General features: G+C 60.1%; 105 protein-coding genes (1 of these 105 running past the window's edge). 30 read left to right on the forward strand and 75 right to left on the reverse strand.

The window, feature by feature from the left end; all coding sequences use genetic code 11:
• Nucleotides 1-619: 619 nt before the first annotated feature.
• From prpD to IE093_RS12210, 6 genes are all read right to left on the reverse strand, one after another.
• The gene (gene prpD, locus IE093_RS12185) at nt 620-2,104 is read right to left on the reverse strand and encodes a 2-methylcitrate dehydratase (RefSeq protein WP_189469565.1); all 1,485 of its coding nucleotides are present in this window, start codon (nt 2,102-2,104) and stop codon (nt 620-622) included.
• A 106-nt stretch (nt 2,105-2,210) separates the two neighbouring features.
• Nucleotides 2,211-3,407: a 2-methylaconitate cis-trans isomerase PrpF gene (gene prpF / locus IE093_RS12190; protein ID WP_189469567.1), complete on the reverse strand. Its 1,197-nt coding sequence runs from the start codon at nt 3,405-3,407 to the stop codon at nt 2,211-2,213.
• Between the two features lie 2 nt (nt 3,408-3,409).
• Complete coding sequence (gene acnD, locus IE093_RS12195; RefSeq protein ID WP_189469569.1) at nt 3,410-6,019, reverse strand: Fe/S-dependent 2-methylisocitrate dehydratase AcnD; 2,610 nt, start codon at nt 6,017-6,019, stop codon at nt 3,410-3,412.
• Between the two features lie 90 nt (nt 6,020-6,109).
• Entirely contained in the window at nt 6,110-7,237 is a 1,128-nt protein-coding gene (gene prpC, locus IE093_RS12200; RefSeq protein WP_189469571.1) for a bifunctional 2-methylcitrate synthase/citrate synthase, read from the reverse strand.
• 56 nt (nt 7,238-7,293) lie between these two features.
• Nucleotides 7,294-8,196 (reverse strand): methylisocitrate lyase, encoded by a 903-nt coding sequence (gene prpB, locus IE093_RS12205; RefSeq protein WP_189469573.1) that lies wholly within the window; start codon nt 8,194-8,196, stop codon nt 7,294-7,296.
• 14 nt (nt 8,197-8,210) lie between these two features.
• The gene (locus tag IE093_RS12210; protein WP_189469574.1) at nt 8,211-8,942 is read right to left on the reverse strand and encodes a GntR family transcriptional regulator; all 732 of its coding nucleotides are present in this window, start codon (nt 8,940-8,942) and stop codon (nt 8,211-8,213) included.
• A gap of 253 nt (nt 8,943-9,195) precedes the next feature.
• On the opposite strand from IE093_RS12210, the gene pabB reads away from it, so the two are divergent.
• Both pabB and IE093_RS12220 read left to right on the forward strand, forming a co-directional pair.
• Nucleotides 9,196-10,569 (forward strand): aminodeoxychorismate synthase component I, encoded by a 1,374-nt coding sequence (gene pabB / locus IE093_RS12215; protein WP_189469576.1) that lies wholly within the window; start codon nt 9,196-9,198, stop codon nt 10,567-10,569.
• 158 nt (nt 10,570-10,727) lie between these two features.
• Nucleotides 10,728-11,348, forward strand: coding sequence for a phosphoadenosine phosphosulfate reductase domain-containing protein (locus tag IE093_RS12220; protein WP_189469578.1), 621 nt, complete (start codon nt 10,728-10,730; stop codon nt 11,346-11,348).
• 61 nt (nt 11,349-11,409) lie between these two features.
• On the opposite strand, the gene cysB is transcribed toward IE093_RS12220, so the two are convergent.
• The gene (gene cysB, locus IE093_RS12225) at nt 11,410-12,381 is read right to left on the reverse strand and encodes an HTH-type transcriptional regulator CysB (RefSeq protein ID WP_189469580.1); all 972 of its coding nucleotides are present in this window, start codon (nt 12,379-12,381) and stop codon (nt 11,410-11,412) included.
• A gap of 328 nt (nt 12,382-12,709) precedes the next feature.
• Between cysB and trxA the strand changes: the two genes are divergently transcribed.
• Complete coding sequence (trxA, locus tag IE093_RS12230) at nt 12,710-13,033, forward strand: thioredoxin (protein ID WP_189469582.1); 324 nt, start codon at nt 12,710-12,712, stop codon at nt 13,031-13,033.
• Nucleotides 13,034-13,060: 27 nt separating this feature from the next.
• Here the strand turns inward: trxA and IE093_RS12235 are convergent, their stop codons facing one another.
• Nucleotides 13,061-14,194: an AI-2E family transporter gene (locus IE093_RS12235; protein ID WP_189469584.1), complete on the reverse strand. Its 1,134-nt coding sequence runs from the start codon at nt 14,192-14,194 to the stop codon at nt 13,061-13,063.
• 209 nt (nt 14,195-14,403) lie between these two features.
• Between IE093_RS12235 and IE093_RS12240 the strand changes: the two genes are divergently transcribed.
• Nucleotides 14,404-15,180: an SIMPL domain-containing protein gene (locus IE093_RS12240; RefSeq protein WP_229803526.1), complete on the forward strand. Its 777-nt coding sequence runs from the start codon at nt 14,404-14,406 to the stop codon at nt 15,178-15,180.
• Nucleotides 15,181-15,331: 151 nt separating this feature from the next.
• Here IE093_RS12240 and serS read toward each other — a convergent pair whose 3' ends face one another.
• The gene (serS, locus tag IE093_RS12245) at nt 15,332-16,609 is read right to left on the reverse strand and encodes a serine--tRNA ligase (RefSeq protein ID WP_189469586.1); all 1,278 of its coding nucleotides are present in this window, start codon (nt 16,607-16,609) and stop codon (nt 15,332-15,334) included.
• A gap of 202 nt (nt 16,610-16,811) precedes the next feature.
• On the opposite strand from serS, the gene IE093_RS12250 reads away from it, so the two are divergent.
• Both IE093_RS12250 and IE093_RS12255 read left to right on the forward strand, forming a co-directional pair.
• Entirely contained in the window at nt 16,812-20,147 is a 3,336-nt protein-coding gene (locus IE093_RS12250; RefSeq protein ID WP_189469588.1) for an FAD-binding and (Fe-S)-binding domain-containing protein, read from the forward strand.
• A 62-nt stretch (nt 20,148-20,209) separates the two neighbouring features.
• Nucleotides 20,210-20,410 (forward strand): DUF2905 domain-containing protein, encoded by a 201-nt coding sequence (locus IE093_RS12255; protein WP_189469590.1) that lies wholly within the window; start codon nt 20,210-20,212, stop codon nt 20,408-20,410.
• A gap of 56 nt (nt 20,411-20,466) precedes the next feature.
• On the opposite strand, the gene trpC is transcribed toward IE093_RS12255, so the two are convergent.
• The 5 genes from trpC to IE093_RS12280 form a co-directional block, all read right to left on the reverse strand.
• Complete coding sequence (gene trpC / locus IE093_RS12260; RefSeq protein WP_189469592.1) at nt 20,467-21,276, reverse strand: indole-3-glycerol phosphate synthase TrpC; 810 nt, start codon at nt 21,274-21,276, stop codon at nt 20,467-20,469.
• Between the two features lie 64 nt (nt 21,277-21,340).
• Nucleotides 21,341-22,363 carry an anthranilate phosphoribosyltransferase gene (gene trpD / locus IE093_RS12265; protein ID WP_189469594.1) on the reverse strand — a complete coding sequence of 341 codons (1,023 nt, stop codon included), beginning with the start codon at nt 22,361-22,363 and terminating at the stop codon, nt 21,341-21,343.
• Nucleotides 22,364-22,390: 27 nt separating this feature from the next.
• Entirely contained in the window at nt 22,391-22,975 is a 585-nt protein-coding gene (locus tag IE093_RS12270) for an anthranilate synthase component II (RefSeq protein WP_189469596.1), read from the reverse strand.
• Between the two features lie 66 nt (nt 22,976-23,041).
• Nucleotides 23,042-24,538: an anthranilate synthase component I gene (trpE, locus tag IE093_RS12275; protein ID WP_189469804.1), complete on the reverse strand. Its 1,497-nt coding sequence runs from the start codon at nt 24,536-24,538 to the stop codon at nt 23,042-23,044.
• 251 nt (nt 24,539-24,789) lie between these two features.
• On the reverse strand, nt 24,790-25,455 hold the full coding sequence (locus IE093_RS12280) for a phosphoglycolate phosphatase (RefSeq protein ID WP_189469598.1): 666 nt from the start codon (nt 25,453-25,455) through the stop codon (nt 24,790-24,792).
• 252 nt (nt 25,456-25,707) lie between these two features.
• Here IE093_RS12280 and IE093_RS12285 point away from each other — a divergent pair, with 252 nt between their 5' ends.
• A complete protein-coding gene (locus tag IE093_RS12285) occupies nt 25,708-27,006 on the forward strand; it encodes an NAD(P)/FAD-dependent oxidoreductase (protein WP_189469600.1) in 1,299 nt (432 codons plus the stop codon).
• Nucleotides 27,007-27,054: 48 nt separating this feature from the next.
• Here the strand turns inward: IE093_RS12285 and IE093_RS12290 are convergent, their stop codons facing one another.
• The 3 genes from IE093_RS12290 to rpe all read right to left on the reverse strand — a co-directional run bounded on the left by IE093_RS12290 (nt 27,055) and on the right by rpe (nt 29,542).
• Nucleotides 27,055-28,326, reverse strand: coding sequence for a PQQ-dependent sugar dehydrogenase (locus IE093_RS12290; RefSeq protein ID WP_189469602.1), 1,272 nt, complete (start codon nt 28,324-28,326; stop codon nt 27,055-27,057).
• Nucleotides 28,327-28,536: 210 nt separating this feature from the next.
• A complete protein-coding gene (locus tag IE093_RS12295) occupies nt 28,537-28,839 on the reverse strand; it encodes a GIY-YIG nuclease family protein (RefSeq protein ID WP_189469603.1) in 303 nt (100 codons plus the stop codon).
• A 4-nt stretch (nt 28,840-28,843) separates the two neighbouring features.
• Nucleotides 28,844-29,542: a ribulose-phosphate 3-epimerase gene (gene rpe / locus IE093_RS12300; protein ID WP_189469605.1), complete on the reverse strand. Its 699-nt coding sequence runs from the start codon at nt 29,540-29,542 to the stop codon at nt 28,844-28,846.
• A 144-nt stretch (nt 29,543-29,686) separates the two neighbouring features.
• Here rpe and ggt point away from each other — a divergent pair, with 144 nt between their 5' ends.
• The 3 genes from ggt (at nt 29,687) to IE093_RS12315 (ending at nt 34,283) form a co-directional block, all read left to right on the forward strand.
• Complete coding sequence (ggt, locus tag IE093_RS12305; RefSeq protein WP_189469608.1) at nt 29,687-31,423, forward strand: gamma-glutamyltransferase; 1,737 nt, start codon at nt 29,687-29,689, stop codon at nt 31,421-31,423.
• Nucleotides 31,424-31,487: 64 nt separating this feature from the next.
• On the forward strand, nt 31,488-32,687 hold the full coding sequence (locus IE093_RS12310; protein WP_189469611.1) for an MFS transporter: 1,200 nt from the start codon (nt 31,488-31,490) through the stop codon (nt 32,685-32,687).
• A 138-nt stretch (nt 32,688-32,825) separates the two neighbouring features.
• The gene (locus IE093_RS12315; protein WP_229803527.1) at nt 32,826-34,283 is read left to right on the forward strand and encodes an aspartate ammonia-lyase; all 1,458 of its coding nucleotides are present in this window, start codon (nt 32,826-32,828) and stop codon (nt 34,281-34,283) included.
• A gap of 102 nt (nt 34,284-34,385) precedes the next feature.
• Here IE093_RS12315 and IE093_RS12320 read toward each other — a convergent pair whose 3' ends face one another.
• The 9 genes from IE093_RS12320 to IE093_RS12360 form a co-directional block, all read right to left on the reverse strand.
• Nucleotides 34,386-35,831, reverse strand: a complete 1,446-nt coding sequence (locus tag IE093_RS12320) for a sodium:solute symporter family protein (RefSeq protein ID WP_189469614.1) — start codon at nt 35,829-35,831, stop codon at nt 34,386-34,388.
• Between the two features lie 281 nt (nt 35,832-36,112).
• On the reverse strand, nt 36,113-37,528 hold the full coding sequence (locus IE093_RS12325; RefSeq protein ID WP_189469615.1) for an aminotransferase: 1,416 nt from the start codon (nt 37,526-37,528) through the stop codon (nt 36,113-36,115).
• Nucleotides 37,529-37,603: 75 nt separating this feature from the next.
• The gene (locus IE093_RS12330) at nt 37,604-39,043 is read right to left on the reverse strand and encodes an APC family permease (protein WP_189469617.1); all 1,440 of its coding nucleotides are present in this window, start codon (nt 39,041-39,043) and stop codon (nt 37,604-37,606) included.
• Nucleotides 39,044-39,088: 45 nt separating this feature from the next.
• Nucleotides 39,089-40,576, reverse strand: a complete 1,488-nt coding sequence (locus IE093_RS12335) for an aldehyde dehydrogenase (protein ID WP_189469619.1) — start codon at nt 40,574-40,576, stop codon at nt 39,089-39,091.
• Between the two features lie 225 nt (nt 40,577-40,801).
• The gene (locus IE093_RS12340; RefSeq protein WP_189469621.1) at nt 40,802-41,767 is read right to left on the reverse strand and encodes a LysR family transcriptional regulator; all 966 of its coding nucleotides are present in this window, start codon (nt 41,765-41,767) and stop codon (nt 40,802-40,804) included.
• A 185-nt stretch (nt 41,768-41,952) separates the two neighbouring features.
• Nucleotides 41,953-43,182 carry an acetylornithine deacetylase gene (argE, locus tag IE093_RS12345; RefSeq protein WP_189469623.1) on the reverse strand — a complete coding sequence of 410 codons (1,230 nt, stop codon included), beginning with the start codon at nt 43,180-43,182 and terminating at the stop codon, nt 41,953-41,955.
• A 77-nt stretch (nt 43,183-43,259) separates the two neighbouring features.
• The gene (locus IE093_RS12350) at nt 43,260-43,934 is read right to left on the reverse strand and encodes a DUF1028 domain-containing protein (RefSeq protein WP_189469625.1); all 675 of its coding nucleotides are present in this window, start codon (nt 43,932-43,934) and stop codon (nt 43,260-43,262) included.
• Complete coding sequence (locus IE093_RS12355) at nt 43,931-44,332, reverse strand: RidA family protein (RefSeq protein ID WP_229803529.1); 402 nt, start codon at nt 44,330-44,332, stop codon at nt 43,931-43,933. The genes IE093_RS12350 and IE093_RS12355 overlap by 4 nt, the downstream gene beginning before the upstream one ends.
• A gap of 23 nt (nt 44,333-44,355) precedes the next feature.
• The gene (locus IE093_RS12360; RefSeq protein WP_189469629.1) at nt 44,356-45,708 is read right to left on the reverse strand and encodes a flavin-containing monooxygenase; all 1,353 of its coding nucleotides are present in this window, start codon (nt 45,706-45,708) and stop codon (nt 44,356-44,358) included.
• A gap of 347 nt (nt 45,709-46,055) precedes the next feature.
• Here IE093_RS12360 and IE093_RS12365 point away from each other — a divergent pair, with 347 nt between their 5' ends.
• Nucleotides 46,056-46,643 carry a YajG family lipoprotein gene (locus IE093_RS12365; RefSeq protein WP_189469631.1) on the forward strand — a complete coding sequence of 196 codons (588 nt, stop codon included), beginning with the start codon at nt 46,056-46,058 and terminating at the stop codon, nt 46,641-46,643.
• 44 nt (nt 46,644-46,687) lie between these two features.
• Here the strand turns inward: IE093_RS12365 and IE093_RS12370 are convergent, their stop codons facing one another.
• From IE093_RS12370 to IE093_RS12380, 3 genes are all read right to left on the reverse strand, one after another.
• Nucleotides 46,688-47,323, reverse strand: a complete 636-nt coding sequence (locus IE093_RS12370; RefSeq protein ID WP_189469808.1) for a class I SAM-dependent methyltransferase — start codon at nt 47,321-47,323, stop codon at nt 46,688-46,690.
• Nucleotides 47,324-47,349: 26 nt separating this feature from the next.
• Complete coding sequence (locus IE093_RS12375; protein WP_189469633.1) at nt 47,350-47,985, reverse strand: TIGR04211 family SH3 domain-containing protein; 636 nt, start codon at nt 47,983-47,985, stop codon at nt 47,350-47,352.
• 207 nt (nt 47,986-48,192) lie between these two features.
• A complete protein-coding gene (locus IE093_RS12380; protein ID WP_189469635.1) occupies nt 48,193-48,522 on the reverse strand; it encodes a DUF1820 family protein in 330 nt (109 codons plus the stop codon).
• A gap of 289 nt (nt 48,523-48,811) precedes the next feature.
• On the opposite strand from IE093_RS12380, the gene miaB reads away from it, so the two are divergent.
• The 5 genes from miaB (at nt 48,812) to lnt (ending at nt 54,337) form a co-directional block, all read left to right on the forward strand.
• Entirely contained in the window at nt 48,812-50,155 is a 1,344-nt protein-coding gene (gene miaB / locus IE093_RS12385) for a tRNA (N6-isopentenyl adenosine(37)-C2)-methylthiotransferase MiaB (protein WP_189469637.1), read from the forward strand.
• 113 nt (nt 50,156-50,268) lie between these two features.
• Nucleotides 50,269-51,411, forward strand: coding sequence for a PhoH family protein (locus tag IE093_RS12390; RefSeq protein ID WP_189469639.1), 1,143 nt, complete (start codon nt 50,269-50,271; stop codon nt 51,409-51,411).
• The gene (ybeY, locus tag IE093_RS12395; protein WP_189469641.1) at nt 51,408-51,929 is read left to right on the forward strand and encodes an rRNA maturation RNase YbeY; all 522 of its coding nucleotides are present in this window, start codon (nt 51,408-51,410) and stop codon (nt 51,927-51,929) included. Before IE093_RS12390 ends, ybeY begins: the two co-directional genes overlap by 4 nt.
• A complete protein-coding gene (locus IE093_RS12400) occupies nt 51,926-52,807 on the forward strand; it encodes an HlyC/CorC family transporter (RefSeq protein ID WP_189469643.1) in 882 nt (293 codons plus the stop codon). Before ybeY ends, IE093_RS12400 begins: the two co-directional genes overlap by 4 nt.
• Nucleotides 52,808-52,846: 39 nt before the next feature.
• The gene (lnt, locus tag IE093_RS12405) at nt 52,847-54,337 is read left to right on the forward strand and encodes an apolipoprotein N-acyltransferase (RefSeq protein ID WP_189469645.1); all 1,491 of its coding nucleotides are present in this window, start codon (nt 52,847-52,849) and stop codon (nt 54,335-54,337) included.
• A 92-nt stretch (nt 54,338-54,429) separates the two neighbouring features.
• Here the strand turns inward: lnt and phaC are convergent, their stop codons facing one another.
• The 5 genes from phaC to prmB form a co-directional block, all read right to left on the reverse strand.
• On the reverse strand, nt 54,430-56,319 hold the full coding sequence (phaC, locus tag IE093_RS12410) for a class I poly(R)-hydroxyalkanoic acid synthase (protein WP_189469647.1): 1,890 nt from the start codon (nt 56,317-56,319) through the stop codon (nt 54,430-54,432).
• A 108-nt stretch (nt 56,320-56,427) separates the two neighbouring features.
• Nucleotides 56,428-56,967 carry a phasin family protein gene (locus IE093_RS12415; RefSeq protein ID WP_189469649.1) on the reverse strand — a complete coding sequence of 180 codons (540 nt, stop codon included), beginning with the start codon at nt 56,965-56,967 and terminating at the stop codon, nt 56,428-56,430.
• Nucleotides 56,968-57,133: 166 nt separating this feature from the next.
• Nucleotides 57,134-57,538 carry a hypothetical protein gene (locus tag IE093_RS12420; RefSeq protein ID WP_189469651.1) on the reverse strand — a complete coding sequence of 135 codons (405 nt, stop codon included), beginning with the start codon at nt 57,536-57,538 and terminating at the stop codon, nt 57,134-57,136.
• Between the two features lie 69 nt (nt 57,539-57,607).
• Nucleotides 57,608-58,693 carry a chorismate synthase gene (aroC, locus tag IE093_RS12425; RefSeq protein ID WP_189469653.1) on the reverse strand — a complete coding sequence of 362 codons (1,086 nt, stop codon included), beginning with the start codon at nt 58,691-58,693 and terminating at the stop codon, nt 57,608-57,610.
• A gap of 32 nt (nt 58,694-58,725) precedes the next feature.
• Nucleotides 58,726-59,679 (reverse strand): 50S ribosomal protein L3 N(5)-glutamine methyltransferase, encoded by a 954-nt coding sequence (gene prmB, locus IE093_RS12430; protein WP_189469655.1) that lies wholly within the window; start codon nt 59,677-59,679, stop codon nt 58,726-58,728.
• Between the two features lie 152 nt (nt 59,680-59,831).
• Here prmB and IE093_RS12435 point away from each other — a divergent pair, with 152 nt between their 5' ends.
• Nucleotides 59,832-60,422, forward strand: a complete 591-nt coding sequence (locus tag IE093_RS12435) for a Smr/MutS family protein (RefSeq protein ID WP_189469657.1) — start codon at nt 59,832-59,834, stop codon at nt 60,420-60,422.
• A gap of 22 nt (nt 60,423-60,444) precedes the next feature.
• Here IE093_RS12435 and IE093_RS12440 read toward each other — a convergent pair whose 3' ends face one another.
• The 19 genes from IE093_RS12440 to kdgD (IE093_RS12530) form a co-directional block, all read right to left on the reverse strand.
• Nucleotides 60,445-61,524 (reverse strand): patatin-like phospholipase family protein, encoded by a 1,080-nt coding sequence (locus tag IE093_RS12440; RefSeq protein WP_189469659.1) that lies wholly within the window; start codon nt 61,522-61,524, stop codon nt 60,445-60,447.
• Between the two features lie 4 nt (nt 61,525-61,528).
• A complete protein-coding gene (locus tag IE093_RS12445) occupies nt 61,529-62,398 on the reverse strand; it encodes an alpha/beta fold hydrolase (protein WP_189469661.1) in 870 nt (289 codons plus the stop codon).
• Nucleotides 62,395-63,204 carry an alpha/beta fold hydrolase gene (locus IE093_RS12450; RefSeq protein ID WP_189469663.1) on the reverse strand — a complete coding sequence of 270 codons (810 nt, stop codon included), beginning with the start codon at nt 63,202-63,204 and terminating at the stop codon, nt 62,395-62,397. The genes IE093_RS12445 and IE093_RS12450 overlap by 4 nt, the downstream gene beginning before the upstream one ends.
• A gap of 297 nt (nt 63,205-63,501) precedes the next feature.
• Nucleotides 63,502-64,257: a FadR/GntR family transcriptional regulator gene (locus IE093_RS12455; protein ID WP_229803531.1), complete on the reverse strand. Its 756-nt coding sequence runs from the start codon at nt 64,255-64,257 to the stop codon at nt 63,502-63,504.
• Between the two features lie 71 nt (nt 64,258-64,328).
• The gene (locus IE093_RS12460; RefSeq protein WP_189469664.1) at nt 64,329-65,129 is read right to left on the reverse strand and encodes an NAD-dependent epimerase/dehydratase family protein; all 801 of its coding nucleotides are present in this window, start codon (nt 65,127-65,129) and stop codon (nt 64,329-64,331) included.
• 60 nt (nt 65,130-65,189) lie between these two features.
• Complete coding sequence (locus IE093_RS12465) at nt 65,190-66,056, reverse strand: amidohydrolase family protein (RefSeq protein ID WP_189469666.1); 867 nt, start codon at nt 66,054-66,056, stop codon at nt 65,190-65,192.
• A gap of 3 nt (nt 66,057-66,059) precedes the next feature.
• Complete coding sequence (locus IE093_RS12470) at nt 66,060-67,196, reverse strand: mandelate racemase/muconate lactonizing enzyme family protein (RefSeq protein ID WP_189469668.1); 1,137 nt, start codon at nt 67,194-67,196, stop codon at nt 66,060-66,062.
• 49 nt (nt 67,197-67,245) lie between these two features.
• Nucleotides 67,246-68,526 carry a TRAP transporter large permease gene (locus IE093_RS12475; protein ID WP_189469670.1) on the reverse strand — a complete coding sequence of 427 codons (1,281 nt, stop codon included), beginning with the start codon at nt 68,524-68,526 and terminating at the stop codon, nt 67,246-67,248.
• 2 nt (nt 68,527-68,528) lie between these two features.
• The gene (locus IE093_RS12480; RefSeq protein ID WP_189469672.1) at nt 68,529-69,071 is read right to left on the reverse strand and encodes a TRAP transporter small permease; all 543 of its coding nucleotides are present in this window, start codon (nt 69,069-69,071) and stop codon (nt 68,529-68,531) included.
• A 60-nt stretch (nt 69,072-69,131) separates the two neighbouring features.
• Nucleotides 69,132-70,127, reverse strand: coding sequence for a TRAP transporter substrate-binding protein (locus IE093_RS12485; RefSeq protein ID WP_189469673.1), 996 nt, complete (start codon nt 70,125-70,127; stop codon nt 69,132-69,134).
• Between the two features lie 35 nt (nt 70,128-70,162).
• Nucleotides 70,163-71,080, reverse strand: a complete 918-nt coding sequence (kdgD, locus tag IE093_RS12490) for a 5-dehydro-4-deoxyglucarate dehydratase (protein ID WP_189469675.1) — start codon at nt 71,078-71,080, stop codon at nt 70,163-70,165.
• 343 nt (nt 71,081-71,423) lie between these two features.
• On the reverse strand, nt 71,424-73,001 hold the full coding sequence (locus tag IE093_RS12495; protein ID WP_189469677.1) for an aldehyde dehydrogenase (NADP(+)): 1,578 nt from the start codon (nt 72,999-73,001) through the stop codon (nt 71,424-71,426).
• Between the two features lie 24 nt (nt 73,002-73,025).
• On the reverse strand, nt 73,026-73,763 hold the full coding sequence (locus tag IE093_RS12500) for a FadR/GntR family transcriptional regulator (RefSeq protein WP_229803533.1): 738 nt from the start codon (nt 73,761-73,763) through the stop codon (nt 73,026-73,028).
• A gap of 77 nt (nt 73,764-73,840) precedes the next feature.
• The gene (locus tag IE093_RS12505) at nt 73,841-75,166 is read right to left on the reverse strand and encodes an enolase C-terminal domain-like protein (protein ID WP_189469681.1); all 1,326 of its coding nucleotides are present in this window, start codon (nt 75,164-75,166) and stop codon (nt 73,841-73,843) included.
• Between the two features lie 64 nt (nt 75,167-75,230).
• On the reverse strand, nt 75,231-76,793 hold the full coding sequence (gene garD / locus IE093_RS12510; protein ID WP_189469683.1) for a galactarate dehydratase: 1,563 nt from the start codon (nt 76,791-76,793) through the stop codon (nt 75,231-75,233).
• A complete protein-coding gene (locus tag IE093_RS12515; protein WP_189469685.1) occupies nt 76,790-78,337 on the reverse strand; it encodes a tripartite tricarboxylate transporter permease in 1,548 nt (515 codons plus the stop codon). Before IE093_RS12515 ends, garD begins: the two co-directional genes overlap by 4 nt.
• 17 nt (nt 78,338-78,354) lie before the next feature.
• Nucleotides 78,355-78,798: a tripartite tricarboxylate transporter TctB family protein gene (locus IE093_RS12520; protein WP_189469687.1), complete on the reverse strand. Its 444-nt coding sequence runs from the start codon at nt 78,796-78,798 to the stop codon at nt 78,355-78,357.
• 107 nt (nt 78,799-78,905) lie between these two features.
• Nucleotides 78,906-79,958, reverse strand: coding sequence for a type 2 periplasmic-binding domain-containing protein (locus tag IE093_RS12525; RefSeq protein WP_189469688.1), 1,053 nt, complete (start codon nt 79,956-79,958; stop codon nt 78,906-78,908).
• 28 nt (nt 79,959-79,986) lie between these two features.
• Nucleotides 79,987-80,904, reverse strand: a complete 918-nt coding sequence (gene kdgD, locus IE093_RS12530; RefSeq protein ID WP_189469690.1) for a 5-dehydro-4-deoxyglucarate dehydratase — start codon at nt 80,902-80,904, stop codon at nt 79,987-79,989.
• 331 nt (nt 80,905-81,235) lie between these two features.
• Between kdgD (IE093_RS12530) and IE093_RS12535 the strand changes: the two genes are divergently transcribed.
• The gene (locus tag IE093_RS12535) at nt 81,236-82,183 is read left to right on the forward strand and encodes an AEC family transporter (RefSeq protein ID WP_189469812.1); all 948 of its coding nucleotides are present in this window, start codon (nt 81,236-81,238) and stop codon (nt 82,181-82,183) included.
• An 8-nt stretch (nt 82,184-82,191) separates the two neighbouring features.
• On the opposite strand, the gene IE093_RS12540 is transcribed toward IE093_RS12535, so the two are convergent.
• The 10 genes from IE093_RS12540 to IE093_RS12585 form a co-directional block, all read right to left on the reverse strand.
• On the reverse strand, nt 82,192-82,500 hold the full coding sequence (locus IE093_RS12540) for an antibiotic biosynthesis monooxygenase family protein (protein WP_189469692.1): 309 nt from the start codon (nt 82,498-82,500) through the stop codon (nt 82,192-82,194).
• A gap of 12 nt (nt 82,501-82,512) precedes the next feature.
• Nucleotides 82,513-83,001: a phosphohistidine phosphatase SixA gene (sixA, locus tag IE093_RS12545; protein ID WP_189469694.1), complete on the reverse strand. Its 489-nt coding sequence runs from the start codon at nt 82,999-83,001 to the stop codon at nt 82,513-82,515.
• Nucleotides 82,994-84,061, reverse strand: a complete 1,068-nt coding sequence (locus tag IE093_RS12550; protein WP_189469696.1) for an NAD(P)H-dependent glycerol-3-phosphate dehydrogenase — start codon at nt 84,059-84,061, stop codon at nt 82,994-82,996. The genes sixA and IE093_RS12550 overlap by 8 nt, the downstream gene beginning before the upstream one ends.
• Nucleotides 84,062-84,174: 113 nt before the next feature.
• The gene (locus IE093_RS12555) at nt 84,175-85,617 is read right to left on the reverse strand and encodes an NAD(P)(+) transhydrogenase (Re/Si-specific) subunit beta (protein WP_189469698.1); all 1,443 of its coding nucleotides are present in this window, start codon (nt 85,615-85,617) and stop codon (nt 84,175-84,177) included.
• A 16-nt stretch (nt 85,618-85,633) separates the two neighbouring features.
• Nucleotides 85,634-87,205 (reverse strand): Re/Si-specific NAD(P)(+) transhydrogenase subunit alpha, encoded by a 1,572-nt coding sequence (locus tag IE093_RS12560; RefSeq protein ID WP_189469699.1) that lies wholly within the window; start codon nt 87,203-87,205, stop codon nt 85,634-85,636.
• Between the two features lie 486 nt (nt 87,206-87,691).
• A complete protein-coding gene (locus IE093_RS12565; RefSeq protein ID WP_189469701.1) occupies nt 87,692-88,291 on the reverse strand; it encodes a cysteine hydrolase family protein in 600 nt (199 codons plus the stop codon).
• 57 nt (nt 88,292-88,348) lie between these two features.
• On the reverse strand, nt 88,349-89,830 hold the full coding sequence (locus IE093_RS12570) for a protein adenylyltransferase SelO (RefSeq protein WP_189469703.1): 1,482 nt from the start codon (nt 89,828-89,830) through the stop codon (nt 88,349-88,351).
• Between the two features lie 82 nt (nt 89,831-89,912).
• Nucleotides 89,913-90,752, reverse strand: a complete 840-nt coding sequence (locus tag IE093_RS12575) for a glucosaminidase domain-containing protein (RefSeq protein WP_189469705.1) — start codon at nt 90,750-90,752, stop codon at nt 89,913-89,915.
• 153 nt (nt 90,753-90,905) lie between these two features.
• Nucleotides 90,906-92,810, reverse strand: a complete 1,905-nt coding sequence (gene htpG, locus IE093_RS12580; protein WP_189469707.1) for a molecular chaperone HtpG — start codon at nt 92,808-92,810, stop codon at nt 90,906-90,908.
• 172 nt (nt 92,811-92,982) lie between these two features.
• Nucleotides 92,983-93,300, reverse strand: coding sequence for a YkvA family protein (locus tag IE093_RS12585; protein WP_189469709.1), 318 nt, complete (start codon nt 93,298-93,300; stop codon nt 92,983-92,985).
• Nucleotides 93,301-93,449: 149 nt separating this feature from the next.
• Here IE093_RS12585 and IE093_RS12590 point away from each other — a divergent pair, with 149 nt between their 5' ends.
• Entirely contained in the window at nt 93,450-95,402 is a 1,953-nt protein-coding gene (locus IE093_RS12590) for a transglycosylase SLT domain-containing protein (protein ID WP_189469814.1), read from the forward strand.
• Between the two features lie 49 nt (nt 95,403-95,451).
• On the opposite strand, the gene IE093_RS12595 is transcribed toward IE093_RS12590, so the two are convergent.
• Nucleotides 95,452-96,096 carry a LysE family translocator gene (locus IE093_RS12595; protein WP_189469711.1) on the reverse strand — a complete coding sequence of 215 codons (645 nt, stop codon included), beginning with the start codon at nt 96,094-96,096 and terminating at the stop codon, nt 95,452-95,454.
• Nucleotides 96,097-96,117: 21 nt separating this feature from the next.
• Nucleotides 96,118-96,540 (reverse strand): TM2 domain-containing protein, encoded by a 423-nt coding sequence (locus IE093_RS12600; protein ID WP_189469713.1) that lies wholly within the window; start codon nt 96,538-96,540, stop codon nt 96,118-96,120.
• A 351-nt stretch (nt 96,541-96,891) separates the two neighbouring features.
• Between IE093_RS12600 and IE093_RS12605 the strand changes: the two genes are divergently transcribed.
• The gene (locus tag IE093_RS12605) at nt 96,892-97,098 is read left to right on the forward strand and encodes a cold-shock protein (RefSeq protein ID WP_189469714.1); all 207 of its coding nucleotides are present in this window, start codon (nt 96,892-96,894) and stop codon (nt 97,096-97,098) included.
• Nucleotides 97,099-97,213: 115 nt separating this feature from the next.
• On the opposite strand, the gene IE093_RS12610 is transcribed toward IE093_RS12605, so the two are convergent.
• The 7 genes from IE093_RS12610 to IE093_RS12640 all read right to left on the reverse strand — a co-directional run bounded on the left by IE093_RS12610 (nt 97,214) and on the right by IE093_RS12640 (nt 103,569).
• Nucleotides 97,214-97,735, reverse strand: a complete 522-nt coding sequence (locus IE093_RS12610) for a translocon-associated protein subunit alpha (protein ID WP_189469716.1) — start codon at nt 97,733-97,735, stop codon at nt 97,214-97,216.
• A gap of 86 nt (nt 97,736-97,821) precedes the next feature.
• A complete protein-coding gene (locus IE093_RS12615) occupies nt 97,822-98,259 on the reverse strand; it encodes a nucleoside deaminase (RefSeq protein ID WP_189469719.1) in 438 nt (145 codons plus the stop codon).
• A 23-nt stretch (nt 98,260-98,282) separates the two neighbouring features.
• Nucleotides 98,283-98,711, reverse strand: coding sequence for a VOC family protein (locus IE093_RS12620; protein ID WP_189469720.1), 429 nt, complete (start codon nt 98,709-98,711; stop codon nt 98,283-98,285).
• 123 nt (nt 98,712-98,834) lie between these two features.
• A complete protein-coding gene (locus tag IE093_RS12625) occupies nt 98,835-99,527 on the reverse strand; it encodes an MgtC/SapB family protein (RefSeq protein ID WP_189469722.1) in 693 nt (230 codons plus the stop codon).
• A 177-nt stretch (nt 99,528-99,704) separates the two neighbouring features.
• Entirely contained in the window at nt 99,705-99,971 is a 267-nt protein-coding gene (locus tag IE093_RS12630) for a DUF1127 domain-containing protein (protein ID WP_189469724.1), read from the reverse strand.
• Nucleotides 99,972-100,400: 429 nt separating this feature from the next.
• Nucleotides 100,401-103,040, reverse strand: coding sequence for an aminopeptidase N (gene pepN / locus IE093_RS12635; protein ID WP_189469726.1), 2,640 nt, complete (start codon nt 103,038-103,040; stop codon nt 100,401-100,403).
• Nucleotides 103,041-103,125: 85 nt separating this feature from the next.
• On the reverse strand, nt 103,126-103,569 hold the full coding sequence (locus IE093_RS12640; RefSeq protein ID WP_422730979.1) for a YbaN family protein: 444 nt from the start codon (nt 103,567-103,569) through the stop codon (nt 103,126-103,128).
• A 231-nt stretch (nt 103,570-103,800) separates the two neighbouring features.
• Here IE093_RS12640 and IE093_RS12645 point away from each other — a divergent pair, with 231 nt between their 5' ends.
• The 9 genes from IE093_RS12645 to IE093_RS12685 all read left to right on the forward strand — a co-directional run bounded on the left by IE093_RS12645 (nt 103,801) and on the right by IE093_RS12685 (nt 113,071).
• The gene (locus IE093_RS12645; RefSeq protein ID WP_189469728.1) at nt 103,801-104,775 is read left to right on the forward strand and encodes a metal ABC transporter solute-binding protein, Zn/Mn family; all 975 of its coding nucleotides are present in this window, start codon (nt 103,801-103,803) and stop codon (nt 104,773-104,775) included.
• Nucleotides 104,772-105,572 (forward strand): metal ABC transporter ATP-binding protein, encoded by an 801-nt coding sequence (locus IE093_RS12650; RefSeq protein WP_229803535.1) that lies wholly within the window; start codon nt 104,772-104,774, stop codon nt 105,570-105,572. The genes IE093_RS12645 and IE093_RS12650 overlap by 4 nt, the downstream gene beginning before the upstream one ends.
• A 3-nt stretch (nt 105,573-105,575) precedes the next feature.
• Nucleotides 105,576-106,787: a metal ABC transporter permease gene (locus tag IE093_RS12655; protein WP_189469730.1), complete on the forward strand. Its 1,212-nt coding sequence runs from the start codon at nt 105,576-105,578 to the stop codon at nt 106,785-106,787.
• Complete coding sequence (locus IE093_RS12660; RefSeq protein ID WP_229803537.1) at nt 106,787-107,716, forward strand: metal ABC transporter permease; 930 nt, start codon at nt 106,787-106,789, stop codon at nt 107,714-107,716. The genes IE093_RS12655 and IE093_RS12660 overlap by 1 nt, the downstream gene beginning before the upstream one ends.
• 136 nt (nt 107,717-107,852) lie before the next feature.
• The gene (locus tag IE093_RS12665) at nt 107,853-108,650 is read left to right on the forward strand and encodes a DODA-type extradiol aromatic ring-opening family dioxygenase (protein ID WP_189469734.1); all 798 of its coding nucleotides are present in this window, start codon (nt 107,853-107,855) and stop codon (nt 108,648-108,650) included.
• A 172-nt stretch (nt 108,651-108,822) separates the two neighbouring features.
• Nucleotides 108,823-110,187 (forward strand): ABC transporter substrate-binding protein, encoded by a 1,365-nt coding sequence (locus IE093_RS12670; protein ID WP_229803550.1) that lies wholly within the window; start codon nt 108,823-108,825, stop codon nt 110,185-110,187.
• A gap of 22 nt (nt 110,188-110,209) precedes the next feature.
• Complete coding sequence (locus tag IE093_RS12675; RefSeq protein ID WP_189469738.1) at nt 110,210-111,262, forward strand: ABC transporter ATP-binding protein; 1,053 nt, start codon at nt 110,210-110,212, stop codon at nt 111,260-111,262.
• A complete protein-coding gene (locus IE093_RS12680) occupies nt 111,259-112,221 on the forward strand; it encodes a carbohydrate ABC transporter permease (RefSeq protein ID WP_229803539.1) in 963 nt (320 codons plus the stop codon). Before IE093_RS12675 ends, IE093_RS12680 begins: the two co-directional genes overlap by 4 nt.
• A gap of 10 nt (nt 112,222-112,231) precedes the next feature.
• Nucleotides 112,232-113,071: a carbohydrate ABC transporter permease gene (locus IE093_RS12685; RefSeq protein WP_189469740.1), complete on the forward strand. Its 840-nt coding sequence runs from the start codon at nt 112,232-112,234 to the stop codon at nt 113,069-113,071.
• Nucleotides 113,072-113,152: 81 nt separating this feature from the next.
• Here IE093_RS12685 and IE093_RS12690 read toward each other — a convergent pair whose 3' ends face one another.
• From IE093_RS12690 to IE093_RS12700, 3 genes are all read right to left on the reverse strand, one after another.
• Nucleotides 113,153-113,725: an Hsp20/alpha crystallin family protein gene (locus IE093_RS12690; protein WP_189469742.1), complete on the reverse strand. Its 573-nt coding sequence runs from the start codon at nt 113,723-113,725 to the stop codon at nt 113,153-113,155.
• Nucleotides 113,726-114,053: 328 nt separating this feature from the next.
• Nucleotides 114,054-114,506: a hypothetical protein gene (locus tag IE093_RS12695; RefSeq protein WP_189469744.1), complete on the reverse strand. Its 453-nt coding sequence runs from the start codon at nt 114,504-114,506 to the stop codon at nt 114,054-114,056.
• A complete protein-coding gene (locus IE093_RS12700) occupies nt 114,503-115,219 on the reverse strand; it encodes a helix-turn-helix domain-containing protein (RefSeq protein ID WP_189469746.1) in 717 nt (238 codons plus the stop codon). Before IE093_RS12700 ends, IE093_RS12695 begins: the two co-directional genes overlap by 4 nt.
• A gap of 71 nt (nt 115,220-115,290) precedes the next feature.
• Between IE093_RS12700 and IE093_RS12705 the strand changes: the two genes are divergently transcribed.
• Nucleotides 115,291-115,343 carry the beginning of a helix-turn-helix domain-containing protein gene (locus IE093_RS12705; protein ID WP_189469748.1) on the forward strand. 181 nt of this gene lie beyond the right edge of the window, so 53 of the gene's 234 nt are visible here — the first part of the coding sequence; it begins with the start codon at nt 115,291-115,293; its stop codon lies beyond the right edge, outside the window.

Below are 115,343 nucleotides of genomic sequence, written 5' to 3' on the forward strand. Positions count from 1 at the left end.
GCGTTCAATCTGAGCCATGATCAAACTCTTCAGTTTCAATCATTGTGTTCCTGCCCTTCCGCAGAAGGAGGCGGAACTAACCTGGCTCAAGGTCCAAACGTCTCTTGACGAGTCGCTTGCCTCGAAGTGTGGTGACTGCTCACCCCTTCATCGACAAGCGCCCACATGAATTACCTGATCGATTGTTAAAGAGCGTCTCGCGCTTGCTGTCGTGACCGCTGATCGTGAGAAAGGCGGTCTCGCCAGCGCCCGGCGAGGAAGGCGTATTCTACCGATTCGGCGTCCGTGGTCAAGGCCTTTTCGTCAGGCTTGGCGTCCAAGCCGACGGCCCATCCCGGAGCCCATCGAGTGGCGACACAGTCTATCGAACCCGCCGCTTCCGTGCAACCCCGAATCGCCCAAGCGATCCCAAAAAGCCCAACGAAAACAGCCATTTCGGCCATTCACCACCGCCCGCAACGTTTGCCCGTCGCCAGCAGCGGATGCGTACTTTACGGATTTCCCCGGCCATGTTCAAGGCCCGGGATGAAAAATATAGTCCATGGTTTCCGAATACGCCATGTTTTATGTCGACAATAGTGTACCGCGCCCCGAGCCTGGGTCTCGGGAGGCCGGAATTTCACACCACGAACAGGTCGACGAAGCGGTGGACCAGCGTCGCCTCAAGCTTCTGCTGGTCCTTGCACAGATTGAATATCTCATCACAACGACGTGACGGAAAGCGCGTGGCCAAGTTGGCCTTGAACTTCTCTTCCAGCAGCGGAATCCCCTCCTTGCGACGGCGACGGTGGCCAATGGGGTATTCCACCGCGACCTGCTCGGTCTTGCTGCCGTCCTTGAAGAAGACCTGGATGGCATTGGCGATCGAGCGCTTGTCAGGCTCGAGGTATTCGCGGGTGTAACGCTCGTCTTCGACGACCTCCATCTTCCCGCGCAATTCATCGATGATAGGATTGGCCATGTGGAAGTCGTCTTCGTAGTGTTCGGCGACCAGATTGCCAAAGGCTAGTGGCACCGCGGTCATATATTGCAGGCAATGATCTCGATCGGCCGGGTTGGCCAGTTCTCCCACCTTGGAAATGATCCTGATCGCCGACTCGTGCGTGGTGATGACGATCCTGTCGATCTCATCAAGCCGGTCCTTGACCTGTGGGTGCAGGATCACTGCCGCCTCACAGGCAGTCTGGGAATGGAACTCGGCCGGGAAGGAAATCTTGAACAGCACGTTCTCCATCACGTAGGTGCCATAATCCTGGCCGAACGAAAACTTGCGCTGATCTTCCGGTTTGACCTGCTGGTCCTTGTTGGTCTTGGAGAACAGTACGTCATAGAACCCCCACTGCGGCGCCGATAGCACCCCGGGGATACCCATCTCGCCACGCATGGCGATATCGGCCAGCCGCATGCCGCGCGAAGTGGCATCGCCCGCCGCCCAGGACTTGCGTGAGCCGGCATTGGGGGCATGTCGGTAGGTCCTCAGACTCTGACCATCGACCCAGGCATGCGACAACGCTGCCAGCAGTTGTTCGCGATCGGCTCCCATCAGCTTGGCGACCACCGCAGTGGAAGCCACCTTGACCAGTACCACATGGTCGAGCCCGACGCGATTGAAGGAGTTTTCCAACGCGATTACACCTTGGATCTCGTGGGCCATAATCATCGCTTCGAGCACTTCGCGCATGGCCAGGGGCGTCTCCCCTTGCGCGACTCGCTTCTGCGAGAGGTGGTCGGCCACAGCAAGAATACCGCCCAGATTGTCGGAGGGATGCCCCCACTCGGCTGCCAGCCAGGTATCGTTATAGTCCAGCCAACGGATGATGCAGCCGATATCCCAGGCGGCCTTGACCGGATCGAGTCGGAAGGAGGTGCCAGGAACTCGAGCGCCATGGGGCACTACCGTTCCCTCGACCAACGGCCCCAGATGCTTGGTGCATTCGGGAAAGCGCAAGGCCAGCAGGCCACACCCCAGGGTATCCATCAGGCAATTACGCGCGGTATCCAGCGCTTCCTGACTCTCGATTCGATAGCCGAGCACATAGTCAGCGATCTTCTGCAACTCGGGATCATAGTCCGGGCGCACATTGGCTTCCACGGTAGCACTCATGCTTCCCTCCTGCCTCGAGTCCGGATAGGTTTCCCTCACTATAGAAAATGCGAAACGCCCCTGCGCCCGTCGAACGAACCGGGACGCTGGGGGAACGCCTCGGCAATCAGAAGCTATCCGCCGGCACGCGCACCCACCCTTCCATCAGCACCCGGGCACTGCGACTCATACTAGCCTTGACGACCTTCCAGTCACTACCTTCCAAGCGGGCCTCTGCGCCCACCCGCAAGGTGCCGGAGGGATGGCCGAAGTGCACCGAGGTGCGATCGCCACCACCGGCCGCGAGGTTGACCAAGGTACCCGGAATCGCAGCCGCGGTGCCGATGGCCACGGCCGCGGTACCCATCATGGCGTGATGCAGCTTGCCCATGGAAAGTGCCCGCACCAATAGATCCACTGCAGCGGCTTTCACCCGCTTGCCGCTGGAGGCGACATAGTCGGCCGGCTTCGCGACGAAGGCGATCTTGGGCGTGTGCTGCCGCAGAGCTGCATCTTCGAGTCTCTGGATGAGGCCCATGCGCAGCGCTCCGTGGGCACGGAGAGTCTCGAACATGGCCAATGCCCGGGTGTCGCCATTGATGGCATCCTGCAGCTCGGTTCCGGTATAGCCGATATCCTGAGCGTTGACGAAGATGGTAGGGATGCCGGCGTTGATCAAAGTAGCCTCGAGGATACCGCCTTTCGCGACTTCCTCCGGCACCTCGAGATCGTCGACCACATTGCCGGTGGGGAACATCGCTCCCTCCCCATCGGCCAGGTCCATGAAGTCGAGTTGCACTTCCGCGGCGGGAAAGGTCACGCCGTCGAGCTCGAAATCGCCAGTTTCCTGCACGGCACCGTCGACAATGGGCACATGCGCAACGATGGTCTTGCGGATATTTGCCTGCCAGATACGCACCGTCGCAATGCCGTTACGCGGAATACGGCTGGCTTCCACCAAGCCGTTGCTGATGGCGAAGGGCCCCACGGCGGCCGAAAGGTTGCCGCAATTGCCACTCCAGTCGACGAAGGGCTTGTCGATGGAAACCTGACCGAACAGGTAGTCGACATCGTGGCCGGGCTGAGTGCTCTTCGACAGGATCACCGCCTTGCTGGTACTCGAGGTCGCTCCGCCCATACCATCGATCTGCTTCTGGTAGGGGTCGGGGCTGCCGATCACCCGCAGCAGCAGCTTGTCCCGGCTTTCACCTGGCACCTGGGCGCGCTCAGGCAAGTCCTCGAGGCGGAAGAACACACCTTTACTGGTCCCGCCACGCATGTAGGTGGTGGGAATCCTGATCTGGGGTATGTGGGTCGTGGGCATGCTTACGCCACCTCCGCCGATTCGAGGAAGTCTTGGGCGAAGCGCTGTAGCACGCCGCCGGCCTCATAGATCGAGACCTCTTCCGCGGTATCGAGACGGCAGGTCACTGGCACCTCGACCCGCTCACCGTCCCTGCGATGGATCATCAGCGTCAACGTTGCCCGCGGCGTGAACTCACCCACCACGTCGAAAGTTTCGGTGCCGTCGATTTCCAGCGTCTTGCGCGTGGTGCCCGACTGGAACTCCAGCGGCAATACGCCCATGCCGATGAGATTGGTGCGGTGGATGCGCTCGAACCCTTCGGCGACAATGGCTTCGACACCGGCCAAGCGCACTCCCTTGGCGGCCCAATCACGCGAAGAGCCCTGACCGTAGTCGGCTCCGGCGATCACGATCAGCGGCTGCTTGCGCTCCATGTAGGTCTCGATCGCTTCCCACATGCGCATGACCTTACCTTCCGGCTCGAGTCGCGCCAACGATCCCTGCTTGATCTCGCCATTCTCCTGAACCATCTCGTTGAGCAGCTTCGGGTTCGCAAAGGTAGCGCGCTGAGCGGTGAGGTGGTCGCCCCGGTGAGTGGCGTAGGAATTGAAGTCCTCTTCCGGCAGGCCCATCTTGGCCAGGTACTCTCCGGCGGCACTATCGGGCAGGATGGCGTTGGACGGGGACAGGTGGTCGGTGGTGATGTTGTCGCCCAATACTGCCAACGGACGCATGCCGCGCAACGAAGGCTCAGCCGCCAGCGCACCCTCCCAGTAAGGCGGACGACGGATGTAGGTGCTCTGCGGGCGCCAGTCGTAGAGCGGGCTGACCTGATCGGAGGGACCATCCGAGACCTGGAACATCGGTATGTAGACCTTCCGAAAATGATCCGGCTTGACGTAATCCCGGACAACGACGTCAATCTCTTCGTCACTGGGCCAGAGGTCTTTCAAGGTCACCGGATTGCCGTCACGGTCGTGCCCCAGCACATCCTTCTCGATATCGAAGCGCACGCTGCCGGCAATGGCGTAGGCTACCACCAACGGCGGCGAGGCGAGGAAGGCCTGCTTGGCGTAGGGATGGATGCGTCCGTCGAAGTTACGGTTACCTGAAAGCACGGCAGTGGCATAGAGGTCACGCTCGATCACTTCCTGCTGGATCTTCGGATCCAGGGCACCGCTCATGCCGTTGCAGGTGGTGCAGGCGAAGCCAACGATGCCAAACCCCAGATTCTCCAATTCGGGCAGCAGGTTCGCCTCTTCCAGATACAGTTTTACCGCCTTGGAGCCCGGTGCCAGCGAGGTCTTGACCCAGGGCTTGCGCGTCAGGCCCAGTTCGTTGGCCTTTTTGGCCAGAAGCCCGGCTGCGATGACATTGCGGGGATTGCTGGTGTTGGTGCAACTGGTGATCGCGGCAATGATCACGGCACCGTCAGGCATCAGCCCCTCTTCATTCTCCACCTTGCCGCTGATACCGGCCGCGGCCAGGTCGGTGGTCGCCACCCGCTTGTGCGGATTGGATGGCCCCGCGATGTTGCGCACCACAGATGAGAGATCGAAGGTGAGCACGCGCTCGTATTCAGCGCTCTTGAGATCGTCGCCCCATAGGCCCACCTGCTTGGCATAGGTTTCCACCAGTTTGACCTGCTCTGGGTCGCGACCTGTCAGCGTGAGGTAATCCAATGTTTGCTGGTCGATGTAGAACATCGCTGCCGTGGCACCGAATTCCGGCGTCATATTGGAGATGGTGGCGCGATCGCCCACTGTCAGCGCCTCGGCCCCCTCGCCGAAGAACTCCAGGTAGGCCGATACCACCCGCTCCTTGCGCAGGAATTCTGTCAGCGCCAGCACGATATCGGTGCAGGTGATGCCGGGACGCGGCTTGCCGGTGAGCTCCACGCCGACGATGTCGGGCAGGCGCATATAGGAGGCACGCCCCAGCATCACGCTTTCGGCCTCCAGACCGCCGACGCCGATAGCGATTACGCCTAGCGCGTCCACGTGAGGGGTGTGACTATCGGTCCCCACCAGGGTATCGGGGAAGGCGACTCGCTTTCCATTCTCATCGAGGCGCGCCTGGATCACCGGCGACATCCGCTCCAGGTTGATCTGGTGCATGATGCCGTTACCCGGCGGGATGACATCGACGTTCTTGAACGCCTTCTTGGTCCAGTTGATGAAGTGGAAGCGATCCTCGTTGCGACGCTCTTCGATGGCACGGTTCTTGTCGAAGGCGTCCGGATCAAAGCCGGCATGCTCCACGGCCAGGGAGTGGTCGACGATCAGTTGGGTCGGCACCACCGGATTGACCTTGGCCGGGTCGCCCCCTTTCTCGGCGATGGCATCGCGCAGGCCGGCGAGATCGACCAGGGCGGTCTGGCCGAGAATGTCGTGGCACACCACCCGGGCCGGATACCAGGGAAAGTCCAGGTCGCGCTTGCGTCCGATGATCTGCTTGAGTGAATCGGGAAGCCATGCGGGGTCGCAGCGACGCACGAGGTTTTCCGCCAGCACGCGCGAGGTATAGGGCAGCTTGTCGTAGGAGCCGGGTTCGACCGCCTCGACCGCGGCACGGACATCGAAGTAATCCAGCGAAGTACCGGGGAGAGGTTTGCGGTTTTCGGTATTCATGGGCTCGAAATATGGCGAATGGGTTCGGCTAACCTGGCGGCGACCGTGGTGCGGTCGCCGCATGGCATCGGGTCTGAGATGACGATCCGATCAGGAGCGACGTTCGATCGGTAGCCACTCCTGAGGTTCTGGCCCGACGTAATCGGCGTTCGGGCGGATGATGCGATTACCCGCTCGTTGCTCGAAGACATGCGCGCACCAGCCGGTGACTCGTGAACAGACGAAAATCGGAGTAAACAGCTTGGTGGGGATGCCCATGAAGTGATAGGCGCTGGCATGGAAGAAGTCAGCATTGCAGAACAGCTTCTTCTCGCGCCACATCACCTCTTCACAGCGCTCCGAGACCGGGTAGAGGCGCGTATCTCCCGCGTCCTCGGCAAGTCGTTTCGACCACCGCTTGATGATGGCATTGCGGGGGTCGGACTCGCGATAGATCGCATGCCCGAAGCCCATGATCCTCTCCTTGCGCGCCAGCATGCCGAGAATCTCACGCTCGGCCTCCTCGGGGCTCTGCCAGTTTTCGATCATTGCCATCGCCGCCTCGTTGGCACCGCCATGCAATGGTCCCCGCAACGTGCCGATGGCACCGGTCACACAAGAATGGATATCCGACAAGGTCGACGCGCAGACCCGCGCACTGAAGGTCGAGGCATTGAACTCATGCTCGGCATACAGGATCAGCGAGACATTCATCACGCGCTCATGCCGCTCGGAAGCCGGCTTGCCGTGCAGCAGGTGCAGGAAGTGGCCGCCGACCGAGTCGTCATCGCTCTGGGTCTCTATGCGCACGCCGTCGTGGGTGTAGCGGTACCAGTAGCAAATGATCGATGGCAGTACCGCCACCAGCCGGTCGGCAATGTCCTGCTGCTCCTCGAAGCTTTCCTCGGTTTCCAGGTTACCGAGCATCGAGGCCCCGGTGCGCATCACGTCCATGGGGTGGGCATCGGCAGGTATCTGCTCGAGAACCGTCTTGACTGGTTGCGGTAGATCTCGCAGCCCTTTCAGCTTGGAGACATAAGCATCCAACTCGGCTTGGGTCGGCAACTTGCCCTTGAGCAGGAGATAGGCCACCTCCTCGAAGCGAGCATGCTCGGCCAGGTCGTGGATGTCATACCCACGATAAGTCAGCCCCGAACCGCTTTTGCCGACGGTACACAAGGCCGTGCTACCGGCGCTCTGGCCACGTAGTCCGGTGCTTACTGGCGTGTTCTCAGCCATGGCGTGCCTCCTGGTGAACGGAAGAATACATGAAGGTTGTAATTATCGTGGGGCGCTCAGGGTTCACCCTGATCAGCGCCAGCCTGTTCCGCGAATAGGGCATCGAGCTTGCGCTCGAAATCGTGATAGTTGAGAAAGTCGTAGAGTTCCTCGCGGGTCTGCATCAGTTCGACCACATCGCGCTGGTGGCCCTGTTCATGGATGCTGCGATATACCTTGAGTGCCGCGGCATTCATGGCACGGAATGCCGAGAGGGGATAGAGCACCATGCGGCACCCCACCTCACCCAACTCCTGCTGGGTGAACAGAGGCGTGGCACCGAACTCGGTGATATTGGCCAGGATCGGTGCCTTGACCCCGTCGCAGAAGGCTCGGTAATCGTCGAGGGTATGCACGGCCTCGGCAAAGATGGCATCGGCACCTGCATCGATACAGGCATTGGCACGGTCGATGGCCGCTTCCAGCCCCTCCTTCTGAAACGCATCGGTACGAGCGATCAGGAAGAAGTCCGGATCGACTTTCGCATCAGCCGCTGCCTTGATGCGGTCGACCATTTCCTGCTTGGAGACGATCGCCTTGTTGGGGCGATGACCGCAGCGTTTCTGTGCCACCTGGTCCTCGAGGTGTACGGCGGCCACTCCGGCGCGCTGCATCTCCTTGATGGTACGCGCGATATTGAAGGCGCCCCCCCACCCGGTATCGATATCCACCAGCAATGGCAATTCGCAGGCACCCGTGATGCGACGAGCGTCCTCGACCACGTCATTCATGGTGGTCATGCCCAAGTCGGGAAGGCCGAACGAGGCATTGGCCACGCCACCACCGGAAAGGTAGATCGCCCGATGGCCGACCCGCTCGGCCATCATTGCGGTATAAGCATTGATGGTCCCAACGATGGGCAGCGGTTGACTGGCGTTCAGAGCGGCACGAAAGCGCGCTCCGGGAGTTGGATGATTCATGGCGAGCTCCTGTGTTATCCGGTCGATGAAGGCGTGGTTTCCTGCTCGGCTTCCTGTTCCAATACCGCGGCATAGCGTTCGGCTACGTTGGCCCGCGAGGCACTCACGTGACGACGCATCAGCAGTTCGGCCAGCTCGGCATCACCCGCCTCAATGGCATCGACGATTCGGTGGTGCTCGACAAAGGCCCGCTGTGGCCGGCTGCCACTGGCGCTGAACTGGGTGCGATACAGGCGCACCAAGTAGTAGAGGTCATCGCAAAGGATCGTCATCAGCATGCGGTTATGACTGCCCTGCACGATCCGATAATGGAAGTCGAGGTCGCCTTCGCGCTGATAATAGGCTTCGCCGCGTGAGAGATCGGCCTGCCGCTCGTGAACCGCCAGAACCTCACGCAGACCGGCGATCTCTTCCGCCGACATGTGCTCGGCCGCGAGTCGTGCCGCCATGCTCTCGAGAGCCTCGCGAACATCGAACAGTTCGAGCAGCTCCTTCATCGACAGCTTGACCACCCGCGCACCCACATGTGGCACTCGCTCTATCAAGCGATGGGCCTCGAGCCGCCGCATGGCCTCACGCAATGGACCGCGCGAAATCCCATATGTCTTCGACAATCCGGGTTCGGTGATCTTGCTGCCTGGTGCCAGTTCACCTCTGACAATGGCATCCTGCAGTTGGTTGAAGACACGCTCGGCCAGGGTGCGAACTTCCGGAGAGCTGAGTTCAGGAGATGATACTGAGTTCATATTCATTGTCGACAATCTGAAGTTGAGAGAACTTTAGCCATCCAGCCAGCGGGCGTCAACTGCCCATATACCCGATTCAATTACATCCTTCGATGTAGATGAAAGCTTGGCGCCAAGATCACTTGTCGACAATCAAACGATAGTCTCAGATTCGAGGGGGAAGATTGGCCGTCGCTCGCGGTAACATGACAGGATGCGACAAATGTCGACATGATGCCTAGAATGGTCCGCTTGTTGAGGAAAAGCGCGCCAGATGACACAACGACTCGAAATCACATCCCTGCCTTATCGGGCCGATCCCTTGGACTACTTCGCGGCACTGCGCAAGCAGCGCGGAGCCGTGCTGCTCGATAGCGGCCGTCCATATGGCCCCGGCGGGCGCTATGACATTCTCAGTTGCGACCCTCGCGGCCTTCTAGAGATCGATGCCGAAGGACGGCCATATTGCGATGCCGACATTTCCTTGCCGACGATGCCCTTCGCAGCTCAGCAAGCCCTGCTCGACAGCCTCGACGTCAAACCGCCGGAAAACTGCAACCTACCTTTCCTGGGAGGACTGATCGGGTATTGGAGCTACGACCTCGGTCGCCGCCTCGAGCGCCTGGAGGGACGAGCCAAACCTGCCGTGCACCTTCCCTGGAGCCGCGTTGGTCTCTATGACTGGGCACTGATCCAGGATCATGAGCAACAGCAGACCTCACTGGTGGCAACTGCCGAGCGCCGAGATCAAGTGCTGGGCTGGCTTGCGGAGCCTCCCTCCCCTTCCCAAGCGTTTCGCATCACCGGCTCCTTCGAAGCCGAATTGGATCGTACCGGTTACGGGGAACGTTTTCGCGCCGTCCAGCGTTACATTCACGCTGGCGACTGTTACCAGATCAATTTGGCCCAACGCTTCAGCGCCAGCTATGAAGGCGACCTGTGGCATGCCTACCTGCGCCTGCGCCAAGCCACTCCCACACCTTTCGCCGGCTTTCTGGCCTGGGAGGACAAGGGCGTATTATCGCTATCGCCGGAACGCTTCCTGCAAGCATACCAAGGCCAGGTGGAAACCCGTCCCATCAAAGGAACACGCCCACGCGGCAACACTGCCACCGAGGATCGTCAACTGGCCGAAGCGCTACAGTGTAGCGCCAAGGATCGGGCCGAGAACGTGATGATCGTCGACCTGTTACGCAATGACTTGGGACGCGTCTGCCGGCCCGGTAGTGTCAAGGTTCCACAACTGTGCGGCCTGGAAAGTTATGCCAACGTGCATCACCTGGTCAGCATCGTCAGTGGTGAACTGGACGTGGGACGCACGCCTCTCGACCTGCTGGCCGCTGCCTTTCCCGGAGGTTCCATCACTGGCGCCCCCAAGGTACGGGCCATGCAGATCATCGACGAACTCGAACCCAGTCGACGCAGCGCCTATTGCGGGAGCCTCGGCTACATCGACCAACGTGGGCACATGGATACCTCCATCGCCATTCGTACCGCTGTCGCCGAGGCAGGCAGGTTGCATCTCTGGGGGGGCGGTGGCCTGGTCGCCGATTCTGAAGAGGAAGCCGAATATCACGAGACCCTGGCCAAGATCCGCCACTTGCTGAATGCTCTGGTTGCCGATTCATCCACTGCCGCCCCGCTCTGATCTTCCATGAGGGCTTTCATCATCCACACTAGTGCTCATGGTTCTAAACAGTCGCCCACTTCTATCGAATAGCTATATAAGAACCGAACCAATAGGTATTGGGGCGACAATGGGTGGCTTTGCTAGGGTATCCACATCATGTGGGGAAGGAGCATTTCATGGACCTGGACATCAATACCATCAACCAGCAGTACGGTCGTGACCCGGAAGCCTTGACCCGTTGGGCACTAGGGCTTGGCAAGCGTGCCATCTGCACCACCAACTTCCGCCCTTTCGAAGCGGTGATCCTGCATATGGTCACCCGGGTGCAGCCGGACATCCCTATCGTTTGGATGGACTCCGGCTACAACACCGAGGCCACTTACCGCTTTGTCGATGAGGTCGTCAAACGTCTCAACCTGAACCTGATCACCTACCATCCACAGCGCTCTCGCGCTCATCGCGAGGCACTGGAAGGTCCGCCCCCGAGCATCGATGATCCTCGCCATGCGGCCTTTACCGAGGAGGTCAAGCTTGAGCCCTTCCAGCGCGCCTTGCGGGAGATGGCTCCCGAGGTGTGGCTCACGGCGCTGCGCGCCGAAGACACCGCCGAGCGTGCCCAGATGCAGCCGGTATCCGTTAATGCCAACGGGCTGATCAAGGTCGCACCAGTGCTGCATTGGACTGCAAAGGACATGTACCAATACCTGCAGCAGCACGACCTGCCCAACAATTTCGATTACTTCGACCCCACCAAAGTGGAAGAGAAACGCGAATGCGGGCTGCACCTGCAGCATTGACTCCCTTCAGCCAGTGATGAAAAGGCCCGCCGGTAAAATGCCGACGGGCTTTTTTTCGGGCCTAGCGTATCGGTAGTTCGATGCCCTCGAACAACTCATGCTCATGCCGCGGCCCCGCCGCAAGCGCAGCCTCGACGATGTCGCGGTTCAAATGAGAAGCAAACCCTTGGACGAAGTCATACATGTAACTGCGCATGAAGGTACCACGCCGAATACCAATCTTGGTCGTGGAACTCTCGAACAAGTGCCCGGCATCCAGTGCCACCAGCCCCGTGTCGGTCTCTGGATCGATCGCCATGTGCGCCACGATCCCCACGCCCAGCCCCAGCCGTACGTAAGTCTTGATCACATCGGCATCGGCGGCGGTCAACACCACGTTGGGAGTCAGATCCTTGGCTCGAAAGGCATCATCGAGTTGGGAGCGGCCGGTGAACCCGAACACGTAGGTCACCAAGGGGTATTCTGCCAGGGCTTCCAATGTCAGCTCCTCGGCCTGGGCCAGAGGATGATTCTCGGGCACCAGCACACACCGGTTCCATCGATAGCACGGCAGCAGGACCAAGTCGTTGAACAGCTCCAGGGACTCGGTGCAGATCGCGAAATCGGCCTGCCCTTCGCTGACCATCTGTGCGATCTGCTTGGGAGTGCCCTGTTGCATGTGCAGGGCCACATCGGGATATTTGCGCGTGAACTCGCGAATCACCGGTGGCAGGGCATAGCGTGCCTGGGTGTGAGTGGTTGCAATGGCAAGGCTACCGCGGCGTTCGTCGCTGTGCTCCTGAGCCACCTGCTTGATGTTTTCCGTGGTTCGCAGCACCTGTCCCGCCAAGTCGATGATTGCCTGCCCCGCAGGAGTGACCCGGGTCAGATGCTTGCCACTACGGGCGAAAATTTCCACCCCTAGTTCATCTTCCAGCAAGCGAATCTGTTTGGAAATACCGGGCTGAGAGGTATACAGGCTCTGGGCCGTGGCTGATACGTTGAGATTATGGCGCGTGACCTCCCAGATATAGCGGAGCTGCTGAAGCTTCATACCCGATCCGACTCCCCTGTAGGCTCTGCTGTGGTTCCTCTGCTGCTGAGTATGCCGGTCGACTTGAATGCCACCATCGGAGGCAATGCCAAGAGACTAATACCAGCAAGCAATAAATGATCATTACATGATTACTTTATAGCATATGGAGTATCCGCTGTAAGTGCCTGCGGGCTTCCATTGTTCCCGCCCCAATGAGCCCCCATGATAGGATATGGCTATTAGCCTATTGTCCCTCGGACATTTGCCAGCGCGGCAGCCTGCCGCTAACATCGCGAGCTACACTAGTTATCGCGACGCTTACAAGCGCATAGAACTGGAGACCCCCATGGCCAACAACGTCGATGTCACCACCGCCAACTTCGAGCAAGAAGTGCTCAAGGCCGACAAACCGGTTCTGCTAAAGTTCTGGGCTCCTTGGTGCGGCCCCTGCAAGATAATGGCGCCAGTCGTGGATGAAGTCGCCGAGGAGCGCTCGGACAGCCTCAAGATCGTCAGTGTCAATGTCGACGATGCCCCTGAGATCGCCGCCGAGCATGGTGTACGAGGCGTCCCAACCGTCATGCTGTTCAAATCTGGCGCCAAGGTCGCCTCACTGGTGGGTGCACAATCCAAGTCGCAGCTCTCCCAGTTCATCGAACAGAACGCCTGATGACCGAAGACCCGGCCAAGCCGGGTCTCATTTCACCTCTTCGTCGCCCCGGCCCTGGTCGGGGCGATGTCGTTCCAGCCCCAGGTCGGCTTTCGAACCCACCTCCCGATCGTTGCGCGGGTCACCAGGCCCCAGCAGATGTGCAATCCAGCGCGTATCGGGATGGCTCTCGAGGGCAATCTTGAGAGTCATCGTCAACAGCACCGACAGCAGCATTCCCACCGTACCCAGGATCCAGCCCCAAACAACCAGTGACAGGAAGGCGACAAAAGTCGAGAGGCCCAAGGCCCGTCCCATCACCCGAGGCTCGACCAGGTTGCCCATGACGAAATTGATGGCCAGGTAGGCTGACGCCAGCGAGATAACCTTCAGCAAACCGGCATCGGGTGAGATGAGTAGTAGCAATACCGGTGGGATGGCGGCGAGCACCGAGCCAATGTTGGGAATGAAGTTGAGCCCGAAGGCCAGCGTCGCCCAGAGCAGCGGAAACTCCACTCCCACCAGAGCGCAAGCCACCCAGACCAGGGCGCCGGTAATCAAGCTGATCAGGGTCTTGACCGCGAGATAGCGCTTGAGGGTCAGGCTGAACTCGCCGAAGCGCCTCAGGCTGGGAGCGGGATCCCGCAGCGCCTGCGAAACCTTGGCAGGAAAGTTCAGCGTCTCGAAGAGCATGAAGATCACCAGCAGGGCTACGATCACGCTCTGAAGCAGTAAGTTGCCGAGTTCGCCGAGAAACCGCGGCACGAACTGGGTGGCGTGGGTCGGATCCAACCATTCGACGAACTGCTCGGGGCGGATCGACATGCCTGTGGTGGCAAGCCAACCGAGCAGGTTCAGATAGTACTCGCGGAACTGCCTTTCCAGCCCCGGCAGCGCATCGACAAAGGTGCTGAAGCTGTTGACCAGCAGCAAGACCAGCAGCATCAGGAAAGCACCGATCACCGACAGGGTGATCCAGACCGCGAGACGTGGCCCGACCCCCAGGCGTTGCAGGAAATGTATCGGCGCGGTACAAACCACCGCGATGAACAGCGACAGCAACAACGGCACCACCAAGCTGGCCCCCGCCTTCAAACCGGCGATGATGATCACCAGCGCCGCTAGACTCAGCGTAAGGTTGAGAGGCAGGTTGCGTCGTGAATTATCTTTATCGTCGTGCATGTCGCCATCCTGGCCGATTGTATACCTCTCTATGATGGCCGCCACAGGGCCGCCGGACAAATGCTCGTGTGAGTTGCCGTCCATGCGGAGAATGGGGAAAAACGGTGCAGCGCAGGATACCATGGGAACCGCGCCACAACGCTGGACTCGAAGTCGACGCTAGCGCGTTGATGCGCCCTTACCTATATTCGATTCGGCAAGGAGCCACCATGACCCCTTCACGTCATCTATCCCTGATACTTGGCACTCTGCTACTCGGTACCCTTATGGCGACAGGCGCACAAGCGCACGAAGACAAGCCGCAAGATTCGCGGTTGCATATCCAGGCACAGACCACACTCGAGGTAGTGCCAGACCGGGCCACCCTCAATGCGCGCCTTTGGGAACGAACCCCGGCCATTGCGGTACGCGATGACACCCAGACCGACCCCAAGGCTCTGCGCGAGGCCCGCGAGCGTCTGGAAACTCGTACCGGCGAACTGATCCGCACTCTGGAAGAAGCCGGGCTGGAAAGCGAATCAATCCGTGCCGGCTCCTTGAGTGTTCGTCCTGAGCATATTCCGGGACAACGTCGCGACAACGGCGAGCAGGACAACCTGGTACGCACCCATCTCGAACGCCCGGTCACGCTCGCCATCGAGGATATCGAGCAACTCCCCACCATTCTCGATGCCCTGACGCAAGCCGGCGTCAATGCCCTCGACGGCGTGGAATACGACCTCTCCGACCGCGATGCGGCCATCGACCGCGCACTCGCACAAGCTCTCGAGAAAGCGCGCCACAAGGCCGAGCTGATGGCCGACACTCTGGACGTCTCGCTGGGCAAGGTTGTCCATGTACGGGAAAGTCAGGCCCCCATCTTCACGCCGCGCATGATGGCCATGCACGCCGACGCCATGGAGAGTCAGGGCGCCGCTCCCGAATATCGCCCCGGCAAGATCAGCATCGACGCCGGCGTCGAAGTCAGCTGGGAAATCGAAAACTGAGTATCGAGCACCGGGCCACGAGCTGCGAGCTGCGAGCTGCGAGCCAATGGCAAACGCTGCTCGTAGCTCGTAGCTCGTAGCTCGTAGCTCGTAGCTCGTAGCTCGTAGCTCGTAGCTCGTAGCTCGTAGCTCGTAGCTCGTAGCTCGTATTTCAGATATTGATTTTGTCGATGCCGCCCATGTAAGGACGCAGCACCTCGGGCACGGTGATCGAGCCGTCGGCGTTCTGGTAGTTCTCGAGCACCGCCAGCAGACAACGGCCCACCGCCAGACCGGAACCATTGAGGGTATGCACCAATTGCGGCTTCTTGTGCTCGGGATGACGGAAGCGTGCCTGCATGCGCCGGGCCTGGAAGTCTTCGCAGTTGGAAATCGACGAAATTTCGCGATAGGTGTTCTGGCTCGGCAACCAGACCTCCAGGTCGTAGGTCTTGGCGGCACCGAAGCCCATGTCACCCGTGCACAAGGTCACCACCCGATAAGGCAGGTCCAGTGCCTGTAGGATCGCTTCGGCATGGCCGCGCATCTCTTCCAGAGCCTCGTAGCTCGTTTCGGGTGCGACCAGTTGGACCATCTCCACCTTGTCGAACTGATGCTGGCGAATCATGCCGCGGGTATCCCGCCCATGAGAACCGGCCTCACTGCGGAAACAGGGTGTGTGTGCAGTGAGACGAACCGGCAGCACCTTGTACTCGAGGATGGTGTCACGCGCGAAGTTGGTCAGCGGCACCTCGGCGGTGGGAATCAGGTAATAGCCCTGATCGCCCTCGATCCGGAACAGGTCCTCACCGAACTTGGGAAGCTGGCCGGTACCGGTCAGCGACTCGGCGTTGACCATATAGGGTACGTAGCACTCTTCGTAGCCGTGCTCGAGGGTCTGCTTGTCGAGCATGAACTGGGTCAGGGCCCGGTGCAGGCGTGCGATGGGGCCCCGCATCACCGCGAAACGCGAACCGGTCAGCTTGGCGGCCATCTCGAGATCGAGATACCCCAACTTGGCCCCGAGGTCGACATGATCCTTGACCTCGAAGTCGAATTCACGCGGCGTTCCCCAACGCAGCAGCTCGACATTGTCTTCCTCGTCGTCTCCCTCCGGAACGCTTTCGTGGGGCAGGTTGGGCAGGTTCGCCGCCAGCGCCTCCCACTCGCGCTGGACTTCGGCAAGGCTTGCCTTGGCGGCATCCAGGCGCTCGCCCAGATCGCTGACCTCGGCCAGCAACGGAGCGATGTCTTCACCGTTGGCCTTGGCCTTGCCAATCGCCTTGGAGCGCGTGTTACGTTCATTTTGCAGGCGCTCGGTTTCGGTTTGCAGCTCACGACGCCGGGATTCCAGCGCCTCGAATTGCGCGGTATCGAGCGTATAGCCCCGCTTGGCTAGTCGTTGGGCAACCTGGTCGAGGTCGCCACGCAGCAGTTTCGGATCGAGCATGGAATCCTGTCCGTCGAAGTCGTAAAGAATAGGCGATCAAGAATCAGCCGCTTATTGTAGGGAAAAGCCATCTTTTTCACCACGCCACCACGACAATAGGTTGTGGGATGCGCGACCTGCTCGGCTCGGGTAAAGTAGTCGACACGTTTCTGTCCCGTCGCAGGCCCCCAGCGGCGGCGCCCAATGGCTTGATATCGACCTCATGATCGAACGACTGGATACCTACGAGCGCCTGGCCGCTCCTTATCTACACTTTCTCGACGCCCTGCGCGCCGACGGCTTCCGTGGCGAGATCGCCCCTGACTATGCCAACCGTGTGGTGCAAGCCACTGACAACTCCATCTATCAGCGCCTACCCCAGGCGGTGCTCTACCCCCGCAACGCCGAGGACCTCGTGCGCCTCGCCCGGCTGGCGGCACGCCAGGAACACCGTCAGGTGGTCCTCGCCCCGCGTGGCGGTGGCACCGGCACCAACGGTCAGTCGCTCACCGACGGGCTGGTGGTGGATGTCTCCAAGCACATGAATCGCATTCTCGACATCGACGTCGAGAATCGCCGCGTGCGGGTCCAGGCGGGCGTGGTCAAGGATCAATTGAATGCCGCCCTGAAACCGCATGGGCTGTTCTTCGCTCCGGAACTCTCTACGTCCAATCGCGCCACCATCGGTGGCATGATCAGTACCGACGCCAGCGGCCAGGGCAGTTGCGAATACGGCAAGACCCGCGACCACGTGCTCGAGCTCGACAGCGTGCTGCTGGGTGGCGAGCGCCTTGTCAGCCGCCCGCTGGATGACAGCGAACTCGCTGCGTTATGTGACCGCAGCGACCTCACCGGTACAGCCCATCGCACCGCACGCGACATCGCCGACACCCAGTGCGAGCTGATCGAAGCGAAATTTCCCAAGCTCAACCGCTGCCTGACCGGCTACGACCTGGCGCACCTGCGCACTGCGGACGGCCGCTTCGATCTCAACAGCCTGCTATGCGGCTCGGAAGGCTCGCTAGGCTTCCTCAACGAGGCGGTACTCAATGTGCTGCCGATCCCCAAGCACTCGACCCTGGTCAACGTGCGCTACGCGGGCTTCATGGATGCCCTGCGCGATGCCAAGGCGTTGATGGCCAGCGCCTCTTCACAAGACCAGCCGCAGGCGCTTCGCCCCACCTCGATCGAGACGGTGGACGACAAGGTGCTCAACCTGGCGATGGAAGACTTCGTGTGGGACAGCGTCGCCGAGTTCTTCCCCGACGAAACCGGCACCACCTCGGAAGACAGTGGCGACACCACCACTGCGACACGGGCGACACCCAGGATTCGCGGCATCAACCTGGTCGAGTTCAATGACGACGACCCCGAGCGCCTGGCCGAGCGGGTCGCTGCCTTCTGCCGCCACCTGGAAGCCGACACCAGTGTCGAGCGCCTGGGCTACACCCTGGCCGAAGGCCGGGAACGGATCGCTCGCGTCTATGCCATGCGCAAGCGCGCCGTCGGCCTGTTGGGCAACGTCCAGGGCGAACGACGCCCGATCCCCTTCGTCGAGGATACCGCCGTCCCGCCGGAGCATCTGGCCGACTACATCGCCGAGTTTCGTGCCGCGCTCGATGCGCGCGGTTTGGAATATGGCATGTTCGGCCATGTCGACGCCGGGGTGCTGCACGTACGCCCGGCCATCGATATGAAGGACCCCGCGCAGGAAGCCCTGGTCCGCGAGATCTCGGACGAGGTCGCCGAACTGACCCACAAGTACCATGGCCTGCTGTGGGGCGAGCACGGCAAGGGGGTGCGCTCGGAGTACGCGCCCCAGTTCTTCGGCGAGCTCTATCCCAGCCTGCAACGCGTCAAGGCCGCCTTCGACCCGTACAATCAGCTCAACCCGGGCAAGATTGCGACACCCTACAGCTGCACGCCTGACCAGCCCCTCTCCGACGACGGGGCATCGGGGGCAGGTCGCAGCGAAGGTCATTTGCCAGGGATGGCAAATGTAGCGCCCAGGGAGGGGTTCACAGCGCCTTCGCGAAGTCCTGCCCCCGATACCACCAAGGCCGGAACCGTTGTCACGTCGGAGGTCACCGAGGCACAACCGGTCAAACTCGTCGACCCGGGCCTGCTGACCATCGATGGCGTGCCGACCCGCGGCCAGCGCGACCGCCAGATCGACGAACGCGTCTGGCAGGCCCACGCCAGTGCGGTGTACTGCAACGGCAACGGGGCCTGTTACAACTACGACACCGATGACGCCATGTGTCCGTCGTGGAAGGCTACCCGCCAACGCGTTTACTCGCCCAAGGGCCGCGCCAGCCTGATGCGCGAATGGCTGCGCCTGCAGGGTCAGGCCGGCATCGACGTAGTCGAGGAGTCACGCAAGAAGAAGATCGAAGGGGCCTGGGGCTTCATGCGCGACTTGCCGTGGCGGCTGCGCAACACCCTGGCCAAGCGACGCGGCGAGGAGGACTTCTCCCACGAGGTCTACGACGCCATGGCCGGTTGCCTGGCGTGCAAGTCCTGCGCTGGCCAGTGCCCGGTCAAGGTCAATGTGCCCGAGTTCCGCTCGCAGTTCCTAGAGGTCTACCACGGTCGCTACCTGCGTCCGCTGCGTGACTACCTGATCGGCGGGCTGGAATTCTTCGTCCCCTACCTGTCCCCGGTGGCGCCGCTCTACAACGCTGCGCTCGAGAATCGTCTGATGGATCGCCTGCTGGCCGGCCCCATCGGCATGGTCGAGAGTCCACGGCTGTCGCGTGCCAGTCTCAAGAAACAACTGCGTGCCTGGGGTGTGGCCGAGGCCACGCCGACCGCGCTGGGGCTGCTGACCGAACGTCAGAAGGCGCGCAGCGTGGTGCTCGTCCAGGATGCCTTCACCAGCTATTTCGAATCGAGGCTGGTGATGGACATCGTCGAACTGCTGTCCCGGCTGGACATTCGGGTGTTCGTGGCGCCCTTCGCGCCCAACGGCAAGCCGCTCAATGTGCAAGGTTTCCTGGGAGCCTTCGAACGCACCGCCGCGAAGCAGGCCAAGCGCCTCAGCGCCCTGGCCGAGTTCGGCGTCCCGCTGGTGGGGATCGACCCGGCGATGACCCTCACCTACCGTCAGGAGTATGTAAAAGCACTGGGGCCGGACGCGGTGCCCGAGGTGTTGATGCTCCAGGAATGGCTGGTGTCGCTGGGCCAGCGGATCGTACCGGGCGAGCTGCGCTTCGACGACCCGGGCTACAAGCTGCTCGCGCACTGCACCGAGAAGACCACCGCTCCGGGTAGCCCAAAGGCCTGGCAGCAGGTGTTCGCCGCTTTCGGCCTGGAGCTCGAGCTGGTGGCCACCGGCTGCTGTGGCATGTCCGGCACCTATGGCCACGAAGCACGCAACCGGGAAACCTCGCGGACGATCTACGGTCAGTCGTGGCAGGAAAAGGTCGAGGATCCAGCCAACGACGGACGGTTGCTGGCCACCGGCTACTCGTGCCGCAGCCAAGTCAAGCGTTTCTCCGACCAGCGTCTTGCGCACCCGCTGCAAGGACTCCTGGATGTGCTGAGGCTCGCGCACTGACGCCATTCCCCGATGCCGGCATCTGAGCGGATGCCGGCCGTTGTCACTCACGGGAGGCAACGATGTCACGCACCTTGATCCTGATCGGCCTGGCGATCATCGTCATCGGCCTTCTCTGGCCCTGGATCAGCAAGCTCCCCTTCGGCCAATTGCCTGGTGACATCGCCATCCGTCGCGAGAACTTTTCCTTCTACTTCCCCATCACCACCATGATCCTGATCAGTGTGGTGGTGTCGGTGGTACTGTGGCTGATCAACCGTTAGGGAAACACGACGGGCAGCCATCTGGCTGCCCGTCTCGCGCATGAGCCTAAAGCACCTCAGAAGAACAGCCGCTTGAGCGCCTCACCCGGGTCGGGCTCACGCATGAAGGCCTCGCCCACCAGGAACCCATGGACATCGTGCTCGCGCATACGCTGCACATCATCGCGAGTATGGATACCCGATTCGGTGATCACCGTCACCCTCTGGGGGATGCGTTCAAGCAGCTCGAAAGTGGTCTCGAGCCGGGTATCGAAGGTATGCAGATCGCGGTTGTTGATGCCCACCAGCGACAGTTCAAGGGCCAGTGCCCGCTCGAGTTCCCGAGCATCGTGGACTTCCACCAGCACATCCATGCCGAGCTCTCCGGCCTGCTGGTGCAGATCGCGCATCCGGGCATCGTCGAGGGCGGCAACGATCAGCAGGATGCAATCGGCACCGATCGCGCGCGCCTCACTGACCTGATAACCATGAGTGATGAAGTCCTTGCGGATCACCGGCAACTCGCAAGCGTCGCGAGCGGCGATCAAATAGTCTTCATGGCCCTGGAAGAAGTCGGCATCGGTAAGTACCGACAGGCAGGCGGCACCACCGGCCTGGTAACTCGCGGCAATCTCGGCGGGGTGGAAATTCTCGCGCATCACCCCCTTGGAAGGTGACGCCTTCTTTATCTCGGCAATCACCGCCGGTTCCCCAGCGCGGATACGGGTATCCAACGCCGCGATGAAACCACGCGGCGCCCCTTGGGCTGCGGCCCGCTCGAGCAGCTCACGCTCCGAAATCGCTCGACGACGCTCCTCCACTTCTTCATCCTTGCGAGCCAGAATCCTGGCCAGGATGGTCGGCAGTTCAGCCGATGTGCTGCTCATATCATGTTTCCCGGTTCGGTGTACCATGCAACGTCAAGGGTCGCCGGCAGTTCGCGGCAGAAGACTACTCGTCGGCGAAGACGCGAGTAAAGTCCACGAGCTCCTTCATCTTTTCCAGCGGCAGATGCGATGCTTGGGCATCCTGGGCCATCGCCACGCCTTCGGCCAGATTGTCGGCTACGCCCGAGACGTACAGCGCGGCACCTGCATTCAGCGCCACGATGTCTCCGGGAGCCCCATCGCCACCCAAGGCCTCCTTGACCAACCGCAGACTATCTTCCGCGGTCACCACCTTGAGCGGATCCAGGGCCTGGCGCTCGATGCCGAAGTCCTCGGGCGCAATTCGGTATCCACGGATTTCGCCATCCTTGAGCTCGGCGACTTGGGTCGGGGCCGCCAGTGAGATTTCGTCGAGCCCATCCTCAGCATGTACCACCAACACATGGCGGCTACCCAGGCGCTTGAGCACTTCGGCCATCACCGGCACCAAGGCCGCCTCGTAGACACCCAACACCTGGTTCGGCGCACCAGCCGGGTTGGTCAACGGCCCCAGGATATTGAACAGGGTACGCACCCCCATCTCACGACGCGGACCAATGGCATGACGCATTGCCTGGTGATGCATGGGAGCGAACATGAAGCCCACACCGACCTGGTCGATGCAACGCGCCACCTGCTCCGCGTTCAGGTCGATCTTGATCCCCGCCACGGCGAACAGATCGGCACTGCCGGACGACGACGACACGCTGCGGTTGCCATGCTTGGCGACATGCGCTCCACCCGCCGCGGCGACGAAACTCGATGCCGTGGAGACGTTGAAAAGGTTGGCGCCGTCGCCACCGGTACCTACGATATCGACAACATTCTCGCAGTGAGTCTGCACCGGTGTCATCAACTCGCGCATGACTTGGGCGGCAGCACTGATCTCCTCGACGCTTTCCCCTTTCATCGACAACCCGATCAGGAAACCACCGATCTGAGCATCGGTGGCTTCGCCGGTCATGATGGTGCGCATCACCTCATGGGTCTGGTCGAAACTCAAGCTCTGGCCGCGCATCACGGCCGCAATGGCCTCTCGCATCTGCATAATAATGGGTCTCCTTTCCGGTGACGGCTAGGTGCGCTCGAGGAAATTGGCCAACAGCTCATGGCCCTGGCGGGTCAGGATCGACTCGGGATGGAACTGCACGCCCTCGATATCCAGGGTCTTGTGACGTAGTCCCATGATCACGCCAGGCGTGACATCATCATCGTCCACCCAGGCGGTGACTTCCAGACACTCTGGCAGACTATCGGCCGCCACGATCAACGAATGATAACGCGTCACTTCCAAGGGATTCTCGAGCCCCCTGAATACGCCGTCACCACGGTGGCGGACACGGGAGGTCTTGCCATGCATGACCTGCGGGGCTCGCACCACTTCGCCACCATACACCTGACCGATGGCCTGGTGGCCCAGACACACGCCCAGAATCGGCAACCTGCCGGCAAAGTGACGAATCACCTGCATGGAGATACCAGCCTCGTTGGGCGTGCAAGGGCCGGGAGAAATGACGATATGACTCGGCGCCATGGCCTCGATGGCATCCAGGGTGATGGCATCGTTGCGATGAGTTTCCACCTTCGCCCCCAGCTCGGCGAGGTATTGCACCAGGTTGTAAGTGAAACTGTCGTAGTTATCCAGCATCAGCACGGACATGGATCGGTCTCCGGCTCTCGCCCGGCCATCTGCCGGGCGATGAAATTCAGGCAGTCGTGGGCAGCGTTACTCGAGATTGTCCAGGCCACGTTCAGCCATGGCCACGGCGCGGAACAGTGCCCGTCCCTTGTTGAGCGTTTCCTGCCACTCCATCTCGGGAACCGAGTCGGCAACGATGCCGGCCCCGGCCTGCACATGCAGCTCGCCGTCCTTGATCACCGCGGTGCGGATGGCAATAGCGGTATCCATGTTACCGTGCCAGGAAAGATAGCCCACGGCACCGGAGTAGATGCCACGCTTGACCGGCTCCAGTTCGTCGATGATTTCCATGGCGCGGATCTTCGGTGCGCCAGACAGGGTGCCCGCAGGGAAGGTGGCACGCAGTACGTCCATCGCCGAAAGGCCTGGTTTCAGGCGGCCGGTGACGTTCGAGACGATATGCATGACATGCGAGTAACGCTCCACCACCATCTGGTCGGTCACCTTGACCGAGCCGGTTTCGCTGATCCGGCCGACATCGTTGCGCCCCAGGTCGATCAGCATCAGGTGCTCGGCGATTTCCTTGGGGTCGCTGAGCAAGTCGACCTCCAGGGCACGATCCTCGTCCTCGGTACGGCCCCGCACCCGAGTACCGGCGATCGGCCGCACCGTGACCTCGCCTTCTTCCAGGCGGGTAAGAATCTCTGGTGACGAGCCCACCACCTGATGGTCGCCGAGATTGAAGAAGAACATGTAGGGCGAAGGGTTGAGGCTGCGCAATGCCCGGTAAAGGTCCAGCGGTGGCGCCTGATAGGGTATCGACATACGCTGCGACGGCACGCACTGCATGACATCGCCAGCCAGCACGTATTCCTTGATCTTCTCCACTGCCGCCTTGAAGCCTTCCTCGGTGAAGCCCGAAGTAAAGTGTCCCTCCTCGACGGCACTCCGACCAGTACCCGAACTGGCGGTATTGAGCGTTGCGCTGCGCAACTGGCCCTCCAGACGTTCGAGTCGCACCTTGGCACGCTCGAAGGCCTCGCTCTCCGATGGATCGACGTGGGTCCACAGGGTCAAGCGACCGGAGAGGTTGTCGAAGACCACCAGGTCGTTGCAGACCAGCAGCAGAATATCCGGCACCCCCAGTGGATCGGGCTTGGTCTCCACATGCGGCCCGCGCAAGCGCGGCTCGATATAACGAATGGTGTCATAGCCGAAATACCCCACCAGCCCGCCATCGAAACGCGGCTGGTCATCGAGACGTGGCACTTGGAAACGATGCTGGAAGGTTTCGACCCAGGCGAGCGGATCGTCGACCGTGATGGTTTCCTGACATTCGCCATCGATGACATGACGCACCTCGAAGCCTCTCACTTCGATGCGTTCATTGCACGGTAGGCCGATGATCGAGTAGCGACCCCACTTCTCACCGCCTTGCACGGATTCGAGCAGGAAGGTCCAGGGGGCATTGGCCAGTTTGAGATAGGTCGACAAGGGAGTGTCGAGATCGGCGAGCACTTCTCGCGTGACCGGAATACGGTTGTAACCGGCCTGCGCCAGCTCGGCGAAGCGTTCGGGAGTCATCATGGCCCGGCATTTCCTCACAAGACGTTTCTGGGTGGTGACAAAAACACGCAACGGCCCAAAGGGCTATGAAGGAGAAGAGGTCACCATCGCCAGCGCTTGACATCGCGCATCAGCGCACCAGCGCCGTAAACGACCAATGGATATTGCAAGGAAAAGCGGGATTCCAGCGTCATGGAACGGTCCGTAAAGCGAGAGTTATAGCGGAATCTTATTGATCCAACGCTTCTTATAGCAGTGATTGTCCAACCCTAAACGAGTTCCGCCAACGATTCAACCATCGCATCGGGGCGACTCGCCGCTACCGGCTCGCCATGATTATAGCCGTAGGGTACCGCGAGCGTGCGGAAGCCCGCCCGTCGTCCCGCGTCGATGTCATGCCGCGAGTCGCCAACCATCAAGCACTCTTGAACATCCATCCCGAAATGCCTGGCCACATGTCGCAGCGGTGCGGGATCGGGCTTCTTCTGAGGCAACGAGTCGCCGCCCAGGCACAAGCCAAAGTGAGCGGAAAGACCGAACTCCTCCAGGATCGGAGCAATGAAGGCATGTGGCTTGTTTGTCACCAGCGCCAGTGCGAACCCTCGCCCATGCAAAACATCCAATGCCTCGCGAACGCCGGAATAGAGCCGCGTTTTCACGTTAGGTGCCTGACCATAGTAATGCAGGAATGCCTCATGAGCGGACTCGTGAACCTCAGGTGCCGGGAGTTCTCCCGTCGCATCGCGCAAAGCGCGCTCCAGAAGCTTGTGCGAGCCGTTGCCAACCCAGTCACGCACTCGGCCCTCGCCACGGCCCGTCACCCCATGGTCGTCCAGCGCCCGGTCGACCGCCACCGCCAGGTCGGGGACCGAGTCGATCAAGGTTCCGTCCAGATCGAACGTGACCAGGCGAATCCCCTCCAACACTGGATGCATTAGAACACCTCTTTAAAATCAATAAGATGAAAGAAAGACGGCGCCACGCATCCCGTTCACGCATGTAATATTACGAAAAGACATGGCCAAAAAACGTTTCAGGGCATAGGCAGCGACGCGCAAGAGGCATATGCTTAAAGGCGGTCGTCGCCGCTACCAGGTCGAGAGCCCTCGCCACGTCGAGACGCCCTTCCTGACCCAGGCGATTTATTTTACGCACTTTTCCTTCACACTTTCAGTCAGGAGTCTCGCATGACCCTACCACGTATCGTGGTGGTCGGCGGAGGCGCGGGCGGACTCGAGCTGGTCACTCGGCTCGGACGCAAGCTCGGCAAGCGCAAGCGCGCCGAGATCGTGCTCGTCGACCGCAACCCCACTCACATCTGGAAACCCTTGCTTCACGAAGTTGCCACCGGCGTCCTCGACTCGGGGCTCGACGAAGTTTCCTATCAGGGCCATTCCAAGGCACATGGTTACCACTTCCAGCGCGGCACGCTAAGCGATCTTGACCGGGAGGCACGCCGTCTGACCCTGGCACCGATCATCGGCGACAACGGCGCCATGGTCCTGCCCTCTCGCACCCTGGAATACGATTATCTGGTGTTGTCGCTGGGCAGTGTCTCCAACGACTTCGGCACCCCCGGCGTAGCCAACCACTGCCACTTCCTCGATAGCCCACAGCAGGCCGAAGCCTTCCGTCACGACATGCTCAACACCTTTCTGCAATACAGCGATCCCGAAAGGCGGCTACACACCAATCTGGTCGTGGGTATCGTGGGTGCTGGCGCCACCGGCGTGGAACTCGCCGCCGAGCTCTACGATGCCTCCAAGATGCTGCACAGCTACGGTTTCACATCGCTCAATAGTGGCCAGCTAGACGTGCATCTGATCGAAGCGGCCCCACAGATTCTGCCGGCATTGCCAGAGCGCATCAGCAAAGCCGTGCATCGCGAGTTGGAAAAGCTTGGCGTGCATATTCATGTCGATACTCGGGTCACCCAAGCCGACGAGCATGGTTTCATGACCGCCGACGGCACCCGCATCGACACCGATCTGAACGTCTGGGCCGCGGGGATTCGGGCGCCAGCCTTTCTTTCGGATCTGGGCCTGTCCACAGAACGCAATCACCAGATCAAGGTCAAGCGCTCGCTGCAGAGCCTCGACGATGAACGCATCTTCGCCTTTGGCGACTGTGCAGCCTGCCCTCAGCCTGACGGCAAGCTGGTACCGCCTCGCGCCCAGGCTGCGCATCAGCAAGCCTCGCGCCTATATCGCAACCTCGTCGCAACCCTCGAGGGCAAACCGCTCAAGGACTTCACCTTCCGCGACCGCGGCTCGTTGATCTCACTGGCGCATTTCGATGCCGTCGGCAGCCTGATGCGCGGCGCCTCGGCACGCAGCCTGTTCATCGAAGGCCGCATCGCCAAGGTGTTCTACGCCTCACTGTATCGCATGCATCAGTACGCTATTCATGGTGCAGTGAAAACCGGCATGACGGTGGTCGTCGATGGCATCAACCGCTACCTGCGGCCGAAGATGAAGCTGCACTGACAATCCCCGCGCCTGGCCGACCGGCCAGGCGCGTCTCCATTACGGCTCTCATTCATTCAGCGACGGGTTCGCATAGGAAATGCGATAGATGGCCCCCGTGAGGTCGTCAGACACCAGGAGCGACCCGTCGCGAAGCTGGGCCACATCGACCGGCCGACCAAAATATTCGCCGTTTTCATCCAGCCAGCCTTCGGCGAACGGCACGGTGGGACCGGTCACGTTGCCTTCCGCGTCGACGGGCGTGAACATCACCCGAGCGCCGATGGGCTCGGTACGATTCCAGGAGCCATGCTGAGCGGAAAAGATACCGCCTCGGTATTGTTCGGGGAACATCCTGCCCGTATAGAACATCATGCCGAGATCAGCGGCATGCGCGGCGGTCTCGACCACAGGAAAGATGACGTCCTCGGGCACCTCCTCATTCTTGTACTCGTTGGTGCGGACGTCACCGCCACCATACCAGGGGAAACCGAAATTCTGTCCCGGCTGGGTTTGGCGGTTAATTTCCCCGGGAGGGATATCGTCTCCCATGCCGTCGACCTGATTGTCGGTGAACCACAACTCTCCCGTCGTCGGATGGAAATCCTGTCCCACCGAATTGCGCACGCCATAGGTGTAGACTTCCCTATTGCTGCCATCCTGGTTGACCCGGATGATTCCACCGATGCCATGCTCGGCAAAGACATCGAGATGCTCCTTTGGCGGCACGTTGTATGGCTGACCCAGCGATATGTAAAGCTTGCCATCGGGCCCGATGTCACATACCCGCGCGGTATGATTGTAACTGACGAACTCCTCAGGGATGAGTTCACCGCCCGGGATGACGGGCACGGCGACCACATCCGGACTTTCATAGAAGAATTCCGCAGCCGGATAGGCAAGGACGCGATTCTGCTCGGCGATATAGAGAACGCCCTCCGGAGAGAAGCAGGGACCATTGGGGATCGCCTTGTCTAGCGGTGGGACGAAGTTCTTGACCTCGTCGGCCACCCGGTCCTTATCACGATCGGTAACGGCCCATACCTCAGTCTTGCGAGTACCGACAAAGGTGACGACTCCCTGAGGGCCTACCGCCATGTGACGAGCATCCGGTACCAGTGCATAGAGATCGATCTTGAAGCCATCCGGCAGCTGAATTCGCTCCAGTGTCTTGCGGACGGCATCCGCACTGGGACTGTTCTGGTCGATAGTGGTGAACTCCGCCTCTCCTGTGATCTGGAAGCCGCCTAGCTTCTCCAAGGTATCGTCGGTCTGTGCATAAGCCGACGTGAAGGCCACCGAGCCGGCAGCAAGCCCTGCGGCGAATAGTTTGTTTTTCATTGTTCTCTCCTGATGTGCCAGTGTGTTACTCAACCGACATCCTCATCCACGGAGTAAAGATAGCCGCTAACGACAAAGGCCGCCGAGTCTTCTCGGCGGCCTTTGTGCATGTTTATCGCACTAAAACATTTCAGCGCCCGGCAACTTCCTCGACACCGCTGGTCTGTAGCGGTTGCCCCTCGTCGCCATGACACTTGGTCAGAAGCGGCCCTAGTCCCCGCCCTGTGCAACCCAAAGACGCTTGCGAGCCGCCGATAGACGCTTGACCCTGGCCTCGAGGCGTAATGCCTCGCCATGCCTTCCCACCGTTTGTCGATAGACTAGCCGCAAGGGACCTTTGCCACGTAGCGCCTTGGCGCCGAGCCCTCGGCTATGCTCGCGCAGGCGTCGCTCGACGTCGGTGGTTATCCCGGTATATAGCGTACCGGCAGCGGTCTCGATGATATAGAGATACCAGACCGGCTCACCGCCGGCTCTTGCCACGACATCGTCTTCGCTGCCGTTGCCCTCCATTGCCTCAGGCCTTGGCCAGCTCGTCGCGAAACGCTTGGATCACGCTGTCGTAGCGATGCGGGTCGGTTTCGCTGGCGGCTTTGAACACCGCGGACCCAGCGACGAAGGTATCGGCACCGGCACGCGCGATCTCACGAATGTTATCGATCTTGACCCCTCCATCGATCTCCAGCCGGATGTCACGACCGCTGGCCTCGATGCGCCTTCTGGCCTCGCGAAGCTTGTCGAGCGTGCCCGGCAGGAACGACTGGCCACCGAACCCTGGGTTGACGCTCATCAACAGGATCATGTCGACCTTGTCCATCACATGGTCGAGAAACGACAAGGGAGTCGCCGGATTGAATACCAGTCCCGAGCGGCAGCCACCGTCGCGAATGAGCTGCAAAGAGCGATCGATATGTTCGGACGCTTCCGGATGGAAAGTAATGTAGGTGGCCCCAGCCTCGATGAAATCGCCGATGATGCGATCCACCGGCTTGACCATCAAGTGCACGTCGATAGGGGCGGTGATGCCATACTTGCGCAACGCCTCGCAAACCATCGGGCCGATGGTCAGGTTGGGTACATAATGGTTGTCCATGACATCGAAGTGCACGATATCGGCACCAGAGGCCAGCACATTGTCGACCTCTTCTCCGAGGCGGGCGAAATCGGCGGACAGGATCGAAGGGGCTATCTTGAAATCGGGACGCTGGTCGGACATGAGCGAGTCCATTATCGAATGACGAATTGAGAAAGATGGCTATTCTAACAGGAACCGGTCGCCGACTCGCGCCTGGCTCGTCATCGCGACTCGCCGGCATGATAGGCGTTCGCTAACCTCTTCTCCAATACCAAGGATCCGGTCATGACAACGACTATCCACGGGCTCGTCAAACCTCTCCTCTTCGCATCGTCCCTGTTGCTGAGCACGATAGCCGGTGGCGTTGCGGCCCAGCCGGCGATTCTCGAAGGTGAGCGTTTCCATCCCCAGGAAAGCTCCGAGGGTATGGTTGCCACCAGCCACTTCCTGGCTTCGCAAGTGGCCCATGACGTGCTGGCCGCCGGTGGCAATGCCGTGGACGCCGCCGTGACCGCCGGCTTCGCCCTGGCAGTGACCCAACCACGCTCGGGAAATATCGGCGGTGGCGGCTTCATGCTGATCTCCGACGAGAACAGCGGTGAGGTGATCGCCATCGACTATCGTGAAACCGCCCCCGCTGCGGCCTTCGAAACCATGTTTCAGGATGAGGACGGCGAGGCCGTCTCCGAGCTCTCGCGCTATACCCATAACGCGTCCGGCGTTCCCGGAACGGTAGCTGGCCTGGCCCTGGCGCTGGAAGAATACGGCACCCTGACGTTGGCCGAAGCCCTGGAACCTGCCATTCGCCTGGCCGAGAATGGCTTCGCGGTTCCGCCACGCTTCGTCGCGGGCATTCGTGATACCCGCGAGCGCCTGGAGAAGTGGGAGTCGACCCGCAAGGTGTTCTTCAAGGAAGACGGTAGCCTCTACGAAGTGGGCGAGATCTTCCGCCAACCGGACTTGGCCGCGACGCTCAAGCGCATTGCCGAGCATGGCGCGCGGGAATTCTATGAGGGGGAAACCGCCGAATTGATTGCCGCCGAGATGGAGCGCCACGACGGCCTGATGACCCTTGAAGACCTTGCCGGTTATCAACCGGTGATTCGCGAACCGAGCCATGGCACCTATCGCGGCTACGATATCTACGCCATGAGTCCGCCTTCCTCGGGAGGAGCACATATCGTGCAGATGCTCAACATCCTCGAGGAGTACGATATCGGCGCCATGGGCTTCAATTCGGCCCAGACCCTGCATCTCATGGCCGAGGCCATGAAACGCGCCTATGCCGACCGCTCCGAGTATCTCGGCGACACCGACTTCGTCGACGTGCCGCTTTCCGGCATCACCTCCAAGGAATATGCTGCCGAGCTACGTGCCGGTATCGACCCGGAGATGGCCACGCCCAGCGATACCATCGCGCCGGGCAACCCGCTGCCTTATGAATCCAGCGAAACGACCCACTTCTCGATCGCCGACGACAATGGCCTGGCGGTCTCCAATACCTACACCATCAACTTCAGTTATGGCTCGGGTATCGTCGTCGATGGCGCCGGTTTCCTGCTCAACAACGAGATGGACGACTTCTCCGCCAAGCCCGGCGTGCCCAACGCCTACGGTCTGATTGGTGGCGAGGCCAACAAGGTCGAACCCGGCAAGCGCATGCTGTCGTCGATGACCCCAACCATCGTCAAGCGCGACGGCAAGAACTTCCTGATCACCGGGAGTCCTGGCGGCTCACGTATCATCACCACCACGCTGCAGGTGCTGATGAACGTCATCGACCACGGCATGAACATCCAATCGGCGGTCAGCGTGCCCCGGGTTCACCATCAGTGGCTGCCAGACGAACTGCGTATCGAGGAAGGCATCAGTCCAGACACCATCGCCTTGCTCGAGGCCATGGGTCATACCGTCAGCCAACAGGAAGCCATGGGTGCCGCCCAATCGATCATGATTGGTGACGGTATGTACTATGGCGGCGCCGACCCACGTCGCTCGACATCGTCCGCGATGGGACTCTGATCCCCTCGACACACTCCCCGGCCCGGCGCAGCCGGGCCTTTTTCATGAGCACAGCGAGGCATTCATGCCGCCTCTGATCATCGCTATCGCCGAACTGTTCGGTACCGCCCTGTGGTTTACTCCCAATGCCGTGCTCCACGACCTGCAAGTCCTGTGGTCGCTACGAACCGCGGACCTCGGTTGGCTGACCGGTGCCGTCCAGGGCGGCTTCCTGCTCGGTACCCTGACCATCGGGCTCCAAGGGCTCGCCGACCGGCTCGACGCCAGCCGACTGTTCGCCGCTTGCTGTCTGCTGGGAGCACTATCCAACGCTCTGCTGCCTTGGGCCGGAGGGTTATGGGGTGCCGTCACGTTGCGTGTGATCACCGGCATGTGCCTGGCCGGCATCTATCCAGTGGGCATGAAACTGATGGTCGGCTGGACACCGGGTCGAACCGGCCTGGGACTCGCGCTGCTGGTTGGCATGCTGGTTCTGGGCACGGCACTGCCGCATGGCTTGCGCGCGTTCAGCGAGTTGCCGGGGGCAGGAATGTCCTGGCGTATCGGCATCCTGGGAGCCTCGGGACTCGCATTGCTGGCAGGAATCCTGGTGTGGCGGCTCGGCGAAGCGCCGGACGTGCAGGCAGCGAAATCACACGCCTCAGCGACGGCAACCTCGCGATTGATCGGCATCCAGGCCTTTCACATCAAGGACTTTCGACGTGCCGCCAGTGCCTACTTCGGCCATATGTGGGAACTCTACACACTTTGGGCACTGCTGCCGCTGATGCTGCTGACCGCTCTACCCGACTTATCGACCATGCCCCTCGCACTTGGGGCCTTTGGCTTGATAGCGATCGGCGGCCCCGCCTGTTGGCTGGGTGGCTGGCTGAGTCAATCCCTGAGTAGCCGCCGTGTCGCCCAGTTGGGACTGGCCGGTTCGGCAACCTGCTGTGCGCTCTATCCCCTGTTGACCTGGCTCCCCACCCCACTGTTGATTGCTTTCCTCGCACTCTGGAGCGCCCTGGCCGTGGTCGACTCACCACAATTCTCGGCACTCTCCGCTGCGGCCTGCCCAACCACCATCGTCGGCAGCGCCTTGACGCTACAGAACGCCATCGGTTTCGCCGTCTCGATGCTCTCTCTGCTGGTGCTGATCCCGTTATGGCAATGGCTCGGTTCCTGGCTGGCCTGGCTGTTGCTACCAGGGCCACTGTTCGGCCTGTGGTGCCTCTCGGTGCGGCGACGCCTGTCAACGGCTTCTCCTGCCGATACCAGCCAATGAGATATCTGAACCAGCGTCGCAGCAGTCGTTATGCCATGGCGGCATGGCACACAAGGCAATGGCATTGGTCAAGGCACCAGGGCCAAGAGTAAGTTGACGCCCCGTAATCAGGCCACTCATAGAGCGTTCAGACTTGCCATGCCTAACACCACGACTGTTGCCACTTCCGTTACCGAACTCGACCTCCCCATGCGAGAGGAAAAGGACCTGCTGGGCACCCTGCCGGTACCTGCGGAAGCTTACTACGGCATTCAGACCTTACGGGCGGTGCACAACTTCCACCTCAGCGGCGTGCCGCTATCGCACTACCCCAAGCTGGTCATCGCCCTGGCCATGGTCAAGCAGGCCGCCGCGGGGGCCAACCACCGCCTGGGCCACCTGGACGAGACCCGCTTCAAGGCCATCAACCAAGCCTGCCAGTTGGTGATCGACGGCCAGTATCACGACCAGTTCGTGGTCGACATGATCCAGGGCGGTGCCGGTACCTCCACCAACATGAACGCCAATGAAGTGATCGCCAACCTCGGCCTGGAACTGATGGGGCATGCCAAGGGCGACTATCGACACCTGCACCCCAACAACGACGTCAACATGGCGCAATCCACCAACGACGCTTACCCCACGGCAATCCGCTTGGGCCTGCTGCTCGGCCATGACGCGCTGTTGACCAGCTTGCAAAGCCTATGCCACGCCTTCAGCGCCAAGGGCAACGAGTTTGCCACGGTGTTGAAAATGGGCCGAACTCAACTGCAGGATGCCGTGCCCATGACCCTGGGCCAGGAGTTCCACGCTTTTGCCAACACCCTCAGCGAGGACCTGGGCCATCTCGGCAAGCAGGTGCCCGCGCTGCTGTGCGAAGTCAACCTGGGCGGTACCGCCATCGGCACTGGCATCAACGCCGACCCACGCTACCAGCGCTTGGCCGTCGAGCGACTGGCGAGCATCAGTGGCCACCCTCTGGTTCCTGCACAGGACTTGATCGAGGCCACCTCGGACATGGGCGCCTTCGTGCTGTTCTCGGGAATGCTCAAGCGCCTGGCGGTCAAGCTGTCGAAGATCTGTAACGACCTGCGCCTACTGTCCAGCGGTCCGCGCACCGGCTTCAACGAGATCAACCTGCCAGCGCGCCAGCCCGGCAGCTCGATCATGCCCGGCAAGGTCAACCCGGTGATTCCCGAGGCCGTCAATCAGGTCGCCTTCGAGGTCATCGGTAACGACCTGGCACTGACCATGGCCGCTGAAGGAGGACAGCTACAGCTCAACGTCATGGAGCCGCTGATCGCCTACAAGATCTTCGACTCGATCCGCCTGCTGACCCGCGCCATGGACATGCTGCGCGAGCACTGCATCACGGGGATCTCCGCCAACGAGGCCCACTGCCAAGAAATGGTCGAGCGCTCCATCGGCCTGGTAACGGCGCTCAACCCCTATATCGGTTACGAGAATTCCACCCGTATCGCCAAGGAAGCGTTGCATAGCGGACGCGGTGTGTTGGAGCTGGTACGCGTGGAAGGTCTGCTGGATGACGACACCTTGGCCGAGATCCTGCGACCCGAGAACATGATCGCCCCTCGGCTGGTACCATTGAACGGCTGATCTTCTTCTCTCCATAAAAAACCAAGGCAGCGATGGCGTTACCGTCATCGCTGCCTTGGTCATATGGGCTCCCGTTTCTTGTTCCCGGATAGGCAAATTAGTTTAGTTCGCCAATGCCTCTCGACTTCCTCCTATCGGGAACTTGCGAGTCAGAGAGCTAACAGCGAAATACGCGATCGCCGATGCCAGACAACCCAGCAACGGTCCCTGGACCCAGCCCATTTCAGTGGCCATCAAGGCATAGGCACTGGTACAGAATCCTGCAGCGATGGAGGTAAGCGCTCCGACACTGTTGCCCTGCCAGAAGGTCGAGCATAACGACACCCCGAACAATGAGGCCATCAGGGTGCCGTTACCCAGCACTCCCAGCCACAACACCATCACCGGGGGCAGATAGGCCATGGTAACGAACGCCATGATCCCCACGAGCACTACCATCAAACGATTGAAGCTCATGCGACTGAAGAAGCCTGTTTTCACCCCCAGAGCGTGGCGTATGTCGTAGGAGATGGCCGTCGATATGGTATGCATCAGGGAATTGGCCGTGGACTTCATCGCAAAGAGGATGAACAGCGTGATCATGCTGGCCATGACCGGCCCGAAGGCATCCCCGATGAAGGTCGGCATGGCCATATCCGGCGTATCGAGATTCGGGAAGTAGGCCCGCGCATAGAGACCGGCCAGCGGTGTAAAATTGAGCAGCAAACCCATGATAGCCACCCATATCCCGACCTTGGCCATACTGACGTCCTTCTTGATGGCCAGGAATCTGACCGACATGTAGGGCAACGCTGCGGCCCACAGGAAGGCGTAGGGCAACACCAGGAAGGATGCCAGTGTACTGCCGCCATAAGGTGCCCCCGTCGAAGGATTGGCAAGCTCTGGATCGATCAGGTCGAGACGAGAAATCAGCTCAGCGGCTCCGACCTCCACGAAAATCACATAGCCGATCGCACAGGATGCGATCACCATGCCAATGATCATCACCGTATCGGTCCAGGCCACGGCCCGCAGCCCACCGAAAATGGTGTAACCGATGACCAGCAACGTGATGAACAGTGCGGCGGTGGACGACGAGACACCCAGCCAGCCTGACATCAACAGGCCGATTGCCCGAATCTGGGACACCAGGAAGACACTCAGCAGAAGCACGATGATGATGGCGGAGATGGCACGCAGCCAACGCCCGGCCGCCCCATCGGAATGGCTGTTGGCAATATACTCCGAGATGGTTCGACTCCCCATTCGTTGTGCCTTGCGTCTCAGGAAACCGGCGAAGAAGACGGTGGCGATCAAGAATGCCGGGGTATAGAAAGTGTTGGAGTAAAGCTCGAAGGAGCCATATTGATAGGCGACACCAGGCGCGCCCATGAAGACGAAGCCGCTGTAGCCCGTGGCGATGATAGTGGCAGCAGCGACGAAGGGCCCGAGCGAGTTGTTGGCAACCAGAAAACCTGACTCGTCTTTATCTCCCGCTGCCCGCATCGACAGCCACGAGAGCAGAAACATGGCCGCAGCCGACACCAGCAGTAGCGTCCAATTAAGCATTCGAGTCCCTCCTTTCCTTTGTCTTGTCCACAAGTAGTGCGATCACCGCCATCGATAGCGTCACGCCAGAGGCCACGAAGAACCCCACAAACGTCCACGATTCCATAAATCCTCCGATTCGTTGTTATCGAACCGCCTCGTCCAGCAATTCAGGGACAACAGTGCCCCTGAGCCCAGTGCGCCAGGCACCGACTCTTCTTTGGTTCATCTCAGGACTCGGCGAGGAACGTTATGCCCCGGAAACCACTTGGTCCATGCGGGGCTGGAAAACGATCTCAGCGTTACAGGAAACCTTCCGCGCGCAGCGTCTCGGTGACTTCGAGAATGCTTTCTCGAAGCGTCTCGGCGATGAAATCGACATGCTCGCGGGTCAGGATCAGGGGCGGCGAAAGAATGTTCATGTGTGCCAGAGGGCGCACGATCAGGCCGCGCTTCTGGCAAGCGTCGGCGATGCGGTTACCCACCTTGGCCTTGGGATCCAGCAGTGCCTTGGTCCGCTTGTCGGCGACGTTCTCGAGACACATCATGAACTTGCGGCCACGCACATCACCCACCAGCTCAAGCTCGCCGAGCTCACGGATACGCTGCTCGAAATAAGCACCGACGTCCTTGACGTGGTCGCAAACCCCTTCGCGCTCCAGGATCTCGATATTCTTGAGACCGGCGGCACAGCTCACCGGGTGGCCAGAGTAAGTGAAACCGTGGGTGAAGATGGCGCCGTCTGCCTGGGGTTTGCTGATCACTTCATAGATACGATCGGAGAAGATCGTGGCCCCCAGGGGCAGGTAGCCGGATGTCAGGCCTTTAGCGCAGGTGATGATATCCGGCACGATGCCGAACTCGTCTTGCGAGGCAAACATATGGCCGAGGCGACCGAAGGCCGTGACCACCTCGTCGGAGACATAGAGCACATCGTACTTGCGACACACCTCCAACGTGGCCTGGTGGTAGCCCTTGGGCGGTACGATCACCCCACCGGCACCCATGATCGGCTCGGCGAAGAAGGCGGCAACGTTATCTGGGCCGATCTCGAGGATCTTCTGCTCCAGCTCGTCCACCTTCTGTCGACAGAACTCCTCCTCACTCAAATCAGGATTGCGACGGTAAGGGTTGGGACAGGAGATATGGTGCACCAGCTTCTCGTCGATATCGAAACCGATATGGTCGAACTGGACCCCTGTTATCGACATCGCCATATAGGTACTGCCGTGATAACCGTCTATACGCGAGATGATCTGTTTCTTGGTGGGCTTGCCCAGTTGGTTGAAGTAGAAATGGATCAGGCGTACCGCGGTATCGTTGGCCACCGAACCACCACAACCGTAGAACACGTGGTTGAGATCGCCGGGCGCCAAATCCGCTAGCTTGGCGGCGAGCTTGGCCGCAGGCGGCGTGGTGTGGTGACCGAAGGTGGAGAAGTAGGGAATGGCGCAGATCTGATCGGCCACCGCCTCGGCAATCTCCTTGCGGCCATAGCCGATATTGACGCACCACAGGCCACCGATGCCGTCCAGGTAACGCTTGCCGTCGGCATCCTCGATGGAGACCCCATCCGCTGCGGTAAAGACCATGGAACCGGTCTCCTTGAAGGTGGAGAAGTCGGTCCAGGGGTGCATGAAGTGATCGCGATCGGCTTCCCAGACTTTCTGCTTCTCGGCGGCGTCGGCGGCGGTCACATTGGGGTTGAGGCTATTCATGAGTCACTCCTGTTCGTTCGGGCTCTTGCTGTTGTTCATAGCGCCGGGCCAGTGACCCGACGCCGAATCTCGGGGTCAGTCGTTGGTCTTGCTGGGAGCATCGGGCACCAGCTCATCCAGCGGCTCGGGGCGGAACAGCGGCTTTTTCATCACCAGCTTGATCCAGACGATGGCCACCAGGCTGACGATGCCCAGCACCACCCCCGCGCTAGTGAAGATCCAGGCGGTGAGTTCCGGTGCCGGCGAGGCGTAGACGATGGCGTAAACCATGCCGGCGATGCCGAAGATCTGGGGAAGCGGATAGAAGGGAGTGCGGTAAGCACGCGAAGCGTCGGGATAACGGCGACGTAACGCGATCACATTGACATGGGCAATGATGTAGGCGAGCAGCCAGGCGATTGCGGCGGCCACCAGCAGCAGACCGACGGTGCCCGGGTCGTTGCCCCAGATCAGCAGCGGCAGTCCGGTGACACCGGCGATGAATAGCACCGCCACCCAAGGCACCCGGTTCTTCGAAGTCAGACGGCCGAGAATCGGGAACACCTGTCCCTGCTCCGCCATACCCTGCAGCATGCGTGGTACCGAGGCGAGCGAGGTGTTGAGGGTACTGCAGGTAGCGGTAACCGCCGCCACCGCCACCAGGAAGGTGCCGGCGCCACCGAAAGCGGCAGTGGCATACTCGAGATGCGGTAGCTCGGCATTCATCAGCGTCTCGCGGGGGATATAGAAGAGAGCCCCCAGGCAATAGAGCAGGAAGACCGCGAAGATCACCGTCAGGCCAATGAACATGGAGCGGGGAATATTGCGTGCGGGGTTGCGACTCTCCGTCACCAGAGGACAGACGAATTCCACTCCCACATAACCCCAGATGGCCAGGGCAATCAGGGTGAAGGCGCCGTCCCCAAGATTGAAGTCGGCTACCAGTTGGCCGGCACTCACCGCATGGGGAGCGAAGCTGCCAGTCATAGCGCTGACACCAAGCAAGGTCAGAGCCACCACCATCACAAAAGCCAGCACATTCTGCAGCTTGGCGAAGACATCGATACCCAATAGATTGAGACCGGTGAAGACACCGAGAATGATGAAGGCCAGGTAATGGGTACCGCCCAAGCTCGGATAGAGCAACCCCAGCAGGTAGTTGACCAGCAGCAGCTCTGCGGATAGCGCGAACATGGCCACCACCACATAGCCGGAAAACACCGAGAGAATGGCTGGGAAGTGTCCCAGGGCCACCTCGGTGTAGGCACTGAGGCTACCGGCCCGGGGGATCATCAGCGCCAGTTCGGAGAAGGAAGCCGCGTAGCAGAGCGCCAGTACCCAGGCGATGGTCAGCGGCACGATGAAGGCGGCACCGGCGATGCCTACCCCCTGGAGCATGATTACCATCACCCCTTGGGAAACCACCAGGCCCACCGCTACGGCCATCAGTGACTTGAGGCCCAAGGCACCTTGAGATTTACCGTTTCTGATCGCCGCAGCGGGTGCGGTGGCGACCGTCGTCTGTGTCTCTTGCATTGTCCTAACCCTCATTGTTGTTGTGATGTGGTTGTTTGAGCTTCCTCAAAGGCGGATCCACGTGGTCTTCAACTGCGTGAACTTGTCCAAGGCATGCAGCGACAGGTCACGACCGAAGCCAGACTGCTTGTAGCCGCCGAAGGGGGTGCTGAAATCGATTGCGTCGACGGTGTTCACCGAGACAGTGCCCGCTCGCAGGCGTCGTGAGATTCGGTGGGCCCGCGACAGGTCGCGAGTCCATACCGAAGCGGCCAGGCCATAGATGGAGTCGTTGGCGATGGCCACCGCCTCTTCCTCATCGGCAAACTCGATCAGTGCCGCCACCGGCCCGAAGATCTCCTCGCGGGCGATGGTCATGGTGGTAGTCACCCCCTCGAAAAGCACCGGGGCGACAAAGGCGTCATCGGCATTCGCCGCCGGTGCCTCCCCCATCGCCAGGCGGGCCCCTTCCTCCAACCCCAGGGAGATGAAGCCACGCACCCGTTTCGCGTGGTCGCTGTCGATCAGGGCACCGACGCGGGTCTCGGGATCCAGGGGGTCGCCCACCTTGAGCCGCGAGGCTTGCTCGACGAAACGTGCCACGAAGGCTTCCTTGACCTCACGCTGCACCAGGATCCGCGAGTTGGCGGAACACACCTCGCCCTGGTTGAAATAGATGCCTTGCACCGCTGCCGCGGCCGCGGCATCCAGGTCGCAATCGGAAAAGATCAAGTTGGGGCTCTTGCCACCGCACTCCAGCCACACCTGTTTCATGTTGGAACTGGAGGCATACTCCAGGAAGCGCTTGCCGGTAGCGGTAGAGCCGGTGAAGGTGAGGCAATCCACATCGACGTGCAGCCCTAGCGCACGGCCAGTGATATGGCCATGCCCAGGCAGCACATTGAGAACGCCATCAGGCAGCCCCGCTTGCTTGGCCAGCTCGGCCAGACGCAGGGCGGTCAGCGGCGATTGCTCAGCCGGTTTGAGGATCACGCTGTTACCGGCAGCCAGCGCTGGCGCCAGTTTCCAGGCGGTGATATCAAGCGGGAAGTTCCAGGGAATCACTGCGGCGACCACCCCGACCGGCTCGCGAGTAATGGTGGCCAGGTTGTCAACGTCAGTGGGTGCTACTTCGCCATAGAGCTTGTCGGTAGCCTCGGCATACCAGGAGAAACAACCTGCCGCCCCGGGGATATCGATGCCATAGGCATCCGAAATGGGCTTGCCGGTATCCAGGCTCTCCAGAAGCGCCAGCTCCTCCTGGTTTTCCAGCATCAATGCCGCCAGGCGCTGCAATACCGCCTTACGTTCGGCTGGCGCAGCCTGGGACCAGACACCCGCCTCGAAGCTGGCGCGGGCTGCCGCCACCGCGTTGTCCACATCGTCAGCGGTACAGGCCGCCACCGTGCCCAGGACCTCACCGGTAGCCGGGTTCCAAGTGGTGAGGGTTCCACCGTCGGACGAGGCGACGCTGCGGCCATCGATGAAGGCACCATCCGGCAAAGACAGCCGATTACGCAGGTCACGCCAGTAGGAAAGATCGTGTGCAGCCATCGGGAGTCACTCCGTTTGTCAGGGTGTTGTTATGTCGAGACCGTCAGAGGCGTGAATCTCGAGTGATGAACTCACGATAGTCGCGGGGCTTGCTTAGCTAAAATATTATTATGCGAACTCCATCCTCAGTTTTTTCTATCCAGGAAGACAAGCGAAAACACCGAAACCGCGCCCCACAAGGCGCGGATTCAGCGTCGATTCTTTCTTGCTTTGGGCAGGCTGAATTCAGGATTCGTCGAGCAGCCGCGGTGGCGGTTCGGCTAGGAAAGGCGCCAATTCCGCCAACGTCGGCGCGAGGGTTTCCGCGTCACAGGCCAGTCGATGCATGACCTCGGCGGCGGGACTCAGTCGCAGCCCACGCAAGCAGGCGATACCCATGGAGAGCGCCGGCGCTTCATCTTCCAAGTGCAGCGCCTTGAGCCGTCCGCCATCGAAGGCATCCAACGCCGAGAGTGGCGTGTTGAACAGTGAAAAACCGAAGCCATTGGCCACCAGGCCTCGGATCATGTCCATCGACTTGGCACGGTGAGCCACGGCGGGAGTCAATCCCTGGTGGGAAAAGATCGACAGGAAGTACTCGCGACTCAGGGGCCAATCGAGCATCACCATCGGGAACTCCACCAGTTCCGCGAGACGGATGCTGTCGCGCTTCCCCAAGGGATGAGAGGACGCGACCACCGCATAGGGCGGGAAGCGATAGAGAGGCGTGAAATCGACACTCTCCGGAATCTGCAGGTCATAGGTGAAGGCCAGCTCGTAGTCTCCCTTGCCCAGCCCGTGGACGATATCTGCCTGGTTCATCTCGTCGCAGTGCAGGCTCACCGCCGGGTAGTGGTCGGTGTAGCGGCGCAACAGCTGCGGAAGGAACACTGGGGCGAAGGTGGGAAAGGCCACCAGGCGAAGCTCGCCGCCGATCTCCTCGCCGAGGGAGACCGCGAAGCGCTCCAGTCCCTCGGCATCGCGCAGCAGCTGCTTGGCACGCACCAGTAACTGCTTGCCGGCAGGGGTCAGCGACAGCCCCTGGGCATGGTGGCGCACGAACAGCTGTAACCCGGTCGTCTCCTCGATCTGCTGAATGGCAGCAGAGATCGAAGGCTGGGAAACATGCAGCTGCTTGGCAGCCTGGGTAACGCTGGAAAGGTCGCCTGCCACCACGAAGTAACGTAGTTGCTTAAGGGTGAAGTGTCGCATCGTAAGGGCTACCGCGGCTCGACAATAATATGGGCGGAATGCCGCCCAAGCGGCACCCTTTCGAGAATACCAAGGCTGACACACGAAGCGTTAGCCGTGGCAAATGGAGTGCAGCTCAGCAGCGTGGGGACGGTAGGCCGCCCTGCAGCACCAGTAGCTGGACCAGATCCACGAGCTTTCCTCCCCTAAGCAGGTTGGAAGTTGTCAATACTTTCCGCACAGGCCAGTTCCAAGCGCCGGACTGCGTCGGGGTCCGCAAGAGCTGCGATCAAGCGTCTCAGGAACGTCTCGCAGCGCAGCAACTGGTCACGGGTCACATATTCATCGGGCTGATGGCCCTGGGCCATGCTACCCGGTCCACATACCAGGGTGGGAATGCCAAGCCGCTGCTGAAAGAGACCCGCTTCGGTACCAAAGCCGATGCGTTCGCGGCGCGGGTCATCCAATAGTGCCAGGACAAACTCCACCAGTTCGCTCTCCTCCGCCATGGATAGCCCGGGATAGTCACCCAGGTATTCCAAGGTCGCACCGGCGTCGGGAGAATACTGTTTCAAGCACCGGTCGAGACGATCCACCTCAACTCTCAGCATCGCCAACAGAGCCTCGGGGTCGTCTTCCGGCACATTGCGTATCTCGAAGTCGAATCGGCACGCATCGGGCACGATATTGAGCGCTGTCCCTCCCTCGATCGTGCCGATCTGCAGGGTGGTGAAGGGGATCGCAAAGCGCTTGTCGTATGGGCCCCGAGAGGCCTTTTGCGCAGCGGTCTCCTCGAACCAGTACAGAAGTGGCGCCGCGGCCTGGATGGCATTGACCCCTTCAGGGGCCATACCGGAATGACAGGCCTTGCCACGCACTTGTATACGTCCTGCGATCTTGCCTTTGTGGGCGGTCGCCAAGCGCATCGAAGTGGGCTCTCCCACCACACAGGCCGCCGGACGCACGCGATACTGCCTCATCGTATCGATCAGGCTACGCACCCCCAGACAGCCCACTTCCTCATCATGGGAAAAGGCCAGGTGGATGGGCACACAGAGATCAGCCTGGACCATGGCTGGCACCATGGCCAGCACGACAGCGAGGAAGCCCTTCATGTCGGCAGTACCACGGCCATACAAGCGCTCCCCCTTGGCTGTCAGATGATAGGGATCGCTGTTCCACATCTGGCCGGTCACCGGCACGGTATCAGTATGGCCGGAAAGCATCACACCGGCTTGATCGGCCGGGCCGATGGTGGCATAGAGGTTGGCCTTCTCGCCGCTGACATCATGAACCAGGGTGGCCTCGACGCCGTATTCGGCCAGGTAGTCCCGCACGAAGTGGATCAGCGGCAGATTGGATCGGTGACTGGTGGTATCGAAAGCCACCAGCCGGGCCAGCAATTCGACACACGCTGGAGATGCGGTTTGGGACATATCCCCTCCCGATCAGGATGGTCAAAGGAACGGACAACCAGGGTAGCCTTGCCGTGGCCACCCGTGATGCCAGCTGCTCAGCGGCTATCGCCGGGCACCTCGTAGGAGGGCGACTCGCTGGGCTGGAGGGCTCGACACACATAAGCCTCACGCTGGGGACGATAGGCTTCCCACAGCATGCGCAGTTCATGGATTGGGGCAATATGCCAGTCAATTCTCAGATCAACCACCGGCCAACTGACCTTGTCTGTCACCTTGAGCCCCGCCGAATGGACCGGTCCCATCTCGCCTCCCTTGACCAAGGCCGCCTCCAACGCCGCCAGCAGTCGCTCGACCAACTCACCGGAATGAGCTTCGAAGGCATCGATCATGGCATGTATCACTGTGCCATCAGCCAGCATATTGCCGGCAGCGACACAGTCACGCCCTTGCACAGCGGCATGGATACCTAGGGTTTTGTCGCCACTGTGTAAAGCGCTGTGCCCCCTGGCATCCAGCACCTGCAACTGGCGCCATTCAGGGAAGGACTCTTCCTCGATGAGCCTCGACAGCACCGACTCGGCGTCAAGTCCCTGGCAAAGCAGCTCGACACCACGTTGTCCAAGAGCGGGGTTCGTAACGTTCTGGGTCAGTACAACGCCATGCCCGGGAGCGATAAAAGGGCAGCGACTGGCCACACAGATGCTGGAAGAGCTGATGGCGGTGCCAAACTGGCCAGTCTCGCGACACATACCTGCAATGGAAAAGGTCATGCCCTTCCCTCCTCATCCGGCACTACGGCGATCACGTCGATCTCCATCAGCCACTCGGGCTGGGCCAGACCTGCCACCACCAGGCCGGTAGAGATGGGAAAGACTTCTTTGAGCCACTTGCCCACCTCTTGGTAGACAGGCTCGCGGAAGCGCGGATCGGTGATGTAGGTGGTGGTCTTGACGATATGGCTGAGCTCGGAACCAGCCTCTTCAAGCAGTTGCTTGACGTTCTTCATTGCCTGCTCGGCCTGGGCACGCGGGTCGCCCAGGCCGACGAGGTTGCCTTCGAAGTCGGTACCAACCTGACCGCGCACATAGATGGTGTTGCCGGCCCGCACCGCCTGGCAGAGATCGTTATCCAGGGTCTGGTTGGGATACGTCACCTTGGTATTGAACATGCGGATTCGAGTATGAGTAGGCATCAACTTATTCTCACTGTGTTGACGTTTTGAACGTGCGAATAAGGGCGTACGCCGTCAGGCCTATCGTTTCGATCAGCCTCCTCTGCCCGGCGTCGCGAAGCATCGTGATAGGCAAGATACTTGCGCTGCGTGGCGATGTGGTCCGCAATATGCTTGGCATCGTGCCAGACACCCCAGATGAAGCTGGAGCCACGACGCGACAGCCACGGCAGACCCACGAAATAGATACCAGGTTCGCTCGAAACACCGCGCTGATGCCGCGGCTTGCCATTTTCATCGAAGGCGTTGACATTCAGCCAGCTGTAATCGACCGCAAAGCCGGTTGCCCAGACGATCGAGGTAACGCCGGCCTCGGCCAGATCGAGCTCAAGTATGGGATGGGTCACACATTCCGGATCCGGGAGGATATGGCGGGCTTCAGGCTCTTCCGGAAGGTCGAGGCCATTGCGGGCAATATAGGCATCAGCTGCATCCAGCAGCGACAGATAGTTCTCATCGCCGCGGGCAAGGTTGTCTGCAAGATCCGATTCGAAGGTCACCAAACCATCATCGAACGCTTTCGTCCGACCAACGAGCGTGATCCCCTGATTGGCAAGACCCCGGAAATCAACCGTTTGGCCGCCATGAGCCCCGCTCACTGCAATGGTGACATGTTCAGTGCCCGGCTTCATGGCCTCGGCATCCCACTTTCCGAGAACACCCAGCCACCAGCAGAAGTCACGGTTGCGATAGGCGCGCGGAGGACGATCGTGCGGTCCAACCGAGAGGTAAACCTTCTTGCCGGCACGCTGTAGCTCATCCGCGATCTGTACCCCCGACGACCCGGCGCCAACCACCATGACAGCACCCTCGGGCAGTTGCTCAGGATTGCGATATTCGGAAGAGTGGAGCTGCGTGATCTTCTCATCTTCAGGAGCGATCGGTGGGATAACAGGGCGCTGGAAAGGCCCAGTTGCAGCAACCACACGGTTGGCCTCGATCACGCCCTCAGAGGTTTCAATAGTGAAGCCTGGCCGGCCAACATTACGTTCCACCTTCTTCACGTCCACGCCGGTGCGGATGGGAGCATCGAACTTCTTGGCATAGGCTTCGAAATAATCCGCAATCCGCTCTTTCGGGGCAAAGGCGTCGGGGTCGATATCCTCGAACTCCAGACCGGGGAAACGATCGTGCCAGGCCGGACCATTGGCAACCAGAGAATCCCACCGTTCCGAACGCCACCGTTCGGCGATTCGATGGCGCTCCAAAACAAGGTGGGGGACCCCATGGTTGCTCAGATGTTCGCTCATGGCCACGCCGGCCTGACCAGCGCCAACGACAAGCGTATCTATTTCTATTTTTTCAACTGTCATGCATGGATCCTTCTAGTGGGCACATCTTGGCCGTTGAACAACGACCACTTCTCGCCGACAGCCTCGTCGCGCGTTGTTATGACCCAACCTTAGGAGGTGCATGAGATTAGATAAAATATAGTTATCTGTATTTTTGGATCAGAAAAACGGATTCAAAATATGCCAAACGTATTCCGGATCCTGAGAGGAGGTCGGAAATGGCAAGCATCAGATGAGAGGCACGGTCTGGGGAATTAGCGAAGCTGGCGCACAAGGTCTCCAACCCCTGACTTACCGAGGCCATCGCCTGAAGGCCACGCTCGGCTTATACTCGGCACCAAAACCTCGTCATCAATAGGGAGTTCAGGATGCAAAGACATTGGTTGTCAGGACTGTGGCTACTCATGGCCCTGCTGTTGCTCACAGCTTGTACCAGCCCCCATTACTTGCAGCCCAATCCGAAAGTCACCGCTGACATTCCGCAAGCGGGCGGTGGCCAACAAGTTACCGTCAACGTGGTGGATGGACGTGAATCCGAGGTACTTGGTACCCGCAGCGGTGCTGCCATGTCGACCGCGACCATTACCGTCTATGCCCATGACCTGATCCCCAAGTTGCAGGCACAGGCCGAGCAGGCCGTACGCCAGATGGGCTTCACTCCCACTACCGAGAGCGTCGAAGGACGCCCCAGCCTGACGTTGACTCTGACTCGCCTGGGCTATGAGCGTGGTGACAGCCAGCCCGTGTTGGGTAATGCACGACTGGAAGTCGTTTTCCGCTCTGTCGCCAAGAACGACGGTTACACCTACACCGGTACTTACACCTCCCGCCGCGAGCAAAGCTACGCGATACGCCCCAACCGCGAAGATAATACGAACATGGTCAACGAGTTGCTGAGTGACGGTTTGAACCGCGCCTTCCGCGACCCGGAACTCGGTCGCCTGTTAGCTCGCTGAAGGACTGGCGACGAGCGCCCGTGACACAGGTGCTCGTCGCTGTATTACACGCCGGGGCCCCGTCTTACCATGGCCCAGACGCTCTCCTGCCAGCCGTTGTCCTCGGGCTGACTATCTTCGAGATGGGTCAGTTCGAAGTTGGGCGTGAACAGTTGTCGAACCTCATCGGCACAAACAGTGTAGGGAGGCCCCCGATCATCCCCCGGTGCACGCACCAAGCTGATCAGCAAGCCAAGAGCCCCGGGGGGCAGCAACTGGGCCAGATGAAAGGCATAGCGCTGTCGCGTCGCCTCGGGCAAGGCGATCAGGGCGGCGCGGTCATAAAAAGCGCCGATTTCCGCTGCCTGGTCAATGTGGAAATGGAAGAAGTCTCCACGCCAGAGCTCAATGCTCCCCTGACGGCAAACATCGAAGCTCCCCAAGTGAAAGCGCGAGACCTCGCCCTGACCTTCGGCGATGAACTGATCGATCGCTTCCAGCGATAATTCGATCCCCAGCACAGGATGCCCTCGCTCTGCGAGCCAGCGCATATCCAGGCTCTTGCCGCAAAGCGGCACCAGGACCTTGGTTCCGTAAGGCACACCGAGTCGTGCCCAATGACGTTGCAACGCCGGATGGGGCGCATCGCGATGAAAGCCGATGCGTCCCTCGCGCCAACGTGACAGCCACTCGTTCACCACCTCTGTCTTCTCGCTCATGTGCTCTCTTAGAACCAGCGGTCTCGCTTTTTGCGACGACGCGGCAGGTGGGGCACGATCAGCCCCAGGATCAGGCCGGCACCCGCGACCCCTCCACCATACATGAAGTAGCGCAGCAGCAGATCCTCTTCCTGCGTATCAAGACGTGCCTGGAGACCGCGCATCGACTGCTGGGTCTCGGTGACCTGACTATCGAGTTGCTGATTACGTGCTTCGAGTTCAGCGATACGCTGCTCGCGGGCCTCCAGGGTCTCGGTCATGACCGCGACACGCCGTTCCCACTCTTCATTGATGCCCTCCAGCTCTGCCGTCAATGCTTCGACTTGAGCTTCCAGCTCAGGAAGGCGCTGCCTCGCGCTCGGTTCCTCCTGCAGTTCTCTGGACAGGACCCAAACACTATCTCCGTCGTCATCCCTCACCTGGGTGTAGTCACCGCTGCTATCGAGCACCGTGACTGGCTCGCCAGCGGTAAGGGTACCGACGATGCGATACCCATCGGTGGGCCCACTGCGCACAAAAGTGGTCAACTCGTCGGATACCCAGCGTCTGTCGTTATCCGCGTCTTGCGTCGTGTCCTGTGCCATCAGAGGCACAGCCCATGCCGTCAGCACCACACCTGCGATCAGAGTATTGAATTTACGCATAATTTTGCCGTCTTGATGACTGTCGAAAGGGCTCTGAAAACGCTGCCCCACGCCCGACTTGCGACCCCCGCACTTCCTGTACGAGGTAACGCGATGAGACTCGTCCTCATCCACACTTTCTGTGGATAAGTCTTGGGAAAACCGACCGGCAAGACCAGGGCGAACGGCGAGACGCCTGACACAGCCACAGATCGGTTATTTTTTGACCTACCCGTTGTCACGGGGCGGCCACGTCGTGGGACGCGGGAACTCGGCCACTTTCCCCTCGGCCTTGGTAGCCTTGGGGGTGCCTTCGCGATCCACCTCATCGATGCGCATAATGGCATTCATGGGCAGGTAGCTGCGACTGACCCCATCGAAGGTCCGCCGCAACTTTTCGGTGGACGGATCGACCACCAGCTTCGAAGCGTCTTCGAAGACGAAGGCTTCCACTTCAATGAATCCCCACAGATCGCTCTGGAACACCTCGCGCGCGTAGAGTTCCCAGATCTCGCCCTGGTTGTAAAACACCACTCGATAAATGGGCTTGGACGCCATATTGACCCTGTGCTAAACGTCATTTAAGTAAGACATGAGGAGCAAGGCCGGATGCGGCCCGTTGTGGTCGTGTCCGCCAATTTCGACGCAACGTGAGTACAATCGCGTGCACGACCTAGGCCTGCAAGAATACCATAGACCCACTCGCGGGGAGGCATGATGCTGGCCCCAATGGCAGTGGATACGTATAATCGGAAAGCAGATCCGATCCCGGCCGCCTGGCCACGCATTCAACGTTCCTGGAAACTGGTGACAAGTCGGGCGCACCATGCGTCACGACGGTATTTTTATGGCGAAGAAACTCTTCATCAAGACCCACGGCTGCCAGATGAACGAGTATGACTCCGCCCGCATGGCGGACCTGCTCGGCGAATCCCATCAGCTCGAGCTGACCGACGACGAGCGAGAGGCCGACGTCATTCTGCTCAACACTTGCTCGATCCGCGAGAAAGCCCAAGAGAAGGTCTTCCACCAACTCGGCCGCTGGAAGAAGCTCAAGGAAGCCAACCCCGAGTTGGTGATCGGGGTCGGCGGCTGTGTGGCCAGCCAGGAAGGCGAGGCACTGCGTAAGCGTGCTCCCTACGTCGATATGGTGTTCGGCCCACAGACCCTGCACCGGGTGCCGGCCATGCTCGATAGTCGCAAGCAGAACCAGATCTCGGTGGTCGACGTCACCTTCCCCGAGATCGAGAAATTCGACCACCTGCCCAAGCCATCGTCGGACGGGGCCACGTCCTTCGTCTCGATCATGGAAGGCTGCTCCAAGTACTGTACCTTCTGCGTGGTGCCCTACACTCGCGGTGAAGAGGTGTCGCGCCCCTTCGAGGCAGTGATGGACGAGGTCATCCATCTTGCCGACCAAGGCGTGCGCGAAATCAACCTGCTGGGCCAGAATGTCAACGCCTACCGGGGGCTGAACCAACTCGGCGACGAGATCGACCTGGCTGAGCTGATCAGTTGCGTGGCGGCTGTCGAGGGCATCGACCGTATCCGCTTCACCACATCGCACCCGGTGGAGTTCTCCGACAGCCTGATCGAGGCGTACGGCGAGATTCCCGAACTGGTCAGCCACCTTCACCTGCCGGTGCAGTCCGGCTCCGACCGCATCCTGGCGGCCATGAAGCGCGGCCATACGGTGGAAGAGTACGTCGAGAAGATGGAGCGTATTCGTGCCTTGCGCCCCGATATCAGCTTCTCCTCGGACTTCATCGTTGGCTTCCCTGGCGAAACGGAAGAGGACTTCGAGGCCACCATGGATTTGATTCACCGGATCGGCTTCGATGTCTCCTTCAGTTTCGTCTACTCGGCACGTCCCGGTACGCCGGCGGCCAGTCTCGAGGATGAAACCCCGGAAGCGACCAAGAAGCATCGCCTGGCCATCCTGCAAGAGCGTATCAATCAGCAGGCCATGCAGATCAGCCGGCGCATGGTGGGGAATACCGAGCGCATTCTGGTCACTGGGTTTTCACCCAAGGATCCAGGCCAGCTCTCCGGGCGCACGGAGAACAATCGCGTCGTCAACTTCCGCGCAGCCAACCCATCGGAGCTGATCGGCTACTTCGTCGATGTGGAAATTACCGAAGCACTGCCCAACTCCCTGCGGGGCGAACTGGCCTCTCCGGAGCGCTACTGATTTCGAATGCTGTCAACGGACTACGGACGGTCTTGCAGATTTCGGCATTGCCCCGAGCCGGTTCGGGGCAGTAAGCTCCCTTCATCTCACTGCAACGCATGGATCCTCTGCTCTTGAGCCAGAACAGTTCTCAGGCCAATCGCATCATCACCCTGACACTCGAACCCAATGACCCCATGCGCCTGGCTAGTCTCTGCGGCCAGCGCGACGAACACCTCAAGCTAGTCGAGTCACGGCTCGGCGTGACGCTGCGTAACCGCGGCAACACCTTTCAGGTCGCTGGCCCCAGCACACGGGTGAAGGCTGCTGCCAATGTCATCGAACACCTCTATCGAGAGGCCGAAGCCAGCGAACTTTCTCCCGATACCGTGCATCTTTTCCTGCAGGAATCAGGCCTCGAGGCATTAGAGGAAGAAGAAGGCTCGGATGACGAAGGCGAGGTGCTGCTGCGCACCCCCAAGGCACTGATCAAGCCTCGCGGCTTCAACCAACAGAGTTATGTCCAAAGCATTCGTGCCCATGACATCAACTTCGGTATCGGCCCGGCCGGCACCGGCAAGACCTATCTGGCCGTTGCTGCCGCCGTCGAGGCGCTCAATCAGCAGGAAGTACGGCGTATCCTGCTGGTCCGCCCGGCAGTCGAGGCAGGAGAGAAGCTAGGTTTCCTGCCTGGGGACTTGGCCCAGAAGATCGATCCCTATCTGCGCCCACTGTATGACGCGCTCTACGAAATGATCGGTTTCGAACAGGTCGGCAAACTGATCGAGCGCCAGATCATCGAGATCGCACCGCTCGCCTACATGCGTGGTCGCACCCTAAACAACTCCTTCATCATCCTCGACGAGAGTCAGAACACCACCCGCGAGCAGATGAAGATGTTCCTGACGCGTATCGGTTTCGGCTCAACCGCGATAATCACCGGCGATATCACCCAGGTCGACTTGCCGCGCGGTCAGAACTCCGGCTTGATCCAGGTGCTGGAAGTGCTCAAGGACACGCCGGGAATCGGGGTGACCCACTTTGCCGCGAAAGACGTCGTGCGCCATCCTCTGGTACAACGCATCATCGAAGCCTACGATCATTTCGAGGCTCAGGAAGAAGCCGTCGAGCGCGCGCGCAAGCAGGAGCGCGAGCAACTCCGTCGCGAGCAACTGGCCCGCCAGCAGGCCAACGGCACTGACCAGGGTCAGGAACACAATCAAGGCAAGGACAAAGATCAGGACACATCCACAAGTGGCCAGGAGTCCTCATCATGAATGAACCTCCCCCGGTTATCATCGATCGGCAAGTGGCAATATCCACCCCCGTCGACAGCGACTCGCTCCCCAGCCAGGCCGAGTTGGAAAGCTGGGTCGGTGCAGTTCTCTCCTGTCACTCTGGCGAAGAGCGCAACGAGTTGACCGTGCGCTTTGTCGATGCCGTGGAAAGCCGTGCATTGAATCGCGACTATCGCGGCAAGGATCGTCCCACCAATGTGCTGTCATTCCCTTTCGACGCTCCCGCGGGGATCGAATTGCCACTGTTGGGCGACCTGGTGATCTGTCATGAAGTGGTCGTACGGGAAGCCCGCGAGCAGGACAAGTCGCTCATCGCTCACTACGCTCATATGGTGGTACACGGCACCTTGCATTTGTTGGGCTACGACCATATGGAAGAGACTGAGGCTGAGCGCATGGAACGACTCGAAGGCGAGATTCTCGCCCGCTTCGATATTGCCGACCCCTATCTGACCCACGATCCGCTTGATTCCGAGGACAAGAGACACAACGCATGAGCGAAGACCGATCGAGTAGCCAGGGCAATAAGTCCTGGCTCGAGAAGTTGTTCAGCGCTTTCACCAATGATACCGACGAACCCAGCTCGCGTGACGAGTTGCTCGAATTCCTGCGCGAAGCTGGCTCGCGCCTGCGCCTCGATCAGGACGCCCTGACTATCATCGAGGGAGCCCTGCAGATCAGCGACCAACAGGTTCGCGAAGTGCTGATTCCCCGCTCTCAAGTGACCGCCATTACCGTCGACCAGCCACCGGAAGAATACCTGCCGGTGATTCTTGAGACCGGCCACTCCCGTTACCCGGTGGTCGGCGAGAATCTCGACGAGGTGCTGGGTATCCTTCTGGTCAAGGATTTGCTGCCGCTACTGTGTCGGGATCAAGCCAATCGCTCCTCCTTCGAATTGAGAAGCGTCCTGCGCCCGGCGATGTTCGTCCCCGAGTCCAAGCGCCTCAACAGCCTGCTCAAGGAATTCCGCGATACCCACAACCACATGGCGATAGTGGTGGACGAATACGGTGGTACCGCGGGCATCGTCACCATCGAGGACATTCTCGAGCAGATCGTTGGTGACATCGAGGACGAACACGATATCGACGAGGAAGAAGATATCCGCGAACTAGGCAACGGCAGTTATGCCATTCGCGCCCTGACCCCCATCGAGGATTTCAACGAGCGCTTCGACACCGAGTTTTCGGATGACGAGTTCGACACCGTCGGTGGCCTGGTGATGCAGCGCTTCGGGCACTTGCCGCAACGCGGCGAGTATGCCGATCTCGGGACCTGGCGTTTTACGGTGCTCAACGCCGATAACCGCCGCATCCGTCTGCTGCAAGCCGAGCAGCACCAAGAATTCGCCACCCAACAGGACAATGGCTGAACCTGCACGAACGTGGCATTCGGCCCATTTCAAGGAACGATGATGAGCGAACTGCGACTTACCCCCTCGCTCGGCTACCTGGTCGCCCTGATTGCCGGCTGCCTGACCACCCTGACCGCCTCGCCCTTCGAGCTTTGGTGGCTGGGCCCGGTGGCCATCGGCCTGATGTACTTGGGCATTCACGCCCTGACACCCTCTCAGGCTGCCTTCAAAGGCTGGTGGTACGGTGTCGGCATGTTCGGTTCGGGCACCTCCTGGGTCTACGTGTCGATTCACGACTACGGCTATACCGGTGTGTCGCTGGCGGTGTTTCTCACCGCACTGTTCGTGGCCACCCTGGCACTGTTCTTCGCCGTGACCCTATGGCTCTACCGCCGTCTGACCGGCCCGTATCTGGCCGCGCTGACCTTCGCCGGCGCCTGGGTGTTGGGCGAGGTATTGCGGACCTATGCTTTTACCGGCTTCCCCTGGCTGCTGTTGGGTAACGCCCACGTGGATTCGCCACTGGCGCCTTGGGCCCCGGTCGGCGGTGTCTATACACTGAGTCTGATCACGGCACTCACCGGCACGTTAGGTGTGGAATTCCTGCGTCGCCGCTGGTCCGCCGGTGCGATGATCGCGGCATTGTGGCTGGTACCGTTCGCCCTGCCCGAACAGTGGACCTCGCCTCGCGACACCACGACCCGGGTGGCGCTGTTGCAAGGCAATCTGCCGCAGCTCATAAAGTGGACCTCGGATGGGCAGCGCAACGCCGCCAATACCTACACCCGGTTGACCCACGCTCAAGGTGACGACGTCGACCTGATCGTATGGCCGGAAACCGCCCTGCCGATGCTCGAGATGGATGCCCTGCCGGTACTCGAGCGCATACAGGCAACCCTGCCGTCGGATACCGCCCTGTTGACAGGCATCGTGCAGCGCGACGAGCATGGCCGCTTCTTCAATAGCGTGATCGGCGTCGGAGATGTCGACGGCGTGTATCGCAAGGAGCACCTGGTGCCCTTCGGCGAGTATCTACCGCTGGAAAGCTTGCTACGTGGACTGATCGCCTTCTTCGATCTGCCCATGTCGAGTTTCTCCTCCGGCGAAGCCGACCCCGCCCCGATCCAGGCCGCCGGACTCGCCATCGGAAGTGCCATCTGCTACGAGATCGTTTATCCCGACCTGGTGGTCGAACGTGCCCGCGATGCCGATATCCTGTTGACGGTGTCCAACGACACCTGGTTCGGCGAATCCATCGGCCCCCTGCAGCACCTGCAGATGGCCCGCTTGCGAGCAGTGGAGAATGGCCGTTACGTGATGCGCGCCACCAGCAATGGCGTCACTGCGATCATCGACCCACAGGGACGCATCACAGCGCGCGCCCCTCAATTCGAAACCACCAGCATCCAGGCCGAGGTCACCGCCATGGAAGGGCTGACACCCTTCACCCGCACCGGCAGCTGGCCGGTTTGGCTGCTCTCCGCCCTGTTGGTACTGCCGGGGATAATAGGGAAGAAGGAAGTAATAAGAGATGAGAAGAAAGAATAACGGCGTTGGATGTCGAGTCGCAATGCAAAGAGCCCGCCATGGCGGGCTCTTCCGGATCTTCTTCCCTCTTTCTACTTCTCTCTTGCTTCTACCTACTTACCACTTGCTGTTTTCCGCTCGCCTTCTTCGTCGGGTTGAACAGGCTCTTCCGGCTGAGGAGGCACTTCACCGAGCACCTCGGGAATGGTCTGACGGACATAGCGGCCTGGCGCCGGCTCCAGCAGCGGCAGTTCACCATCACCGGGCTCTCGCGCCGGTACCAGCTTTTCGGAGTCGACATAACCATTCTTGGTCATCCAGACTTGCCAGTGAGGCCACCATGAGCCCTCGTTGAAGGTGGCACCTTCGAACCATTCATAAGGATCGGCCGGCAACTCGTCATTGGTCCAGAAGCCGTACTTGTTCTTGTGCGGAGGATTGACGATCCCCGCGATATGCCCGGAACCGCCCAACACGAAGGTGACGGGCCCCTTGGGTAGTTGGGTGCCGCCATAAGTGCTGTTCCACTTGGCAATATGATCGTCGCGGGTAGAGATGAAATAGCTCGGCGTGGAAACCTTGCGCAGATCGATCTTGACGCCATCGAGCTCGATGCCGCCTGGCTCGATCAGACGATTCTCAAGGTACATGTGACGCAGATACCAGCCGTGGGTACCGGCCGGCAGGTTGGTGCCGTCGGTGTTCCAGTAAAGCAGGTCGAAAGGAGCCGGGGCTTCGCCCTTCAGGTAGTTGCTGATATAGAACGACCAGAACAGGTCATTTTCGCGCAGCAGGTTGAAGGTGAAGGCCATGACCCTGCCATCGAGATAGCCATCGGCCTCGAGTTGACGATCCAGCCCGTCGAGCACCCTCTCGGAGAGGAAGACCCCCAGTTCACCGGGGTCGCTGAAGTCCTGCAGTGTGGCCATATAGGTCACCGAGCGCACCTTGCGCCCGCGCCGGGTACTGGTCAGGTAGGCCACAGTGCTCGCCGCCAGGGTACCGCCGATGCAGTAGCTGAGCAGGTTCACCGACTTCTCGCCGCAAGCCTGCTCAATGGCTCCCATGGCCTCGATGGGGCCAAGCTGCATGTAGTCGGCCCAGGTCAGGTCGCGCTGCTCGGGGCCCGGATTGCGCCACGAAATCAAGAACACCGTGTGCCCCTGATCGACCAGCCACTTGACCAGGGAGTTATCCTCACGCAGGTCGAGGATGTAGTACTTGTTGATCCAGGGCGGCACGATCAGCAGTGGCGTCTTGAAGACCTTCTCGGTAGTCGACCGATACTGGATCAACTGAACCAGTTCGTTCTCGTAGACCACGCTGCCCGGGGTGACGGCGATGTTCTCGCCAATCTCGAAGACACTGCGGTCGGTCATGGCCACATTGAGACCTTCCGCCGAGTTGGCCAGATCCTCGCGCAGACGTGTCAGCCCGTCGATCAGGTTCTGCCCCTTGGTCTCCAGGGTCAGGCGCATCACTTCAGGGTTGGTGGTGACGAAATTGGAAGGTGCCATGGCACTGACGCACTGACGAGCATAGAACTCCAGATTGCGTTTCTGGTCATCCGTGAGCCCCCCCAGGTTCTCGATCAGGTCCTCCACCTGGCGCGCAAACAACAGATATTGCTGCAGGATGGAGTAGTAGAAGGGATCCTTGTACCAGGCCTCGTCCTTGAAACGTCGGTCATGGCGCGGAGGTTCGATCAAAGGCGGCACATCTTCGCCCGCCAAAGCACGCATGCCATGTTGCCACAACAATGTCTGATCCTGGGCAAGGCGCATTTGTGCTTCATAGAACGCCTGGGGATCGCTCAGCAGCGCTTCAAATCCGGCCTGGAAAGTATCGCGCATGTCGCTGAAGATCGTTTTGCCCGCCTCGCTGGGCAACATGCGAGCCAGCATCTCCTGCATCAAGACCTGATATTCCTTGCCGATGGCGTCGAGCTGCTGTGTCCACTCTTCCATGTCGGCCTGTGATGGCTGCTGAAAACCTGGCTGCATTGGCCCCTCCTCTGTGGTACCCACGATAACACCCGCCGCTCATTGGCTATGGCGGCGAAGCGTGACATCGTTTTAAACGAGGGCCGGAGTTACCGGCCCTCGCAGTGTTCATGAACTCTTGCTGTTGCTGCGCGAAGACTGACTGGATGTCTTGGCGGCTTCCGGCTTGGCGGACTCGGCCTTGGCGGGTTCAGCCTTGGTGGACGCGGCCTTGGCAGGTTCAGCCTTGGTAGGTTCCTGCTTGGTAGACTCGGCCTTGGCGGGTTCCGGCTTGGCCTGGGCCGATTTGGCACCAGAGACTGCCTGTTCCGCAGCCTGCTGACCTGTCTCCGCGAAGAGCTTGTCCATATCGCCCTTGAACTGCATGCTCAGCTCGGTCATGGCTCGCGCGTCCTCGAGCATCTGCTTGGACAACTCGTTCAGGACCTCGGCCTGGCGAGTGCCAAAGTCGCGCAGGTCCTCGGCATCCTTGATCTCACTGGCATCACGTATGCGCTTGGTACCCAACTGGCTGTAACGTTTCATGGATTCCAGTTGAAACTGGGTCATCTTCTCCATGTTGTCCAGCATTAGACCATTGAACTTGCGCATCGGCTCGAAGAAGCTACGGGTTTGTTCGTTGAAGGCGTCAAACATCTTGTCTTGCATGGCAGGTCCCTCCTGACGGATAGGTGTCACGGCAGCATGGGTACAACTTTGCTGCACTGCACAAAGGGTAGTCTGCCCTGGCTTCAGTTGCAATATGGTGACAGCGCTAAAATTCCTGGCGATCACCATGTTGCCAGTTACATCGAGGCCTGGAAACGAAGCCCCTTCAAGGCTTGCGCTTGGTGCGCGAACTGGCGGTGGCCGGTCCGCTGCCACGCTTCGACGCCCCGGTATCACTCTTCTCTTGTTCTTGCTGCGCATCCTGTTTGTCGGATGACGAAGAGGCATTGGCATTGGCGGCCTGACGCAGCATGTCCAGCATCATCTGCTGATAGTTGCCGAAACTGGTCAGCCCCTTGGCCACGCCTTCCTTGAAGAACGGCTGCTGCATGAACGGCTGCTGTTGCAGGAAAGGCTGTAGCAGGCTCATGGGGTCATAGCCCTCGGCCCCGGCCTCCATCTGCTGCTGGACACGCGACAGCAACTCCTTCTGAAAGGCTTCGACATTGGGCAAACCCAAGGCCTGGCGAAATTCAGCGGGTGTGAGATCGAATTCGACATTTATCTTCATGGAATGACTCGACTCAGGAGAACTTGACCCTAGTGTAGCAGCCACATGCCCATTCGAGAGCCCGACCAATCAACGCAGCCGAGGGGTCGACACCTGGACGTCAGCATTCTGGGCACGGTGCCTCAACAGGTGATCCATCAAGGTCAATGCCATCATCGCTTCGGCAATGGGGGTGGCTCGGATACCGACACAGGGATCATGGCGTCCTTTGGTGACTACTTCGACCGGGTTGCCATGAATATCGATGGAGCGTCCCGGGATGGTTATGCTCGACGTGGGCTTGAGCGCCAAATGGGCGATCAACGGCTGGCCAGAGGAGATTCCCCCCAGCACGCCACCGGCATGATTGGAAACGAAACCTTCCGGGGTCAGTTCATCGCGATGTTCGCTGCCGCGCTGGGACACCGCAGCGAAACCGTCGCCGATCTCCACGCCCTTGACCGCATTGATGCTCATCAGGCCATGCGCCAACTCGGCATCCAGACGATCGAAGACCGGCTCGCCCAGCCCGACCGGCACGCCTTCCGCCACCACGGTAATACGTGCACCGACCGAATCCTGGTCGCGGCGCAACTGATCCATGAATGCCTCCAACGCCGGTACCTTTTCCGGATCGGGACAGAAGAAGGCGTTGTCGTCGACCGCTTCCCAGCTCTTGAAGTCAATGGCAATCGGCCCGAGCTGACTCATATATCCACGCACCCGGATTCCCTGGCTGGCCAGGTATTTCTTGGCGATGGCCCCCGCCGCCACACGCATGGCGGTCTCGCGGGCGCTGGAGCGTCCTCCCCCGCGATAGTCGCGCACACCGTACTTGTGATGATAGGTGTAGTCGGCATGAGCCGGGCGAAAGCGGTCCTTGATCTGCGAATAGTCCTTGGAGCGCTGATCGGTATTCTCGATCAGCAGACCGATGGGCGTACCTGTAGTCACCCCCTCGAACACGCCGGAGAGGATTTGCACCCGGTCCTCCTCACGCCGCTGGGTGGTATGTCGCGAGGTGCCGGGACGACGGCGGTCGAGATCCTGCTGCAAATCTGCCTCGGTGATTTCAAGGCCCGGTGGGCAGCCATCGACGATCGCCCCCAGGGCCGGACCGTGACTTTCGCCGAAGGTCGTAACGGTGAAAAGCTTGCCGAAGGTATTACCGGACATGGGGCGTTCCTCAAAACTCTCGAGACAGGGGCTCAGGCAAAAGACGCCGCATGGGCGTCGAGTTCTTGTGCGTTCAACGCGAAGACCCCGTGGCCGCCGCGCTCGAATTCCAGCCACAGGAAAGGCACCTCTGGGAAGGCTGCTTCCAGGTGGCGGTCCGAATTGCCGACCTCGACGATCAGCACGCCGTCGTCACGCAGGTGCTCACGGGCCTCGCGCAGGATGCGGCGTACGATATCCAGGCCATCGCGCCCAGCCCCCAGAGCCATCGACGGCTCATGCCGGAACTCGGCTGGCATGGTGGCTAGATCGCGAGTGTCTACATATGGCGGATTGGAAACGATCAGGTCGTAGCGCTGCCCGGCCACGCCAGTGAAGACATCGGAGGCAACGGCTCGCACCCTGGCCCCCACGTCATGGCGCGTGATGTTGGCCTTGGCCACTTCCAGCGCCTCTGTACTGATGTCCGCCAGATCGACCTCAGCGGTGGGCAGGTGGAGAGCGGTGGCTATCCCGATGCACCCCGACCCACAGCACAGGTCGAGCACCCTGGCCGGCGGTTCCTCGGGGAACCAGGCGGCAAAACCGTGCTCGATCAGTTCGGCGATGGGCGAACGCGGGATCAGGACGCGTTCGTCGACATCAAAGGGATAACCGGCGAAGAAAGCTTCGCCAAGGAGATAGGGCAAGGGACGACGCGTCTCGATGCGTGCGCGCACCAGCGACACGATTCGCGCCCGCTCCATAGGCAGCAACCGCGCCTCGAGCACGGAAGGGTCGACATCCCAAGGCAGGTGAAGAGCCCCCAGTACCAACGCTACCGCTTCGTCCCACGGAGAGTCGGTACCATGTCCATAGTGCAACCCATGGACATGGAACTCACTAGTCGCCCAACGCAGGCAATCGCGCAGGGTAATCAGGCCTTCGCTGATCTCGGTATCGGCAAGTGTCAGAGTCGAAACGGCATCGGGTCGGGAAGCGGCCACACGGGTTCCTGTGTAAGCGATAATGGCAAAACCAATATTGTAACCCTGTGCGCCATGGCTTCACAGTCACCATCACATCAATGGTTTTCCCAGGCTAGTGAGGCGCTATACTGGTCACCTTTCGGAACTTGCGATCAACAAAAGAGACTTTCATGAGCCGACGCCGAGGCCAACACGACGAAGACGACATTGGCGCCTTTCGCCAGGCCCTACGAGAGGCCGGTGTCAGGCGCCTGACGGCCAATCGTGCCGATCCCGGCAAACCCCGCGACAAACGACACGCGGCCCTGGCCGAGCGTCGCGCCGCCGCCATGGCGGCATCCCCTGCTCAGGTCAGCAGCCGCACTTCGGACGGTCGCGTCGAGGCCGTGCGCCCGGCTGAATTCCTCGACTTCGCCGTGGCCGACCTGCCTTATCGCACCCACCTACAACTCAAGCGCGGCCAGATTCCATGGGAAGCGGGGCTCGATCTGCACGGCTACACCCTTGACGAGGCTCGCACCGAACTGGAGAGTTTCCTGCGTGATGCCACCACCGAGCGCGCGCGCTGTGTATTAGTCGTTCATGGCAAGTCTCGCCGCAGCGAAGCGAGTGGTTTGACCGACTATCCGGTGATCAAGAGCCACGTCAACGCTTGGCTCCGCGAATGGCCCAGTGTGCTGGCCTTCTGCTCGGCCCGCGAGCCGGATGGAGGGACCGGGGCGGTCTACGTACTGCTGCGTCGGCGCGGCGAGGCGCTGTAACAGCCCTACCCTGCGAACCAATTCACGTTTTTTCTGGCCCCATGCTATCGGACGGCGGCCCTTCTTCCGAGACAGGTGTGCCTGGCTTGACGGTCACCGCATCGGCCGCTGGCTTCACGGCCCCCGGCCGCCCCTCGTAGCGGTCCAGGGCCTCGATAGCCAAGTACCGTCCCAGCTTGATCAGTGCCTCGGCGCGATGAAACTCGTAAGCGCCACACACCGTCTTGGGAATCTCGATCAGCACATCCGGCGGATATCCCGCCACCTTGTATTTGGCAAGAGTCGCCTGAGTAATATCGAACGAAGCCAACATCATGTCGAGTCGACCCCAGGCACGCCGCTTGACAGCCTGCTCATTGGTATCGTCCACCGGGTCATCGTCAGCGTGATTCGAGAACATGCGTTGCGCCTGCTCCCGCACCCCGCTGATCCAGCCTCCAAACCCTTTGCCTTGGGCCTCCAGCACCTTCTCGCGGGCCTGTTCCTCGGCTGCGTCCTCGGGAGGCAACAAGTCTTCCAGTCGCACCGGGTACGAGCTCTGTGCAGTGGAATTGACCGCCAGTATCAGGTCAGCATGAGCCGAAACTGTGGGGATGATCGGCAGCGGGTTCAGCAAGCCACCGTCCACCAGTATCTGCTCTCCAGTATGCACGGGGGTGATGATACCCGGAACCGCGATGGACGCTCGAATGGCCTGCAGCAGCGGCCCGCTCTGGAACCATACCTCACGCTGGCGCACCAGGTCGGTGGCCACGGTGGTCACCGGGATCGGCAAGTCTTCCAGGTACATGTCACCGATCAGACTCTCGAGCTTGCTCATGACCTTGCTGGCACGCATCGCGCCCATCGGGCTCCAGGTCACATCGACGAGCTTGAGCACATCGAAATAGTCGAGCTTGCACACCCAGTTACGGTAACCCTCCAACTCTCCTGCCGCGTAGACACCAGCCACTAGAGCCCCCATGGAGCAGCCTGAAATCGCGACGACCTCATAGCCTCTCGCCTCGAGTTCATCGATCACGCCGATATGCGCATAACCACGGGCTCCACCACTGCCCAACACCAGTGCCACTCGCTTGTTGTCACCACGCTTGGCTGTCATATGATCACCTTCCTTCATGCCACCAACGCACTATCGTCGTTGCTACGGCATTGACCGCCCCTGCCTCCAAGTGCAAATGATGCCCCCCCGGCAACACTTCGCGTCGTAAGCTGCGCAGCGCCGCACGTGCCGCTGCCGCCATGGGCCGCTCACCGAGGATGCCTTGCTCCCCTTCGATCAACAGCGTGGGTGTCTCGATGGCTTGCAGGATTCCCAATACCTGCTCGGGACAGAAACGTACCACCGAAGGCCGCAACAGACGGCCATCAGTGCGCAACCGGATATGCCCATCCGCCGCGACCTCAGCGTTTCGCTGCACCAATGGCGTGGCAGTATCGGCATCCACAGGCGTTACCCCGCCCGCCACTCGTGCGGCGATTGCAGCCTCTATATCAGGATAGCGCGGCGCGGGCGAAGCAAGGCGACGATGTCCCAGCACCCCCTTGCGCAACTGGTCGGCGGTATCCTCTGCCGGGGTAGCCAAGGTACCCAGCCCATCGATCAGCACCAGTCGGTCGATTCGCTCGGGAAGTGCCGCCGCCGACAAGCAAGCCACCCCAGCCCCCATGGAATGAGCCAACAGCGTCGCCCGCTCCAGTTTCAGGCTCTCCAAGGCATCGAGCACATCGTGGATATAGTCCCAGATCGCATAATCGACCCCAGGCGGATGACGGCGTGACAAGCCATGACCCGCGAAGTCGATCGCCACAATCCGGATCCCCAGGCGCTCGACCAGCAGAGGGGCAAGACGTATGAAGCTGGCTGCGTTGTCCAGCCAGCCATGCAAGGCCAACCAAGTGGGGGCCGACTCATCGCCCCAAGCCAATGCCGCCAACCGGCCTTGGGACAGAACCAGGGATCGGGGATCGCTCATGATGTCTCTTCCAACAGGGCATCCAAGGTGGCAAGTAGCGCCCGGCGAGTGCTGTCAGGATACTCCATGGGGAACATGTGGCCACCCGGCACTACATCGACACGCACCCCATGACGCATGAGGCGACGGCGGCGACGGGGAGTGATCAAGTCGGATTCGGCACCGGCCAGCAGCGCCAGCGGTACCTTCAAGCGCTTCGGCAGCCCATGCAAATGATCGGGCAGGTGGCGAAAGATTTCGGTTTCCACAGCAGGATCGAAGACCAATGCGGCACGTCCATCGTCCAGTATTCGGGTTCCCCCCTCGATATAGTCGCGCAAGGCTTCGTCGGTGAACTTTCGGAACAGGCTTCGTCGTCTCAGGTAATGTCCCATGGCGTCGCGGTCGGGCCATATCGCCCGGCGTCCCTTGCTCTTGCCCGCGGGTGTGACCCGGTCAACAAGCCCCAACCCCTTGGCCGCCTTCATCGCCCAGGCGTCCAACCCCAGCATCAGCGGTGGATCCAGTACCACCACGCAGCGAAAGTGATGCGGCTCGACATCGGCGGCCATGGCCATCAACACACCACCCATGGAATGCCCTACTCCGATCACCGGTGCCTGGCATCGATCGATCTGCGTCAGAAGTTCATCACGTAAACGTATCCAGTTGGGTCCTACCGGATAATCGGGATGATGGCCCAGGCGATCCAGCGGCATCACATCGAAACGACTTTCCAAAGGCGTCAGGAAGCTGCGGTAGCTAGCGCCAGTGAAGCCGTTGGCATGAGCAAAGACCAATCGGTCACGCGTCTTGCTGGTGGACATGAGGGCTTCTCTCTTGTTTGGTCGCACCCGCCGCCATCTCCTTGAAGGGATAGCCATAGCAGGCTAACGAGTTTACCCTCCAAGATTACTCGCTTTTTCGAACAATTGAAACGCTTGTTTGATATTCCGTCATTCATCATAGGAGCACACGCTTGACCAAGTCACGCCCCCCCTCGCGATACCCGACTACGCAATCGCCTGTTCTTCGCTACCGTGATCGCCGCGGTGATCGTCGGCCTATGGGTGGCAAGATGAAAATGAGCGGCCACGCGGGCCGCTCCATGAAGTGAGAAGGCGCTAGCGCTCCCGATACTGGGCGTACATGTTCCTGGCCCGGTTGAGGTGCTGGAACATGGTCTCGCGAGCTGCCTCGGCATCCCGGGACAGAATGGCCTCGAGGATATAGGCGTGTTCTTCCTGGACACGTTCGAGATAGCGCTCCGATGCCGCCGGATTGATATCGATGCTGAGCAGCTTCGCGCGGGGGATCACACTCTGGTTCAGCTGCTCGTAGAAGCTCCTGAAGAAGGGGTTCTTGGTCGCCTTGGCGATGGCATAATGGAACTCGTAATCCTCGACACGTGCCTGCGACTTCTCTCTGTGAGCCTTGATGAAAGCCTCGTGTCTGGCCTCCAACTCCTGGCGGTCCTCGGCATCGTGACGCAGGGCCGCCAGTTCCGCAGCGGCAGGCTCAAGGGTAAGGCGCAGCTCGAGCACATGCAGGATATCCTCCACCGTGGTCGGATTGATGCGCTCTGCCGGTCTAGCCTCGATCGTCGTCGAGCGCAGCACCGTGGTACCAACACCGCGCCGGGTCTCGACCAACCCCAACGACTTGAGGTGGGTAATGGCTTCACGGATCACGGTGCGGCTGACGCCGAAGGAGTCGCACAGGCTGTTCTCGGTCGGCAACTTGTGGCCAACGGGAATCTTTCCCTGCGTGATCAGGGCCTCGAGCTGATCCGCCACATGCAGGGAAAGACTCCCCTGCCGTGGTACCTTTTGCACATCGATCTGTGCAATTTCCACTGACATCCCCGTATCCTTAGCCATGAACCAATACTCCAAGACATGACTTTAGTTTAGCGCTCGACCTGCCCCCCAACCAACCAATTGCCACCGAACTATTCGTCATCGGGATGCCCAAGCGCAACGAACTTTCCTCCTTGATAAATGACGGCAGCAGCGTCCGCACGAATATTTCTGTCTTTCTCTTCAGTCTCGTGACGCCATTTTTCCGAGCTATCCTGAGGGACCCAGCCAAGAAAACCTGCCTCGCTATTATCCCACCATTGCTCAGAGTTTTTCGAAGCACCATAAATTACGGTATGGGCCAAGCGTGGGGTAACAAAAGCGCGCTCCAACAGTGAGACGAAGTCATTCAGGCTTAGCCAAGTCGCCATCATTCGTGTATCGGCAGGTTTATCGAAGCAGGAGCCAATGCGCACGCTGAGAGATTCTACGCCAAACTTGTCGTGGTACAGGCTCGCCAAGTCCTCACCGAAGCACTTGGAAACACCATAAAGAGAATCGGGGCGATGCGTTACATTAGTATCCAGCTTGGTATCGCGGGTGTAAAAACCGATCGTATGATTGGAACTCGCGAACACGATGCGGGGCTTTCCATGCTTCCTTGCCGCTTCATATATATTATAGGTACCGATGATATTGGCGCTCAGGATGTCATTCCAAGGTTTCTCCACGGAGACACCACCCAAGTGAATGATTCCATCACATCCCTCGACCAATGCATCGACGGCCTTCATGTCCGATAGATCAGCCTTGACGAGCTCTTCGTTATCAATGGCTGCACCCAGGTCCACAATATCCGAAAGGCGAACGTGATGAGCAAGACGAGTCAGGTGAGGCCTGAGACTACGCCCCAACCCACCAGCAGCGCCAGTCACAAGAATACGATTAAGCACGCTTCATCTCCTTCCACATAATATTAAGCAAATGAATGAGATTGAAATTTCTCAACTTCATTACCTGAACCCATACAAGACTGCCGGGTTATCGACCAGTATCCTCTGACGAACAGTAGGACCCGCCCACTTCAGCAAGACATCCAGTTGTTCGGCATCATCAGGATAATACTCGCGAGAAACACCGACATGAGGCCAGTTCGACCCCCATATTATTCTATCGGGAGCATGTGAGATGATGCGTCTGGCAATGGGAGCGACATCCTCGTAGCAAGGGCCTCCCAGAAGACTGGTCTCATAGGCGCCACATATCTTGACCCAGGCATTCCCACGATCCATGAGCCGAAGAATCTCATCCACTCGCGAGTCGTCAGGCGCCACCGGGCCCATGAACTTGCCAATGTGATCGATTATGTAATCTGTCTGTATACGATGCAGAGTATCGACATGATCATGAATTTCTCGACCATTGAATTGCACCATCAAGTGCCATCCCACTTGGCGAACGAGTCTTTCAACTTCGAGGAGTTGGTCGATCTTTACCGCTCCGCCAGGCAGGTTCATGATTCTCGCCCCACGGACTCCTCGTTGATGAAGCACTTCCAACTCACTCACCTGCATATGGGGAGTGACGGCAATGACAGCCCTGGCATTGTCGATCCCCAGTTCCTCGACAGCTTCAAGGACAACACGATTATCAGTCTGATAGGCATTCGACTGCGTAACGACGACTCGCTCCAATGACAAGCGCTTCTGCACCTCGCGGTAATCATCGACGGTGGCCAATTCAGGAATTCTTGGCCCACTTGGCTGCGACCCATACCCTGGTAGATAGATATGGATGTGGCAGTCGGTGGCGCCAGGTGGCGCCTTGAGTTGCGGTGCGGGTCCCCCCAGGGGTCTTGTATTGGCTGGTATCGTTTCCAAGGCTCACGACTCCTTGAGAGCATATTTGGCAAGTGCATCCCGATTGACGTCGATGCCCAATCCAGGAGCATCAGGAATGGCTACAGCGCCTCCAGCATGTTCAATAGGCGTAGTGACGACAGCCTGCCGGAATGGATTCTCGGTACGATCGAACTCGAGAATTGGCTCGATTGGATCACGACGTGGCGGGCTGGGAAGCAATGCCGCCATGAACTGCAGGCTTGCCGCCAGGCAAACGGCGGTGCCCCAGACGTGTGGAACCAGGCGTACGCCGTACATGGCCGCCATATCCGCGACCCGCTTGATTTCGGTAAATCCACCCACGCCGCAAATATCGGGTTGAATGATATCGACGGCGCGTGTCGCCAGGGGTTCGAGCATGGCATAGCGACCATGCCAGGTTTCGCCACCGGCTACGGGTATGGGCTGTCCGGCTCGCACGGCTCGATAGGTGGAAATCTGTTCGGGTATGACCGGCTCCTCGAACCAGTCGACTCCATACTCAGCCGCTCGCTTGCCTACTTCGATCGCCTCGAGATAGTCATATCCATGGTTGGCGTCGATCATCATGCGTAAATCAGGCCCTATCGCCTCGCGAACCGCGGCAATGACACGCAGATCTTCCTCGACATCGAAGCCAATCTTGATCTTGACCGCGTGAAACCCTTCGTGACGATATCCAGCCACCTCCTTGGCAATATCCTTCACACGATCGACACCCTCTCGACGGAAGGAGCCGGTTGCGTAAGCCCGAACGCTGTCGCGGAACCTGCCTCCCATAAGAATCGAGACAGGCACATCGAATCGCTTGCCTTTGATATCCCATAGAGCAATATCGATGCCGCTCAAGGCAGTCACGGTAAGGCCACGTTGCCCCTGGTCGCGCAACAGGTTGTAAAGTTCGAGCCAGATCCTTTCCGTCTGCAGTGGATCCTGTCCTATCAAGGCAGACGCATAGGTATCGACAACGGCGGCATTCAGTTTGGCTGGGCCAAGACACTCCCCCCAGCCAACGGTGCCATCGTCGCAAACAATCTCGACGAGACAATGTTGGCGTCTTGTAAAGTGCATAGAGGCACTTTCGAATGTCGTATCCAGGACATGGTCGAGAATATGGGTATGTACGGCTTCTATCTTCATTGCAAACTGATCCTGTTAAGTAGTAACGCCTCGTTCCGAAGCATGACTCTCATTTGAAAAAACCAGGCAACGTCATCGACACGGCAGGTACATAGGTCACCAGCATCAACGCAACGAAAAGCGCCAGGTAGAAAGGCCAGATGGTACGCACGGCCTGCTCGATCTTGATCTCTCCGATGACGCAACCGACGAACAGACAGGCGCCCACAGGAGGAGTGCACAACCCCAGCCCCAGGTTCATCATCATGATGATGCCGAACTGAATGGGATCCATACCGAACTGCATGGCGACCGGCAGAAAGATTGGCGTGCAGATCAGGATGAGGGCAGCCATGTCCATGATCATGCCAAGTCCCAACAGCAGTATATTAAGGAGAAGGAAAATGACGATGGGGTTATCCGATAACGCCAAGAGCGAGTCGGTCAGCATTTGCGGCACGTTATACAGCGCCAGAAGATAGGAGAACGCCGAGGCACAACCTACCAGGATCATGACCAGCGCCGTTGTCCTTACCGATTGCAAGACCGCAGCCTTGAACGATTCCCACCGTAGTTCACGATAAACCAGGGCCGTGATGACGATGGCGTAGATGGCACCGAATGCGCCCGACTCAGTTACGGTGAGTATGCCGGACAGCACCCCGCCGACGATGATGACAGCCGTCATCAAGCCCGGCAGCGCACCGGCCAGGCTGATGATGAGGACATCCCACCCTGGAAAGGTTTCGCCTTTATAGCCACGCCGCACAGCAACCAGATAGGCCGCTATGGCCAGCGTCAGGCACATGAGGATGCCTGGAACGATACCGGCGATGAACAATTGGGTTACCGAGATCCCGCCACCCGCAGCAACTGCATAGAGAATCATATTATGGCTGGGCGGGATGACGACGCCGGCTACGGATGACGTCACCGTGACATTGACCGCATAGTCGGCATCATAGCCCTTCTCTTTCATGACGGGCACCAGGATGGAACCAAGCGCCGAGGTATCCGCCACGGCAGACCCTGAAATGCCACCGAACAGCATGGATGAGCTAACGTTGACGATGCCGAGGCCCCCCCTCAACTTGCCAACGGCGGCAGACGCCAGGCGAACCAGGCGAGTGGAGATACCGCCATGAAGCATCAACTCGCCGGCAAAGATGAAAAACGGTATGGCAAGCAGGGAAAACACGGAGATGCCTGACAAGATCCGTTGAAAGGCAACGAAGAGTGGCAGACCTTCGTAAAGGAAGGCACCCACCGCGGCCAGTCCTACCGCAAATGCCACCGGGGCACCTGCCAGCAGGCCCAGGAAGAATAGTCCGAAAAGAATTGCCAGGCCCATGCTCAGACGTCCTCTTGACGATTCGCACCAAGGATACGCGCCACGATATTGGCGACAGCGAATACCACGATCAAACCTCCACAAATGACAAGAGGTGCTGCTCGCCAACTCTCCGAAAGCCCAATCATGGGTATGGCCCTTTCCAGGTTAGTGGTGACCAAGCCCCACCCTTGATACGTCATGAAACCACCGAATGCGACGACGAAGATATCGGCGATGTAGCGAAAAATCGTTTTGAAAGGGTTCGGCATTCCCTCACGAACGAAATCGATACTGAGATGAGTATTGCCCCTCACCCCCGCTGCAGCACCCAAACATGTGATATATACCACTATCAGAAGGGACGCCTGCTCTACCCAAGTCGGCGTGTTATTCAATGCATAACGTCCAAATACCAACCAGCCAAAAATCGCAATAAGAAAGACAAGCAGTACTCCAGCCGACGCCAGGCAAAGACTGGCAATGCCATCCAGAATGCGACCAATCTTTTTTTGCAAAGGGGGAAGGTTCACAATTGCCTCTGATGAGTCACAGTAAGCTCTCACGGCACACTCCTTCTCCCCTCTCGGCAGCTCACACCACCGAGAGGGGCTTCACGTCAGAGGTCAGTTTGAAGCTTTGATGTCGTCAATGAGTGATTCCAGCTCAGGATTCTCCGCAATGAACTCGGCATAGACTGGCTGCATCTTGTCCTGGAACGTCGACTTGTCTGCTATCTCATTGATCTCAACACCGGCATCCAAGACGATCTGCCGACTTTCTCTGGAACCATCAACCCACAACTGACGCTGCATCTCCGATGCCTTGATGGCCTCCTCGCGCACGATCTCCTGATCTTCCGGTGAGAGTGCTTCCCAACTCGACTTGGCTACACAGAGACATTCAGGAATGATGAGGTGCTCTGTCAATGAATAGTATTGGGATACTTCATAGTGATTGCTTGACTGAAAAGATGGATAGTTGTTTTCAGCACCATCGATGACGCCTGTCTTCAATGACTGATAGACCTCGCCATAAGCCATGGGGGTGGCATTCCCGCCAAGTGCCTCGATCATATTGACGTACAGGTCATTGTTCATGACACGAACCTTTAATCCCTCAACGTCTTCCGGAGAGTTGATGGGGTGACTCGTGTTATAAAGGCTGCGAGCACCGGAATCGAACCAGGACAATGCAATCAAGTTTTTCTCAGCCAGGGCATCGGCAAAGCGCTGTCCGACTTCACCATCCATGACCTCATGCATATGCTCAACGTTATTGAAGATGAAAGGCAAGGACAATACATTGGTTTCTTTCACGATGGGCCCCATGGGCCCCATATTGAAGTTGGCGAAATCAAGCGCACCATTGCGGGTCTGTTCGATAGCATCCGGCTGCGAACCGAGCACGCCGTTGTTGTAGACTTGGGGATGCACACGCCCTTCCGTTCTTTCGGAAACGCTCTCGGCAAACGATTCGAGGGCGATAGTATTCGGGTATCCAGGTGGATGGATATTCCAGCCCCGCCAGTTATCGGCTTGAACCGGAAGCGACATGACAACCATGGCACCAGATACAGCAGTTACACAAACCGTTTGATTCACAAGCTTTTTTATTTGCATGATGTGTTTCCTCATTGGTTTGGTTTGATTTTGACTTATAATTGTTCAGCAATACCTACCAGTCTCTCCAATTGGCTTCTCTCCTCGGAAGTCGGCATCGATAACGGCGCCCGAACACTACCCGCCGGTCTGCCGATGATCTCCGCCCCTGCCTTGATCAGGCTAACGGCATAGCCCCGCTTCCGATCCCTGAGGTCCACGAAGGGAATGAAAAAGTCTTGAGTGATTTTCTTCACGACCTCCTTGTTACCCTTACGCAGTTCCTTGTAGAACTTCACTGCCATCTCCGGCACGAAGTTGAACACTGCCGATGAGTAAGTATTGACCCCGATGGAAAGATACGCCTCGGCAAAAATCTCCGCCGTCGGCACACCGCCGATATACACCAGGCGATCACCCACGGTCTTGACGATCCTGTTCAGGGCCTGGATATCGCCCTTGCCGTCCTTGAGCCCGATCAGGTTCGGGCAACTCTCGGCAAGCTGCTGGACCGACTCGGCAGTCAAGAGCCCATTGGCGCGGTTGTAATAGATGACATTGAGCGAGGTGGCGTCGCAGATTTGGCGCGCATACTCGACCAGACCATCCTGCGGGCATTCGGTTAGGTATGGTGGCATCAACAGGATGCCGTCGGCACCTGCCTCTTCGGCGACCATGGCGAAGGCCTTGCCGCTCTCGACGCTCATGCCGGCGCTGGCGATCACCGGCAATCTGCCAGCAACGGCCTCCACCGCCACGTTGACGATCTCACGGTATTCGTCGAGAGACAGGTTGAAGAACTCGCCAGTACCGCCGGCAACGAATACCGCGGAAATGTCGTGACTGACAAACCACTCCAGCCGGCGACGATAGCTGTCTCGATCGAACCGTCCGGACTCGTCGAAATCCGTGATGGGGAAGGAAAGCAGCCCATCGCCCAGGGCCTGCTTGACGTCTTCTCTGGAAAACTTCACCCGATCGTCCTCTTGTTTATGTTGTTTAGTTGATCGTCTGAAGGACTGCATTCAACCTACCAAATGGCAGGGTCATGACGCTTCAGCCCAGAACAGCAGATATCGTCATACATCATACAAGCTAGTAACCTCCCAAACGAAGGGCAAGGGAGACAATAGTCTAAATAGACCAAAGTTTATATACGTGACGTTAATGTGAATAGAAGTGAAATATCCGACTCGCACGGACAATTATGCGACACTCCGTTACTTCACTGATTGAAATAATGGGTCGGGTCAGAATAAAAAAGGAAGCCCTGCGAACAGGACTTCCCCAACAAGAAATGCTGCGATCAATATCAGATCAATTCTTGCGCTGACCGTCCACCAGGCGACTCACGCCCAGCGGGTTGCCATCCTGCAACGCCTCGGGCAGCAGCCCCGCCGGCAGGTTCTGGTAGCACACCGGGCGCAGGAAGCGCTGGATGGCGGCACTGCCCACCGAGGTGGTGCGGCTGTCTGCCGTGGCCGGGTAGGGGCCACCGTGGACCATGGCGTGACACACCTCGACACCGGTGGGCCAGCCGTTGGTCAGCACCCGGCCGGCCTTGAGTTCGAGCGTCGGCAGCAGCGCCCTGGCGGTGTCCAGGTCACCGTCGTCCATCTGTAGGGTGGCAGTCAGTTGCCCCTCGAGGGACTCGGCGACGCGTTGCATCTCCGCCCCATCGGCACACTCGATGACCAGCGCGCTGGCGCCGAACACCTCTGCCTGCAAGGCGTCGTCCGTCAGGAAATCGGCAGCGCTGGCCGCGAACAGCCCGGCCTGGCACTGGTGGGGCCCCTCACCAACCTGGCCGCGGGCCACCTCGCGCACCTTGGCATGACCGGCCAGCGCGCCGACGCCGTCCTCGTAGGCGCCGTGGATGCCTGGGGTGAGCATGGTCTGGGCGGCACTGGCCGCGACGGCCTCGCCGGCGGCGGCGAGGAAGGCGTCCAGCGCCTCGCCCTTGACGCCGAGCACCAGCCCGGGGTTGGTGCAGAACTGCCCGGCGCCCATATTGAGCGAGGCGACGAAGCCCTCGGCGATCTCCTTGCCGCGCGCCTGGAGCGCTGCCGGCAGCAGGAATACCGGGTTGATCGAGCTCATCTCGGCGTAGACCGGTATCGGCTGGGGTCGCGCCTGGGCGGTGGCCATCAGCGCCTGGCCACCTCGCCGCGAACCGGTGAAGCCCACCGCCTGGATGCGCGGGTCGGCGACCAGCGCCTGGCCGATCTCGTTGCCCGAGCCGAACAGCAGCGAGAAGACGCCCTCGGGCAGGCCGCACTTGGCCACCGCGGCCTGCACCGCACGACCCACCAGCTCGGAGGTGCCGGGGTGGGCGGAGTGGGCCTTGACCACCACCGGGCAGCCGGCGGCCAGCGCCGAGGCGGTGTCACCGCCGGCCACGGAAAACGCCAGCGGGAAGTTGCTGGCGCCGAACACCGCCACCGGGCCGAGGGCGATGTGGCGCTGGCGCAGGTCGACGCGCGGCATCGGCGCCCGCTCGGGCAGCGCCGGGTCGATCCGCACGTCGAGCCATTCGCCGGCGCGTACCACGGACGCGAACAGGCGCAACTGGCCGCAGGTGCGACCGCGCTCGCCCTCGAGTCGCGCACGGGGCAGGCCGGTTTCGGCCATGGCGCGCTCGATCAGGTCGTCGCCGATGGCCTCGATCTCGGCGGCGATGTCCTCGAGGAAGGCCGCGCGGTCATCGAGTGAGCTCTCGCGATAGGTAGCGTAGGCCACCTCGGCGAGCTGGCAGGCCCGGGCGACCGCGTCGCGGTCCAGGCCCGGGTACTCCGGGGCCAGGACCTCGCCGCTAGCCGGGTCGATGGCGCGGATGACGGCCTGGTCGCCGATGACGGCCTGCTGGCCGATCAGGGAAGTACCTTGTGGGGTCATGCTGTCTCCCTTGGTTTGCCTGGTTCAGTTTTCCTGATACTGCGCGTACATGTTCCGGGCCCGGTTGAGGTGCTGGAACATGGTCTCTCTGGCCGCCTCCCCATCTCGCGACAGGATCGCCTCGAGGATATAGGCATGCTCCTCCTGGACCCGCGCGAGGTAACGCTCCGAGGCGGCCGGGTTGATATCGATGCTGAGCAGCTTGGCGCGGGGGATCACGTTCTGGTTCAACTGCTCGTAGAAACTCTTGAAGAACGGGTTCTTGGTCGCCTTGGCGATGGCGAAATGGAACTCGTAGTCTTCGACACGGGCTTGCGACTTCTCGACATGCGCCTGGATGAAGGCAGCATGCCTGGCCTCCATCTCTTCGCGGTCGCCTTCATCATGACGCAATGCAGCCAACTCGGCGGCGGCAGGCTCGAGGGTCAAGCGCAGCTCGAGGACATGCAGGATATCTTCCACTGTGGTCGGGTTGATCCGCTCCGCCGGCCTAGCCTCGATCGTCGTCGAGCGCAACACCGTGGTACCGACACCACGCCGGGTTTCGACCAACCCCAATGACTTGAGGTGGGTGATGGCTTCACGGATCACGGTGCGGCTGACACCGAAGGAGTCGCACAGGCTGCTTTCCGTCGGCACCTTAGAGCCAACGGGAATTTTCCCTTGAGTGATCAAGGCTTCCAACTGGTCAGCCACATGCAGGGAAAGGCTTCCCTGTCGCGGCACCTTGTGCACATCGAGCTGTGCGATGTCCGATGTCATATTCGTGTCCTTAGCCATAAAATCGAGTCCTGACCAAAAGTATGACTTTTAGTCTAGCCAAGCGCATCACCACCAAGCTAGCGCGCCAACGTCGGCCGCTTGGGATCGAACTCCCAGCCGGGAATCAGGTACTGCATGGCCATGGCATCGTTGCGCTGAGTCACATCAAGGCTCTGATAGAGACTGTGCGCCTCCACCAGCTTCTTTTCATCGAGCTCGACCCCCAGACCGGGTGCCGTCGGCACCTTCAACTTGCCATCGCGAATCTGGAATGGCTCCTTGGTGATGCGTTGGCCATCCTGCCAGATCCAGTGCGTATCGATCGCTGTGATCTCGCCGGGACATGCGGCCGCCACATGCGTCATCATGGCCAGCGAGATGTCAAAGTGGTTGTTGCTGTGCGAGCCCCAGGTCATGTCCCACTCGTTGCACAGCTCGCCGACCATCACAGCGCCCTGCATGGTCCAGAAGTGGCAGTCCGCCAGCGGGATGTCCACGGCGTTGAGCTGTACCGCATACTGCAGCTGCTTGAAGTCGGTGGCGATCATGTTGGTCGCAGTCGGTAGCCCAGTGCGCTTCTTGAACTCGGCCATGGTCTCGCGGCCCGAATAGCTCTCCTCCTGACCGCAGGGGTCCTCGGCATAGCTCAGCAGGTCACGGATCGGCGTCAGCACACGCACCGCCTCGTCGAGCTTCCAGGCACCATTGGGATCCAGGGTCAGACGGGCTTCGGGAAAGGCTTCGTGCAAGGCGCGAACGCAGTCGGCTTCCTCCTCGCCGCGCAGCACCCCGCCCTTGAGCTTGAAGTCCTTGAAGCCATAACGCTCGTAGGCCGCCTTGGCGAGGTTGGCCACTGCCTCGGGAGTCAAAGCCTCACGACAGCGCACCTCATCCCAAGCATCTTTTGGATCGTCGGCCTTGGGATACGGCAGGTCCGTCTTGCCCGGGTCGCCGAGCAGGAACAGGTAGCCCAGGGCTTCCACCTCATCCCGCTGGCGGCCGTACTGGCCCAGCAGGTCGGCTACCGGCATCTGCAGCGCCTTGCCAAAGAGATCGAACAGGGCCGACTCGAGGCCGGTGATCACATGCACCGCCACGCGCAGGTCGAAGGTCTGGCGACCGCGTTCTTCCCGGCCGTTGCGGGCAAGCACTTGGCGGGCACGGTTCAAGGTCTGCTTGATGTCGTTGACCTGAGACCCTTCAACCAGGGAGCGGCACTGCTCCAATCCTTTCAGAATGCCATCGCTCGATGGAATTTCGCCAACGCCCTTGTTGCCGGCATCATCCTCGAGGATCACCACGCAACGGATGAACCAGGGTGCGTGACCGCCACTGAGGTTGAGGAGAAAACTGTCATAACCGGCTACCGGTACTACCTTCATTGATTTGACTTTGGGAAACATGCGATACCTTTTCGATCGATTTACGAATCGTTTCTATTCCAGTGACGAATCTGTTACCGAGAACTCAGGTAATCGGTGCCGGATTGAATAGCACCAGGTCATTGTGTATCCCGAGCTTGTCGGCAGCGACCTGCTTTCGACCGCTCGCCACATCCAGAATCATGTGGAAGAGTTCCCATCCGATATCTTCGATGGTCGCCTCGCCAGAGGCGATGCGGCCGGCATCCAGATCGATGATGTCGTGCCAGCGCTGCCCGAGAGTCGAATTGGTGGACACCTTGATGACGGGAATCATCGGCAAGCCGTAGGGTGTCCCACGACCAGTCGTGAACACCTGAAGGTTCATCCCCGCAGCGGCCTGGAGTGTGCCACAGACGAAATCGCTCGCCGGGGTCGCGGCAAAGGTCAAGCCTCTCTTGCGAACCCGTTCGCCAGGCCCGATCACGTCAACTATGGGACTATTTCCGGATTTGATGACCGACCCCAGAGCCTTCTCGACGACGTTGCTGAGCCCACCACGCTTGTTACCCGGAGAAGGATTGGCACTGCGATCCGCTTGTCCCTGTTCCAGATAGCGGTCATACCATTCCATTTCACGGATCAACGCCTTGCCGACTGACTCATCGACAGCTCGTGGCGTCAACAGATGGATGGCATCACGCACTTCGGTCACTTCCGAGAACATCACGCTGCCACCCGCTCGCACGATGAGATCGGTGGCAAACCCCACCGCAGGGTTGGCCGTGACGCCGGAGAAAGCATCACTACCCCCACACTGCATCCCCACCACCAGTTCGGAGGCCGGGCATGTCTCACGCTGGCGCCGGTTGAGCCGCTCAAGGTGCCGCTCGGCCATGGCCATGATCCCCTCGACCATCTCGCCAAAGCCTTGGAAGGATTCGTCCTGCAGGCTCAGCACGTTGGCATCGGGGTCCGCGGCTTCGGTGTTCTCGTAGATCTTCACTGGCCGATCGTCGAGCAGGGTCGAGGGTTGCAACTTCTCGCATCCCAGACCGATGACCATCACCTCGTCGCCGAAATTAGGATTGAGGGCAATGTTCTTCAGCGTGCGAATCGGCACGATGGCCGCCGGCGCATTGATGGCGACCCCGCAACCGTAGGTGTGGTTGAGGCCCACCACGTCGTCGACATTGGGATAGCGCGGAAGCAGCTCGCGCTTGATCCGTTGCACCACATAGTCCACCGTGCCGGCCACGCACTGCACGCTGGTGGTGATACCGAGAACATTCTTCGTGCCGACACTGCCATCCGGATTACGGAAGCCTTCGAAGGTATAGCCTTCGAGCGCCTCGACTTCGGGTACAGGACGTATCGCGAGCGGCAGATCGCTCAAGGTTGGCGCCTGCGGCAGGCGCACCTTGGTTTCATCGACATGTTCACCCCGCGAGATCGCAACCACGGCAGTGCCGATGACTTCACCGTAACGAACGATGGGGTCATCCACCCGGATATCCGTCAGGGCCACCTTGTGTCCCTGGGGGATAGCTCCGGTCAGAACGAGGCCGTCATCCAAGGTGGTGCCTTCCGCGAGTCCCCCCTGCTCGACGACGATAGCCACGTTGTCATTCGCATGCACTTTGATAACCCGACTTCTGGACTGGCTCATGACAACTCCTTCTTATCCAATCGGCTTGCCGAGCGATCGGTTGTAAATTCCTGAGAGTGCCGGGCACGGGACTTCAGCCCCATGACGATGGAAAACACGACAGAGGCCAGGATCAACAACCACAGGACGATGGCGATCGGGCTCTTGGTGAAGAAGATCGAGAGAGTGCCGAAAGACTCGAGGCTCTTGACGAAGTAGACCTCGGCCTGACTGCCCAGGATGAAGCCGATGATCAGCGGCGCCACCTCCAGGCCGATCTTCTGGATCAGGTAGCCGAGGATGCCGAAGATCAGCAGGGTCCAGACATCGAACATGATGCCGTAGTTGATGGCATAGGCCCCCACCACGCACATCATCACGATGATCGGATAGAGGATGTGCTTGGGCACCATCACCACCTTGGCGATATGCTTGATGGCATAGAACATCAGGAAGAACATCACGATGTTGGCGAACACCAGCGCCGTCATCATGATGTACCAGGTCTCGGAGTTCTCGGGGATGAATAGCGGCCCCACCTGAATGCCCTGGAGGGTGAAGGCCCCGATCAGCACGGCAGTCGTGGAGTCACCAGGGATCCCCAGGGAGAGTAGCGGAATCAGGGCGCCACCGGTCAGGGCATTGTTGGCCGACTCCGAGGCGACCAGGCCCTGAGGGGCTCCCTTGCCCATTTCGGAAGAGTCTCGGGACAGATTCTTCTCCTGGGTGTAGGCCAGCACCGAGGCGGCGCTGCCACCGACCCCCGGCAACATGCCGACGAAGGTCCCGATGAAGGACGAGCGCACCAGGTTGGTCAGGCGGCCCTTGAAGATCGAGAGCGAGAAACCGCCTCCTTTGCCGAACTTGATACGCTCGTTCGAAAGATCGCTCTTCACCCCCTTCTCGGCCTCGAGCAGGATGGTGGAGATGCCGAAGATGCCGATCAGCACCGGCAGCAGGGAGAAGCCCTCGAACAGGTAGGGCTCCATGAAGTCGAACATCAGGCGCGTCTTGCCGTTGCCGCCATCGGAGATGCTGTAGTCACCGATCAGGCTCAACCAGATGCCGATCACCCCGCTGAAGATACCGACCAGCATGCTACTCGACAGGGAGGCAATGACACTCAGGGCCAGCAGGATGATCAGGAACTTCTCCACGTAGGAGAACTTGATCGAGAAGTCAGCCAGCATGGGGGCGAACAGGAAGAGCACGGCGGCACTGATCAGCCCCCCAACGACGGAAGCGATGACACTGACCCGCAAGGCCTTCTCTCCTTCCCCCTTGCGGGCCATGGGATAGCCGTCGAAGGTGGTGGTGATCGAGGACGGCGTACCGGGAATGTTGAGCAGGACCGCCGGCACCATGCCGCCCGAAATGCCGCCCACGTAGAGGCCCAGCAGCAGTGCCAGGCCGTGGTGCAGGCCCAGGGCATAGGTCAGCGGCAGGCAGACCGCCACCGCCATGGTGGCGGTCATGCCGGGGATCGCGCCGAAGATGATGCCGATCAGGGCCCCGAATCCGGCGAGAAGAAAGAAGGTAATATCGAGAAGTGACAGGAATTCCATGGCGACACTCGCTTCGGTCACGGCAGGGTGATGTTGAACAGCTTGGCCAGGATGAACCAGGCCAGGCCGGGCGCGACGACGGCGTTGATCACCACGATGGTCACGGCCTTCTTCGTCCACTCATGCATGTACATCAGCGACATCAGCAGGACGAAGGCCATCGAGACGAACAGGAAGCCGTAGCCCGTATAGGGGAAGAGATTGCCCACCACCGCCATCAGGTAGAAATACGCCACGATCAGGACGAGGGTACCGAAGAAACGGAAAGCATCCATGGGCTCCCCCACGATGGGCAGGGTGCGCTCCCCCCGCTTCACCTCGGCCAGGAAGGGGACCACCTTCGTCACCAGGATCAAGACGAAAAGCCCCGCCATGATCCAGTGGATGATCGTCGGGAAGAACAGGTGGGAGGTCTCGAAATCTATCGAGACGCTGAGCAGACTTGACAGACCTGATTCCATAGCGGCTCCGGCATGGGCAGGAGGACATCCTGCCCATCATTGTTCTATAGCGATTCACACCATGTGGCGAGGACTCCGGCGGCATGGGCCACCGGTGCCCGGATCGCTTACTTGATGTTTTCGATGATGCCTTCGTAGCGAGACATCTTGTCGTACAGATACTCCGAGGCTTGCTCGGACGGCTTGAAGTTGGGGATGAAGAAGGAGTTCTTCTGGATCTCCTGGATCTCACCCTCGGCATAGATCTCGGTGAGGGCCTCGTCGATCTGCTCCACGATGGCCGGATCCATGTCCTTGTTGTAGAGGAAGAAGAATTCCTTATCGAAGGTGAAGGTCTCGTCCCCGCCCATGGTGACGGTCACGTTGGGCTCCACGAACTCCAACAGCTGCTCGCGGCTGGTCTGCCCCAGACCATTTTCCGGTGCCTGCTGGATGGTTCCCTGACGTGCCGTCAGCCACACGAAGCGCATCGCCTTCTGGTCGTCCTCCGACAGGCGGGTGTACTGCTCGTTGGCCTGCACGGTGCCGTTGATCACGTCGGCCTGACCGTCGAAGAGCTGCTGGTTCTTGTCCGACTGGGAGCCGGTGTTGACCGCGACCAGATTATCCTCCATCCCCGGATGCTCGATGGAAATAGCATTCTTCAGGGCACTGAAGCCGATCTCGGACACACCGCCGGGCTGGATCGCCACACGGACGGTCTCGCCGTCGCCCGCCGCCGCGATGATGTCGTCGAGGGTCTCGTACGGGGAGTCCTTGGGCACCAGGTAGGCATTACCCGGGTTGATGGCCACCGTCGGCCCAACGGTGTACTTCTCGAAGATATTGTCGTAACCCTGCACCCCATACAGGTAGCCCAGGTAGGACTGGTCGTGGAAGATCATCAGGGTGTTGCCGCGAGAATCGCGGTCCAGGGCACGGAAGGCAGCGCTGGCACCGACGGCATCGACCTTCATATTGAGATCGAGGTGCTCGGCCAGCTGGTCCACGACGATGCTCGAGTTCTGATAGGTGTCGCCACCTGTGGACGTGGAACCGATGACGACCCTGACGTTGCCTCTCAGGGGGCCATCCGCGGCTTGGGCCACACCAGCGCCAAAGGCCACTGACATCATCATGGCTGCCGAGCCCAGGCCTACGATAGTCTTGGGAAATTTCATTGGTGCCCTCTCGATTGTCTTTGTAGATTTACAGTTGCTTTGCAATGCCAACCAGCTTCTCGAGCTGCTGGCACTCTTCGGAAGTCGGCATGGTCAACGGCGCCCGAACACTGCCGGCCGGACGACCGATGATCTCGGCTCCTGCCTTGATCAAGCTGACGGCATACCCCTTCTTCCGATCCCTGAGATCCACGAAGGGAATGAAGAAGTCGTTGGTGATCTTCTTGACGACTTCGCTGTTACCCTTGCGCAGTTCCTTGTAGAAGGTCACGGCCATGTCGGGAACGAAGTTGAACACGGCCGATGAATAGGTGTTCACGCCAATGGAAAGATAGGCCTCGGCGAAGATCTCGGCGGTGGGTACGCCACCGATGTACACCAGGCGGTCGCCGACGGTCTTGATGATCTTGTTGAGTGCCTGGATATCGCCCTTGCCGTCCTTGAGCCCGATGAGGTTGGGGCACTGATCGGCGAGCCGCTGAACCGCCTCTGTCTCGAGAATGCCGTTGGCGCGATTGTAATAGATGACGTTGATGTCAGTGGCGTCACAGATCTGGCGGGCATAGTCCACCAGGCCATCCTGGGGGCATTCGGTCAGGTAAGGCGGCATCAGCAGGATGCCATCGGCACCCGCCTCCTCCGCCGCCTGGGCGAAGGCCTTGCCACTTTCAACGCTAAGGCCGGCGCTGGCGATCACCGGCAGCTTGCCGTCCACCGTCTCCACCGCCACGCGGACGATCTCGCGATACTCGTCCGACCCCAGATTGAAGAACTCGCCGGTGCCGCCGGCCACGAAGACCGCGGAGATATCGTGGCTGATGAACCACTCCAGGCGGCTGCAATAGCTTGCGGCGTCGAACCGGCCCTGCTCGTCGAAATCGGTGATCGGGAAGGACAGCAGCCCATCGCCCAGGGCGCGCCTCACTTCATCTCTGGAAAACTTCACCCGATGGTCCTCACATTGGTTGTCATACATCATACAAATGCCAAGCTAATAGATCGATGACTGACCGGCAAGGGCGAATGTGGTAGATTTCGACCAAAGTTGAGTTCATGCGTGACCATTGAACTATCCCATGCCCCTCCCCCGATGCACGGGAACAGGCTAAGCAATGCCTTTCGTAACCACCTGATCGCCAAGGAAGACATGACGTAATGCTCGCTCTTGGGCCCCACCGGAAAAATGCCTCCATCCACTGCCAGTCGATAAGAACCGGAGCAGCGCTCCACCCGAGCAGATACCGTCTCCCTGACGTTCGGGCGGAGATAGCTTGACGATGAGCTTGCTCGAGGTCTTTCTCGGTACCCTGGAAGTTACCCTGCCGGTCTTCGCCATGGTCTTCATCGGCATCGCCCTGAAGCGCGGCGGCTGGATCGACACGCATTTCGTCAATACGGCGTCGAATCTGGTATTCAAGGGCACCATGCCGGTGCTGATCTTCCTGAGCCTGATCAAGGCCGATATCGATACTGCCTTCAGTCCCTCTCTACTGGCATTCTTCGCCTTGGCCACGCTGGCAACCTTTCTGTTGAGCTGGGCCTGGGCCATCTGGCGAGTCCCTCATGAGGATCGTGGTGTCTACGTACAGGGGGCATTTCGCGGCAACTGCGGAATCGTCGGCCTGGCGCTGGCCGCCAGCATGTATGGAGAATACGGGTTGTCCGCCGGCGGGCTCCTCCTGGGGGTGGTGATTCTCAGCTATAACATTCTGTCGGTGGTGGTACTGTCAGCCTACCGCCCCGGTCGCAGCGCCAACTGGCGCAGCATCGTCAAACACATCGCCAGAAACCCGCTGATTCTCGCCGTCGTCATAGCCCTGCCGTTTGCCATCCTGGAAATCGGCATGCCGCAGTGGTTGATGACCTCGGGCGAATATTTCGCGTCACTGACCCTGCCCCTAGCCCTGATCTGCATTGGCGCGACCCTGTCGATCGGCGCCCTGCGCGAATCACACGACACGGCCATGGGGGCCAGCCTCATGAAGATGGTGACGCTACCGCTGCTGGCAACCGGCGCTGCCTGGCTGGTGGGATTCTCCGGGCGCGAACTGGGGCTACTGTTCCTGTATTTCTCCAGCCCCACGGCAGCCGCCAGCTTCGTGATGGTCAAGGCCATGGGCGGCAATGCCAAGCTGGCGGCCAACATCATCGCCATCAGCACGCTGCTGGCGAGCCTCACGGTTACGGCAGGAGTCTTTGCATTACGCGTGCTAGACCTGATCTAGGCTTTGCCTTAATCGCCTGAGCTGACGACGATTTCGAACTGCTCCAGCCCACCGCCCTCGGCGAAGGCCTCCTTGGGCATGGGATTGGCATGGGCGCGCTTGAAGTCGTCGCTGCCCACCCAGGCCCGGAAGGCGTCCTGGCTCTCCCACTCCGTCTCGACCACATAGGGTGCCTGATTGCCCAGCGGACGTAATACCCGCATGGCCCTGAAACCAGGCTGCTTGTCGATTTCGCCGGCGCGCGCCTTGAAGCGTGCCTCGAACTGCTCTTCGTAACCGGGTTGCACGTAGACACGGTTATTGACGATGAAACTCATCATGACTCCTGGTCAGGGAATACTGGCGGGGGTATGAAAACCGGTCAGCCTCGCGCAACCGGCCGCCCAGACATCGGCTTCCAGACAGGCGATCGCTGCCGTGGGAAAACCATGACGCGCACGTATGTCGCCCTCGACCAGCCGCCCTGTGAGTTCTCCCACCAAGGGCATGTGACTGACCAGCAACCAGGCAGCGCCCATGGCATGCGTCTGCAGCCAATCGATGATCGGTTCGATCGGTGCATCCGGCGTAATCAGCGGCAATGTCTCCACCTCGATGCCCAAGCGTTCGGCCATGATCGAGGCCGTCTGCCGCGCCCGGTGGTAGGGGCTGGCGGCCAGACGCAAGGGTGGGCGACCGGTGGTGAACCGTTCGGAAACGTATAACCAGGTCGCCATCCTGGCGACTTCTTGCGCACCATGCGGCGTCAGTTGCCGCTCGGGGTCGGGGCGCCCTGGGCCAGCTTCGCCATGGCGCATGATCCATAATTTTTCAGCCATTCCCCTTCTCCTCGAGCCGACGCGCCTGCTTGACGTCCTCACGCGAGAGAATGAATTCCACGTCACTGCTTTGCTCGCCCTGCATCAGCATCTTTGCCATCTGACGAGCCGGCACGCCGTTGAACAGCACTTGATGGAGCCCTTCCGCCAGCGGCATGTAGACACCGTCTTCGCGCGCCTTTTCGCGAACCAGCCGTACAGTGTCGACCCCCTCGGCAACCTGTCCCAAAGCGTCAACGGCTTCGTTCAGGTTTTTGCCCTGTCCAAGGGCATAGCCCACGCGGTAATTGCGCGACAGGTTGGACGAACAGGTAACGATCAGATCACCGACGCCGGCCAATCCCAGAAAGGTCATGGGGTTGGCACCCTGGTCAACGGCGAACCGGCTCATCTCGGCCAGCGCCCGGGTCATCAACATGCTACGGGTGTTCTCGCCCATGCCCAGCGCCGCGGCCATGCCGGCGGCAATGGCATAGATGTTCTTCAACGCCCCGCCCAGTTCAACGCCGTAACGGTCGTTACTGGCGTAGACACGAAAATAGTCGCAGCCCAGCGCCGTCTGCACCCTGGCCCGGGTCAGGGCATCATCGCTGGCAATGACGGTGGCGGTAAGCTGCTTGTCGGCGATCTCCGAGGCCAGGTTGGGGCCGGAAAGCACGCCGATGTGAGGAAAGCCGGTTTCCTCTTCGAGGATCTGGCTCATCAGTTTGAAGCCGTCTTCCTGGATCCCCTTGGTGGTACTGACCAGGATCTGATCGGCCTTCAGCCAGGGTCGCGCCTGGCGCACCACCCCCTGAAAGGCCTTTGAAGGGATCGCGATCAACACCAGCTCGGCCTCCTCGAGCACCTCGCGCATGTCATCCGACGCCACCACCGACGGGTTGATGGCGAAATCGGGAAGATAGCGCGAGTTGCGGTGGTCGCGATTGATTTCGGCCACCAAGGCGGCATCGCGCAACCACTGGCGAACCTCGGCACCGTTGTCGGCAGCGATGCTGGCCAGGGCGGTGCCAAAGCTGCCACCGCCCAGAACTGCTACCCTCAGGCGATCCTCAGACATGCTCAATCCCTAGCTGCAGTGTGATGTCGGTCATTGTAACGAAAAACGCCCCATGTCGGGGCGTTGTCAGGACCGGATCGCACCGGCCGCTCGCGGCCGATGCGAGATGTCGCTCACTCGATCGCCGGCACCAGGGAATCGATGCTCGTCCGAGCATCGCCGTAGAGCATCCGGCTGTTCTCCTTGAAGAACAGCGGATTCTCGATGCCGGAATAGCCGGTCCCCTGGCCGCGCTTGCAGACGAAGACCTGCTTGGCGTCCCAGACCCTGAGCACCGGCATGCCGGCGATCGGGCTGTTGGGGTCCTCCTGGGCGGCCGGATTGACGATGTCGTTGGCGCCGATGACGATCACCACATCGGTATTGGCGAAGTCATCGTTGATCTCGTCCATCTCCAGCACGATGTCGTAGGGCACCCGTGCCTCGGCCAGCAGTACGTTCATGTGCCCAGGCAGACGGCCGGCCACCGGGTGAATGCCGAAGCGTACCTGCTTGCCGGCGCTGCGCAGCTTGCGGGTCAGTTCGCTGACCGCGTTCTGTGCCTGGGCCACCGCCATGCCATAACCCGGCACGATGATCACGCTGTCGGCATCACTCAAGGCGCTGGCCACACCGGCGGTGTCGATGGCCACCTGCTCGCCCTCGATCTCTGCCGCCGGCCCCTTGCTGCCACCGAAGCCCCCCAGGATCACGTTGATGAAGTTACGGTTCATCGCCTTGCACATGATGTAGGAGAGGATGGCACCGGAGGAGCCCACCAGGGCGCCGGTGACGATCAACAGGTCGTTGGACAGGGTGAAGCCAATGGCCGCCGCCGCCCAACCGGAGTAGCTGTTGAGCATCGACACCACCACCGGCATGTCGGCGCCGCCGATGCCCATGATCAGGTGGTAGCCGATGAAGAGGGCCAGCAGCGACATCAACAACAGCGTCCAGAAGCCCGCGCTGTTGAGGTAGAGAATGGCCAGCAACAGCGACAACACCGCCGCGCCGGCATTCAGCATGTGACCACCCGGCAACTGACGGGGCTTGCCGTCCACCTTGCCGGCAAGCTTGCCGAAGGCGATCACCGAGCCGGTGAAGGTCACCGCCCCGATGAACACACCCAACACCACCTCGATCTGCAGGAACATCAGCTCCGCCGGGGTCTTGGTGGCCACCAGGGCAGCGAAGGCGGAGAAGCCTTCGGTCGAAGACTCCGCAAGCTGGGCGGCCAATACACGGCGCCGCTCCAGGTCGGCGTTCCAGCCCACGAACACCGCCGCCAGACCCACGAAGCTGTGCAGTGCCGCCACAAGCTGGGGCATCTCGGTCATGTCGACCTTCTTGGCGACATAGGCACCGATCACCGCACCGACGATCATCATCGGCACCATCCACCAGTAGCCGCCGATGCCAGGCCCCACTGCAGTGAAGGCCACAGCCACGGCCATGCCGACGATGCCGTACCACACCGCCCGCTTGGCCTTCTCCTGGTTGCTCAGCCCCCCCAACGAGAGGATGAACAGCACACTTGCCGCAATCGATGCGGCAGATACGAATCCTTGACCCAACATTTCGTGTCTCCGCCGCTCAGGATTTCTGGAACATGGCGAGCATCCGGCGTGTCACCTGGAAGCCCCCCACGATGTTGATGGAGGCAATCAGCACCGAGAGCGCTGACATCAGTATCACCAGGAAGCTGCCGGAACCGATCTGCAGGATCGCCCCGAGAATGATGATGCTGGAGATGGCGTTGGTCACTGCCATCAGCGGGGTGTGCAATGAGTGGCTCACCCCCCAGATCACCTGGAAGCCCACGAAACAGGCCAGGGCGAAGACGATGAAATGCTGCATGAAGGACACCGGCGCCACTTGGCCGAGCAGCAGCATCAGCAACCCACCTACACCCAGCATCGTCACCTGGCGCTTGGTCTGGGCCAGGAAGGCGGCATGCTCGGCGGCTCGCTTCTCTTCCGGCGTCGGCTCCTTGACCTTCGGCTTCGGCTTGGCGGAAGCGATGGCCTTGACCTTGGGTGGCGGCGGCGGGAAAGTGATCTCGCCCGCGTGGGTCACCGTGGCGCCACGGATGACATCGTCCTCCATGTCGTGGACGATCGCACCATCCTTCTCCGGCGTCAGGTCGTTGAGCATGTGGCGAACGTTGGTGGCATAAAGCAGCGACGCCTGGGTCGCCATGCGCGAGGGAAAGTCGGTATAGCCGATGACGATCACACCGTTGTCGCTGACCACCCGCTCATCGGGTACGGTGAGGTCGCAGTTACCGCCCTTCTCGGCAGCCAGGTCGACGATCACCGAACCGGGCTTCATGGCCTTGACCATGTCCTCGAGCCACAGCTTGGGCGCCGGCTTTCCCGGGATCAGGGCGGTGGTGATGACAATATCCACGTCCGGGGCCTGCTCGCGGAACAGCGCTAGTTGCTTCTCACGGAATTCGGGGCTCGACGGTGCCGCGTAGCCCCCAGTCTCCGCGCCGTCCTGGCTCTCGTCGAACTCGAGGAACAGGAACTCGGCGCCCATCGACTCGATCTGCTCGGCCACCTCGGGGCGCACATCGAAGGCGCGCACCACCGCGCCGAGGCTGGCGGCGGTACCGATGGCGGAAAGCCCCGCCACCCCGGCGCCGATCACCAGGACCTTGGCCGGCGGCACCTTGCCCGCAGCGGTCACCTGGCCGGTGAAGAAGCGCCCGAAATTGTTGCCCGCCTCGATCACTGCCCGATAACCGGCGATGTTGGCCATCGACGACAGCGCATCCATCTTCTGGGCGCGTGAAATTCGCGGCACCATGTCCATGGCGATGACCGTCGCCCCCTGGGCGCGGCACTTCTCGAGCAGCTCCTCGCTCTGGGCCGGCCAGAAGAAGGAAATCAACGTCTGGCCCTGACGCAGGAACCCGGCCTCTTCCTCGGAGGGCTCGCGTACCTTGATGACGACATCGGCTGCCTCCCAGAGGGCCTGAGCGCCGTCGACGACGGTGACCCCGGCCTCCCGATAGGCGTCGTCATCGAAGCCCGCGGCCTCACCGGCCCCTGCCTCGATCAGACATTCGTGTCCCAGCTTCTTGATATGTTGCGCGCTCTCCGGGGTCAGCGCGACACGCGCCTCGCCCCGAGCCGTCTCCTTGGGTGCTCCGATTTTCACAACCAGCCTCCCTTTTGGGATTGGCGACGCGCATCGCGACACATGGCCGCGACGCCACTCGTCAGCATCAATATCTTCTGCATTTCCCATTGCTCCTTGTTTCCCACAAATTTCGGGCAAAAAGGCGTCAGCTCGCGCCGTGGTTGTTCACGCCACTCTTCATGATCGTCCAGACAATGGACGACAGTTTTTTGATAAAACGCCAAAAACGCAAGTCTCTAAGCAAAAAAATCTTTCATAGACAGATACTTATGCTTTCCATAACATTCCCCTTATGGTTAAAGCAAAGCATAAGCCTTTGATTTATATTGGATAAGTGGAAAATTTTCAACCCACGATTTTTGTTATGGCTCCTATAAACAAAACATTATTTTGCCGCTTTTCGAGTTACGCCTTTTTTGCAACTCACCTTTCATGGATGTCGCTCTGACATCGAAAATGAGAGTGACGACGAAGGCATCAGGAACGACATGTCCCGAGATGGATTCAGAAATGCTGCACGATATCGTGGGTAGTGGACACCTCAGCAAAGGCGCCATCGAGTAGCGCCAGGTTCAATGCATGCACCTGCTCGGCATCCCATCGATGACCCTGGCGGTCGCTCACGGCGAACGTTGCGCACGCATCCCCTGCCACCGTCACCGCGAAATCCAGGCATCCAGCATGACGCACAGTGGTGCTCACGGCGTGAGCGGTGGCGACTCCCGCCACCACCAGCCGCGACACGCCGTGGCGGCGCAACCAACCTTCCAGGTCGGTACCGACGAAAGCGCTACTCACATGCTTGGTGACCACCCGCTCTCCTTGTCGTGGCATGACACAGTCCTTGAACTCGGCTCCGGTCTGGCCGGGGCGATAGGGAGAGCCGGGAGTACGCGAGAAATGGCGCACATGCACGATATGACCATTGCCGCCGCGCCAATAGGCCAGCAATTCCTCCAGATTGTCTTCCAGTCCTATGTTGTTGCGCTCACCCCAGTATCGAGTATCGTCAATGGCCTGCTGGACATCGATGATCATCAATGCCGCGCCCTCATCTCGCGCATCGCTAAGGCGTAGTCGGGTATTGCCAGTGTGGCTTGCCATGGGCACCTCCTGCCGTCATATCCTTGCAGCATAGGTGCTGAGATCATGGCATGCTCGTTACGATGAACAGGACAGGCACACGGGAGGGGCATGACGCGGCGGCGGTTGCGTCCAGGACTCGCAACCCGAGTGTTCGCGGAAAGGGTCGGCCAGGCAAGTACGAAACTCACGCAGTGGTTCGGGGTCGCCCTCCTCGGCAGCCTCGAGGACACGCTGTGCCAGATGCGTGCGCAACACATAGCGAGGGTTGACGGCATCCATCGCCGAGCGTCGTTCTTCGGGACCACGCCGTTCCGCAGCCAGCCGGCGCTCGTAACGCGATACCCATTCCTTGAATGCCGGATCGCTGGTTTCGCACTCCAGTGTGTCAGCGAGAGCCGACAGCGCCGCGCGACTGCCATCGTAGCCGCCCAACGCGCGGAAACTGCGATGAAAATCGGCTTTATGGCGGGCCAGCAAGGACAGCCAGGCCATCACCAGATCCCTGTCGCCGTCCTCATCGTTGGCCAAGCCCAGGCGAGCACGCATGCGCCGGGCATAGGCTTCCTGCAGCTTGGGCTCGAAGGTATCGAGCGATTCGCGCAGCCGCTCGACCTCGATCAACGGTGTCAGCGACTGAGCGAGCACCGCCAGGTTCCACAACGCGACGCCAGGCTGCTGGTCGAAGGCATAGCGTCCGAATTCATCGGTATGATTGGGCACCAGCGATTCATCATAGCGATCCATGAAGGCATAGGGGCCATAGTCGATGGTCAGGCCCAGCAGCGACATGTTGTCGGTGTTCATCACCGCATGTACGAAACCATAGGCCTGCCACGCAGCGATCAGTTCGGCGGTGCGGGCGACTACGTCGTCGAACAGTTCGGAGAAGGGAGCATCGCTCTCTTTGAAGGCCGGGCGATGACGCTCGATCACATGCCAGGCAAGGCGCTTCATGTCTTCCACCCGGCGGCGCTGGTAAAGCCATTCGAAATGACCGAAACGGATATGGCTCTCGGCCAGTCGCATCAAGGTGGCACCAGGTTCGACACGCTCGCGCATGACCTTCTCGTCATTGACCGCCACGGCCAGTGCTAAGGTCGTGGGAATGCCCAGCCCGGCCATGGCCTCGCCGGCCAGGTATTCGCGAATCGAGGAACGTAGCACGGCTCGGCCATCGCCGAAACGCGAATAGGGCGTCTGGCCGGCTCCTTTCAAGTGCAGATCCACCGGCCCCGCTTCGGTCATCGCCTCGCCCAGCAACAGACCACGCCCATCGCCTAAGGCGGGATTGTAGGAACCGAACTGATGACCAGTGTACTTCTGGGCGATGGGGTCCATGCCCGGCAGCAGTTCGCTGCCCGCCATCAGTGCCGTCAGACGCTCGCGTTCGCGAGGATCCTCGCTCAGTCGCCGAGCGTCCAGTCCCAGCAACGCGGCACCACGCGGACTGACATCCAGCACGCGCGTGTCGCGCCAGGGGGTGGGTCGAACCCGTGTGTAGAAGTCCTCGGGCAGGCGTGCCCAGGCATTGTCGAAGCGCAGATCAAGCAGGGTCATGGACGTCTCGCGTCGGAAACTTGCCAGGCCACTGTAACGCCACGGCCAGCACCTGGCCAAGCCGATCCCGATGCCACCCGGTTCAAGCCGTGTCGTCGGAGCTATGCCGCTGGATCAGGTCGCTGTTGGTGCGCAGCAGCGACAACAGGACATCCTTGTAATCGGCTCGCACCGCATAGTTGTCGAGGGTGGCGATCAACGCCTCAGCCGTGACCGTGCCTTGTCTAGCCAATTCGGCACGTCGCGTGCGCAGGCGTTCGTAGGCACGGTGGGTATTGAGATTATGGATATAGGCCCGCACCGCGTCCTGGACGCTATCGAAGGCTTGGTAACGACGACCGCTACCCTGCTGGCCCAAGCCACAGCCGCCAGTGAAGCAACGCATGCCAAACAGGTTGTTGCCCTGGCGGGCAAAACGCGAGGTTCCCCAGCCGGATTCCTCCACTGCCTGGATCACCACCAGTTCCAGCGGCAAGGTATCCACCCGGTTCAACAGGCGGCCATCCACTTCCTGTCCGCGACACTCCACGCGATAGCGGCCGCACAGTTCAGCGAGTCGCGCCTGTTCGTACTCATCCAGGGGGGTGTCGCGCTCGGCGATCGCCCGTAGCCAGTCGCGCTGGGCAGCTATTCGGGCATTCTCCGCCTCGATGATCGGCACCAGGAGTTCGAAGAAGGCAGCCTTGCGCTTGGGACCGGCCGGCACCTTGCGCAAATCGGGAAGCTCGGTGATGGGGTCCAGATCGTCGTACGCCGCCAACCCATCGAAGGGCTCTGGGGCCAGCGCCAGACGCGATTCGAAGTTTTCGGCCAACAAGGGGGTGGCCAAGGCTCCGACCATCAGGCCGGTCATCAGCAGTGCCGACGCTCGACGTCGTAGACGTGTCAGCGGTGGAATTCGGCGGTATGTGGTCGAACGCATGGTCCATTGCTCCGCGCAAAATTTTTCCCAAGACTAGCAGCATTCATGCCAATCACTAAGCTTTTTTGCCAACGGAAAAAAATAAACCCTGCCGGCGAACAAGGCCGACAGGGTTAGCGAGCGCTTATAAACGGGTGGCATCCCACCCCTTGCTCAGGTGGTCAGCAGCGCATTGAGCCGCTTGACATAGGCCGCCGGATCGTCGAGATGGCCACCCTCGGCAATGATCGCCTGATCGAGCAGGATCCTTGCCAGATCGGCGAAAGCCTCGCCTTCGGCGCCTTCGAGGCGGCTGATCAGGGCATGATCGGGGTTGAGCTCGAGGATCGGCTTGACCTCGGGCAGTTTCTGGCCGGCTGCCTCCATGATACGCCGCATCTGGAAGCCCATCTCATTCTCCGGCAACACCACGCAGGCCGGTGAGTCGGTCAGGCGGTGGGTAACCTTGACTTCCTGCACATCTTCGCCCAAAGCTTCCTTGACCCGCTTGACCAGGTCTTCCTTGGCCTTGGCGGTTTCTTCCTGAGCCTTCTTCTCTTCCTCGCCCTCGATTTCGCCAAGATCGAGCTCACCCTTGGCCACATCGACGAAGTGCTTGCCTTCGAACTCGGTAAGATGGCTCATCAGCCACTCATCGATACGGTCGGACAGCAACAGCACCTCGATGCCTTTCTTGCGGAAGATCTCCAGGTGCGGGCTATGTTTGGCCGCATTGAAGCTGTCGGCAACGATGTAGTAGATCTTTTCCTGACCTTCTTTCATGCGCGACACGTAATCGGCCAGCGACTGATCCTGGGTAGCGCTGTCGGTATGAGTGGTGGCGAAGCGCAGCAGACCGGCGATCTTGTCGCGGTTGGCATAGTCTTCCGCCGGACCTTCCTTGAGCACCGTACCAAAGGTATTCCAGAAGCTCTGGTACTGCTCCTTGTCCTTGGCCAGCTTCTTCAACATGTCCAGCGCACGCTTGGTCAGCGCCGCCTTCATCTTGTCGACCTGCGGATCCTGCTGCAGCAATTCGCGGGAGATGTTCAGCGACAGGTCCTTGGTGTCCACCACGCCCTTGATGAAACGCAGGTAGAGCGGCAGGAACTGCTCGGCGTCGTCCATGATGAATACCCGCTGCACGTAGAGCTTGAGGCCACGGGCACCATCGCGCTCGTAGAGATCGAAGGGCGCACGGCTCGGGACGTACAACAGGCTGGTGTACTCCAGCTTGCCTTCGACCTTGTTGTGACTCCAGGTCAGCGGATCGGAGAAGTCATGGGCCACGTGCTTGTAGAACGCCTTGTATTCGTCGTCGCTGATCTCCGACTTGGGCCGAACCCACAGCGCGGTGGCCTCGTTGACGGTCTCCCAGCTTGTTTTTTCGGTGCCGGGAATCTCCTTGCCGTCGTCGTCCCGCTCAGCCTCGACACGAGGCATGCGGACCGGCACTTCGATATGGTCGGAATATTTGCGTACCAAGCTCTTGAGCCGGAACTCGTCGGCAAACTCCTTGGCGTCTTTCTTCAGGTGCAGCACGATCTCGGTACCCCGGGCATCGCGCGGGATATCGGCAATGGTGAACTCGCCCTCGCCCTTCGAGCGCCATTCGACGCCGGCATCATGAGGCAGATCGGCACGCCGAGTGCGCACAGTCACTTCATCGGCAACGATGAAGCTGGAATAGAAGCCCACCCCGAACTGACCAATCAGCTTGGCGTCCTTCTGCTGCTCGCCGGAAAGTTGCTTGAGGAACTCAGCGGTTCCACTCCTGGCGATGGTTCCAAGGTTGGTGATCACATCCTCGCGGCTCATGCCGATGCCGTTATCGCGCACGGTCACGGTGCCAGCCTTGGCATCATGCTCGATTTCGATGCGCAACTCGCTGTCACCCTCGTACAGCGCATCGTTGTCGAGCGCCTGGTAACGCAGCTTGTCGCAGGCATCGGCACCATTGGAAATCAGCTCACGCAGAAAAATCTCCCGGTTGGAATACAGGGAGTGGATCATCAAGTGCAGAAGCTGTTTGACCTCGGTCTGAAAGCCTAAGGTTTCTTCGTGGGTGGCAGTGGTCATGGAACAAGGCCCTCATCGATCACGACAGTTGTCGACGCTCCACTCGAGCGAGCGTCGGTCTCTAAAAAACGTGTTCGAAATATGGGGCCCGATGCCGGCTTTTCAAGCATGGGCCGGGCCAGCGCTATCCGCCGCCAGGCATGGGTGGCAATCGTCGAAGCTCGCCAGGGTATCACGGCACCTCCTCCTTCCAGGCGCGGTATTCCTCCAGGCGTCGATCGACCCGGGTCAACAGCCAGCCAACAATCACCGCATCGTCCAGCCAGCCTGTCAGCAGGATGACATCGGGAATCAGGTCGAACGGCATCACCAGATAGGCCAGTGCCAACCCCATCCAACCGAAAGCGGACCACGGCACTGGTGCATAGCGGCGCAACACCACGTCGCGTGTCATGGGCACGAATAACCGCAAAGCGCGAACGATACCTTGCAGCGCCCAACCTCGACGGCGTAGGCGGCCGAACCAGGTACTGTGCAACCACTTCGCCATATACGTCTCCCGGCAATGCCAATCCGCCAAATCAGTATAACTACCCGCATGGGAGGAAACACTGTCGGCCCATGGCGACACTACTCAAATGCCTCGTCATCGGCGAGGATGAGCAGGTTTGTGACCCGCAACCCCGGAGGCATGTCGCCATGCGCCAACTGTCCATCGCCCGACGCCTCAGCGCTCTGTTTTTGGCCCTATCACTCAATCTGTCATTGGCCGCCACGAGCCAGGCCAGTGACAGCGCCATGCGCGAGGCACTGGATGCGGCCCGCAACCAACAATGGGACAAGGTCGACCAGACCGCCATCGACGGCCACCTCCTGGCGGGCTACGTTGACTATCACCGGCTGCGTGGACGTTTACCCTATGCCGAGCCCAGCGAGGTGCTGGCGTTCATCGAACGACATGCCGATTCCCCATTGAGTGAGTGGATGCGCGGTCAGGCCATTTCACGCTATGGCGATGCCGGGCGCTATGGCAGCCTTTTGGCGATCAGCGACGGCGAACCCGATGGTGTCGAGCGCCAATGCCATTACTACACCGCATTGCTGGGTTCCGATCCAGACAAGGCCGCCGAGGGGGGACGCAAGCTATGGCATGTCGGCCAGTCCCAACCCTCGGCATGCGACACCCTGTTCGACACCTTGCGTGCCAAGGGCGCCATCAGCGATCAGGACGTATGGGAGCGCATGATGCTCGCCTGGCAGTCAGGCGAATCGGGGTTGATGAATTATCTCGGTCGCCAACTCGGCAACGAATGGCAGGGGGCACTCGCTGCCGTGGAACGACTGCGGCGTGATTTCGCTGCCGTGACCCGGGTTCCGGCCCGAGTCGGCCCACAAGGACGTGGCAGCGGCGCCATGTTCGCAGCGGCCATGCACGGTTTCACCCGCGCCGATACCGAAGCGGCTCTGGAAGCCTGGCGCAAGATCGCCCCTCACCTGGAGATCGACTCCGAGTATCGCCACGCTATCGAGCACGACCTGGCCTTCTACTCCATGGTGCGCGAAGTTCGCAACAATCGTGGCTGGGTCGATGAAGCGCTGCCACGCCTGGCCGATGCCGACCTGCTGGAACTGCGTGTTCGCCGAGCGCTTGCCGAGCGCGACTGGCGAGGCGTGATCGACTGGGTTCACATGATGCCCGACGAGCCTCGCCAGGAAGCGCGCTGGCAATATTGGTTGGGACGGGCACTGGAACAGCTCGGAGATCAGCAGACCGCCAACCAGGCATATGCCGCCGCAGCCGACGAACGCAGCTTTTTCGGCTTCGCCGCCGCCGACCGTCTTGGCCAACCCTACTCCTTGAATCTCGAACGCGCTGGCTTCAACGAGGAGTATCGGCGTGAAGTGGAACAATGGCCCGTCGTTCAGCGCACCGAGGCACTGATGCGCATTGGCGAACAAGGGCTGGCCAACAGCGAATGGTACACCGCCGTGGCCCGTGCCAGCGAGGGAGAGGCCAGGGCACTCGCCGATTATGCCCTGCGCCGCGGCTGGTATGCCAAGCTGGTGCAGACCACCATTACCGCGGGCATGTGGGATGCCTTGGATTGGCGCTTTCCCCAAGCCTATCGTGACTTGTTCCTGAAATGGGGCAATGCCACCGGTGTCGATCCCTATCTGCTGATGGGCATCGCACGGCGCGAGAGCGCCTACAACGCCGACGTGCTCTCGCCGGCGGGCGCACGCGGCTTGATGCAACTGATGCCAGCTACCGCCACCTTGGTCAGCCGCAAGCTGGGGATCGCCGATCCCGGTCCCTATGGCGTGCTGGATCCAGATGTCAACATTCGCCTGGGCAGCACCTATATCCGTGACATGCTCGATCGCTACCGGGGCAATCGGCTGGCCGCAACCGCTGCCTATAATGCTGGCCCCGGACGAGTCGACCGCTGGCTGCGGGAAGCCAACCAGGAATTCGACCTGTTCGTCGAGAGTATCCCCTATCACGAGACACGCAACTACGTACAAGCTGTCATGAGTTACCGCGTGATCTTCGAGAGTCTGGCCAACGGTGGAGATACTGCAGACGTGGCCATGCTCAGCGCGGACGAGACCAACGGACGCTACAACGCCTCGCTGCTGGCGCGCAACTGATCAAGCCAGGCCCTCCGCATGTCGGGGGGCCTGGTCCTGGTCCAAGACATCAAGCTGGCCGCTGCTCCAGTGCCAGCTTGCAACCGAAGCCGATCATTACCGCGCCGGTGGCCCCGTCCAGGCTGCGTGACACCCAGCGCTTGGCCAGCCATTTCCCGGCACTACCCACCATCAGGGCGATCGCGATCTGCCAGATATTGGCGATCACGAAGTGCACGCCGGCCAGCCACAACGATTTGGCCAAGGCAGGATCACCAGGGGCAATAAACTGCGGCAAGAAGGCCATGTAGAAGACCACGGTCTTGGGATTGAGCACATTGGACAAGAAGCCCTCGCGAAGGGGAACCCAAGCCGATACCTGCGACTGCCCTCCAACGACACTGGCGACCGGCAACGGCAAGCCGCGGCGCGCGCTCAGCAGGCTCTGGATACCCAACCAGATCAAGTACCCCGCCCCAACCAGCTTGAGCACCCCGAATGCCCAAGCCGACTGCAACAGAATGATCGAGATCCCAAGCGCCGATACAGTCGCGTGCACGAACAAACCACTACAGATCGCCACGCTGGTAAGCGCGCCATCGCGCATCCCGCCTCGCGTGGTGTTGCGGATCACCAGCAGGGTATCCACCCCCGGGCTCATGGTCAGCAACGTGATGGCTATCAGAAAAGGCCAAAATTGAGCGTCCAGGAACATCGCCCCTCCCAGATAAACGAATCAGGAAAAAATCCCGCGCTTGGCATGCTTAATGGAAATCTGATCATTGAGCGTCCAGAAGTCATAGAGCACCCCGAGTCCCAACAAGCCAAGCGTCAGCAGATACACGAGCCCGGTCCCCCACTTGCCCATGTAGAAGCGGTGAATGCCGAAGACGCCCAGGAAGGTCAACAGCAACCAGGCAAGCGAGTAATCGATGGGCCCAGCCTGGAAGCGCAGGTCCGCCTGGCGATCCATGGCCGGAATCAGGAACAGGTCGATCAACCAGCCGACACCCAGCAGGCCGAGCGTGAAGAACCAGATGGTGCCTGTCACCGGCTTGCCAAAATAGAAGCGATGAGCCCCCAGAAAGCCGAAGATCCACAGCAGGTAGCCGATCAGTTTGCTGTGCGTGTCGTTGGGTGCCGTACTCAGTGTCACCATGGCCACTCCTATTGGTTGATCTAAAAGGCGTTCCCTCCCGCCGCCGCCACCGATGGCGTCACGTGCACCGCTCCCAGGTCGACTTTCTGGACGAGCCCGGTTTTTCCATCTAAAGTGATTTGGCGGGCATCAATAGGGGATGCAATAGCGCCTATCTTGACGCAACCAAGCCCCTGATGCATCATCCGCTGCGTTGGTTTGCAAGTAGAAAGACGTCAGTTGTTGATCGATCCCTTCGAGACTCCCAGTGCGCCTTCCTTCTTTGCCTTACCCACGCACTACGGGCTTCAAGGCATTGGCAAGGCCTATGCCGGCCCAGCACCATCATTTAGTTAGTTAAGGAAATCGACAATGGCAACTGGCACTGTCAAGTGGTTCAACGACACCAAGGGCTACGGCTTCATCTCTCCGGACGACGGCGGTGACGATCTGTTCGCCCACTTCTCCGAAATTCAGGCTGAAGGCTTCAAGACTCTGCAGGACGGTCAGAAGGTCACCTTCGACGTCACTCAGGGCAAGAAAGGTCTTCAGGCCGCCAACATCAAGGTCGCCAACTAAGCGTTGACGAACGCGAACTCGCCAATTGCCTAAGCGTCATGCATTAAGCAAGTGGTAACGAAAAGGTCCACCGCGGTGGACCTTTTTCGTGTCATCCTGACAAGCAGGCCACACATCATTGCTGCTGGTCTTGAGGCTCCTCCAGCTCTTCGAAATCAGGGTTCTCGGCGGTCGGGTCCTGACGTTCGGCCTCCTCGAACTGTTTCTCGATCTCACGCTGTGCTTCCTCGAATTGACGCTCGGTCTCCTTCAGGACCTCCTCGATATCGGACTCTGTGGTTTCGCCCGGCATGGCGCTCTGCTCATCGATCGTACTGGGCTCGCCCAGGGTGTCTTCGGCACTGGGGTCAGGCACTTCGCCTTGTTGCATTGCCGGTTCATCGTCCGTCAAGGTTTCATCATCCGCGGAAGATGGCGAGGTAGGCTCGGTGCTTTCTTGTTCTTCGGTCATCGGCTCGGCGTCACTATCTTCTCCTTGCGTTGATACCTCTTCGCCCGATGAAGCCTCCACGCTTTCCTCGACGCCGTTACCGTTCGCCTCGGCAGCCGTATCGTCATCATCATCGCTACCACATCCCACCACCCCCAAGGACAGGAACAGTGCCGCGATGAAAGGAATCCAGGGTTTATTCGCCATCACATCTTCTCCAGATCATTCATGAAGTCGTCCTGAAATACACGGCGTATTCCAACAGAGCCTGCTCCTACCCTCAAGCAAAGATCTCATTCGCCGATATCTTCATGCCACAGATCGGGGTGCTCACTGATGAAGGTTTCCATCAACGACCGGCAGGTCGGATCATCACGCACCTCCAGCTTCACGCCTCTCGACCGAAGGTGTACCTCGTCACCCATGAAGGTTCGGTTCTCACCGATCACCACATGCGGGATGCCATACAACACGATAGCTCCGCTACACATCGGGCATGGTGACAAGGTGGTATAGAGCACCGATTCACGATACACCGCCGCCCGCTGGCGGCCAGCATTCTCCAAGGCATCCATTTCGGCATGCAGCACGACGCTGCCGCGTTGCTGACGTTGATTGTGACCACGACCGATTATGCGACCCCGATGAACCAACACCGAGCCGATCGGCACACCCCCCTCGTCCATACCCTTCTTGGCTTCGACAATGGCGGCCTGCATGAATTCATCCATGGCGTGATTCCTCCAGTTTGGGTTCAGGTAGCGAACAACTGTCCCTCGATATCGCGGAAAGCCTTGAATTCCAGCGCATTACCGCTAGGGTCGAAGAAGAACATGGTGGCCTGCTCACTGGCCTCCCCCTGAAAACGGATGTAGGGCTCGATCTCGAATTGCACTCCTGCTGCCGTCAGCCGATCCACCAGGGCTTCCCAATCGGCCATCTCCAGTACCACGCCGAAATGCGGCACCGGTACGCCATGACCATCCACCGGGTTACGGTGAACGCCCGTCGTGCCTTGACCAAGTGCTGGATTCAGATGGCAGACGAATTGGTGGCCGAACAGGTTGAAATCGACCCAGCTATCGCTGGAGCGGCCTTCGGGACAGCCCAATAACTCGCCATAGAAACCTCGGGCCTCGTCGAGATCGCGTACCTGCACCGCCAGATGAAAGGGCGTCAACATGGAATCCTCCTGAATCTCCGTCTATGGATATTACTCACATGACATCATGCCGCTCCCTCATGATGCAGGCCAGCCCGTCTTCCACTCCCCGGGCGGTCGATCGTCCATGGTGCCAAGGTTCCCCTACTCGGCCAGAGGCGCAAGCCGAAACTCCAGCACGCTGTCCTCATGACGCAACCGCTCGGCCAGCCGACCGAGATTCTGTCGGTCCAGGGTCTGCAGGGTCATGTGATATTCAAAGACAGTACCTCGCTGGACGAGACGATAGCTCAGCGACTTGATACGAAACCCCTGCTCCTTGATCAGTGTCCGGACTTGCGCTTCATTGAGTGCCGCATCAATGGAAAAGGCCAGCACATGATCGGCGAAATGCTGACTGGGCATGCGTGCTTCGGCCCAACGGAACAGCGATAGCGTCACCAACGTGATGACCGTCACCAGGATTGCTGGAAACAGGAAGCCGATACCGTAGAGAATGCCCAGCGACGCCGTCACCCAGATCGAAGCCGCGGTGGTCAGGCCGCGTACCGTCAAGCCCTCCTTGAAGATCACCCCGGCGCCGAGGAAGCCGATACCGGTCATGATCCCCTGGGCCATGCGCGTGGGATCGGTATTGATCGCCGCCCTCGGCACGGTCGCCGTGAACCATTGGCCCTGGTGAGTGGCGACTACCATCAAGAGTGCCGATGCCAGACACACCAGCGCATGGGTGCGAAATCCCGCAGGTCGGCCATGGTAGCTACGCTCCAGGCCAATCAGGCTTCCCGCCAGCCAAGCCGCTCCCAGGTAAGTCACGATCAGCAGGTGATCCGTCATTGGCGTCATCGTCTCCCGGCTTCCATCTTCAAGAATCAATATGGACATAGTAAGAGTTTGTCGACGAAATATCCCATTTTCCGAATGGAATGCCGACTAACAGACCGAACCTCATTCCCGAAGCCCGGCCTGTCGCACTTCATCAGGCCACGGCCGCTTCCTGCGGCCGTGGCGCCGCTAAGCCAGCGATGCTCCGCAGTGCGGACAACATTGCACCTCGCCGCTCAGCCCCTGCTTCTCCGTTTCTGGCTGAGCCGATGCCAATGTCTCCTCCAGCGATCCGCTCTCGGGGTGGAACGGCACGATCATCCCCTGCTCACGGCGCAAGCCGATATCCCGCAGCAAGTGATCATCGAGATGCGCTACGGCTTGATGGCTGCGATGCTCGCGGCATTTCCGAGCCAAGCGATCGAGGACACGCAAAAAACGACTGAACGAGGTCATGACAAGGTCTCCTTGGTGGAGGCCAGGACCTTATCGGGGACAGGAGATCGGTGAGGAAATCGGAGGCCGCGGTAAGGTCCGCGGCCGATGAGTCAAACTCGAGAGACAGTCCGCGGGCAAGCATGAGCTCGCACACCATGTTTCATGGTGTACAGCCAATTGCTTGATACGCAGCGAATCTGAATCATCATTTCGAGTTTTCGACTATTGATTTGACATTGGTATTGGCTAATTCAGTCAATACCTTTTCATTAAAAGCACCATTCTTGTTCCAAGTCAAGGAAACGCTGAACAAATCGACGAGTGGACTAGGCGTCCCCGAGTAAACCGCAAGGCGCACGGAGTACAGAAGCCGGAGCATATGGGGTATATGACGAACAAGGCCGCCCCATGGGCGGCCTCATCGTTTCCAGTGCGTCGGGTGCGGACTTACGTCGCCAACGCTTTCTCCACCACCTCATAGAGGTTGGGCGAGAGCTCTTCGGCGCGAATGCGCTCGAGTTCGTCCTTCATCAATGCCTGGCGCGCTTCGTCGAAACGCTGCCAGCGCGTCAGCGGAGTGATGATGCGAGCGGCAATCTCAGGGTTGATCCGGTTGAGCTCGATGACCACATCGGTCAGCAGCTTGTAGCCTTCGCCGTCGATACGGTGGAAGTTGACGCGATTCTGGCTGGCAAAAGTGCCAATCAAAGCACGTACCTTGTTGGGGTTCTTCAGCGAGAACGCCGGATGTTCCATAAGGAACTTCAGCCGCTCCAGCACATCGGGTTGCGGCCGGGAGACCTGAATGCTGAACCACTGGTCCATGACCAGCGAATCGTGGGCCCACTTTTCGCCGAACGCCTTGAGCGCCGGGTCGGCAAGGTCGTCCCTCGAGCTGTGGGTGAGCAACGTCAGAGCGGTCCGCACATCGGTCATGTTGTGACCGTCCTCGAACTGCCGCTGGGTCAGGGCCATGGCTTCTTCATCCTCGATGCTCATCAGGTACGACAAGGCCACGTTCTTCAGGCTACGCGCGGCGATCTGTCCAGGCTCGGGCGCATAAGGCACGTCCACGCAGTGGTCACGATACACGGCCATGAACTCGTCGCGCAGGGCGACTGCCAGCGACTGCTTGACGAAGGTGCGCGCGGCATGGATGGCGTCGACATCGACCACCGGCTGCTGCTCGGCGATATAGGCCTCCGAAGGCAGAGTCAGCATTTCCGCCAACACGGCCTTGTCGTCGATATCCGCGGTCAGCAGGGTACGAAAGGCATCGACCACCCGTACGTCCATGACCTTTTCCACCCCGTTGCGATGTGCCGCGATCAGATCGTCCAGAGCGAGCATGGCCAAGCGCTGTCCGGCATCCCAGCGATTGAAACCATCCGAGTCATGCTGCAGCAGGAAAGCCAGATCCTCGCGCCCGTACGGGAAACGCATCTTGACCGGTGCCGAGAAACCGCGCAGCAACGAAGGCACCGGCGCCTCGGCAATGTCGGTGAACACGAAGTGCTGCTCCTCCTCGCGCAGGTGAATCACCGTATCCTTGCCCAGTGAATCGCCCTCCAACGTCATTTCCAGGTCCTCGCCGGACTTGGTTCCCACGAGCCCCAACCGAATGGGAATATGCAGCGGCTGCTTCTCATGCTGGTCGGGTGTTGCCGGCGTGCGCTGGCGCAGGGTGAGATGGTACTCGCCCTTGGCATAGTCATAGTGGCCATTGGCGTCGATCTCCGGTGTTCCGGCCTGGGAATACCAGCGCATGAACTGCGACAGATCGAGCCCGGAGACTTCGCGCATGCAGCCAACGAAATCCTCGATGGTCACCGCCTGGCCATCGAAGCGCGAAAAGTAGAGATCCGTGCCCTTGCGAAAGGTCTCCCAGCCCAGCAGGTTGCGCAGCATGCGCACCACTTCCGCCCCTTTCTCGTAGATGGTCAGGGTATAGAAGTTGCTGATCTCGATATATTGATCGGGGCGTACGGGATGCGCCGTGGGGCCGTCATCCTCGGCGAACTGGGCGGTGCGGAAGAAGGAAACGTCCTCGATACGCTTGACCGGCGCCGAGTTGGTGTCGGCGGAGAAGCTCTGGTCGCGAAAGACGGTGAAGCCCTCCTTCAGCGAGAGCTGGAACCAGTCGCGGCAGGTCACCCGATTGCCCGACCAGTTGTGGAAGTATTCGTGGGCGACGATGCCCTCGACACGCTGGAAGGCAACATCGGTGGCGGTCAACGGGTGGGTCAGCACTGCCGCCGAGTTGAAGATGTTCAGCCCCTTGTTCTCCATCGCCCCCATATTGAAGTCGCTGACGGCGACGATCATGAACAGGTCCAGGTCGTACTCGCGACCGTAGGTTTCCTCATCCCACTTCATGGCACGCTTCAACGACGCCATGGCATGCTCGGTCTTGTCGAGGTTCTCCTCCTCGACCCAGATCTGCAGGGTGACCTCGCGTCCACTCATGGTGGTGAAGCGGTCCTCGACCTGCTTCAGATCGCCGGCCACCAGGGCGAACAGGTAGCAAGGCTTGGGGAAAGGGTCTTCCCAAGTGACGAAGTGCTTGCCATTCGGCAGTTCTCCGCGCTCGACCGGGTTGCCGTTGGAAAGCAGCACCGGCAGGCTCGACTTGTCGCCGATCACGGTGGTGGAGAATGTCGCCATCACATCCGGACGGTCCGGATAGTAGGTGATGCGACGGAATCCCTCGGCCTCGCACTGGGTACAGAACATGCCGTTCGACAAGTAAAGGCCTTCCAGCGCCGTATTGGCCGCGGGGTCGATCTCCACTTCAGTATCCAGCAGGAAACGTTGGGGCACGTCAGGCACGGTCAACGTCCCGGCATCGAGTGCGTATTCTCCAGCTTCCAATTCCTGGCCATCGATAGCGATGCGCAGGAGCTTGAGGTGCTCACCGTTCAGCACCAGCGGCAGGGTATCTTCCTGGCGGTCGGGATGACGCTCGAGATGCAGGCGAGCGACGACACGGGTGGCCGAGGGAGACAGGTCGAACTTGAGCTCGGTGTGCGTGACCCGGTAAGCGGGAGGTTGATAATCGTGCAGATGAATCGGCTGCGGTGCTGACATCAAGGAACGCTCCTGTTCGGTAATCGCCGCTCATTGTACGGCGCCAGGGGCGACTGACTCAAAGCCAGCGGCGGCCGTCGCAATGTCAGCGCTGACGAGGGCGGGTCAGCGTCACCAGCGATACGGCGGGGCGCGGTTCGGGACGAGTGACGATCCATATTCCAAAAAGACCCAAGGCCGCGATCAATGTCATCTTGAGCGCCCAGACACTCACGGTGAAGGCCACCAGCAGCATCGACACCACCAACATGGTGACAGCAATCCCCTTGGCATGACGTGGAATGGCACGTTCGCGTTCCCAAGCCACGATTGGCGGGCCGAAGCGAGGATGGCAGCGAATCCAGCCGGCAAAGCGCGGCGACCCCTTGGATGCCGCCCACACGGCCAGCAGCATGAAACAGGTAGTTGGCATCAAGGGCAGGAATACGCCGATCACGCCCAAGCCGAAACTCACCCCGGCCAACACCAGGTAGAGAGTGTTGCGCATAGGGTGCAGCATATGACGCTTCGGCTGTAGTTGTTGTAGCACCTGGCATTCTCCCTGTGTCTGCCGGCCCAAAATCGAGGCAAGTGTCGTGTAAGCTTGTCTCACTGACGCGCCCAATGGAAATGCGAATGTGCTATCGACGAACTAGGCTCGTTTAATTAACACCTAGCATGCTATGAGTGTAGCGTAAGAAGAAAACCGAACTCTTGCCTGGCCGAGCTGGCATAGGCTTTGATCGAAGTTTGACAGGGAATATTGATACAGGAAGACCGCATGCCGCTTCTCCGCTTCGCCAGGATCACGATACCGGCCCTGCTGGCTGTACTTTGGAACCAGGGTCATGCCCAATCTCCCCCGCTGCAAATCATCGCCACCACCGGCATGATCGCCGACACCCTGAGACAGGTCGGCGGCGAGCATGTCGCGGTGAAAGGCCTGATGGGGCCTGGCGTGGACCCCCACCTCTACCGCCAGACACGCAACGACATCTCGGCCATGACACAAGCCGATGCCGTATTCTGGAACGGCCTGGATCTCGAGGCCCAGCTCCACGAGTTTCTCGAACGCCTGGCGCAACGCAAGCCGGTATTCGCCGTGGGGGAAGCCGTCCCCGAGGAGCGGCGCCGGGCCGATGAGGAATATACCGATCGCTGGGATCCGCATATTTGGATGGACCCCGGTCGCTGGCGCTATGTGGTCGAAGCATCGCGCGATGCCCTGATCGAACTGAACCCGGGGGCAAGCGATGCCTTTCGTGCCAACGCCGATGCTTTTCTCATCCAGCTCCAGGCGCTGGACGACTACGCTCGAGAAACGCTCGCCAGCGTGCCGGCATCGGCCCAAGTGCTGGTCACGGCGCATGACGCCTTCGGCTATCTCGGCGATGCCTACGGTTACGAGGTGGAGGGCATCCAAGGGTTCTCGACCGAAAGCGAAGCTGGCCTGGCACGTATCGAGCAATTGGTGGACTTGCTGGTGGAACGCCAGATCGGCGCCATCTTCGTCGAGTCCTCGGTTCCGGAGCGCAATATACGTGCCTTGGTGGAAGGCGCGGCGGCCCAGGGCTGGGCAGTGGAGATCGGCGGTGAACTCTACTCCGATGCCATGGGCGCGCCTGGTACCTACGAAGGGACCTACATCGGCATGATCGACCACAACGTCACTACCATTGCCCGCGCCCTCGGCGGCGACGTTCCGCCCGGCGGCATGAACGACGAGTTGAGCACCAGCCGCGAGGACAGCCAGTGAAAGCCAGCCGTATCGACGATCCTGCCATTAGCCGGAGTCCACTGGCCATCCAAGGGCTGACTGTAAGTTACGGACAGAAGCCCGTGGTCTATTCCGTGGACTTCATTACGCCCCCCGGCAGCCTGACCGCGATCGTCGGCCCCAATGGCGCCGGCAAGTCGACGATGCTCAAGGCGGCTCTCGGTATCAAGCGCCGCCTGTCCGGCGAAGTGCTCGTCTATGGCGAACCTTATGAGCAGCAGAGCTGCCATGTGGCCTATGTCCCGCAACGCAACAGCGTCGACTGGGACTTTCCCGCCACCGTGCTCGACGTGGTGGTGATGGGCTTGTTTCGCGACCTGCGCTGGTGGCAGCTCACGCGACGCCATCATCGCGACATGGCGCTGGAATGCCTTTGTCGGGTCGGCATGGAAGCCTTCGCCAAACGCCAGATTGGCCAGCTCTCGGGCGGCCAGCAGCAGCGCGTGTTTCTCGCCCGCGCCCTGGCCCAGTCAGCGGACCTGACGATTCTCGATGAGCCTTTCGCCGGTGTCGATGCCGCTACCGAGAAGGCCATCGTGGAAGTCCTCAAATCGCTCAAACGACAGGGCAAGACACTGCTGTGCGTGCATCATGACCTGTCCACGGTGCGCGATTACTTCGACCATGTGCTGCTGCTCAACGTACGCCGCATCGCGGCAGGACCAGTGGACAAAGCGTTCACCGAAAAGACCCTGCAGGAAGCCTACGGCGGTCGACTGAGCTCGCTTCAGCTCGAGCAGATCGTGATGCCGTCAGCCACCACACAAAAGGTCTGAACCATGGATGCCTGGTTGCGAGCCCTGACCTTTTCCACCGGCTACAACACCAGCCTGGTCACTCTGGGGGCCATGCTGCTCGGCGCAAGTGCCGGCATGATCGGCAGCTTCATTCTGCTACGCAAGCGCTCGCTGGTCAGCGATGCCATCAGTCATGCCACCCTGCCGGGCCTGACGGTCGCCTTCATCGTCATGGCGCTGCTGTTCGGCGACGGCCGCTGGCTACCGGGGTTGATGATCGGGGCGGGGCTAAGCGCAGCCTTCGGGCTATGGGGGGTACAGCACATCAGCGAGCGTACCCGACTGGGCGAGGACTCGGCCATAGGTGCCATACTGTCGACCCTGTTCGGCCTGGGCGTGGTACTGATCACCGTCATCCAGGCCATGAATACCGGAGGGCAAGCCGGGCTGACCGGTTATCTGGTCGGTGCCACGGCTGGCATGCTGGCCGGCGAAGCCCAGCTTATCGCCGCATGTGCCCTGCTGCTGCTTATCGCCGTCTTCATGCTGCGCCGCGAGTTCCTGCTGGTCTGCTTCGATGCGGAATATGCCGCCACCAACGGCGTCCGCGCGCAACGCGTCGACATGTTGATGTTGCTGCTGTTGCTGGCCGTGACCGTCATCGGCCTCAAGGTGACTGGCCTGATCCTGGTCGTCGCCTTGACCATCATTCCCCCGGTCACCGGCCGTTTCTGGACTGACCGGCCACTGCGGATGGTAGCCATTGCCGCCATCTGCGGCGCCCTGGCCGGCTATCTCGGCGTCACCCTGTCGAGCGTGCGCACCGGGCTGCCCACGGGACCGTTGATCGTGCTCAGCGCCTTTTTCCTGTTCGTCTTGTCGCTATTGTTCTCTCCCCGACGCGGCATGGTCGCCATGCTGGCCGCCCACTATCGCTTCAAGACCAAGGTGCACTTGCGTCAGGGGCTGCTGGCCCTGGCACGCCAGGAAGCCATTTACGATGCGCTGACCCTGCGAGTACTGCGTCGCCACGGTTTCATCCGCCGCGATAACGTGCCCACCCCACTGGGACTTGCCGCCGCCCGTGATGCCGAGCATGAGGAGCAACTGTGGTCGCTGTATCGCTCGCTGTATCCCGATGAAGCGGCACACCTGGACCACTTGGGACTCGAGCCGATCAGTGACTGTCTGCCCCCGGATACGGTGATGTCGCTCGAGTCGCGCATGCATCCGCCACTCAGGAGCGCGTTGTGATGGCCGATTTCCTGATGCTCAGCTTGGTGCCGCTGGTAGTGGCCGTGATCATCAGCCTGACCTGCGCCCTGCTCGGCAACTTCCTGGTCCTGCGCCGCCAGAGCCTGATCGGCGATGCCATCAGTCACGTCGCCTTGCCCGGTATCGTGGCCAGCTTCCTGATCACCGGTACCCTGGCCGCCTCGGCGATGATGGTCGGCGCCGGTGTGGCTGCTCTGGTCACGGTGGCCATGATCGAGCTGATCAAGCACCTGGGGCGCGTCGAATCCAGTGCCGCCATGGGGGTCGCCTTTACCGCGATCTTCGCTCTCGGGGTGTTGATGCTGGAATGGAACGATGCCAGCGGCGTCCATCTCGATGTCGAGCACGCCCTGTACGGCAACCTCGAAAGCCTGATCTGGTTCGAGGGCCAGCACTGGTTGTCGCTGTTCGACCGCCAGGCACTGGCCGATCTACCACCTCAGTTGGCCCGGGTCACCTGGGTTGGCCTGTTGGTGCTGGCCTTTGTGATCGTGGTCTGGCGGCCACTGGTGGTCGGCAGCTTCGATCCGGCCTTCGCCGCCAGCATTCAGGCACGGCCGATCCTCACCGATCTGTTGCTGGTGGTCATGGTTGCGATCACCGCCATCGCCGCCTTCGAGGCGGTGGGCTCGATCATCGTCATCGCCATGTTCATCTGCCCGGCCGCCGCCGCGCGGTTGATGACCAACCACTTGGGCCACCAGATAGCCTGGAGCCAGGCGTTCGCGCTGATTTCCGCAGTACTCGGCTACGTGCTGGCCGGTTACGGCCCCGGATGGATAGGCGTCGACGCCTCCCTGAGCGCGGCGGGCATGATCGCCAGCATCGCGGGTCTGATCCTGCTACTGGCCTGTGTGTTCGGACCACACCGTTGCCGAGAGAGCAGCCAGGCCGTCAGCGACGCCTGAAACACACTGTCTCACTACCGTGACATATCGATCATTACCGATTGGGCAAGAGTCCATTCGCCGGCCATGGACTTCACTACATCTCGGGAAGGCGTAAGCTGAAAGCATCAACTTGCCGATACGCCCGGAGATCAAGATGCTGCAAGCACTGTTCATTTCTCACGGCTCGCCGAGCCTGGTACTCAGTAACCATCCGGCCCGGGATTTCCTGGCCGAACTGGGCACGCAGCTACCCCGGCCACGGGGAGCCCTGGTGATCTCGGCGCACTTCGAGACACCGGACCTGACGCTGGGCGCAGCAGCGCATCCCGAGACGCTGCATGACTTCTACGGCTTCCCCGATGCGCTGTATCGCATGCGCTATCCAGCTCCCGGGATGCCGGATACCGCCCGCGAACTGGCCCAGGCACTGCAGGCAAACGGGATCGACGCGGCGCTTGACCCGTCACGCCCCTTGGATCACGGCATCTGGTCCCCGCTGTCATTGCTCTGGCCGGATGCCGGCGTGCCACTGCTGCCGGTCAGCGTGCCCATGGCGCTCGATACCGATCGCCAACTGGAGATTGCCGGCTATCTGGGCGAATTTGCCGAGCGCAACGATCTATGGCTGATTGGCTCCGGCGCCGCCACCCATAACCTGGGCGACCGCAAGACGGAATTCGCCGAGCCGGATACCTGGGCACGGGAATTCCATGACTGGGCTCGAGACACCGCCGAAGCCGGCGACGTGCAGGCCCTGGCCGACTGGCAACGTCTAGCACCTCATGCCCGCCACGCTCACCCGACACCGGAGCACTTCCTGCCGCTGTTGATGAGTGTGGGCGCGCTGCGTGGACAAACGATGACCGCGCTGCACGAAAGCTTCAGTTTCGGCAACCTGAGCATGCTGGTACTGGCCAGTGCGGGGTTGGCTACCTCATTGTCCTCGGCTTGAGCACTGCGGCCCATATCGCAGCTCCCCGTTTTGACAGCCCTTCGACACCACCTAGACTTCAAGGGGAAACAATAACTAGTTGGGGGTCAGTATGTTGCATAACAGCATACGGACCAGACTCCTCCGCCTCCGTGGAACGAGCATCACGCTAGGTAGTGCACTCGCCTTGAGCGTGTTCCCCACGGTGGCGGTGTCGCAGGGAGAGCCACCCGAGCCTGAGTTCACAACCGAATACGGAGAAATGTCATTCCCCTCGCAATTTCCTGACGGCACCTCCATCAGCCTCACTCAATGGAGTCACTTCGTGCCGCTCTACGATGAGTGGTTCCAGGAATATGCCCAGCGTTGGGGCGAAGCACATAACGTCGAAGTCTCCGTGAACATGATCAATCTTGCGGATCTGACATCGACACTTTCGGCGTCCATTGCCGCCGGAGAAGGCGCGACGATATTCGAGATGAGTGCGCCTCCCACCGCCTTCATCGACGGCTTGCAATCCCTCGCGGATGTCAACGAGGCCGCGGCGGCGGCGTTCGGCGAACGAACCGGGACTTGTGAACGCTCCAGCTATCTGCCCGTCACCGACATGTGGTACGGCTTTTGCCATGGCTGGGTGCCGGATCCCGGCGACTATCGCCGCTCCCTGTGGGAGGATGCCGGATTCCCCGAGGGGCCACAGACCTATCAGGACCTCCTCGAAGGTGGCACCAAGATCTACCAGGATACGGGCATTGCCGTGGGGGTGGGCATGTCACCGGAAATCGACTCCGAATTCTACGCTCGCGCCCTGATCTGGTCGCACGGTGGTTCGATACAGGACGAAAACGGTAATGTGACCTTCAATTCCCCTGAAGTGCTGGAAGCCGTGCGCTTCCAGAAAGAACTGTTCGAGAATGCCATGACGCCGGAGGTCTTCGCCTGGAATGCGGCTTCCAACAACCAGACGTTCATCGGCGGTCGAGCCTCCTATATCCAGAACTCGATTTCCTTCTATCGCAGTGCTCAGGAGTCGGCCCCGGAAATTGCCGCAGATGCCGGCTTCCGACCTGGACTCAAGGGGCCAGGCGGCGATGTGAAGATGCCCTCTCACGTGTGGTTCATTTACGTGATCCCCAATTACGTCACGGACCCCGACAAGCTGGCCGCGGCCAAGAAGTTCATGCTCGATCTCGAGAACAACTACGCCAATGCCTCCTATTACTCCAAGTTCTACAATTTCCCGGCCTTCCCCTCCCGGTCCGAGCAACTGTTCGCCGAGGGCGGTTGGCTGGACAACGACCCTTGGGACGCGCAACCGCCGGACAAGTTGAACCTGCTCAAGACCGCGGAGGAGTGGACGGCGTGGCTTGGCTACCCGGGTTATGCCAACCCGGCTATCAGCGAAGTATATGAATCCCACCTGCTGTCCAGCATGATGGCGGATGTCGTCCGCGGGCAGAAGACACCAGAAGAGGCAGTCGAGGATACCAACGCGGAAATCGAAGAGATCTTCGCCAAGTGGCGTGAACGCGGCATGGTCGGTGGAGGGGGTAACTGATACCACCTGATGACAAACGCTTATGGCGATTCTGACGACACATGCCCTGAAGAAACATTACGGCCGAATCATCGCCGTGGACGGCGTGGACATGGAGACCGTGGATGGCGAACTGCTCGCTGTGCTCGGTCCCTCCGGTTCAGGAAAAACCACCTTGATGCGCCTGGTTGCCGGACTCGAGGAGCCGAGTTCGGGAAAGTTGTATATCGATGGACACCCGATCATGGGGGTACCACCGCGCAAGCGTAATATCGCCATGGTGTTCCAGAGCTATGCGCTCTACCCGAACATGACGGTGCGGGACAACATCCTGTTTCCGCTACGCGCCCGCAAGATTGCTTCCGATGAGCAAAAGCGCCAATTGGAATGGGTAACTGAAATTCTGGAAATCGCGGATCTGCTCGACCGCCGACCCACCCGGCTGTCGGGTGGGCAAAGCCAGCGAGTGGCCCTGGCCCGCGCCATGGTGCGCACCCCCGACCTTTTCCTGTTCGATGAGCCATTGAGTTCCCTGGACGCACAGATTCGCAGTCAGGCACGCGGAGAGCTGCGGGAGCTGCATGACCGTACGCGTATCACCACCCTCTATGTGACCCACGATCAAACCGAGGCACTGGGGCTGGCCGATCGGATCATGGTCATGGAAAAAGGCATCGTTCACCAGATCGGTACACCGCAGCAACTCTATTACGATCCTGCGGATACGTTCGTTGCTGGTTTCATTGGCGACCCACCCATGAACCTGCTGCAACTCGAGAACGCCATCATCGGCGTGCGGCCAGAGCATTTCCACCTGGCCTCGGAAGCGCCAGGCAAGGAGATAGCCCTGGAACTGGAGATCGAGGTCGAGCACTTGGAATTTCTCGGAGCAGAGTGGCTGATCTACGGTGTGGTTCGCCGTGGGCTTCCGCAACAACACCAGCAACCACGGGTCATCGGCCGCCTACGCCAGGCCGCCATGCCCACCATCGGTACCAGGGAGACTCACCATTTCGTGGTGACCAAGGAAGATGCCTGTTTCTTCGACTCCAACACCGGCTCGCGACTCTCGGAAGCCAAGGTGGCTATCGCATGAAGGAAGGGACTGTAGCCCATGACCGGCCCACGGGCCTGATGGCACGCATGGCATTGGCGCTCGAACGCCCCCGCGTCCTGGGTACGCTCATGCTCGCTCCGGCCGTTCTCTATGTGGTGGCATTCGTGGCCGTCCCCTTCTTCATCGCCATTGCCCTGAGTGTCAGTGACGCCACCGTAGGCAACCCCCAGATAGATACTTTCGTTGGTCTGGACAACTTCATCAGCGTTATCAGTCAGGATGCCTTTGGCATCGCATTGCGCAACAGCCTGCTCATCACCACCCTGACGGTACTGATCCTGCTGGTACTGGCGACCACGGCCGTGGAACTGCTGGCCAGGGAGTTCCGTGGCAAGAGGCTGGTGCAAGTGCTGTTCATGATTCCCTGGGCCATGCCGGTGGCGCTTTCGGCGATAACCTGGCTGTGGTTGCTGGACTCGCAATACAGTCCCATCGACTGGGTACTCGTCCAACTCGGACTTCTGGGACCGGACGGTCCTTTCGGCCCTTCGAGGAACATGTTCTACCTAGGCCGGGAGTGGCTGGCGATCGGCTCGGTGGTCTTCGTGGACGTGTGGCGCACGCTGCCGTTGGCAACGATCATCGTCCTGGCGGGGCGTCTCTCGATTCCGCGTGAACGCATCGAACAGGCCCAGCTCGACGGCGCGGGCTTTTTCCGGGTGCTGTTCCGCATCATCATTCCGGCGTTGGCTCCCGTGCTCACTGTGGCGATTCTGTTCACGGCCCTGTTGGTGATAGGGGAAATGTCCACGATTGCGTTGCTGACCCGGGGAGGACCGGGACACGCTACGCAGATCCTGCCCTACTGGGCCTACCTCAAGGGCATCAACAGTGGTGACCTGGCGCAAGGGGCAGCCATCGCACTCTTCCTGTTCCCGGTACTTCTGGCGGCGGCCATCGTGGCATTGCGCTTTGCCTACCGAGCGGGCAGGGATTGAGGGGGCAACGATGAGAGGCTACCCGCGCAAACTCATCTTCTATGCCGCTATCGTGCTGCTGGTTCTCTTCACCACGCTGCCAGTGCTCTACGCGGTCATCACCATCTTCAAACAAGAGAGCGAACTCTATCGGTTCGGGGCCAATCCCTTTATTTATGAAACCGCCCCTACCCTCGATCACCTGGTCTACTTGTTCACCAGCACGCCCTTTCCCACCTTCGCGATGAATTCCCTGGTGATCGGGCTGTGCGTGGTCGCCATCACCGTGATACTTGCCGTTCCGGCCGCCTATTCCCTGGCACGCCTGACCGGTCATTGGGGCGAGCACTCCGGGATGGCGATCTTCCTGGTCTACCTGATTCCGCCAACCCTATTGTTCATTCCCTTGTTCCGGATCGTGGTGACCCTGGGGCTGGCCAACAGCATCTGGTCGCTGGTACTGGTGCTGCCGACCATCACCATTCCGTTCTGTACCTGGCTGCTGCTGGGCTTCTTCCGATCGATTCCTCGCCAACTGGATGAAGCCGCATTGCTGGACGGCTGCACCCGCTTCCAAGCCTTCTGGAAAGTGGTGCTACCACAAGCATTGCCCGGTATCGGGGCATGCATCGTCTTCGCCTTTTCGCTGTCACTGTCCAACTATATCTATGCGGTGACATTTATCAGCGAGTCGGCATCGCGAAACATCAGCGCCGGCGTGCCCACCGAGCTGATTCGTGGCGATGTCTACTTCTGGCCGTCGCTGATGGCTGCGACGACTGCCGTCGCCATTCCACTGGGCATTGCCTACGGGCTGCTCTTCGACTATCTGGTGCGTGGCTTCCAGAGTGCTGGTGCCAAGGAAGGCTGACGTGCATCACCCGGGTTCGCCCGAGCGATACCTGCCAATAACAAGGCCCACCGTGAGGTGGGCCTGGCCAACGCTATCGACTTATTGCGGTTGGATGGGGATCTCGCGCCGGCGGGGCTGGATCGTGGTGTCACGCGGCAACGTAACGGTCAGCACGCCGTTGCCGAAGGTCGCCTTGATATCCTCGACCTTGGCATCCTCAGGAAGATCCAGCACCCGGCGGAAGCTGCCATAGACGCGCTCGATACGCTGATAACGATCTTCCTTGGTATCGCTTTCCTGGCGCTTCTCGCCTTCGATCATCAGGCGATGATCATCCAGGGACAGCTTGATATCCTTCTCCTCGACACCGGGTACTTCGACACTGATGCGATACTCGTTGTCGCGCTCGGCGATATCCACGCTCGGCCGCAAGAAGCTGCTCATGGTACCGAAGCGGTCGTCAAGACTCGGGAAGCGATCGCCGAAAGTCGGCATACCGAACTGGCGCAGGGTATCGTCCATCCAGCGATCCAGTTCGCGATGCATCTGCCACAACGGTGAAACCGCCGTCCGGCTCGGTTCGACCGCGTGCGTGACCGGCACCGGAGAGCCGGTGTTCTCGCGAGCCTCGCTCTTGAACCAGTTCCACGGAGAAAGTTTCTGCAGGTTCATACGCCACACCTCCTGACGCATCACACAGCGATGAAGTCACTTTTCTTGCAATGCAATATTGGTGGCGCCCGGCCGGTTTTCAAGCCCCAAACTCACAGATCATGACCCAAGTCAAGCCTTGGGCGCTTGCTTCCCATAATTCGGTTTCGTCCGAAAAGTTGCCGAGCGATTGTCCCTTCCCAAGATAATCCCATAGGTAAGCGTAAGATAATTGCGGGTTGATGCGGGCTGAGGAAAGTTGTTGCGGGCTGGGAAATGAAAAGGTGATTTCAGTTGTGCGTGGCGGTGGGGAGCACTTCGGCCACCACTGATCGGCGGAAGATTCCGTTCAGTCCTTCCGGCGCCGCTTGAGAGCCTTCCACTTCACGGCGCTCCAGGCGCGAAGCCAGCACCATGCTCCGTATGAAATGAGCGCCGAGAATCCGCTGGCGACCAGTGCATCCAGGAAGCTGAGTGAGGTGCGCCCGCTAAGCCAGGCGGAGAAGCCTACCAGTGCGGCGACGGCAAACATCAGCCCATAAACCAAAGTCTCTCGCCTTTCCCGCTCCCTCATGGCGGCGATGATCCGCTCCTGGGCGTAGTTATACCCGCACTTCCCACACACATTGGCATTCACCGCGACACCATGCCAGCCGCAGGCCTTGCAGGGCCGCAGATAGGGACTGTCGTTAGGCGGCGAGTACTCCTCGACTCGTGTGTGGTTATGGATGTCGTTGCCGGCGATCTGATGCCCTTCCCCTTGGACAACCTGGTGAACCTGCCGGCACTCAGTCTTTTTCAATCCTTGAATCTCCTGCCAATGCTTACGCCTCCACTGTTTTCTATATTACCTCCGGCGATCTGATGCCCCTCTCCGCTTATATTCTGGCGAACCTCCTCCTTGCCGGAGCCGTCCTTGGTAGGCTGGTTGCGGGGTTCCATACCCCTGGCAACACTCCATTTAGATAGATCCTCACGCTTTGTAGACACTGGGACCACTGGGGTTAACTTCACACCATGCACGGCGATGGGCACATCGGCCACGATATCTATCTCGTCGTAATGCTCGTAGAAGTGCTCAATAACCGTGTCAATGCTTTCTAGGACGGCTGTGCTGGGCTTGGGTTGGCCCTGTTCGAGCTCGCGACAGACTTGCAAGAAACGGCGCACTTCCGGGAGTCCCATCGATACCTCGCCAACGCCGCCGGAGGTGAAGCGCAGAGCCACCAGCGAACCAAAGCTGCGAAGTCTGGCAGTAGGTTGCGCTTCGACTTCCGCCTCCTCCTCGCCATACAGAAGCCATTCGAGAGATACCCCGTAGGGCTGAAGGAAGGCTGCAATCGATGCCAAGACATCGGTCGGTGGAGTTAGGTCTCCACGCTCATATCGGCTGAGGGTGGCCCGTCCTATATCGACGGAATCAGATAGTTGCGCTTGGTTCATGCCCGCAAGCTTTCTTGCGGCGGCCAACCGCTCGCCAAAATGTTTCCGATATGACTCATCGGTGCTTGACATATGTTCCGATCCTACTCATTATGAATATGCATTGATCGTATCTGATTCAACTAAGTGTGAGGGATTCTCCGATGAACAGCAACGACGTTATGCCTGGCCCGGAGCTGTACCAGAAGGTGCGCGG

This window comes from Litchfieldella qijiaojingensis, assembly GCF_014651875.1.
Classification (GTDB): Bacteria; Pseudomonadota; Gammaproteobacteria; order Pseudomonadales; family Halomonadaceae; genus Litchfieldella; species Litchfieldella qijiaojingensis.

What these genes read in the sequence shown, in the direction of transcription:
- IE093_RS12655 (WP_189469730.1), top strand. Translation starts at nt 105,576, where the DNA reads ATGGATGCCTGGTTGCGAGCCCTGACCTTTTCCACCGGCTACAACACC.
- IE093_RS12550 (WP_189469696.1), bottom strand. Translation starts at nt 84,061, where the DNA reads ATGTCTGAGGATCGCCTGAGGGTAGCAGTTCTGGGCGGTGGCAGCTTT.
- IE093_RS12585 (WP_189469709.1), bottom strand. Translation starts at nt 93,300, where the DNA reads ATGGCGAAGTGGTTGCACAGTACCTGGTTCGGCCGCCTACGCCGTCGA.
- IE093_RS12445 (WP_189469661.1), bottom strand. Translation starts at nt 62,398, where the DNA reads ATGAGCGATCCCCGATCCCTGGTTCTGTCCCAAGGCCGGTTGGCGGCA.
- serS (WP_189469586.1), bottom strand. Translation starts at nt 16,609, where the DNA reads ATGCTCGATCCGAAACTGCTGCGTGGCGACCTCGACCAGGTTGCCCAA.
- IE093_RS12355 (WP_229803529.1), bottom strand. Translation starts at nt 44,332, where the DNA reads ATGTTCAATACCAAGGTGACGTATCCCAACCAGACCCTGGATAACGAT.
- IE093_RS12470 (WP_189469668.1), bottom strand. Translation starts at nt 67,196, where the DNA reads ATGAAGATAGAAGCCGTACATACCCATATTCTCGACCATGTCCTGGAT.
- IE093_RS12615 (WP_189469719.1), bottom strand. Translation starts at nt 98,259, where the DNA reads ATGGATGAATTCATGCAGGCCGCCATTGTCGAAGCCAAGAAGGGTATG.
- IE093_RS12290 (WP_189469602.1), bottom strand. Translation starts at nt 28,326, where the DNA reads ATGAAAAACAAACTATTCGCCGCAGGGCTTGCTGCCGGCTCGGTGGCC.
- prpD (WP_189469565.1), bottom strand. Translation starts at nt 2,104, where the DNA reads ATGAGTGCTACCGTGGAAGCCAATGTGCGCCCGGACTATGATCCCGAG.
- IE093_RS12595 (WP_189469711.1), bottom strand. Translation starts at nt 96,096, where the DNA reads ATGTTCCTGGACGCTCAATTTTGGCCTTTTCTGATAGCCATCACGTTG.
- IE093_RS12450 (WP_189469663.1), bottom strand. Translation starts at nt 63,204, where the DNA reads ATGTCCACCAGCAAGACGCGTGACCGATTGGTCTTTGCTCATGCCAAC.
- acnD (WP_189469569.1), bottom strand. Translation starts at nt 6,019, where the DNA reads ATGAATACCGAAAACCGCAAACCTCTCCCCGGTACTTCGCTGGATTAC.
- IE093_RS12590 (WP_189469814.1), top strand. Translation starts at nt 93,450, where the DNA reads ATGCGCCAACTGTCCATCGCCCGACGCCTCAGCGCTCTGTTTTTGGCC.
- lnt (WP_189469645.1), top strand. Translation starts at nt 52,847, where the DNA reads ATGATGAGCGAACTGCGACTTACCCCCTCGCTCGGCTACCTGGTCGCC.
- IE093_RS12505 (WP_189469681.1), bottom strand. Translation starts at nt 75,166, where the DNA reads ATGTTTCCCAAAGTCAAATCAATGAAGGTAGTACCGGTAGCCGGTTAT.
- IE093_RS12235 (WP_189469584.1), bottom strand. Translation starts at nt 14,194, where the DNA reads ATGCACGACGATAAAGATAATTCACGACGCAACCTGCCTCTCAACCTT.
- IE093_RS12270 (WP_189469596.1), bottom strand. Translation starts at nt 22,975, where the DNA reads ATGTCCGTGCTGATGCTGGATAACTACGACAGTTTCACTTACAACCTG.
- IE093_RS12210 (WP_189469574.1), bottom strand. Translation starts at nt 8,942, where the DNA reads ATGAACTCAGTATCATCTCCTGAACTCAGCTCTCCGGAAGTTCGCACC.
- IE093_RS12535 (WP_189469812.1), top strand. Translation starts at nt 81,236, where the DNA reads ATGAGCTTGCTCGAGGTCTTTCTCGGTACCCTGGAAGTTACCCTGCCG.
- IE093_RS12690 (WP_189469742.1), bottom strand. Translation starts at nt 113,725, where the DNA reads ATGAACCTGCAGAAACTTTCTCCGTGGAACTGGTTCAAGAGCGAGGCT.
- IE093_RS12310 (WP_189469611.1), top strand. Translation starts at nt 31,488, where the DNA reads ATGCCGCCTCTGATCATCGCTATCGCCGAACTGTTCGGTACCGCCCTG.
- IE093_RS12485 (WP_189469673.1), bottom strand. Translation starts at nt 70,127, where the DNA reads ATGCAAATAAAAAAGCTTGTGAATCAAACGGTTTGTGTAACTGCTGTA.
- prpC (WP_189469571.1), bottom strand. Translation starts at nt 7,237, where the DNA reads ATGGCTGAGAACACGCCAGTAAGCACCGGACTACGTGGCCAGAGCGCC.
- IE093_RS12285 (WP_189469600.1), top strand. Translation starts at nt 25,708, where the DNA reads ATGACCCTACCACGTATCGTGGTGGTCGGCGGAGGCGCGGGCGGACTC.
- cysB (WP_189469580.1), bottom strand. Translation starts at nt 12,381, where the DNA reads ATGAAGCTTCAGCAGCTCCGCTATATCTGGGAGGTCACGCGCCATAAT.
- IE093_RS12700 (WP_189469746.1), bottom strand. Translation starts at nt 115,219, where the DNA reads ATGTCAAGCACCGATGAGTCATATCGGAAACATTTTGGCGAGCGGTTG.
- pabB (WP_189469576.1), top strand. Translation starts at nt 9,196, where the DNA reads ATGACACAACGACTCGAAATCACATCCCTGCCTTATCGGGCCGATCCC.
- IE093_RS12525 (WP_189469688.1), bottom strand. Translation starts at nt 79,958, where the DNA reads ATGAAATTTCCCAAGACTATCGTAGGCCTGGGCTCGGCAGCCATGATG.
- htpG (WP_189469707.1), bottom strand. Translation starts at nt 92,810, where the DNA reads ATGACCACTGCCACCCACGAAGAAACCTTAGGCTTTCAGACCGAGGTC.
- IE093_RS12320 (WP_189469614.1), bottom strand. Translation starts at nt 35,831, where the DNA reads ATGCTTAATTGGACGCTACTGCTGGTGTCGGCTGCGGCCATGTTTCTG.
- IE093_RS12335 (WP_189469619.1), bottom strand. Translation starts at nt 40,576, where the DNA reads ATGGCTGCACACGATCTTTCCTACTGGCGTGACCTGCGTAATCGGCTG.
- IE093_RS12295 (WP_189469603.1), bottom strand. Translation starts at nt 28,839, where the DNA reads ATGGAGGGCAACGGCAGCGAAGACGATGTCGTGGCAAGAGCCGGCGGT.
- IE093_RS12565 (WP_189469701.1), bottom strand. Translation starts at nt 88,291, where the DNA reads ATGGCAAGCCACACTGGCAATACCCGACTACGCCTTAGCGATGCGCGA.
- IE093_RS12620 (WP_189469720.1), bottom strand. Translation starts at nt 98,711, where the DNA reads ATGTTGACGCCCTTTCATCTGGCGGTGCAGGTACGCGATCTCGACGAG.
- IE093_RS12435 (WP_189469657.1), top strand. Translation starts at nt 59,832, where the DNA reads ATGAGCCGACGCCGAGGCCAACACGACGAAGACGACATTGGCGCCTTT.
- IE093_RS12455 (WP_229803531.1), bottom strand. Translation starts at nt 64,257, where the DNA reads ATGGCTAAGGATACGGGGATGTCAGTGGAAATTGCACAGATCGATGTG.
- IE093_RS12630 (WP_189469724.1), bottom strand. Translation starts at nt 99,971, where the DNA reads ATGACCTCGTTCAGTCGTTTTTTGCGTGTCCTCGATCGCTTGGCTCGG.
- IE093_RS12330 (WP_189469617.1), bottom strand. Translation starts at nt 39,043, where the DNA reads ATGCAAGAGACACAGACGACGGTCGCCACCGCACCCGCTGCGGCGATC.
- trpE (WP_189469804.1), bottom strand. Translation starts at nt 24,538, where the DNA reads ATGACTCCCGAACGCTTCGCCGAGCTGGCGCAGGCCGGTTACAACCGT.
- aroC (WP_189469653.1), bottom strand. Translation starts at nt 58,693, where the DNA reads ATGTCCGGTAATACCTTCGGCAAGCTTTTCACCGTTACGACCTTCGGC.
- IE093_RS12350 (WP_189469625.1), bottom strand. Translation starts at nt 43,934, where the DNA reads ATGACCTTTTCCATTGCAGGTATGTGTCGCGAGACTGGCCAGTTTGGC.
- argE (WP_189469623.1), bottom strand. Translation starts at nt 43,182, where the DNA reads ATGTCCCAAACCGCATCTCCAGCGTGTGTCGAATTGCTGGCCCGGCTG.
- IE093_RS12220 (WP_189469578.1), top strand. Translation starts at nt 10,728, where the DNA reads ATGGACCTGGACATCAATACCATCAACCAGCAGTACGGTCGTGACCCG.
- ggt (WP_189469608.1), top strand. Translation starts at nt 29,687, where the DNA reads ATGACAACGACTATCCACGGGCTCGTCAAACCTCTCCTCTTCGCATCG.
- trpD (WP_189469594.1), bottom strand. Translation starts at nt 22,363, where the DNA reads ATGCAGATGCGAGAGGCCATTGCGGCCGTGATGCGCGGCCAGAGCTTG.
- IE093_RS12605 (WP_189469714.1), top strand. Translation starts at nt 96,892, where the DNA reads ATGGCAACTGGCACTGTCAAGTGGTTCAACGACACCAAGGGCTACGGC.
- IE093_RS12665 (WP_189469734.1), top strand. Translation starts at nt 107,853, where the DNA reads ATGCTGCAAGCACTGTTCATTTCTCACGGCTCGCCGAGCCTGGTACTC.
- IE093_RS12610 (WP_189469716.1), bottom strand. Translation starts at nt 97,735, where the DNA reads ATGGCGAATAAACCCTGGATTCCTTTCATCGCGGCACTGTTCCTGTCC.
- IE093_RS12325 (WP_189469615.1), bottom strand. Translation starts at nt 37,528, where the DNA reads ATGAATAGCCTCAACCCCAATGTGACCGCCGCCGACGCCGCCGAGAAG.
- miaB (WP_189469637.1), top strand. Translation starts at nt 48,812, where the DNA reads ATGGCGAAGAAACTCTTCATCAAGACCCACGGCTGCCAGATGAACGAG.
- pepN (WP_189469726.1), bottom strand. Translation starts at nt 103,040, where the DNA reads ATGTCAGCACCGCAGCCGATTCATCTGCACGATTATCAACCTCCCGCT.
- IE093_RS12625 (WP_189469722.1), bottom strand. Translation starts at nt 99,527, where the DNA reads ATGACGGATCACCTGCTGATCGTGACTTACCTGGGAGCGGCTTGGCTG.
- IE093_RS12315 (WP_229803527.1), top strand. Translation starts at nt 32,826, where the DNA reads ATGCCTAACACCACGACTGTTGCCACTTCCGTTACCGAACTCGACCTC.
- IE093_RS12360 (WP_189469629.1), bottom strand. Translation starts at nt 45,708, where the DNA reads ATGACAGTTGAAAAAATAGAAATAGATACGCTTGTCGTTGGCGCTGGT.
- rpe (WP_189469605.1), bottom strand. Translation starts at nt 29,542, where the DNA reads ATGTCCGACCAGCGTCCCGATTTCAAGATAGCCCCTTCGATCCTGTCC.
- IE093_RS12570 (WP_189469703.1), bottom strand. Translation starts at nt 89,830, where the DNA reads ATGACCCTGCTTGATCTGCGCTTCGACAATGCCTGGGCACGCCTGCCC.
- trxA (WP_189469582.1), top strand. Translation starts at nt 12,710, where the DNA reads ATGGCCAACAACGTCGATGTCACCACCGCCAACTTCGAGCAAGAAGTG.
- IE093_RS12250 (WP_189469588.1), top strand. Translation starts at nt 16,812, where the DNA reads ATGATCGAACGACTGGATACCTACGAGCGCCTGGCCGCTCCTTATCTA.
- IE093_RS12380 (WP_189469635.1), bottom strand. Translation starts at nt 48,522, where the DNA reads ATGGCGTCCAAGCCCATTTATCGAGTGGTGTTTTACAACCAGGGCGAG.
- IE093_RS12375 (WP_189469633.1), bottom strand. Translation starts at nt 47,985, where the DNA reads ATGCGTAAATTCAATACTCTGATCGCAGGTGTGGTGCTGACGGCATGG.
- IE093_RS12500 (WP_229803533.1), bottom strand. Translation starts at nt 73,763, where the DNA reads ATGACATCGGACATCGCACAGCTCGATGTGCACAAGGTGCCGCGACAG.
- IE093_RS12255 (WP_189469590.1), top strand. Translation starts at nt 20,210, where the DNA reads ATGTCACGCACCTTGATCCTGATCGGCCTGGCGATCATCGTCATCGGC.
- IE093_RS12575 (WP_189469705.1), bottom strand. Translation starts at nt 90,752, where the DNA reads ATGCGTTCGACCACATACCGCCGAATTCCACCGCTGACACGTCTACGA.
- sixA (WP_189469694.1), bottom strand. Translation starts at nt 83,001, where the DNA reads ATGGCTGAAAAATTATGGATCATGCGCCATGGCGAAGCTGGCCCAGGG.
- IE093_RS12420 (WP_189469651.1), bottom strand. Translation starts at nt 57,538, where the DNA reads ATGAAGATAAATGTCGAATTCGATCTCACACCCGCTGAATTTCGCCAG.
- IE093_RS12680 (WP_229803539.1), top strand. Translation starts at nt 111,259, where the DNA reads ATGAAGGAAGGGACTGTAGCCCATGACCGGCCCACGGGCCTGATGGCA.
- IE093_RS12675 (WP_189469738.1), top strand. Translation starts at nt 110,210, where the DNA reads ATGGCGATTCTGACGACACATGCCCTGAAGAAACATTACGGCCGAATC.
- IE093_RS12340 (WP_189469621.1), bottom strand. Translation starts at nt 41,767, where the DNA reads ATGCGACACTTCACCCTTAAGCAACTACGTTACTTCGTGGTGGCAGGC.
- IE093_RS12415 (WP_189469649.1), bottom strand. Translation starts at nt 56,967, where the DNA reads ATGCAAGACAAGATGTTTGACGCCTTCAACGAACAAACCCGTAGCTTC.
- IE093_RS12600 (WP_189469713.1), bottom strand. Translation starts at nt 96,540, where the DNA reads ATGGTGACACTGAGTACGGCACCCAACGACACGCACAGCAAACTGATC.
- prpB (WP_189469573.1), bottom strand. Translation starts at nt 8,196, where the DNA reads ATGAATCATCCAACTCCCGGAGCGCGCTTTCGTGCCGCTCTGAACGCC.
- IE093_RS12440 (WP_189469659.1), bottom strand. Translation starts at nt 61,524, where the DNA reads ATGACAGCCAAGCGTGGTGACAACAAGCGAGTGGCACTGGTGTTGGGC.
- trpC (WP_189469592.1), bottom strand. Translation starts at nt 21,276, where the DNA reads ATGAGCAGCACATCGGCTGAACTGCCGACCATCCTGGCCAGGATTCTG.
- IE093_RS12520 (WP_189469687.1), bottom strand. Translation starts at nt 78,798, where the DNA reads ATGGAATCAGGTCTGTCAAGTCTGCTCAGCGTCTCGATAGATTTCGAG.
- IE093_RS12280 (WP_189469598.1), bottom strand. Translation starts at nt 25,455, where the DNA reads ATGCATCCAGTGTTGGAGGGGATTCGCCTGGTCACGTTCGATCTGGAC.
- IE093_RS12685 (WP_189469740.1), top strand. Translation starts at nt 112,232, where the DNA reads ATGAGAGGCTACCCGCGCAAACTCATCTTCTATGCCGCTATCGTGCTG.
- garD (WP_189469683.1), bottom strand. Translation starts at nt 76,793, where the DNA reads ATGAGCCAGTCCAGAAGTCGGGTTATCAAAGTGCATGCGAATGACAAC.
- IE093_RS12475 (WP_189469670.1), bottom strand. Translation starts at nt 68,526, where the DNA reads ATGGGCCTGGCAATTCTTTTCGGACTATTCTTCCTGGGCCTGCTGGCA.
- IE093_RS12555 (WP_189469698.1), bottom strand. Translation starts at nt 85,617, where the DNA reads ATGTTGGGTCAAGGATTCGTATCTGCCGCATCGATTGCGGCAAGTGTG.
- phaC (WP_189469647.1), bottom strand. Translation starts at nt 56,319, where the DNA reads ATGCAGCCAGGTTTTCAGCAGCCATCACAGGCCGACATGGAAGAGTGG.
- IE093_RS12540 (WP_189469692.1), bottom strand. Translation starts at nt 82,500, where the DNA reads ATGAGTTTCATCGTCAATAACCGTGTCTACGTGCAACCCGGTTACGAA.
- IE093_RS12240 (WP_229803526.1), top strand. Translation starts at nt 14,404, where the DNA reads ATGACCCCTTCACGTCATCTATCCCTGATACTTGGCACTCTGCTACTC.
- IE093_RS12400 (WP_189469643.1), top strand. Translation starts at nt 51,926, where the DNA reads ATGAGCGAAGACCGATCGAGTAGCCAGGGCAATAAGTCCTGGCTCGAG.
- IE093_RS12645 (WP_189469728.1), top strand. Translation starts at nt 103,801, where the DNA reads ATGCCGCTTCTCCGCTTCGCCAGGATCACGATACCGGCCCTGCTGGCT.
- IE093_RS12365 (WP_189469631.1), top strand. Translation starts at nt 46,056, where the DNA reads ATGCAAAGACATTGGTTGTCAGGACTGTGGCTACTCATGGCCCTGCTG.
- IE093_RS12495 (WP_189469677.1), bottom strand. Translation starts at nt 73,001, where the DNA reads ATGACCCCACAAGGTACTTCCCTGATCGGCCAGCAGGCCGTCATCGGC.
- IE093_RS12515 (WP_189469685.1), bottom strand. Translation starts at nt 78,337, where the DNA reads ATGGAATTCCTGTCACTTCTCGATATTACCTTCTTTCTTCTCGCCGGA.
- prpF (WP_189469567.1), bottom strand. Translation starts at nt 3,407, where the DNA reads ATGCCCACGACCCACATACCCCAGATCAGGATTCCCACCACCTACATG.
- IE093_RS12660 (WP_229803537.1), top strand. Translation starts at nt 106,787, where the DNA reads ATGGCCGATTTCCTGATGCTCAGCTTGGTGCCGCTGGTAGTGGCCGTG.
- ybeY (WP_189469641.1), top strand. Translation starts at nt 51,408, where the DNA reads ATGAATGAACCTCCCCCGGTTATCATCGATCGGCAAGTGGCAATATCC.